Source organism: Streptomyces sp. Je 1-332 (genome assembly GCF_040730185.1).
Classification (GTDB): Bacteria; Actinomycetota; Actinomycetes; order Streptomycetales; family Streptomycetaceae; genus Streptomyces.
Map to the genome: position 1 here is coordinate 6889879 of NZ_CP160402.1, position 113889 is coordinate 7003767.

General features: G+C 71.1%; 96 protein-coding genes, 1 tRNA gene and 3 pseudogenes (2 of these 100 cut by a window edge). 40 read left to right on the plus strand and 60 right to left on the minus strand.

All coding sequences use genetic code 11. The features are described 5' to 3' along the window. On the plus strand, window positions 1-401 hold the final stretch of the coding sequence (locus ABXJ52_RS31020) for an aldehyde dehydrogenase family protein (RefSeq protein ID WP_367046509.1). Its footprint begins 1153 nt before the window's first position; 401 of the gene's 1554 nt are visible here — the last part of the coding sequence; the start codon falls outside the window, past its left edge; its stop codon occupies window positions 399-401. A gap of 47 nt (window positions 402-448) precedes the next feature. Here ABXJ52_RS31020 and ABXJ52_RS31025 read toward each other — a convergent pair whose 3' ends face one another. Then, window positions 449-1783: a DUF2254 domain-containing protein gene (locus tag ABXJ52_RS31025; protein WP_367046511.1), complete on the minus strand. Its 1335-nt coding sequence runs from the start codon at window positions 1781-1783 to the stop codon at window positions 449-451. Between the two features lie 140 nt (window positions 1784-1923). Between ABXJ52_RS31025 and ABXJ52_RS31030 the strand changes: the two genes are divergently transcribed. Then, a tRNA-Leu gene (locus ABXJ52_RS31030) sits at window positions 1924-2011 on the plus strand. A 79-nt stretch (window positions 2012-2090) separates the two neighbouring features. Here ABXJ52_RS31030 and ABXJ52_RS31035 read toward each other — a convergent pair. After that, the gene (locus ABXJ52_RS31035; protein WP_367046513.1) at window positions 2091-3548 is read right to left on the minus strand and encodes an MFS transporter; all 1458 of its coding nucleotides are present in this window, start codon (window positions 3546-3548) and stop codon (window positions 2091-2093) included. Window positions 3549-3706: 158 nt separating this feature from the next. Here ABXJ52_RS31035 and ABXJ52_RS31040 point away from each other — a divergent pair, with 158 nt between their 5' ends. After that, the gene (locus ABXJ52_RS31040) at window positions 3707-4183 is read left to right on the plus strand and encodes a MarR family transcriptional regulator (RefSeq protein WP_367049400.1); all 477 of its coding nucleotides are present in this window, start codon (window positions 3707-3709) and stop codon (window positions 4181-4183) included. A gap of 470 nt (window positions 4184-4653) precedes the next feature. Next, complete coding sequence (locus ABXJ52_RS31045; protein WP_367046515.1) at window positions 4654-5334, plus strand: response regulator transcription factor; 681 nt, start codon at window positions 4654-4656, stop codon at window positions 5332-5334. Window positions 5335-5359: 25 nt separating this feature from the next. Here ABXJ52_RS31045 and ABXJ52_RS31050 read toward each other — a convergent pair whose 3' ends face one another. Continuing rightward, complete coding sequence (locus ABXJ52_RS31050) at window positions 5360-6232, minus strand: hypothetical protein (protein WP_367046517.1); 873 nt, start codon at window positions 6230-6232, stop codon at window positions 5360-5362. 127 nt (window positions 6233-6359) lie between these two features. On the opposite strand from ABXJ52_RS31050, the gene fes reads away from it, so the two are divergent. Next, on the plus strand, window positions 6360-7652 hold the full coding sequence (fes, locus tag ABXJ52_RS31055) for an enterochelin esterase (protein WP_367046519.1): 1293 nt from the start codon (window positions 6360-6362) through the stop codon (window positions 7650-7652). Between the two features lie 77 nt (window positions 7653-7729). On the opposite strand, the gene ABXJ52_RS31060 is transcribed toward fes, so the two are convergent. From ABXJ52_RS31060 to ABXJ52_RS31100, 9 genes are read right to left on the minus strand one after another with little or no spacing between them, the layout of a single operon-like run. Next, window positions 7730-8353 carry a 4'-phosphopantetheinyl transferase superfamily protein gene (locus ABXJ52_RS31060; protein ID WP_367046521.1) on the minus strand — a complete coding sequence of 208 codons (624 nt, stop codon included), beginning with the start codon at window positions 8351-8353 and terminating at the stop codon, window positions 7730-7732. Beyond that, the gene (locus ABXJ52_RS31065) at window positions 8350-8547 is read right to left on the minus strand and encodes an MbtH family NRPS accessory protein (protein ID WP_367046522.1); all 198 of its coding nucleotides are present in this window, start codon (window positions 8545-8547) and stop codon (window positions 8350-8352) included. Before ABXJ52_RS31065 ends, ABXJ52_RS31060 begins: the two co-directional genes overlap by 4 nt. After that, a complete protein-coding gene (locus tag ABXJ52_RS31070; RefSeq protein WP_367046524.1) occupies window positions 8544-12434 on the minus strand; it encodes an amino acid adenylation domain-containing protein in 3891 nt (1296 codons plus the stop codon). Before ABXJ52_RS31070 ends, ABXJ52_RS31065 begins: the two co-directional genes overlap by 4 nt. Continuing rightward, window positions 12431-12661 (minus strand): phosphopantetheine-binding protein, encoded by a 231-nt coding sequence (locus tag ABXJ52_RS31075; RefSeq protein ID WP_367046526.1) that lies wholly within the window; start codon window positions 12659-12661, stop codon window positions 12431-12433. Before ABXJ52_RS31075 ends, ABXJ52_RS31070 begins: the two co-directional genes overlap by 4 nt. Before the next feature lies 1 nt (window position 12662). After that, entirely contained in the window at window positions 12663-13295 is a 633-nt protein-coding gene (locus ABXJ52_RS31080; RefSeq protein ID WP_367046528.1) for an isochorismatase family protein, read from the minus strand. Between the two features lie 60 nt (window positions 13296-13355). Then, complete coding sequence (locus ABXJ52_RS31085) at window positions 13356-14981, minus strand: (2,3-dihydroxybenzoyl)adenylate synthase (protein WP_367046529.1); 1626 nt, start codon at window positions 14979-14981, stop codon at window positions 13356-13358. Continuing rightward, entirely contained in the window at window positions 14978-16198 is a 1221-nt protein-coding gene (dhbC, locus tag ABXJ52_RS31090) for an isochorismate synthase DhbC (protein WP_367046531.1), read from the minus strand. Before dhbC ends, ABXJ52_RS31085 begins: the two co-directional genes overlap by 4 nt. Window positions 16199-16238: 40 nt before the next feature. After that, the gene (locus tag ABXJ52_RS31095; protein WP_367046533.1) at window positions 16239-17039 is read right to left on the minus strand and encodes a 2,3-dihydro-2,3-dihydroxybenzoate dehydrogenase; all 801 of its coding nucleotides are present in this window, start codon (window positions 17037-17039) and stop codon (window positions 16239-16241) included. After that, window positions 17036-18016, minus strand: a complete 981-nt coding sequence (locus ABXJ52_RS31100; RefSeq protein ID WP_367046535.1) for an iron-siderophore ABC transporter substrate-binding protein — start codon at window positions 18014-18016, stop codon at window positions 17036-17038. The genes ABXJ52_RS31095 and ABXJ52_RS31100 overlap by 4 nt, the downstream gene beginning before the upstream one ends. 225 nt (window positions 18017-18241) lie before the next feature. On the opposite strand from ABXJ52_RS31100, the gene ABXJ52_RS31105 reads away from it, so the two are divergent. From ABXJ52_RS31105 to ABXJ52_RS31115, 3 genes and pseudogenes are all read left to right on the plus strand, one after another. Further along, window positions 18242-19261, plus strand: a complete 1020-nt coding sequence (locus tag ABXJ52_RS31105) for an iron ABC transporter permease (RefSeq protein WP_367049402.1) — start codon at window positions 18242-18244, stop codon at window positions 19259-19261. After that, entirely contained in the window at window positions 19258-20343 is a 1086-nt protein-coding gene (locus ABXJ52_RS31110; RefSeq protein ID WP_367046536.1) for an iron ABC transporter permease, read from the plus strand. The genes ABXJ52_RS31105 and ABXJ52_RS31110 overlap by 4 nt, the downstream gene beginning before the upstream one ends. 4 nt (window positions 20344-20347) lie before the next feature. Further along, window positions 20348-21118: pseudogene (locus ABXJ52_RS31115) on the plus strand (ABC transporter ATP-binding protein); the annotation flags it as partial. A gap of 217 nt (window positions 21119-21335) precedes the next feature. Here ABXJ52_RS31115 and ABXJ52_RS31120 read toward each other — a convergent pair. From ABXJ52_RS31120 to ABXJ52_RS31130, 3 genes are all read right to left on the minus strand, one after another. Further along, a complete protein-coding gene (locus ABXJ52_RS31120; RefSeq protein ID WP_367049404.1) occupies window positions 21336-22457 on the minus strand; it encodes a M20 family metallopeptidase in 1122 nt (373 codons plus the stop codon). 103 nt (window positions 22458-22560) lie between these two features. Beyond that, on the minus strand, window positions 22561-24006 hold the full coding sequence (locus ABXJ52_RS31125) for a VWA domain-containing protein (protein WP_367046538.1): 1446 nt from the start codon (window positions 24004-24006) through the stop codon (window positions 22561-22563). Further along, complete coding sequence (locus tag ABXJ52_RS31130) at window positions 24003-24863, minus strand: MoxR family ATPase (RefSeq protein WP_367046539.1); 861 nt, start codon at window positions 24861-24863, stop codon at window positions 24003-24005. The genes ABXJ52_RS31125 and ABXJ52_RS31130 overlap by 4 nt, the downstream gene beginning before the upstream one ends. A 264-nt stretch (window positions 24864-25127) precedes the next feature. Between ABXJ52_RS31130 and ABXJ52_RS31135 the strand changes: the two genes are divergently transcribed. The 4 genes from ABXJ52_RS31135 to ABXJ52_RS31150 all read left to right on the plus strand — a co-directional run bounded on the left by ABXJ52_RS31135 (window position 25128) and on the right by ABXJ52_RS31150 (window position 29076). Next, entirely contained in the window at window positions 25128-25625 is a 498-nt protein-coding gene (locus ABXJ52_RS31135; protein WP_367046540.1) for a helix-turn-helix domain-containing protein, read from the plus strand. Window positions 25626-25727: 102 nt separating this feature from the next. Further along, window positions 25728-26261: an SRPBCC family protein gene (locus ABXJ52_RS31140; protein WP_367046541.1), complete on the plus strand. Its 534-nt coding sequence runs from the start codon at window positions 25728-25730 to the stop codon at window positions 26259-26261. Then, a complete protein-coding gene (locus ABXJ52_RS31145; protein WP_367046543.1) occupies window positions 26261-27319 on the plus strand; it encodes an LLM class flavin-dependent oxidoreductase in 1059 nt (352 codons plus the stop codon). The genes ABXJ52_RS31140 and ABXJ52_RS31145 overlap by 1 nt, the downstream gene beginning before the upstream one ends. Window positions 27320-27426: 107 nt before the next feature. Further along, on the plus strand, window positions 27427-29076 hold the full coding sequence (locus tag ABXJ52_RS31150) for a cytochrome bc complex cytochrome b subunit (protein ID WP_367046544.1): 1650 nt from the start codon (window positions 27427-27429) through the stop codon (window positions 29074-29076). A gap of 22 nt (window positions 29077-29098) precedes the next feature. Here the strand turns inward: ABXJ52_RS31150 and ABXJ52_RS31155 are convergent, their stop codons facing one another. After that, the gene (locus tag ABXJ52_RS31155; RefSeq protein WP_367046545.1) at window positions 29099-29482 is read right to left on the minus strand and encodes a YrdB family protein; all 384 of its coding nucleotides are present in this window, start codon (window positions 29480-29482) and stop codon (window positions 29099-29101) included. Between the two features lie 87 nt (window positions 29483-29569). Here ABXJ52_RS31155 and ABXJ52_RS31160 point away from each other — a divergent pair, with 87 nt between their 5' ends. Both ABXJ52_RS31160 and ABXJ52_RS31165 read left to right on the plus strand, forming a co-directional pair. After that, window positions 29570-30199 carry a TetR/AcrR family transcriptional regulator gene (locus tag ABXJ52_RS31160; protein ID WP_367046546.1) on the plus strand — a complete coding sequence of 210 codons (630 nt, stop codon included), beginning with the start codon at window positions 29570-29572 and terminating at the stop codon, window positions 30197-30199. Window positions 30200-30239: 40 nt separating this feature from the next. Beyond that, window positions 30240-31100 (plus strand): metallophosphoesterase, encoded by an 861-nt coding sequence (locus ABXJ52_RS31165; protein ID WP_367046548.1) that lies wholly within the window; start codon window positions 30240-30242, stop codon window positions 31098-31100. Between the two features lie 9 nt (window positions 31101-31109). Here ABXJ52_RS31165 and ABXJ52_RS31170 read toward each other — a convergent pair whose 3' ends face one another. The 5 genes from ABXJ52_RS31170 to ABXJ52_RS31190 form a co-directional block, all read right to left on the minus strand. Continuing rightward, window positions 31110-33365 carry a terpene synthase family protein gene (locus tag ABXJ52_RS31170; protein ID WP_367046550.1) on the minus strand — a complete coding sequence of 752 codons (2256 nt, stop codon included), beginning with the start codon at window positions 33363-33365 and terminating at the stop codon, window positions 31110-31112. 150 nt (window positions 33366-33515) lie between these two features. Further along, entirely contained in the window at window positions 33516-35084 is a 1569-nt protein-coding gene (locus tag ABXJ52_RS31175; protein ID WP_367046551.1) for an AbgT family transporter, read from the minus strand. A gap of 59 nt (window positions 35085-35143) precedes the next feature. Continuing rightward, window positions 35144-36085 (minus strand): PHB depolymerase family esterase, encoded by a 942-nt coding sequence (locus ABXJ52_RS31180; RefSeq protein WP_367046553.1) that lies wholly within the window; start codon window positions 36083-36085, stop codon window positions 35144-35146. An 82-nt stretch (window positions 36086-36167) separates the two neighbouring features. Further along, complete coding sequence (locus ABXJ52_RS31185) at window positions 36168-37010, minus strand: creatininase family protein (protein WP_367046555.1); 843 nt, start codon at window positions 37008-37010, stop codon at window positions 36168-36170. Beyond that, window positions 37007-37702, minus strand: coding sequence for a GntR family transcriptional regulator (locus ABXJ52_RS31190; RefSeq protein WP_367046557.1), 696 nt, complete (start codon window positions 37700-37702; stop codon window positions 37007-37009). The genes ABXJ52_RS31185 and ABXJ52_RS31190 overlap by 4 nt, the downstream gene beginning before the upstream one ends. Window positions 37703-37837: 135 nt before the next feature. Between ABXJ52_RS31190 and ABXJ52_RS31195 the strand changes: the two genes are divergently transcribed. The 6 genes from ABXJ52_RS31195 to ABXJ52_RS31220 all read left to right on the plus strand — a co-directional run bounded on the left by ABXJ52_RS31195 (window position 37838) and on the right by ABXJ52_RS31220 (window position 44772). Next, the gene (locus ABXJ52_RS31195) at window positions 37838-39106 is read left to right on the plus strand and encodes an alpha-L-fucosidase (protein WP_367049406.1); all 1269 of its coding nucleotides are present in this window, start codon (window positions 37838-37840) and stop codon (window positions 39104-39106) included. Between the two features lie 141 nt (window positions 39107-39247). Continuing rightward, the gene (locus ABXJ52_RS31200) at window positions 39248-41185 is read left to right on the plus strand and encodes a beta-N-acetylglucosaminidase domain-containing protein (protein ID WP_367046559.1); all 1938 of its coding nucleotides are present in this window, start codon (window positions 39248-39250) and stop codon (window positions 41183-41185) included. A gap of 220 nt (window positions 41186-41405) precedes the next feature. Then, window positions 41406-42272, plus strand: coding sequence for a TetR/AcrR family transcriptional regulator (locus ABXJ52_RS31205; protein WP_367046561.1), 867 nt, complete (start codon window positions 41406-41408; stop codon window positions 42270-42272). 67 nt (window positions 42273-42339) lie between these two features. Continuing rightward, window positions 42340-43236 (plus strand): 3-keto-5-aminohexanoate cleavage protein, encoded by an 897-nt coding sequence (locus tag ABXJ52_RS31210; RefSeq protein ID WP_361830033.1) that lies wholly within the window; start codon window positions 42340-42342, stop codon window positions 43234-43236. Window positions 43237-43270: 34 nt separating this feature from the next. After that, window positions 43271-44269: a 3-hydroxyacyl-CoA dehydrogenase NAD-binding domain-containing protein gene (locus ABXJ52_RS31215; protein WP_367046564.1), complete on the plus strand. Its 999-nt coding sequence runs from the start codon at window positions 43271-43273 to the stop codon at window positions 44267-44269. After that, on the plus strand, window positions 44266-44772 hold the full coding sequence (locus ABXJ52_RS31220) for a thioesterase family protein (RefSeq protein ID WP_367046565.1): 507 nt from the start codon (window positions 44266-44268) through the stop codon (window positions 44770-44772). The genes ABXJ52_RS31215 and ABXJ52_RS31220 overlap by 4 nt, the downstream gene beginning before the upstream one ends. Window positions 44773-44784: 12 nt before the next feature. On the opposite strand, the gene ABXJ52_RS31225 is transcribed toward ABXJ52_RS31220, so the two are convergent. The 3 genes from ABXJ52_RS31225 to ABXJ52_RS31235 form a co-directional block, all read right to left on the minus strand. After that, window positions 44785-45258 carry an excalibur calcium-binding domain-containing protein gene (locus tag ABXJ52_RS31225; protein WP_367046567.1) on the minus strand — a complete coding sequence of 158 codons (474 nt, stop codon included), beginning with the start codon at window positions 45256-45258 and terminating at the stop codon, window positions 44785-44787. A 106-nt stretch (window positions 45259-45364) separates the two neighbouring features. Then, window positions 45365-46669, minus strand: a complete 1305-nt coding sequence (locus ABXJ52_RS31230; protein ID WP_367046568.1) for an MFS transporter — start codon at window positions 46667-46669, stop codon at window positions 45365-45367. 91 nt (window positions 46670-46760) lie between these two features. Beyond that, window positions 46761-47639, minus strand: a complete 879-nt coding sequence (locus ABXJ52_RS31235) for a hypothetical protein (protein WP_367046570.1) — start codon at window positions 47637-47639, stop codon at window positions 46761-46763. Window positions 47640-47768: 129 nt separating this feature from the next. Between ABXJ52_RS31235 and ABXJ52_RS31240 the strand changes: the two genes are divergently transcribed. Together ABXJ52_RS31240 and ABXJ52_RS31245 are read left to right on the plus strand one after the other, a co-directional pair. Continuing rightward, window positions 47769-49127: a 6-phospho-beta-glucosidase gene (locus tag ABXJ52_RS31240; protein ID WP_367046571.1), complete on the plus strand. Its 1359-nt coding sequence runs from the start codon at window positions 47769-47771 to the stop codon at window positions 49125-49127. A 29-nt stretch (window positions 49128-49156) separates the two neighbouring features. Beyond that, the gene (locus tag ABXJ52_RS31245) at window positions 49157-49546 is read left to right on the plus strand and encodes a (2Fe-2S) ferredoxin domain-containing protein (protein WP_367046572.1); all 390 of its coding nucleotides are present in this window, start codon (window positions 49157-49159) and stop codon (window positions 49544-49546) included. 12 nt (window positions 49547-49558) lie between these two features. Here ABXJ52_RS31245 and ABXJ52_RS31250 read toward each other — a convergent pair whose 3' ends face one another. Continuing rightward, window positions 49559-50074: an FBP domain-containing protein gene (locus tag ABXJ52_RS31250; protein WP_367046574.1), complete on the minus strand. Its 516-nt coding sequence runs from the start codon at window positions 50072-50074 to the stop codon at window positions 49559-49561. Window positions 50075-50828: 754 nt separating this feature from the next. Between ABXJ52_RS31250 and ABXJ52_RS31255 the strand changes: the two genes are divergently transcribed. Beyond that, window positions 50829-53462, plus strand: coding sequence for a glycoside hydrolase family 3 N-terminal domain-containing protein (locus ABXJ52_RS31255; protein ID WP_367046575.1), 2634 nt, complete (start codon window positions 50829-50831; stop codon window positions 53460-53462). A gap of 38 nt (window positions 53463-53500) precedes the next feature. Here ABXJ52_RS31255 and ABXJ52_RS31260 read toward each other — a convergent pair whose 3' ends face one another. Then, window positions 53501-54184, minus strand: coding sequence for a TetR/AcrR family transcriptional regulator (locus tag ABXJ52_RS31260; protein WP_367046577.1), 684 nt, complete (start codon window positions 54182-54184; stop codon window positions 53501-53503). Window positions 54185-54312: 128 nt separating this feature from the next. Further along, window positions 54313-55497, minus strand: coding sequence for a serine hydrolase domain-containing protein (locus tag ABXJ52_RS31265; protein WP_367046578.1), 1185 nt, complete (start codon window positions 55495-55497; stop codon window positions 54313-54315). Window positions 55498-55707: 210 nt separating this feature from the next. Here ABXJ52_RS31265 and helR point away from each other — a divergent pair, with 210 nt between their 5' ends. Then, window positions 55708-57873, plus strand: coding sequence for an RNA polymerase recycling motor ATPase HelR (gene helR / locus ABXJ52_RS31270; RefSeq protein ID WP_367046580.1), 2166 nt, complete (start codon window positions 55708-55710; stop codon window positions 57871-57873). A gap of 23 nt (window positions 57874-57896) precedes the next feature. Here helR and mgtA read toward each other — a convergent pair whose 3' ends face one another. Continuing rightward, complete coding sequence (gene mgtA, locus ABXJ52_RS31275) at window positions 57897-60614, minus strand: magnesium-translocating P-type ATPase (protein ID WP_367046582.1); 2718 nt, start codon at window positions 60612-60614, stop codon at window positions 57897-57899. Window positions 60615-61113: 499 nt separating this feature from the next. Between mgtA and ABXJ52_RS31280 the strand changes: the two genes are divergently transcribed. Next, a complete protein-coding gene (locus tag ABXJ52_RS31280) occupies window positions 61114-63171 on the plus strand; it encodes a phosphocholine-specific phospholipase C (RefSeq protein WP_367046584.1) in 2058 nt (685 codons plus the stop codon). A gap of 161 nt (window positions 63172-63332) precedes the next feature. On the opposite strand, the gene ABXJ52_RS31285 is transcribed toward ABXJ52_RS31280, so the two are convergent. Beyond that, a complete protein-coding gene (locus ABXJ52_RS31285; RefSeq protein WP_367046586.1) occupies window positions 63333-63560 on the minus strand; it encodes a hypothetical protein in 228 nt (75 codons plus the stop codon). Window positions 63561-63779: 219 nt separating this feature from the next. Between ABXJ52_RS31285 and ABXJ52_RS31290 the strand changes: the two genes are divergently transcribed. Next, window positions 63780-64853, plus strand: a complete 1074-nt coding sequence (locus ABXJ52_RS31290; RefSeq protein ID WP_367046588.1) for a hypothetical protein — start codon at window positions 63780-63782, stop codon at window positions 64851-64853. A 1-nt stretch (window position 64854) separates the two neighbouring features. Here the strand turns inward: ABXJ52_RS31290 and ABXJ52_RS31295 are convergent, their stop codons facing one another. Next, window positions 64855-65337: a CAP domain-containing protein gene (locus ABXJ52_RS31295; protein ID WP_367049408.1), complete on the minus strand. Its 483-nt coding sequence runs from the start codon at window positions 65335-65337 to the stop codon at window positions 64855-64857. Between the two features lie 179 nt (window positions 65338-65516). On the opposite strand from ABXJ52_RS31295, the gene ABXJ52_RS31300 reads away from it, so the two are divergent. After that, complete coding sequence (locus ABXJ52_RS31300) at window positions 65517-65768, plus strand: hypothetical protein (protein ID WP_367046590.1); 252 nt, start codon at window positions 65517-65519, stop codon at window positions 65766-65768. Between the two features lie 70 nt (window positions 65769-65838). Here the strand turns inward: ABXJ52_RS31300 and ABXJ52_RS31305 are convergent, their stop codons facing one another. The 3 genes from ABXJ52_RS31305 to ABXJ52_RS31315 form a co-directional block, all read right to left on the minus strand. After that, window positions 65839-66600, minus strand: a complete 762-nt coding sequence (locus tag ABXJ52_RS31305; RefSeq protein ID WP_367046592.1) for an ABC transporter permease — start codon at window positions 66598-66600, stop codon at window positions 65839-65841. After that, window positions 66597-67412, minus strand: coding sequence for an ABC transporter ATP-binding protein (locus ABXJ52_RS31310; protein WP_367046594.1), 816 nt, complete (start codon window positions 67410-67412; stop codon window positions 66597-66599). The genes ABXJ52_RS31305 and ABXJ52_RS31310 overlap by 4 nt, the downstream gene beginning before the upstream one ends. A 247-nt stretch (window positions 67413-67659) precedes the next feature. Continuing rightward, complete coding sequence (locus ABXJ52_RS31315; protein ID WP_367046596.1) at window positions 67660-68703, minus strand: polyprenyl synthetase family protein; 1044 nt, start codon at window positions 68701-68703, stop codon at window positions 67660-67662. A 255-nt stretch (window positions 68704-68958) separates the two neighbouring features. On the opposite strand from ABXJ52_RS31315, the gene ABXJ52_RS31320 reads away from it, so the two are divergent. Continuing rightward, window positions 68959-69942: a phospholipid scramblase-related protein gene (locus ABXJ52_RS31320; protein WP_367046597.1), complete on the plus strand. Its 984-nt coding sequence runs from the start codon at window positions 68959-68961 to the stop codon at window positions 69940-69942. Between the two features lie 85 nt (window positions 69943-70027). Here the strand turns inward: ABXJ52_RS31320 and ABXJ52_RS31325 are convergent, their stop codons facing one another. Both ABXJ52_RS31325 and ABXJ52_RS31330 read right to left on the minus strand, forming a co-directional pair. Further along, window positions 70028-70921 (minus strand): DMT family transporter, encoded by an 894-nt coding sequence (locus ABXJ52_RS31325; RefSeq protein ID WP_367046599.1) that lies wholly within the window; start codon window positions 70919-70921, stop codon window positions 70028-70030. Then, on the minus strand, window positions 70918-71730 hold the full coding sequence (locus tag ABXJ52_RS31330) for a phosphatase PAP2 family protein (protein ID WP_367046601.1): 813 nt from the start codon (window positions 71728-71730) through the stop codon (window positions 70918-70920). Before ABXJ52_RS31330 ends, ABXJ52_RS31325 begins: the two co-directional genes overlap by 4 nt. 173 nt (window positions 71731-71903) lie before the next feature. Here ABXJ52_RS31330 and ABXJ52_RS31335 point away from each other — a divergent pair, with 173 nt between their 5' ends. Further along, window positions 71904-72539 carry a TetR/AcrR family transcriptional regulator C-terminal ligand-binding domain-containing protein gene (locus ABXJ52_RS31335; RefSeq protein WP_367046602.1) on the plus strand — a complete coding sequence of 212 codons (636 nt, stop codon included), beginning with the start codon at window positions 71904-71906 and terminating at the stop codon, window positions 72537-72539. 159 nt (window positions 72540-72698) lie between these two features. On the opposite strand, the gene ABXJ52_RS31340 is transcribed toward ABXJ52_RS31335, so the two are convergent. Together ABXJ52_RS31340 and ABXJ52_RS31345 are read right to left on the minus strand one after the other, a co-directional pair. Next, window positions 72699-73712: a DUF2510 domain-containing protein gene (locus ABXJ52_RS31340; protein WP_367046603.1), complete on the minus strand. Its 1014-nt coding sequence runs from the start codon at window positions 73710-73712 to the stop codon at window positions 72699-72701. 142 nt (window positions 73713-73854) lie between these two features. Continuing rightward, window positions 73855-75063, minus strand: coding sequence for an anhydro-N-acetylmuramic acid kinase (locus tag ABXJ52_RS31345; protein ID WP_367046604.1), 1209 nt, complete (start codon window positions 75061-75063; stop codon window positions 73855-73857). A 133-nt stretch (window positions 75064-75196) separates the two neighbouring features. On the opposite strand from ABXJ52_RS31345, the gene ABXJ52_RS31350 reads away from it, so the two are divergent. Continuing rightward, window positions 75197-76174 carry a hypothetical protein gene (locus tag ABXJ52_RS31350; RefSeq protein WP_367046606.1) on the plus strand — a complete coding sequence of 326 codons (978 nt, stop codon included), beginning with the start codon at window positions 75197-75199 and terminating at the stop codon, window positions 76172-76174. A 21-nt stretch (window positions 76175-76195) separates the two neighbouring features. Here the strand turns inward: ABXJ52_RS31350 and ABXJ52_RS31355 are convergent. The 3 genes and pseudogenes from ABXJ52_RS31355 to ABXJ52_RS31365 all read right to left on the minus strand — a co-directional run. Continuing rightward, window positions 76196-76327: pseudogene (locus tag ABXJ52_RS31355) on the minus strand (VOC family protein); the annotation flags it as partial. Window positions 76328-76344: 17 nt separating this feature from the next. Further along, window positions 76345-77340 carry an acyl-CoA dehydrogenase family protein gene (locus ABXJ52_RS31360; protein ID WP_367046607.1) on the minus strand — a complete coding sequence of 332 codons (996 nt, stop codon included), beginning with the start codon at window positions 77338-77340 and terminating at the stop codon, window positions 76345-76347. Beyond that, complete coding sequence (locus tag ABXJ52_RS31365; protein ID WP_367046609.1) at window positions 77340-78524, minus strand: acyl-CoA dehydrogenase family protein; 1185 nt, start codon at window positions 78522-78524, stop codon at window positions 77340-77342. The genes ABXJ52_RS31360 and ABXJ52_RS31365 overlap by 1 nt, the downstream gene beginning before the upstream one ends. A gap of 131 nt (window positions 78525-78655) precedes the next feature. Between ABXJ52_RS31365 and ABXJ52_RS31370 the strand changes: the two genes are divergently transcribed. The 4 genes and pseudogenes from ABXJ52_RS31370 to ABXJ52_RS31385 all read left to right on the plus strand — a co-directional run bounded on the left by ABXJ52_RS31370 (window position 78656) and on the right by ABXJ52_RS31385 (window position 84121). Beyond that, a complete protein-coding gene (locus ABXJ52_RS31370; RefSeq protein WP_367046611.1) occupies window positions 78656-79438 on the plus strand; it encodes an SDR family oxidoreductase in 783 nt (260 codons plus the stop codon). Between the two features lie 102 nt (window positions 79439-79540). Further along, window positions 79541-80128: a TetR/AcrR family transcriptional regulator gene (locus ABXJ52_RS31375; protein WP_367049411.1), complete on the plus strand. Its 588-nt coding sequence runs from the start codon at window positions 79541-79543 to the stop codon at window positions 80126-80128. A gap of 57 nt (window positions 80129-80185) precedes the next feature. Next, window positions 80186-81343: an acetyl-CoA C-acetyltransferase gene (locus tag ABXJ52_RS31380; RefSeq protein ID WP_367046613.1), complete on the plus strand. Its 1158-nt coding sequence runs from the start codon at window positions 80186-80188 to the stop codon at window positions 81341-81343. 129 nt (window positions 81344-81472) lie between these two features. Beyond that, window positions 81473-84121 (plus strand): annotated as a pseudogene (locus ABXJ52_RS31385) (AAA family ATPase). Between the two features lie 338 nt (window positions 84122-84459). Here the strand turns inward: ABXJ52_RS31385 and ABXJ52_RS31390 are convergent. From ABXJ52_RS31390 to ABXJ52_RS31405, 4 genes are read right to left on the minus strand one after another with little or no spacing between them, the layout of a single operon-like run. Beyond that, on the minus strand, window positions 84460-85527 hold the full coding sequence (locus ABXJ52_RS31390) for a nitronate monooxygenase (protein ID WP_367046615.1): 1068 nt from the start codon (window positions 85525-85527) through the stop codon (window positions 84460-84462). Beyond that, window positions 85524-86321, minus strand: a complete 798-nt coding sequence (locus tag ABXJ52_RS31395) for a CoA-transferase (RefSeq protein WP_367046616.1) — start codon at window positions 86319-86321, stop codon at window positions 85524-85526. Before ABXJ52_RS31395 ends, ABXJ52_RS31390 begins: the two co-directional genes overlap by 4 nt. Beyond that, window positions 86318-87181: a CoA-transferase gene (locus ABXJ52_RS31400; protein WP_367046618.1), complete on the minus strand. Its 864-nt coding sequence runs from the start codon at window positions 87179-87181 to the stop codon at window positions 86318-86320. The genes ABXJ52_RS31395 and ABXJ52_RS31400 overlap by 4 nt, the downstream gene beginning before the upstream one ends. After that, complete coding sequence (locus tag ABXJ52_RS31405; protein WP_367046619.1) at window positions 87178-87963, minus strand: enoyl-CoA hydratase family protein; 786 nt, start codon at window positions 87961-87963, stop codon at window positions 87178-87180. The genes ABXJ52_RS31400 and ABXJ52_RS31405 overlap by 4 nt, the downstream gene beginning before the upstream one ends. Before the next feature lie 67 nt (window positions 87964-88030). On the opposite strand from ABXJ52_RS31405, the gene ABXJ52_RS31410 reads away from it, so the two are divergent. Continuing rightward, the gene (locus ABXJ52_RS31410; protein WP_367046620.1) at window positions 88031-88807 is read left to right on the plus strand and encodes an SDR family oxidoreductase; all 777 of its coding nucleotides are present in this window, start codon (window positions 88031-88033) and stop codon (window positions 88805-88807) included. Between the two features lie 38 nt (window positions 88808-88845). Next, complete coding sequence (locus tag ABXJ52_RS31415) at window positions 88846-89778, plus strand: SDR family oxidoreductase (protein ID WP_367046622.1); 933 nt, start codon at window positions 88846-88848, stop codon at window positions 89776-89778. Window positions 89779-89844: 66 nt separating this feature from the next. On the opposite strand, the gene ABXJ52_RS31420 is transcribed toward ABXJ52_RS31415, so the two are convergent. From ABXJ52_RS31420 to ABXJ52_RS31430, 3 genes are all read right to left on the minus strand, one after another. Next, window positions 89845-91347, minus strand: a complete 1503-nt coding sequence (locus ABXJ52_RS31420) for a SulP family inorganic anion transporter (RefSeq protein WP_367046623.1) — start codon at window positions 91345-91347, stop codon at window positions 89845-89847. Window positions 91348-91464: 117 nt separating this feature from the next. Further along, window positions 91465-91836 (minus strand): hypothetical protein, encoded by a 372-nt coding sequence (locus tag ABXJ52_RS31425; protein ID WP_367046625.1) that lies wholly within the window; start codon window positions 91834-91836, stop codon window positions 91465-91467. Window positions 91837-92007: 171 nt separating this feature from the next. After that, window positions 92008-93444 (minus strand): MFS transporter, encoded by a 1437-nt coding sequence (locus ABXJ52_RS31430; RefSeq protein ID WP_367046626.1) that lies wholly within the window; start codon window positions 93442-93444, stop codon window positions 92008-92010. A gap of 197 nt (window positions 93445-93641) precedes the next feature. On the opposite strand from ABXJ52_RS31430, the gene ABXJ52_RS31435 reads away from it, so the two are divergent. Continuing rightward, window positions 93642-94304: a TetR/AcrR family transcriptional regulator gene (locus ABXJ52_RS31435; protein WP_367046628.1), complete on the plus strand. Its 663-nt coding sequence runs from the start codon at window positions 93642-93644 to the stop codon at window positions 94302-94304. A 50-nt stretch (window positions 94305-94354) separates the two neighbouring features. Here ABXJ52_RS31435 and ABXJ52_RS31440 read toward each other — a convergent pair whose 3' ends face one another. The 8 genes from ABXJ52_RS31440 to ABXJ52_RS31475 all read right to left on the minus strand — a co-directional run bounded on the left by ABXJ52_RS31440 (window position 94355) and on the right by ABXJ52_RS31475 (window position 102786). Then, a complete protein-coding gene (locus tag ABXJ52_RS31440; protein ID WP_367046630.1) occupies window positions 94355-96049 on the minus strand; it encodes a serine/threonine-protein kinase in 1695 nt (564 codons plus the stop codon). Between the two features lie 89 nt (window positions 96050-96138). Beyond that, window positions 96139-97251: a 3-oxoadipate enol-lactonase gene (gene pcaD, locus ABXJ52_RS31445; RefSeq protein WP_367046632.1), complete on the minus strand. Its 1113-nt coding sequence runs from the start codon at window positions 97249-97251 to the stop codon at window positions 96139-96141. Beyond that, a complete protein-coding gene (locus tag ABXJ52_RS31450) occupies window positions 97248-98750 on the minus strand; it encodes a lyase family protein (protein WP_367046633.1) in 1503 nt (500 codons plus the stop codon). Before ABXJ52_RS31450 ends, pcaD begins: the two co-directional genes overlap by 4 nt. Continuing rightward, window positions 98747-99301, minus strand: a complete 555-nt coding sequence (pcaG, locus tag ABXJ52_RS31455) for a protocatechuate 3,4-dioxygenase subunit alpha (RefSeq protein ID WP_367046635.1) — start codon at window positions 99299-99301, stop codon at window positions 98747-98749. Before pcaG ends, ABXJ52_RS31450 begins: the two co-directional genes overlap by 4 nt. Beyond that, on the minus strand, window positions 99301-100071 hold the full coding sequence (pcaH, locus tag ABXJ52_RS31460) for a protocatechuate 3,4-dioxygenase subunit beta (protein WP_367046636.1): 771 nt from the start codon (window positions 100069-100071) through the stop codon (window positions 99301-99303). Before pcaH ends, pcaG begins: the two co-directional genes overlap by 1 nt. Before the next feature lie 44 nt (window positions 100072-100115). After that, entirely contained in the window at window positions 100116-101318 is a 1203-nt protein-coding gene (locus tag ABXJ52_RS31465) for a thiolase family protein (RefSeq protein ID WP_367049412.1), read from the minus strand. Window positions 101319-101320: 2 nt separating this feature from the next. Further along, window positions 101321-101992, minus strand: coding sequence for a CoA transferase subunit B (locus tag ABXJ52_RS31470; RefSeq protein WP_367046638.1), 672 nt, complete (start codon window positions 101990-101992; stop codon window positions 101321-101323). Further along, window positions 101992-102786, minus strand: coding sequence for a CoA transferase subunit A (locus tag ABXJ52_RS31475; protein WP_367046640.1), 795 nt, complete (start codon window positions 102784-102786; stop codon window positions 101992-101994). Before ABXJ52_RS31475 ends, ABXJ52_RS31470 begins: the two co-directional genes overlap by 1 nt. Before the next feature lie 178 nt (window positions 102787-102964). Between ABXJ52_RS31475 and ABXJ52_RS31480 the strand changes: the two genes are divergently transcribed. Further along, complete coding sequence (locus ABXJ52_RS31480) at window positions 102965-103432, plus strand: MarR family transcriptional regulator (RefSeq protein WP_367049414.1); 468 nt, start codon at window positions 102965-102967, stop codon at window positions 103430-103432. Between the two features lies 1 nt (window position 103433). Here the strand turns inward: ABXJ52_RS31480 and ABXJ52_RS31485 are convergent, their stop codons facing one another. The 3 genes from ABXJ52_RS31485 to ABXJ52_RS31495 all read right to left on the minus strand — a co-directional run bounded on the left by ABXJ52_RS31485 (window position 103434) and on the right by ABXJ52_RS31495 (window position 107456). After that, window positions 103434-104390 (minus strand): DUF3048 domain-containing protein, encoded by a 957-nt coding sequence (locus ABXJ52_RS31485; RefSeq protein ID WP_367046642.1) that lies wholly within the window; start codon window positions 104388-104390, stop codon window positions 103434-103436. A 41-nt stretch (window positions 104391-104431) separates the two neighbouring features. Next, the gene (locus tag ABXJ52_RS31490; protein ID WP_367046644.1) at window positions 104432-106225 is read right to left on the minus strand and encodes an FAD-dependent oxidoreductase; all 1794 of its coding nucleotides are present in this window, start codon (window positions 106223-106225) and stop codon (window positions 104432-104434) included. 169 nt (window positions 106226-106394) lie between these two features. Then, window positions 106395-107456 carry an ATP-dependent DNA ligase gene (locus ABXJ52_RS31495; protein WP_367046647.1) on the minus strand — a complete coding sequence of 354 codons (1062 nt, stop codon included), beginning with the start codon at window positions 107454-107456 and terminating at the stop codon, window positions 106395-106397. A 73-nt stretch (window positions 107457-107529) separates the two neighbouring features. Here ABXJ52_RS31495 and ligD point away from each other — a divergent pair, with 73 nt between their 5' ends. Then, window positions 107530-108543: a non-homologous end-joining DNA ligase gene (gene ligD / locus ABXJ52_RS31500; protein WP_367046648.1), complete on the plus strand. Its 1014-nt coding sequence runs from the start codon at window positions 107530-107532 to the stop codon at window positions 108541-108543. A gap of 75 nt (window positions 108544-108618) precedes the next feature. Here ligD and ABXJ52_RS31505 read toward each other — a convergent pair whose 3' ends face one another. Then, the gene (locus tag ABXJ52_RS31505; RefSeq protein WP_367046650.1) at window positions 108619-110826 is read right to left on the minus strand and encodes a family 16 glycoside hydrolase; all 2208 of its coding nucleotides are present in this window, start codon (window positions 110824-110826) and stop codon (window positions 108619-108621) included. After that, the gene (locus ABXJ52_RS31510) at window positions 110823-113237 is read right to left on the minus strand and encodes a ThuA domain-containing protein (protein WP_367049415.1); all 2415 of its coding nucleotides are present in this window, start codon (window positions 113235-113237) and stop codon (window positions 110823-110825) included. Before ABXJ52_RS31510 ends, ABXJ52_RS31505 begins: the two co-directional genes overlap by 4 nt. 386 nt (window positions 113238-113623) lie before the next feature. On the opposite strand from ABXJ52_RS31510, the gene ABXJ52_RS31515 reads away from it, so the two are divergent. After that, on the plus strand, window positions 113624-113889 hold the 5' portion of the coding sequence (locus tag ABXJ52_RS31515; protein ID WP_367046652.1) for a multicopper oxidase domain-containing protein. It continues 781 nt past the right edge of the window; 266 of the gene's 1047 nt are visible here — the first part of the coding sequence; its start codon is at window positions 113624-113626; the stop codon falls past the right edge of the window.

Sequence of the window (113889 nt, forward strand, 5' to 3'; positions counted from 1 at the left end):
AGGACACCGACGCGTACGTCCACCCCGTCACGCTCCTCAACCCGCCGCCGTCCTCGCCGCTGCACCACGCGGAGCCGTTCGGTCCGGTCGACACCATCGTCCTCGTCGACACGGAGGCGGAGCTGCTCGCCGCCATGAACGCGTCGAACGGGGCGCTGGTCGCCACGCTGTCGACCGACGACGCCGCGACGTACGAACGTCTCGCGCCGCAGATCCGCGCGTTCAAGACCGGCCGGGGAAAGCCGCGTTCGCGCGGTGACCGGGATGAGCTGTTCGGCGGGTTCGGCGCGTCATGGCGCGGAGCGTTCGTCGGCGGCGAGCTGCTGGTGCGGGCGGTCACCCACGGCCCGGCGCTGGAACGGCCGCCGGGGAACTTCCCGAGTTACCACCTGATGGCGTGAACCGGGCTCCGATGGCGTGAGCCCGGGTGCGGCAGGGGGTCGGTTGCCTAGCCGATGCCCTGCCGGTCGGGCAGCAGTGCGAACGCGCGGTCCGCCGCTTCCGGGATCGTGCGTTCCACGGTCTGCGTGAGCAGCTCGCGGTGGCGCAGGAGCGGCTCTCCGCGCTCCTCGGGAACGAGCCGCAGCAGGTCGTCCAGGCCGGCCAGCATGCGTCGGGTGACCTGCGGGTTGCCGACCGCGCACCCCCGGATCTCGGCGAACCCGAGATCCACGAGCGCGGCCCAGTCCGGCACGGGCTGCACCATGCGCACGGCCCCGCGCCGGTCACGGTGGCGCAGGGCGCCCAGTGGATACCCGGCCACCGAGGCCAGGAACTGGATGATGCGGTCAAGGGCCTGCACGGCGGTGGTCGGGTCGTTCACCGCGGGGGAGAGGGCCCGCAGCGCGATGTCGGCGAGCTGGCGAAGACCGAACCCGAGGTCCTGGTGGAAGGTGCGCTCCACGCCCACGTACACCGTGTACCGCAGTGCCCGGCGGGGCGGCGCCGCCCCGCCGTGGACGGTGAACACCGGGGTGCCCGGCACCACGAAGTCCCCGATGCGTGGCAGCAGCCGCAGCACCACACCGTGGCGGCCGGCCGCTCGCACCACGCGGGCGATGTGCACGTCCCGCAGCACACCGGCCCGCCCCTGGTGAGTGATCCGGGCGGTCGCGGGGCCGAGGTGCTCGTCGTCCGGCGCGCCTTCGGTCGGGTGTTTCGCCGCCACCCGCAGCGACTCCCGGGCGATCCGGTCGATGACGAAGCTGATCCGCATCATGCGGAGCGTGCCGTTCACGTACGCCACGAAGAGCACCAGGCTCAGGAACACCATGGCCATCGCCAGGAGGGACTCGAGCAGCGGCACGTTCGTCAGGAGCCGCGGATCCGTCTCGCTGTCGAAGGACGTCAGCGTCATCAGCGAGAAGAGGAACGTCGCCAGGAAGACGGTGAGCGTGGTCTTGGTGATCCGCGACCTGATGTACAGCCGCACCACCCGCGGGCTGAACTGCCCGCTCGCCATCTGCACGGCCACCAGGGAGATGCTGAAGACGACGCCGATGAAGGTCATCATCGCCGAGCCGATGGTCTTGATCACCTCCTTGGCGTCCTCGGCGATCCCGATCATGTTCTCGAGAAGTTCGTACTCCCCGGCGTCCTGCGCCGACGACACGATCTGGCTGTCCAGCTCCGACGCGACGAACCACAGCACCACGGCCCCCACGAGCCCGGCCGTCGGAGCGAACCACATGGTGTCCCGCAGATGCTCCCGCAGCGGGGACAGCAACCGAGGCCGCCGTACCTTCACGCCGCCGAGCGTTCCCGTAATCAAGCCGTCACTCATGGTGAGACTCTAGATGCGCCGGAACGGGCCGCCGGGTATCCGCCCGCCGACGGACGGATACGCAGGTGAAAGGCACTCCGAAAGCTTGGTATTGTTGTCCATGTCGCCGCGGGGAACACCCCGCGAACGGCAGACACCTAGTCCGGGTGGCGGAATGGCAGACGCGCTAGCTTGAGGTGCTAGTGCCCTTTATCGGGCGTGGGGGTTCAAGTCCCCCCTCGGACACCAGCCAGACCCCACGGCCTCTCTGAGGCCGTGGGGTTTTGTCATGCCTCCAAGAGCGGCATGACAGGACAGGCGTGGCGGATCAGGCGGTGGCTTCCGACGTCGGGCGCGGGTCGGTCTCCGTCTCGGCGGCGTCGGTCCCGGTGTCCACCTGGCGTACCGGAATGAACGCCGCGACCACCGCCGCCGCGAGGCCCACCCCGCAGCCCATCAGCATGGCGGCCCGGAAGCCGTTCTCCGACGGCAGGAGATGACCGCCGAAGTCCGTCGTCATCTGGGCAAGGACCACACCGATCACGGCTGCCGCTGCCGAGCTGCCGATCGAACGCATCAGGGTGTTGAAGCTGTTGGCCGACGCGGTCGCCGACTGGGGCACCGCGCTCATGATCAGGGCGGGCATGGCGCCGTACGCGAGGCCCACACCCGTGTTGCAGATGAGCGTCACGACCAGCAGGCCCCAGGTCGAACCCATCAGAAGCAGGGAGGAGCCGTAGCCGACAGCGATGACCAGGGCCCCGGCCGACAGCGTCACCTTGGGGCCGCGGGCGGCCGAGAGCTTGGCGCCGAGCGGTGCGAGGGCCATCATCATCAGGCCGGCCGGGGCCATCCACAGACCCATGGCCATCATCGACTGGCCAAGGCCGTAGCCGGTGGCCTCGGGCAGCTGAAGCAGCTGGGGCACGACGAGCGACTGGGCGTACATCGCGAACCCGACGAGCACCGAGGCCGCGTTGGTCATCAGGACCTGCGGCCGGGCGGTGACGCGCAGGTCGACCAGCGGCTCGTCGCTGCGCAGCTCCCACCGGCCCCAGGCCAGCAGGACGACGGCCGACGCGGCGAACAGGCCGAGGGTGGTACCGCTCGTCCAGCCCCAGTCGGAGCCCTTGGACACGGCGAGCAGCAGGCAGACGAGACCGCTGCCCAGGCCGATCGCGCCCAGGGCGTCGAAGCGGGCCGACCCGGTCGCCAAGCGTCCCGCCGGCACGAACAGCCAGGCCAGGAGGGCGACCAGGAGACTCAACGCGGCGGCGACCCAGAACAGCACACGCCAGCTGGCGTTCTCGGCGACGGCCGCGGCGAACGGCAGGCCGAGCGCACCGCCCACGCCCATGGACGCGCTCATCAGGGCGATGGACGAGCCGAGCTTCTCGGGCGGCAGTACGTCACGCAGGAGGCTGACGCCCAGCGGCACCACGCCCATGCCGAGGCCCTGCAACCCCCGGCCGACGATCATCGGCACCACGGAGGAGGCAAGGGCGCAGACCACCGACCCCGCGACGAGCGGCACCACGGAGACGAGCAGCATTCGCCGCTTGCCGTACATGTCACCGAGCCGCCCGGCCACAGGTGTCGCCACCGCCGCCGAGAGCAGGGTGGCCGTGACCACCCACGAGGCGTTCGACGGGCTGGTGTCGAGCATGCGGGGGAGGTCGCCGATCAGGGGCACCACCAGCGTCTGCATGACCGCGGCCACGATGCCCGCGAGGGCGAGTACCCCGACGACGCGCCCCGGGCGGACGTCGGGTTTCGAGCTGACCACTGGCTTCTCCTTCGGCTTTCCGGGCGGCGCCGGACGGGACCCGGGCGGCTTCCGGACGAACGCGTGACCTGAGACGGCCCCGCGATGTGCACTATACATATGAAGTGCATGATGCATATGCCGGATAGAATGCCCGCATGGACAAGCCCGGTCGTCGTATGGACAAGCCCGCTGGCCGCACGGAGAAGCCCGTTCGGCAGGTCGAATTCGAGACGATGCTGCTCGGTCGGCACTCGCATCTGTTCAACCCGCGCGCCCGCTCTTCGGGCGGGCGCCTCGACCGGAGCGCGTACATCCTGCTCAGCCGCATCCAGATGGACGGCCCCATGTCCATCGGCCAGCTCACCGACGCCTTCGGCCTCGACGCGTCCACGCTGAACCGGCAGACCGCGGCCATGCTGCGCGGCGGTCTCGTCGAGCGCATCCCCGACCCCGACGGCGGCATGGCCCGCAAGTTCCGCATCTCCGCCGAGGGCGCGCGGCAACTCGACGCCGACCGAGCCGAGTACACCCAGGGCCTTGAGAAGGTCATGGACAGTTGGTCGCCGGAGGATGTGGCGTCGTTCGCCGCGCTGCTCCAGCGCTTCAACAGCGACATCGAGCGCCTGGAGGGGCACCCCTGGCCGCGCCCGTGAACCCGCCCGCGCGCCCCCTCGTACCTCCGAACGGGCGATCGCGGGCCCGGGTCGTCCGCCGTACCGGCGCGAGGGCGTAACGGCGCCTGTCGTACCGGCGTGACGTGGGGCCGCTGCGCGGGACACGGGCGGCCCTGCGCCCGTCGGGAGGCCGAGTGTCCGACGATGATGCAAGAAGTCGATCGGAGAACTCGATGGCGATCGGAGAACTCGATGCTCATCAGACGGCAGCGCCCCGCGGCGGCCCGCCACCCTGCCGCGGCGCCGCGAGCGTCCGGTCACGGTGGTGCTCCGCTTGCCGACGGCCGGCCCCGACCGGAGGGCCGCCCCCGGCTACGCCTCATACGCCTGCGGCAACGCGCCCCCTTGGTCGGCGGTCACCCGTGCACAGGCCACCGCCCCGAGGCCGGCTTCGAAGTCACCGCCCACCTGCCGCCGCACCCCGAGAACACGGAAGAGAAACGCACTACATGACCCTCCGCGTCCTGCTTGCCGACGACCAGGCCCTCCTCCGGGCGACCTTCCGCATCCTGATCGACTCCTGCGACGACATGGAGGTGGTCGCCGAGGCCACCGACGGCGATGAAGCCATCGAGCTCGCCCGGACCCACCTCCCCGACCTCGCCCTCGTGGACATCGGCATGCCCAGCACGGACGGCCAGGACGCGACCGCCCTGATCTGCGCCGCCCCGGAGCTCGCCGCCACCCGCGTCCTCGTCCTCACGACCGCCGAGACCGGCGAGCACGTGGCCCAGGCCCTGCGCGCGGGCGCGAGCGGATTCCTCGGCAAGGACGTGGGCGTCGAAGAACTCCTCGACGCGATCCGGACCGTGGCCGCGGGCGACTCGCTGCTCTCCCCGACGGCCACGCGCGCCCTCGTGACGCGCTTCCTCACCACCCCCGAGGCCGGCGACCACCTGGCGCCGCCCGAGAGCCTCGCCGCGCTCACCGACCGCGAGCGGGAGGTGATGGTCCTGGTCGCCGAGGGGAAGTCGAACGCCGAGATCGCCGAACTGCTCTCCGAAAGCCCGCAGACCGTGCGCACCCACGTGCGGCGCGCCATGGCCGGGCTCGACGCCCGCGATCGCGCCCAACTGGTCGTCATCGCCTACCAGTCGGGCCTCGTCCGCCCTGCGCCACCCCTGTGCTGAACCCGGGCATCCGCGAGGCCGTCCCTCACTTCTTGAGCCCGTCCATCGCCGCACGTGTGTCGGACGTGAGCATCTCCTCGACCTCCGAGGCGGTCGGCGGCTCGGTCTTGTCGTCCGCGCCGCCGTAGTAGCTCCAGCGCGTCTCGATCGTGAACCAGCCGTCGCGCACGGCGAGGGTCATGCCGTTGAGATCGTCATCGTCGGAGCCGCTCGTGTCGGTCACCAGGTACGCCTCGTCACCGATGCCGCTCACGGCCTTGGTCTTGTAGGTGTACGTCTTCTGCGACTGGTCCTCGTAGGCCTTCTGCTCCGAGGCGAACTCGCCCTTCGGGTCGGTGGCCTTGTGCCAACGGGCGGTGGAGGAGACGTAGATGCTCGAATAGGTGTCGGCGCCCGCCTCCGGGTCCTTGAGCTTGCGGCTGCAGTAGCTCTGGTCGAAGCCCTTCTGCCGGGTGCCGTAGTGGGTGGTGGCGGTGGAGTCCGAGTCGAGCTCGTACTTCTTCTTGAAGGCGTCGAGCGGGGAGACGTCGCAGAGGTTCTTCGTGTACTGGTATCCGGCGAGGTCAGCCTTCGCCTCGTCGCCGCCGCTGCCGCTGTCGGAGCCGAGGTTGCCGGTGGCGAAGAGCGCTCCCGCCCACAGGGCCGACGCGACCACGACACCGCCGATTCCCCACACCCAGCCGGGCGTGGGCTTACGCGGTCCTGCCGGGGGCGCCGGAGGTGCGGGCGGCTGGCCATAGGGGCCGGCCTGCTGTCCGTACGGGTTCGGTGGCTGGCCGAAGGGCTGAGGGGAGGCCTGGGGCGGAACCGTGCCCGGGGGCTGCTGATACGGATTCGGGGCCTGCTGGTATGGGTTGGGCTGATTTGGCTGGTGGGGCTGGGGATTCGGTATCGACATAGGCGGCAATGTACCGCTGGGCTCGGGGCGGGCGGAGGTGGCCCGTACCTGGTCGTCCCCGGGGTGGCCTGTTCAAGTAAGGTCACCCTTAGCTATGTGTACGCAGTGCATCCCTGGAGGCTCCCCCATGCCGCTCACCGCTCCTCCCGACGGGGCCACCCGCCGGCCGCCCCGCATCCCCCGGCCGCTGCCGGTCGAGCGTGTGGACAGTGCGTGGGTGGGCCGGGCCGTGGAGCGTGGCGACTTCTGGGGTGCCGTGCGGACGGCGGGCGGGGCACCGGTCGTCGAGCCCGACCCGCAGGGCGACGACGAGTACCGGGTGGTCACCTTCCTGTGGCGCGGCACGGACGCGACCCGAGCGGTCCTCGTCATGCCGAACAAGATCGTCGACCCCCGCGACATGGCCGCCAACCTGATGGAGCGGGTGCCGGGAACGGACATCTGGCACTGGTCGATCCGGATGCGCGCGGACTGGCGGGCGACGTACAGCCTGTGCGTGGACGAAGGGGGCGGCCCTCGGCGACCCGAGGGCGATTACTGGCCCTGGCTGCGCCGGCAACAGCGCTCCGATCCCCTCAACCCGCGTACGCTGACGCGTCGTTGGGGCGGCGAGCCGGTCTCGTGTGTCGAGCTGCCGCAGGCTCCGGCCGGCGACGACTGGCAGCGCCGCGAGGGCGTGGCGCGCGGCACCGTCAGCACGCACACGGTCCGCAGTGAACTCCTCGGCAACGAGCGGCGGGTGCATCTGTACGAGCCGCCGGGTGGCGGACGCGACCTGCCCGTCATGGTCCTGATGGACGGCGAGATGTGGCAGCCGGGCCTGGACGTCGCTTCCCTCCTCGACAACCTCATCGCCGACGGCCGCATCCCGCCGCTGGCCGCCGTGCTCCCCGAATCCCTGGGCGCGGACCAGCGCTGGGACGAACTCGCCTGCAACGAACGGTTCGTCGGGTTCCTGGAGACCGAGCTGCTGCCCTGGGCGGGCGACCTGCTTTCCCTGACCGGCGATCCCGCACGGACCGTCGTCGCCGGTCAGAGCCTCGGCGGCCTCACCGCGGCATACGCGGCCGTCGTCGCGCCGGGGCGCTTCGGCCGCGTCCTCGCGCAGTCGGGGTCCTTCTGGTGGCCGGATGGCCCGGACCTCGAACGCTCCGAGTGGCTGACCGCCCGTATCGCCGAGAGCGAGCGGCTGCCGGTCCGGTTCTGGCTGTCGGCGGGCGAGCAGGAGTGGGTGGCGCTACCCGCCATGCGCAGGCTGCGTGCCACGTTGCGCGAGAAGGGTTACGAGGACGCCGTGTACCGCGAGTTCAACGGCGGCCACGACTACTTGTGCTGGCGTACGGAACTGGCGGACGGGCTGGTCGGGCTGCTGGGCACGGAGTCCGCGGGCGAGCCCTCGGCGGGGGCCGCTGCCGCGTAGGCGTGGGCGTAGGCCTCGGGGGCGTGGGCGTAGGCCTCGTGGGTGGGGTCGGCGTCCTGTGGTTCTGTCCCGGGGACCTACGAAGCCGGGGGCTTCGCCGTGGCGACTGCTGCCGCGTAGCCCTCGGGTGCGGTGACGTCCCGTACCGTCCAGCCTCGGACGTCGAGGGGTGTGGGGCCCGTGCCCACCAGGAGCGATGCCATGCCGCTACCGGCGAGGCCCTCGCCCGTTCCCTTGAGACAGGCCTCCTTGCGGGTCCAGCAACGGGCGAAGGCCAACGGCCTTTCATCAGAGGGGAGTTCGGCCAGCTCCGACTGCTCCCGGTGGTGCAGGGACGCCGCCACGTCCGCCATCGTGCTCGCGGACGGGAGTCTCTCCACGTCGGCACCGACCGGGCGGTCCGCGAAGGCGAGCAGCGCCAGGCCCTGCGTATGGGAGAGGGAGAAGTGCGGGCCCGCCCCTCCGGCGACGGCGGGGCGGCCGTGCGGCTCACCGCACAGCGGGCACGGCAGCCGCACCAGCTCCACCGCCGCCGGATCGACGCAGAGATACGCGCCGAGCCGCAGACGGAGCGCGGTGTGCGCCGCCGCGTACAGCTCCTGGTCCGCCGGGCGCCGCAACGCCGCGGCCCGGCGCCGCTCCGCCGCGTCGAGGAGCGACACGTCGAGCGGGGCCGGGCGGACGAACTGGATCTCCGTCACGCGGGCGGGTCCTGGAGGCGAGCCACACAACGACCGTACGTCTCCGGTCCGTACACCGTGGCCCATCCCTCGGGTGTGGCGCGGAAGACCGGCCACAGGGAGTGCTCCCCGAGCGCGTTCTCCAGGACCAGGTGGGTCGGCTCGGTGTCGGCGTCGGTGTTCACCGCGTCGAAGGGGCCGGGCGTGGTCGTCATGCGTGGTCCAGCTCCTTGAGGCGGGCGGCGAGTACGGCACAGACCTCGTCGAGGCGGCGCGGCTGGGTCAGCTCCGGGTGCAGGCAGTCCACGTCGTGGTTGATGATCGCACCGGTGACGTACGGCGCCCAGGCGTCCCGCGTCAGCCAGTCCTCGGCGCGCGGCGCGGCGGCCGTGAAGAACAGGGCGTCGCCGTCGAAGGGGCGGTGGTCGTGCTCGCGCATCAGGCGGGCGTTGTTGACGACGATGTCGAGGACCGCCGACAGGGTCCTGTCCGGCAGGCCGGCCAGGGCGCTGCCTTCGCGCTGGAGCGTGGCCAGGACGTCCTCGCGGGTCAGCTCGTGCGTCAGGTCGTAACCGGCCATCCGTAGCAGCGCCTTGAGGGCGTCCGACTCGGCGGGGACCGCGGCGTCGCGCCACTGGTCGGAGGGGTAGGCGTCGAGCAGCGCGAGCAACTCGACCTCCTCGCCCGCCTCTTGGAGCAGCACGGCGACCGTGTGGGCGAGGACACCGCCCACCGACCAGCCGACCAGCCGGTAGGGGCCGTGCGGGCGCACGGCCCGCAGCGCGTCCACGTACTCCGCCGCCAGCTCCTCCATGGTGGCCGGGAGCTCACCCTCGCCGTGCAGGCCGCGCGCCTGGAGGCCATACACCGGCTGCCCGGGGTCGAGTCGCGAGAGCAGACCCGAGTAGCACCAGCTCATGCCGCCCGCCGGGTGGAAGGCGAACAGCGGGGTGCGGTCGCCGCCCGCGCGCAGCGGAAGCAGTACGTCCAGGGCGTGGTCGGCCTCGCTGCGGTCGGCGTCCAGGTGGGCGGCGAGCGCCGCCGGGGTCTGCGCCTGGAAGAGCGTGCCGATGGTGAGCTCGGCGCCCAGCGTGTCCCGGACCCTGGCGACCAGACGGGCCGCCAGGAGCGAAGTGCCGCCCAGGTCGAAGAAGGCGTCGTCCACGCCGAGTTGGGGCACACCGAGGATCTCTGCGAAGAGCCGGGTGAGCGTCTCCTCGCGGTGGCCGCTCGGCACCCGGCCGCCGTCGCCGCACCCCTCGAAGGCGGGGGCGGGCAGCGCGCGCCGGTCCAGCTTGCCGTTCGGGCTGAGCGGGAAGTCGTCGAGGACGAGGATGGCGCCCGGCACCATGTAGTCGGGCAGTGTGCGGGCGAGCCCTGCGCGCAGCTTCTCGGGGTCGGGAACGGCTCCGGTGTCGGAGGGCGTCACGTACCCCACGAGCCGCTGGTCGCCCGGCCGGTCCTCGCGGACCAGCACGCTGGCCGCGCCCACCGCAAGATCGGCGGCCAACTCGGCCTCGATCTCACCCAGTTCGATGCGCAGGCCCCGCAGCTTGACCTGGTGGTCGGTGCGGCCCAGGTACTCGATCTCGCCGTGCTCGGTCCAGCGCGCCAGGTCGCCCGTGCGGTACATGCGGGTGCCGGGCGGACCGTAGGGGTCGGCGACGAAGCGGGACGCGGTCAGTTCGGGCCGCCCCAGGTACTCGGTTGCCAGCTGGGTCCCTGCCAGGAACAGCTCGCCCTGGATGCCGGGAGGGCACGGCTGGAGCGCCGCGTCCAGGACGTACAGGCGCGTGTTCCAGACGGGCTTGCCGATCGGGACCGGGCCCGTCGCGTCGGTGTCGCACGGGTGGTACGTCACGTCGACGGCGGCCTCGGTCGGACCGTAGAGGTTGTGCAGCGGTACGCCGTCCAGTACGCGCCCGAACTCCCGCACCGTCTCGCGCGGCAGCGCCTCGCCGCTGCAGAAGACGTGCCGCAGGCCGACACAGTCCGCGGCGGCGGGCTCGGACAGGAACACCTGGAGCATCGAAGGGACGAAGTGGCAGACGGTGACGCCCTGTTCGCGGATGACGCGCGCCAGATATGCCGGGTCCTTGTGGCCGCCGGGTTCGGCGATGACGAGCGTCGCGCCCACCCGCAGCGCCCAGAAGAACTCCCACACCGACACGTCGAATCCGGACGGCGTCTTCTGCAACACCCGGTCACCGGCGGCGAGTTCGTACTCGGACTGCATCCAGCGCAGCCGGTTGTCGATCGCCGAGTGCGGCACGACGACACCCTTGGGGCGGCCGGTAGAACCGGACGTGTAGATGACGTAGGCGGGGTGGTGCGGGGTGAGCGCGCGCGGCGGGTCGTACGTGCCGTACGGCGCCGTGTCCAGGCGGTCCAGGGCGACGATCGGCACACCCGAAGCGGCGGGCACCCGGTCGGCGCGGTCGGCGATCACGCAGGCGGGACCGGCGTCCTGAAGCATGTACGCGAGACGGTCCGCCGGATAGTCCGGGTCCAGCGGGAGATAGGCGCCGCCCGCCTTGAGCACGGCGAGGAGCGTGACCACCAGGTCGAGCGAGCGGGGCACGGCGACCGCCGCGAGCGCGCCCGGACGTACGCCGACCTCGATGAGATGGTGGGCGAGGCGGTTGGCGCGGGCGTTCAGCTCGGCGTAGGTGAGCTCCTGGTCGCCGAAGACCAGGGCGGTGGCGTGCGGGGTGCGGACGGCCTGGCCCTCGATCGGGCCGATCAGCGTGGTGGGCGGCAGCGGCTGCGCGGTGGCGTTGAACTCCTCCGTGACGAGGGGCAGTTCCACACGGCGCGCGATCGTGTGCTCGGCCAGCGGCGTGTGCGGGCCCGCGTCGGCGACGCGCTCCAGGAGTTCCATGAACCGCGCCTGGTGGACGGCGAGTTCGTCCGGCTCGTACAGGGCGGGGTTGCCGTCGTAGTCGATGCGCAGGCCGCTGCCGTCGGCGCGGTCGTAGACGTTGACCGTGAGGTCCTCGACCGGGCCCGCCGACAGGTTGTGGGCGTCGGTTCGGGCGCCCGCGAAGGTCAGGCCGTAGTCGAACGGCATGACGTTGACCAGCGGGCCGACCAGGGACCGGCCCTCGCCGAGGAGGCCCAGGTCCCGGCGGATGTCCTCGTAGCGGTACCGCTGGTGGCGGCGGGCGGCGCGGATGCCGAGCACGACCTGCCGGGTCAGCTCGGCGAAGGTGGCCTGCGGGGTCACGGTGAGCCGCAGCGGCAGCACGTTCATCACCATGCCGGGCACGCGCAGCGCCACCGATCCCATGCGGCCCATCATCGGCAGGCCGAGTACCACCTCGGCGGAGCCGGTGGCCCGCGAGACGTACAGGGCCTGCGCGGCGACGAGCACCTCCGGCCAGGTCGCCCGCATCGAGGACGCCGACTCGCGCAGCCGCGAGGTCGCCTCGGGGGAGAGGCGGGCGCTGCAGCGGTGGAAGGTGCGGGAGGGCAGCGCGGTGCGCCCGGCCAGGTTGGGGGCGTCGGGGCGGTCGGCGAAGGCACCGTCCCAGTAGCGGCGGTCCGTCTCGAACGTCTCGGACGCGCGGTACGCGGTGTCCTCCGCGACCAGGTCCTCAAGGCGCCCGAACGGGCTCTCGCCCGGCTCCTGGCCCGCGGCGAACGCGGTGTAGACCTCGGCGGTGCGGCGGGCGAGCAGCGAGTAGCCGAAGCCGTCCATCACGATGTGGTGCACCCGCTGGTACCACAGCCAGCGCTCGTCGCCGACGCGGAACAGCGCGTGCGCGAACAGCGGTCCTGCCGCCAGGTCGAACGGCGTGGCCAGGTCCTCGCGCATCCACGCCTGCGCCTCGGCGTCCGGGTCGGACGCGGCACGCAGGTCGCGCACCTTCAGCGGTAGCGTCGGATCGGCTACCGCCAACTGAGCTGGCCCGTCGGCCCCTTCGATGATCCTCACGCGCAACGCGTCGGCCTCGGACACCACCTGACGCAGCGTCCGCGCGAAGACGGACGGGTCGATGGGACCGTGGATCTCCAGGCACTCCGCCGTGTTCTGGGCCGGACTGCCGGGGTCGAGCGCCTGCGCGAACCACATGCCCGACTGGGCAGCGGTGAGCCTCATGCCGAGGCTCCCAGAATCGGTGCCCAGGCCTCGATGGCGGGCTGTTCGGCCAGGTCCACGAAGGTCGCGGTGATGTCGTGATCGCGGCGCCACCGCTCGATCAGCGACATGATGCGCACCGAGTCGAGGCCGTAGTCGACGAGGTTCTCGTCGACGGGGATGTCGGCCGGGTCCTCGCCCAGGACGTCGGCGACGTCGGCCCGTATGAGTTCCACGGTCAGCGCCATGTCAGATCCCCTTCAGAACAGCGTCGGTGGTGGTGACGACCGCGCACCGGCCTGCCGCGTAGCGCAGCGCCATGTCGTGGTCGGCGCGGGAGAAGTCGGCCACGGCGTCCGCGACGACGAACGCCTGCACGTCCCGCATCCATGCGTCGCAGGCCGTCATCAGGACACCGATGTGCGCGTACACACCGACGACGACGATCTGGTCCCGGCCCGCCTCGCGCATGCGCTCCTCGAGGTCGGTGCGGACGTACGCGCTGTACTTCCACTTCGTGAGCACCGTGTCGCCGGGCTCCGGCGCGACCGGGCCCGCGATCGCCTTCGCGTGCTCGTCGTCGGGAAGGCCGGGGCCCCAGAAGTCCTGCTGGAGACCGCGCTCGGCCGGCGTCTGGCCGCCCGGCTGGGCGGAGTACAGGACGGGAACGCCGGACGCACGCGCCGCCTTCGCCAACTCGCCGACGTTGGCGAGGAGTTCCGTGGTCGGCGAGGTGCCGGGCGTGTAGGCGGTCAGGAAGTGGTTCTGCAGGTCATGGACGAGCAGCACCGCACGCTGCGGGTCGATGGTCCACGCGACCCGGTTGTCGGGCAGCTCCTCGGGCGAGGGCATCGGGTACGGCGTGACGGCGGGGAGCGCCATGGTGGGGCCTTTCGGGAAACTCAGGAAAGCTGGGTGCATCGGGGTGCTGCCGGGCAGAGGTCAACTGCCCGGAGCCGCGGCGGTCGTCCGCTGGTCCTTCTTGCTGATCTTGCCGATGCCGGTCTGCGGGAAGGCGTTCACGAACTCGACCCGGTCGGGCACCTTGTACGCGGCGAGACCGCGCTCCCGCACGAACTTCTTGATCACGACGGGCTTGAGCGGTTCGGTGTCCGCGCGCAGGATCACGTACGCGAGGGTCCGCTCGCCGAGATACTCGTCGGGGACGGCGACGACCGACACGTCATGGACGTGGGGGTGGGCGAGGATGATGTTCTCGACCTCCTCCGGCGCGATCTTCTCGCCGCCGCGGTTGATCTGGTCCTTCGCCCGGCCCTCCACCACCAGATGCCCGGTGGGGGTGCGGCTGACGATGTCGCCGGTGCGGTAGAAGCCGTCGGCGGTGAACGAGCGTGCGTTGTGCTCGGGCGCGCGCCAGTAGCCGCGGATGGTGTACGGGCCGCGGGTCAGCAGATGGCCCGCCTCGCCGTCCGGCACGTCCTGGTCGAGGTCGTCGACGATGCGCACCTCGTCGTCCGGGGAGATCGGACGGCCCTGGGTGGTGACGATCGTCTCCGCCGGGTCGTCGAGCCGCGTGTAGTTGACCAGGCCCTCGGCCATCCCGAAGACCTGCTGAAGGGTGCAGCCGAGCGCGGGTGCGACCCGGCGCGCCGCCGACTCGCTGAACTTCGCACCGCCCACCAGGAGCACCTCGAGGCTGGAGATGTCGTACGGAGTGCTGCGCCCCGCGTCCGTCCACACCAGGGCGAGCGGCGGGACGAGACCCGTGATCGTCACCCGTTCCCGCTCGATGAGCGGGAACGCGGTGTCCGGGTCGGGCTGCGGGCACATCACGACACGGCCGCCCGCGTACAGCAGACCGAGCGAACCGGGCGAGGAGAGCGGGAAGTTGTGGGCCGCGGGCAGCGCCACGAGGTAGACGGAGTCCTCCGTCACCCCACAGAGCTCGTTCGAACCCCACAGCGAGTACATGTAGTCGTCGTGGGTGCGGGGGATCAGCTTGGGCACACCGGTGCTGCCGCCCGACAGCTGGAGGAACGCGAGGTCGGAGGGCTCGGGCCCGTCGATCTCGATCGGCTCGCTCGGCACGTCGGCGAGTGCGGTGTGCTCGCCCGGGTCGCCCACCACGAACACGTCGCGCAGCGTGGGCACTTCGGCGCGGACCTTGGACGCGAGGTCACGGTGGTCGAAGCCGCCGAGCCGGTCCGGTATCACGTAGGCGACGGCCTCGGTGAACTCGCAGAAGTAGTGGATCTCCGTCTCGCGGTGTGCGGGCAGCGCGAAGACCGGCAGGGCGCCGATCCGGAAGAGCGCGAAGATCACCTCGAAGAACTCGGCGACGTTCGGCAACTGGACGACGACCCGGTCGCCCTTGCCGATGCCACGAGCGGCGAACCCCGCGGCCAACTGATCGGCGCGCACGTCGAGTTCGCCGTACGTCCAGTTGCGGTCCCCGTCGGTGATCGCGACCCGCGCGGGGTGTGCGTCGGCGCGCTCGCGGAGCATGCCGCCGAAGGTCTCGCCGCGCCAGTACCCGGCGGCGCGGTACCGCTCGGCGAAGACCTCCGGGATGCGCGGCGCGTCCACGCGGCTCTCTGCCGTCGTCATCGGTCGACCCCCACCGCATCGAGGAACGTACGGAACTTGGCGCCCGTCTCGGCGCGTTCGGCCTCCGGCGAGGAGTCGGCGACGACGCCCGCGCCCGCGAAGAGCCGCAGCCGTCCGGCGCCGTCCTGCGTCTCCTCGGCCTCCGCGCAGCGGATCGTGACGACCCACTCGCCGTCGCCGCGCGCGTCGCTCCATCCCACCATTCCGGTGTAGTGACCGCGGCCGAAGGGCTCCAGCTCCCCGATCACGTCACGGGCGTGCCCGGTAGGGGTACCGCAGACAGCCGGAGTCGGGTGCAGGGCGGTGGCCAGCTCCAGGGCGGAGGTGGCCGGCTCGGCGAGATCGCCGGTGATGGTCGTCGACAGGTGCCACATGGTGGCGGTGCGGACCAGGGTGGGCCGCTCCGGCACGTCGAGGTCGGTGCAGAACGGGGCGAGGGCCTTGTGCACGGCGTCCACGACGACCGCGTGCTCGTGCAGGTCCTTCGCCGATTCGAGCAGCGCGGCAGCCCGGCGCACGTCCTCGGCGAGATCGGCGGAGCGGGGCGTCGAACCGGCCAGCGGGTTCGCGGTCAGGCGACTGCCGTGCCGCGAGACGAGCAGCTCCGGGCTGGCGCCGAGGAGGGTGCGGCCCGCGCCCGACGGTACGGCGAAGGAGTAGCCGCGCGGGTCGCGCCGTGCCAGGCGCTGGAGCATCGCGGGCAGGTCGAGCGGTCCTTGCGTGGACAGCTCCAGGGTGCGGGCGAGGACGACCTTGTCGAACTCACCGCTCTTCATGCGGGCGACGGCGGCCTCGACCGACGCGGCGTACTCCGCGCCCGAGGGGACCTCGCGCACCTGCCAGCCGCCGGCCGTCGCGGGCGGCGGCGTGGGCAGCGCCACGAGCGGGTCGGTGCGCAGGGCGGGCGCCCAGCGCGCCGCTTCGGGCACCGCGAGCACGGCGGGCTCGGCGGGGTCGAAGGGGATGGAGCCCACCACGACCGGGGCGTGGTTGCCCGCGCGCAGCTGCGCGCCGAGGGTGGCGGCGACCCGCTCCGTCAACGGCCGCTCGTCGTGCGGCACTTCGGCGGCCGTGCCGTGGGCGAGGAGGGTGCGGGTGGGCGACGCGAAGAACCGGGTGTCGCCGGGTCGGTAGGCGTCGAGCAGCGCGGTCGCCGCGCCGACGGCCCCGGGGGTGGTGGGGGCGGCGTCTGCGACCACGTCGTTGGGGGGTGTCACGGATGACTCCTCGTCAAGTAGGGGAGGGCGGCGCGGCTTTTCAGGCGCGCAGGGTGGCGCCGCCGTCCACGTACAGGTCGTGCAGGGTGATGTGCCTTGCCCGGTCGGAGACCAGGAAGGCGACCGCGTCGGCGATGTCGGAGGGGTCGGCGATCCGGCCGAGCGGAATGCCGACCCGGTACGAGTCCGGGTCGCCGTCGATGACCCGGGCGGCGGCCTGCTCGTGGTCGCCCGTCCACAGCTGCCGCTGCATGTCGGTGTGGGTGGAGCCCGGCGACACGACGTTGCAGCGCACGCCGTCACGGGCGACCTCGAGGCCGAGGCATTTGGTGAACATCGTGGCGGCCGCCTTGGACGCGGCGTACGCGGCCATCTGGGTGCGGGGCACCCCGGCGGCGTTCGAGCCGACCGTCACGATGGAGCCCTTGCCGCGCGCGGTCATGCGGCGGGCCGCGGCGCGCGAGGTGTGGAAGACGCCGTTCGTGTTGACGGCGAAGGTCTCCGCCCAGTCGGTGTCGGTGAGTTCGACGACCCGGGCGGGCCGCAGGATGCCCGCCACGTTCACGAGGATGTCCAACGGCCCTACGGTGCGCTCGACTTCATCGACCGCGTTGTCCACGGCTGCCGCGTCGGTGACGTCGAGGACGATGCCGCTGACGCGGCCGCCCGACGACCGCTCGGTGGCGTCCTGCTCCTTGACGTCGGGCGACCGGTCGGCGGCGACGACCCGCGCGCCGCGCTCGGCGAGCGCGCGGGCCACTGCCTGACCGATACCCCGGCCCGCGCCGGTGACCAGGGCCACTCGGCCCGCGAGCTCAGGGTCGGTTATGCCGGAAGTCACTTGCCCATCGCCTTCTCGACGTCCTCGAGGACGGAGACGGCGGCCTGCGCGCCACCGAGGCTGGTCCACTTCGAGCCGTCGATCTCGGTCGTGTGGTTCTTCTTGACCGCGTCGAGCTGCTTGTACGCGGCCTTGCCCTTCAGCTCCTTGAAGAGGTCGGCGTCGGGACCGGCCGATGCGAGGGTGCCGATGAACAGCCAGTCGGCGTCGATCTGCTTCAGGTCCTCGTCGCTGAGCGGCGTCGAGTGGCCCTCGCCCTTCTTGTTCTGGATGCCGGGCCGCTTGAAGCCGAGGTCCTTCAGGACGTCGGAGATGAACACGCCCTGCTGCATGACGGCGGTGCCCTTGGCGGAGTAGCGCGCCACGGAGACGCTCGCGCCCGCGTTGTCGCCGAGGTTCTTCTGCACGGCGGCGGCCTTGGTGTCGTAGTCCTTGAGGTACGCGCTCGCCTCGTCGGACTTGCCGAGCACCTTGCCGGTGATCTCCAGGGACTTCTTCCAGTCCTTGGTCCTGTCGATCGTGACGACGGTCGGGGCTATCCCCTTCAGCTGCTTGAGCACCTGCGGGTCGGCGAGCTGCCCGGCGAGGATGACGTCCGGCTTGGCCTGGAGGACCTTCTCGATGTCGGGTCCGGTGACCGCGCCCACGACCGGGATGCCCTTGGCCTGGTCGGCCAGATACTCGGGGGCGCCCTTCTGGCCTCTGCCCGCGGACAGACCGACGGGCTTGACCTTCAGGGCGAGGGCCGAGTCCAGGTCCATCTCGCTGAGCGCGATGACCTTCTTGGGATTGGCCGGAACCTTAACCTCCGCACCGGAGGCGTCGGTGACGGTGACCTTCCCGGCGTTCTTGGCCTTGGCGCTGGACCCGGAGTCGTCGGACGAGTCCGAACCGCAGGCGGAGAGGGTGAGCGCGGAGGCCAGGGTGAGGGCCGCAACCGCGGTCAGCCGGGTGCGCGGGGAGTGGTTCGAGGACATGTCCGTGTCTCCATGCTTCTGAGTCCGGGGGTTCAGTCCGGACATAAGGGTCATCTCTGGCCGTGTCGGGGCATGACGAAGTACCCCTGAAGGAACAGGGAGTTCGCCGCCACCCCGACTCGGGGCTCCAGGTCAAGGTTAGGTTAGGCTAACTTCATGTTGGTTGCGCAAGAGGGGCGGGTCCCAACGTCCGGATCCAGACCTCCGATACCGGGCTTGGCGAAGATGCATCGCCCCACGCTGTGGGCGGCTGCCGCCCTTGTTGTCCTGCTCCTGCTGCTCGGCCTGCTCTCGCTCCTGGTCGGATCCGGGTCGACGCCGATGGGCCGCGCCTGGGACTTCCTGATGGGGGACCCGTCGGCGCGGGCCGACGCCCAGATACGGCTCGCCGTCATGGACGTACGCCTTCCGCGGACACTCGCCGGCGTCCTGGTGGGCGTCGCCCTCGGTGCGGCGGGCTGCCTGCTCCAGGCCGTCACGCGCAACCCGCTCGCCGAGACGGGCCTCCTCGGGGTCAACTCGGGTGCGGCGCTCGGCGTCGTGATCGGTCTCACATACTTCGAAGTGACCTCGGCGTACGGCGTGTTGGTGTGGGCCCTGGTCGGCGGCATGGCGGCGAGCATGGTCGTGCTGCTGCTCGCCGCGTCGGGGCGGGCAGCGGGCTCGCCGCTGCGGCTCGTGCTCGCCGGATCGGCGCTCGGCGCCACCTTCCACGGCATGACGTCGTACGTGCTCCTGGGTGAGCAGGCCACCTTCGACACCTACCGCTACTGGACCATCGGTTCGCTGGCCGGCATCAAGACATCCGAGACGTACCCCCTGATCCCGCTGATCGCGGCCGGGCTGCTGATCGCCTTCAGCTGCGTACGCCCGCTCTCCGCGCTCGCGCTCGGCGACGACAGCGCACGCTCCCTGGGCCATCACCCGGGGCGGATCCGCCTCACCGTCGCGGCGGCGGTCACCCTCCTCGCGGGCTCCGCGGTCGCCATCGCCGGACCCATCGCCTTCCTCGGCCTCCTCGCCCCGTACGCCGCGCGTGCCGTCACCGGCCCCCGGATGGCGGGCCAGTTGGTGCTCTCCGCGCTGGTCGCCGCGAACGTGATGATCGCCGCCGACCTCCTCGCCAGGGTCGTGATCCGCCCCTGGGAGACCCCGGTCAGCGTGCTCCTCGCCTTCATCGGCGGCCCGTTGCTGATCTGGATCGCCCGCTCGCAGCGGATGTCCACGGCGGGGGCCGCCGCGTGAGTACCGAACGCACGCCCGGCTCGGGGGCCGCGGACATCACCCCGCCCGACTCCACCGCAGTCCGCGTCGGGACCTTCTCCTGGCTCTTCCCCTACCGCAGCGCCCTCGCCGCCGTCGGGCTCACGCTCGTGATCGCTGCGGTCGTCTCGCTCGCCACCTTCGCCAGCTCCACCGGGATGAGCTTCTCCGACAGCCTCTCCGGACTGCTCGGAACCGGCGACTCCGCCACCGTCATGCTGGTGCAGGACTTCCGCCTGCCGCGGATCGCCGTGGGGCTCATGGTCGGCGCCGCGCTCGGCATCGCCGGGTGCCTGACTCAGACGCTCGCCGGAAACCGGCTCGCCACTCCTGACATCATCGGCGTCAACGAAGGCGCGACGGCGGCCGTCGTCGCCTCCGTCGTCGGATCGTCCACCGGCATGATCGGTGACTGGTGGCTCGGGCCGCTCGGCGCCGCGGCCGCGGCCATGGTCGTCGTCGCCTGCGCGGGCGGTGCGGGCAGCGGGGGATACCGGATCCTGGTCGTCGGCATCGGCGTCTCCACCGTCATCGGCGCCGTCACCGACCTTGTCATGTCCCGCGAGAACGACAACACCGCGGGCGGTGTCTTCCTCTGGACGGTCGGCTCGCTCAGCGGCCGCGACTGGAGCGTGGGAACGCCCCTGTCGCTGATCCTGCTCGTCCTCGTGCCGCTGGCCCTCGTGGCCGGGGGCCGCCTCCAACTCCTGCGGTTCGACGACGACATGGCGGCCACCCTCGGCGTGAACGTCCGCCGCGTCCGCGCGGTGACCCTCGCGCTCGCCGTCGCCCTGTCCGGCGTGGCCGTCGGCATCGGGGGGCCGATCGCGTTCGTCGCGCTCGCCGCGCCCGTCGTCGCCGGGCGGCTCAGCGGTCCGACCCGCGTCCCGATCATCGGCTCGGCCCTGGTCGGCGCGGCCCTCGTGGGCGCCGCCGACGCGCTCGGCCGGGTCGTCGCCCCCGTGGAGATCCCGGTCGGCGTCATCACCAGTGTCCTGGGCGGACCCTTCCTTCTCTGGGTCCTCTTCGGCAAGAATTCCGAGCAGCAGACCGGAAAGGCCTGACCCCGTGCAACTGACCGTCGAGGCGCTCACCTCCGGCTACCCCGGCCACACGGCCGCCGTGGACGGCGTCGACCTCACCATCCCCAGCGGACAGGTCGCCGCGATCGTCGGCCCGAACGGCTGCGGGAAGTCGACACTCCTGCGCTCCATCTCCCGGCTCCACAAGCCGAGTTCGGGCACGGTGCGGGCCGGGGACGAGGACGTGTGGCGGCTCACCCAGCGGCGCGCGGCCCACCGCATCGCGCTGCTCGCGCAGTCGCCGCAGGCCCCCGAGGCGGTCACCGTCGCCGGACTCGTCCGCTACGGGCGCCACCCCCACCAGGGCCTGTTCCGTCAGTGGTCGCGCGAGGACGAGGCCGCCGTGCGCGAGGCCCTCGAAGCCACCGGCACCACGGACCTCGCCACGCGCCGCCTCGACCACCTCTCCGGCGGCCAGCGCCAGCGCTGCTGGCTGGCGATGGTCCTGGCCCAGCAGACACCGATCGTGCTGCTCGACGAGCCGACAAGCGCCCTGGACCTCGGCCATGCGGTCGAAGTCCTCTCCCTGGTCCGAGAGGTGGCCGCCGCGGGCCGCACGGTCGTCATGGTCCTGCACGACCTGGCAAGCGCCGCCCGCTACGCCGACACGGTCATCGCCATGAACGCAGGCAAGATCGTCGCCAACGGCCCGGCCCGCGAGGTGGTGACCGCCGAACTGGTCAAGGAACTGTACGGAATCGAGGCGGACATCCTCCAGGCGCCGGGGGACGGCTCTCCGGTGGTCGTGCCGACGATGACGGCGAGGCCGCTGGGCAGGGCGCCGGAGACATCGGCGGAGCAGGCGCGGGAGGGGACGGCCGAGGGTGCGCCCAGCAAGCTACCGGAGCAGGCCCCCGAAGCGACCACCGCGAAGGCCTCCACCACGACCTCTCGCGAAGGCGGCTGATCCGGGCTGACGGGCGCCGGTGGGCGGGACGGGGTGCCTCTGCTTGCGGAGGCGGGCAAGGGGGCGGCTAGCCCCGGCTGACGGCGAAGTCCGCGGCCGTCCACGCGAGCCCGACCGCCCCGTCGATCATGGCCTGTTCGGCGAGGGGTGTGGCTGCCGCGGTGGCGAACTCCGGCTGGTGCGGGGCGCAGCCGCCCCCGGTGATGTCGAGTACGGGGTGAATCGACGGCACGACGTGCGAGACGTTGCCCATGTCTGTCGAGGCGAAGGGTCCGCGCCGCTGCGGTTCGGGGCGGCCGAGGGCGCGGGCGTTCGCCTCCCACAGGGCGAGGAGGGAGGCGTCGGACCGGAAGTCGAGATAGTCGGGCGCGGGCTGTTCGAGCTCCACCGCGCAGCCCGCCGCGAGCGCCCCTGCCCGGAAGCAGTCCGCCACCCGCTCGCGCAACTCCCGTAGTTCCTCCACCGATGGAGTCCGCAGCGCGTACGCGGCGCCGGCCCGCTCGGGGATGGCATTGAGCGCCGTCCCCGCCTCCGTGGTGATGCCGTGCACCTTCCACTCCCCGGGCAGCTGCTGCCGGAGCAGCCCGAGGGCCACCTGCGCCACGGTCAGCGCGTCGGCTGCGTTCCGTCCGTCCTGCGGGTTGAGTGTGGCGTGCGCGGACTTGCCCGTGTACGTCGCTGTCAGCGCCCCCATCGCGTACGAGTGGAAGTCGGCCACCTCGAACGGGCACGGGTGCACCATCATCGCCGCGTCAACCCCCTTGAACGCCCCGGCGTCGAGCAGCAGCGCCTTCCCGGCCCCGCTCTCCTCGGCCGGAGTGCCCAACACGCGCACGGTGAGCCCGAGTTGGTCGACGACCGGAGCGAGGCCGAGCGCGGCCCCCACGCCCGCCGCCGCGATCAGATTGTGCCCACAGGCATGCCCCATGCCGGGCAGCGCGTCGTACTCGCAGGCAAGCGCGACCGTCACGGGCCCCGACCCCACGGTCGCCTCGAAGGCGGTCTCCAGCCCGTACGCGGGCGCGGTCACCGCGAAGCCGTGCGCACGCAGCACGTCCGCGCACCACCCGGCGGCCCGCCGCTCCTCGAACGCGATCTCCGGGTGAGCGTGAATCCGCCGGCTGAGCCCGACGAGCTCGTCCCGCACGTCACCGACCCGAGCCCGGATCCCCTCCTTGACCTGCTCCACGCCGCCTGCCACGCCGCCTGCCACGTCGTCTCCTCGCCGTTCCGCTCATCGCTGCCGGGACAGCTTAAGGCGGGCGCCGGACGGACCGGACGGGCCGGACGGTTCAGACCGGCAGCAGCCGTCCGATCAGCGCGCTGAGCTGCCGTGCGCTGCGGCACTCGTGCATCTCCACCAGCTCGGCGTACGTCCCCGCCGCCGAGTCGCCCGTCTGCCACTGGGCTCGGCCCTCCGGGTTGAGCCAGTAGACCCGGCGGGCGCGGGAGGCGACCGCGCGCAGGGCGGGGACATTGGGGTCGCTCATGTTCGTGCGGGCGTCGCCGAGCACGAAGACCGTGGAGCGCGGGGAGACCGCCTCCGCGTAGCGCTCGGCGAACTCGCCCAGGGCGGAGCCGTAGTCACTGCTGCCGTGGTAGCCGGTGACCGCGGCTCCCGAGAGGATGCGGCTGCCGAGGCCCTCGGGGTCGGCCGTGCCGCGGGCGATGAGGTCAGTGACCTCGTCGACGCGGTTGACGAAGGCGAAGACTCGCACCTTGCTGAACTGGTCGTGCAGCGCCTGCACGAGCAGCATCGTGAAGTTGGCGAAGCCCGCCACCGAGCCGGACACGTCGCACAGGAGCACCAGTTCGGGGCGTGCGGGGCGGCGCCTTCGCAGCACCGGGCGCATCGGGATACCGCCCGTGGACAGCGAGCCGCGCAACGTTCTGCGCAGGTCGATCCGGCCGCGCGCCGCCCGGCGGCGGCGCGCGGCGAGGCGCGTCGCCAGCTTGCGGGCCAGCGGCTGGACCGCTCTGCGAAGCTCGTCGAGCTGGGCGCGGCCCGCGATGAGGAAGTCGACCCGGTCGGCGGTCGGGGCGACGGCCCGCCGCGCGATCTCGTCCGCGCCGCGCCGCTCCGCGACCCGGCGGCGCGCTTCGGAGCCCACGAGCGCGCGGAAGTTCTCGATGCGGCGGCGGACCTCGTCGGCGGCGAGACGGTCGGTGAACTCGGCGTCCCCGTCAGCCCCTTGGCGGATACCGGCCAGGATCCGCGCCAGCAGGGTCTCCGGGCGCAGCCGCGAGAGCGTCTGGTGCGACGACCAGCCGTCCGAGCCTCCGGTGCCTCCGGCGCCTCCCGGCCCGGGCCGCGTCCCGTAGCCGCCCATGCCCTCCACCGCCTCGGCCGCCAACTGGGCCAGCAGGGACCGGTCGTTGGCAGCCAGGGCGGCAGCCAGGCGGTCACGCAGGTCTTCCCTGTCGAATTCCTGCGCGGCGTCGAGTTCCTGCTCGGCGCCACGGGAACTCGTCGCAGCGTCCGGAGCCCCGATCCCGCGCGGAAAGTACAGGTCGAAGACCGGGTCGAACACCGGCCGCTGCCCCTCACTGTGCAGCAGCGCCGCGGCGAGACCCTCCCGCACCCGCTCCCGGTCGGCGAGGCCGAGCGCCTCGATGGCCTGGCCGGCGTCCACCGTCTCGCCCGTGCCGATCCGGATGCCGTGCGAACGCAGCGCCTGCACGAGTGCGGTGAGCCGTTCCGGGACGCCGGTGCCCACCCCGGTATCCACCCCGGTCACACGGCGTCCAGGTCCAGCTTGGCCGCCGCCTTCAGGACGTCGTCCTGGTGCTTTAGTACGACACCGAGGCTGTCGCGTACGACGTCCTCGTCGAGGGAGTCGGCGCCGAGGGCGAGCAGCGTACGGGCCCAGTCGATCGTCTCCGCGACCGACGGCACCTTACGCAGGTCCATCGCGCGCAGCGCGCCGACCATCCGGACGACGGACCGCGCGAGGGCCTCGTCGAGGCCGGGCACCTTCAGGCGCACGATGCGGCGCTCCAACTCCTCCTCGGGGAAGCCGATGTGGAGGAAGAGGCAGCGGCGGCGCAGCGCCTCGGAGAGCTCGCGGCTGGCGTTCGACGTGAGGACGGTGAAGGGACGGCGCGTCGCGGTGATGGTGCCGAGCTCGGGGACCGTGACCTGGAAGTCGCTCAGGACCTCCAGGAGCAGCCCCTCCACCTCGACGTCCGCCTTGTCGGTCTCGTCGATCAGGAGCACCTTCGGCTCATCGCCCCGGATGGCGGTGAGCAGCGGGCGCGGAAGCAGGAATTCCTCGCTGAAGATGTCCGTGCGCGTCTCGTCCCACGTCTCGTCGCGGCCCGCGGTGATGCGCAGCAGCTGCTTCGCGTGGTTCCACTCGTAGAGCGCGCGGGACTCGTCCACGCCTTCGTAGCACTGGAGCCGGACCAGGCGCGCGTCCGCGACCTGGGCAACGGCCTTCGCCAGCTCGGTCTTGCCGACGCCCGCCGGCCCCTCCACGAGGAGCGGCTTGCCCAGGCGGTCGGCCAGGAAGACGGTGGTGGCGACGGCCGTGGAGGCCAGATAGCCCGTATCGGCGAGCCGCGAGGCGACATCGTCCACGGATGAGAAGAGCAACGGGGCCTCCGGGGCTGAACGAAACGGCGCGATGGCTCTCCTCACTCGATCAGCAGCACGCGCCGCTCCACAACGGCGGCATCGCGTTTGCGTCGAACATCACGCGGTCGAACGTCATGTCGTTGTGCGTCACGCGGTCGAACCTCACGTCGTCGTACGTCACGCGGTCGAACGTCACGTGAGGGCGCCGGTACCCGCCGCGGGCTGCTGAGTCCAGTTCCGAGACCCACCGGGGAACGTGGACCCTTCTCGTATCCTTGCGGAATGAGGCGGACCTCCTTTGCCGACTGGCCCTGCTCCATCGCCCGCACCATGGACCTGCTGGGCGACTGGTGGACCCCGCTCGTGCTGCGCGAGGCGTTCTACGGGATCAAGCGCTTCGACGCCTTCCAGCAGGAGCTCGGCATCGCGCGCAACACCCTGACCGACCGGCTGCGCCGCCTGGTCGACGAGGGGCTTCTGGAGAAGCGCCCCTATCAGAGCGAGCCGGTGCGCCACGACTACGTGCTCACCGAGAAGGGCCGCGACTTCTTCGGCGTGCTCGCGGTGATGAACAGCTGGGGCAACCGCTGGCTGAGCGGTGACGAGGGCGCGCCGGTCGTCTTCGAGCACGACCGCTGCGGGCACGAGACCGACGTGGAGGTCGTCTGCGGCCACTGCAAGCAGCCGATGTCGGCCGACGACACGCACGCACGCCTCGGCCCCGGCTACCCGGCACGCCTTGCCGAACGCCCGGACATCCGGGCCCGCTTCAGCCGCTGACCCCTCCCAGCCGGGCCGAGCCCTCACCCTTGACGAGTGAGTCTATCTACGCAACTCTCATGGTCAGCGAGGCAAAGGCTGCCAACAGAGAGGCGACCCACGATGGAGTGGACAGGCGCGCGCTACGCGGACGAACCGACCGCCGAGGTGCGCACACGGATAGCCGCGCCACCGGAACACGTCTGGGAGCTCGTCTCCGACATCGGCCTGATGCCCACCCTCAGCACGGAGCTGCGGTCGGTCGAGTGGCTGGACGGCGCGTCCGGGCCCACGCCCGGCGCGCGCTTCGTCGGCCGCAGCGAGCACGCGTCGTTCGGCGCGTGGCAGACCACGTCGTACGTCGTGGAATGCGAGGCCCCGCGCGTGTTCGCCTGGGCGGTCGAAGACCCCGAACGGCCCAGTGCGCTCTGGCGGTTCAGCCTCGCCGGTGCGGACGGTGGCGGCACCGAGCTGACCCAGTGGATGCAGATGGGACCGGGCCGCTCCGGACTGTCGTACGCGATCGACCGGATGCCGGAGAAGGAGCAGAAGATCGTGTACGTACGGATGCGGGAGTTCGAGGCGAACATGACGGCCACGCTGGACGCGATCAAGAAGCTGGCCGAGGGCGCCGCTCGCGGGACGGCGGACGCCTGATGCGCACGTCGACGACCATCGAGGCGTCCGGGGCGAACTGGCGGGAGACCGTCGACTTCGTCACCGAGGCCGAGAAGCTGGGGATGGACATCTGCTGGGTCGCGGAGGCGTGGGGCTCCGAAGCGCCGTCCCCGCTCGGCTACTTGGCCGCGCGCACGGAACGCATGCTGCTGGGCTCCGGCATCATCCAGCTCGCGACCCGCACCCCCGCGGCCATCGCCCGCGCGGCCATCACCCTCTCGAACATCTCCGACGGCCGCTTCCTCCTCGGGCTCGGCCCGTCAGGACCGCAGGTGATCGAAGGCCTGCACGGAGTGCCGTTCGCGAGGCCGCTGACCCGGATGCGGGAGACCGTGGAGATCATCCGCCGGGCGGCCACGGGGGAGAAGATCGCGTACGCGGGGCGGGAGTTCACGCTTCCGCTGCCCGGCGGCGAGGCCAAGCCCATGCGTCTGTCCATGCGCGCCGAGCACGAGTTGCCCATCTACCTGGCCACACTCTCGCCCAAGATGCTGCGCCTGACCGGTGAGATCGCCGACGGCTGGCTGGGCACGAGCTTCGTCCCGGAGGGCGCGAAGGAGGCCTACTTCGACCACCTCGACGCGGGCCTGGCCGCCTCCGGCCGCACCCGCGGCGCCCTGGACATCTGCCAGGGCGCCGAAGTGGCCTTCGCCGATGACGAGGACGCGCTGCGCGCGATGGTCGCGGGCCGCAAGAAGGAGCTGGCCTTCAGCCTGGGTGGCATGGGCTCCGCCAGCACCAACTACTACAACAACGCCTACAGCAGGCAGGGTTGGGCCGACACCGCGGCGGAGGTCCGCACCCGCTGGCAGTCAGGTGACCGTGACGGCGCCGCCGCTCTGATCACCGACGACATGGTCCTCGCCACCACCCTCATCGGCACCGAGGACATGGTCCGCGAGCGCCTGCGGGTGTGGCGCGAGGCGGGCGTGGACATGGTCCGCTTCTACCCGGCGGGCGACAGCCTGGAGGCACGGCTCACGACGCTCGGGCGGGCGATCGATCTCGTGCGGGATCTGGAGCGGTCCGAGGTGTAGACGGGGCCGACCTGCACCTCCGAAGATCGTCAACTTCCGCTGTGGGAGGCGCCGTTGGCTCCGTGAACCCCCTGATCTAGTCTGGTATCCGCCTGAGGGGGAGACGAATGAGTGGAAGCGTCGAGCACACCCGGGACAGCGAACGGCCTGGCCCGGCCGGCAAGGGCGAACGGGTGGCCGACTGGGCGGACGGCCGCCTCGGCGTCCACACCCTGGCCAAGAGCCAGATGCGCAAGATCTTTCCCGACCACTGGTCGTTCATGTTCGGGGAGATCTGTCTCTACAGCTTCCTGATCCTGATCCTCACCGGGGTCTGGCTCACGCTCTTCTTCGAGCCGAGCGGCTCCGAGGTCATCTACGACGGTGTGTACACGCCGCTCAAAGGCATCCAGATGACCCGGGCCTTCGAGTCCACGGTCGACATCAGCATGGAGGTGCGCGGCGGTCTGCTGATCCGGCAGATCCACCACTGGGCCGCGATCGTCTTCGTCGCCGCCATGCTCGTGCACATGATGCGGGTGTTCTTCACCGGCGCCTTCCGCAAGCCGCGTGAGGTCAACTGGCTGTTCGGCTGGACGCTGCTGTTCCTCGGGATCATCACCGGCCTCACCGGATACTCGCTCCCGGACGACCTGCTCTCGGGCACCGGCATCCGCTTCGCGCAGGGTGCGATCCTCTCCGTCCCGGTCGTGGGGACGTATCTCTCCTTCTTCCTCTTCGGCGGAGAGTTCCCGGGCGACGCGATCATTCCGCGGCTCTTCAGCGTCCATGTCCTGCTGTTGCCGGGGATCATGCTGGGGCTCGTCGTCGCCCACCTGATCCTGGTCTTCTACCACAAGCACACCCAGTTCGCCGGGCCCGGCAAGACCGAGAAGAACGTGGTCGGGGCGCCGTTCATGCCCATCTACATCGCCAAGGCCGGTGGCTTCTTCTTCCTCGTCTTCGGCATTCTGGCGATCATGGGTGCGGTCGCCACCATCAACCCCGTGTGGGTGATCGGGCCCTACCGCCCGGATCTGGTCTCCACGGGCGCTCAACCCGACTGGTACCTGGGCTTCTCCGAAGGCCTGATCCGGGTGATGCCCAGCTGGGAGATCAACGCCTGGGGGCACACACTCGAACTGGGCGTCTTCATCCCGTTCTCGCTCTTCCCGCTCATCCTGATGGCCATCGCCGTCTATCCGTTCATCGAGGCCTGGGTCACCGGCGACAAACGCGAGCACCACATCGCGGACCGGCCGCGCAACGCCCCGGTGCGCACCGGGCTCGGCGTGGCGTGGCTGACGCTGTTCGCCGTACTGATGGTCGGCGGCGGCAACGACATCTGGGCCACGCACTTCCATCTCTCCATCAACGCGATCACGTGGTTCGTGCGGATCGCCTGCTTCGTCGGGCCGGTCATCGCCTTCTACGTGACCCATCGATGGTGCATGGGGCTCCAGCTCCGCGACCGTGAGAAGGCGCTGCACGGCCGGGAGAGCGGCACCATCAAACGCCTGCCCCACGGTGAGTACGTGGAGGTCCATGTGCCGCTCACCCAGGGTGAGTTGTACAAGCTGACCGCGCACGAGCAGCCCAAGCCGTACGAGATGGGCCCGGCGGTCGACGAGCACGGCGTGGCACGCAAGGTCACGCGCGGCGAGCGGATGCGGGCACGCCTGGGGCGGGCCATGTACGGCCCGTCGGCGCAGGTCCCGAAGGCGACGCCCGAGGAGTACCTGGAGATCCAGCAGGGCGGCGGGGACGGGCACCACTGAGGGGCCATCGGCGCTGCCTCCGTCACTTCGTCAGGAGCCACCAGACCCGGTCGTAGGCGAGGATGTGGTAGACGACGAGGGTGATGAGGAACCAGCGGGCGACCCGGCGGATCTCCAGCTGGTAGAGGGCCGCGACCGCCCAGAAGAACACGGCGAGTTCGAGGAGCAGCCGCAGGGGGCCGGGTGTCTCGTAGTCGGTCTCGCCGGAGCGCGACTCGTCGCCCGAGACGGCGAAGGCGCCCCAGGCCCAGCCGACGAAGACCGGTAACGCGACGACGGTGAGCCAGCGCCAGGGGGACGGCGTCCTGCGCCATGCCCACAGGCCGAAGCAGCCCAGCGCGAAGAGTTCGAAGAGAAAGCGGATCACGAGCATGGCCGGGTTGTAAGCCAGGGCGATGGTGGTCAACGGGCCCCCCGAGAGAGATGACGTGAGAGGCAGCGTAATTACGATACGTGCGTTGCGTAAAGGGGGCGGGCTGGTTGAATGTGCGTCATGACCACCCCTGCCCGACGTGGCCGCCCCCGAAGTGAGGGCGCCGACGCCCGCATCCTCGCGGCGGCGCACGACATGCTCATGGAGCGCGGCTACGAGCGCTACTCGATCGACGAGGTCGCCCAGCGGGCCAAAGTCGCCAAGACCACGCTCTACCGCCGCTGGCCCACCAAGGACCACCTCATCGTCGCGGTCGTCGCCAAGATCCAGGACGACGTCCCGGTGGCGGACACCGGGGACATCCGGCATGACCTGGTGACGTACCTCGAAGCCGTCGTGGCGGGCCTGGACCGTATGCGCCGGGTCGGCGCGTCGACGGACGGGCCCTCGGCCGGCCTGGTCGCGGAGCTCGTCGCGGCAGCCGCCCGCCACGCGGACGTCGGCGAGGCCGTACGGGCGGTCTTCGCCCGCCGCAACGCGCTCCCGATCGCACTCCTGGAGACCGCCCGGGCCCGCGGCGACCTGAACCCCGACGCCCGCCCGGACCTGCTCTTCGACGAGTTGGCGGGCGCGATCTACTACCGCCTGCTGATCACCGGCGAACCGTTCGGCGGCGACTACGCGTCCCGCCTCGTCGACCAGGTCCTGGCCGGGGCCCGTGCGTCATCCGCGGGTACCGGAGGAAGCTGATCGCGCCCCGCGCGGTCAGTGCTGCGGTTAGCCTCACGGAGTGACACAAGTGCCCGAGAAGACGCCGAAGTTGTACGCCATCAGCGATCTGCACGTGGCGTACGACGACAACCGCACGTTCCTCGACTCCCTGCGCCCGGAGACCGACGAGGACTGGCTGATCGTGGCGGGGGACACCGCGGAGCGCATGGCCGACGTCGAATGGGCGCTGCGCACCCTCACCGACCGTTTCGCCAAAGTGGTGTGGACACCGGGCAACCACGAACTGTGGACGCCCCGCGACGACCCGAACCAGCTGCGGGGCGAGGCCCGCTACCGCCATCTCGTGGAACTGTGCCGCTCCATGGGCGCCGCGACCCCCGAGGACCCCTACCCGGTCTGGCGTGGCGCCGGCGGCCCCGTCACGGTGGCCCCGCTGTTCCTGCTCTACGACTACACCTTCCGCCCCGCGGGCACGCACGCGAAGGCGGACGCCCTGGAGGCGGCCCACGCGGCGGGCGTCGTCTGCACCGACGAGGTGTTCCTGCACCCCGACCCCTACCCGGGCCGCGACGACTGGTGCCGTGCCCGCGTGGCGTTCACCGAGGAGCTGCTCGCCCGGCGGACACCGGGCCTGCCCACGGTCCTGATCAACCACTGGCCGCTGGTGCGCGACCCCACCCGGATCCTGACCTACCCCGAGTTCGCCATGTGGTGCGGCACCGAGCTGACCGCCGACTGGCACGTGAAGTACGAGGCGGCGGCGGTCGTCTACGGCCACCTCCACATCCCGCGCACCACCTGGCACGACGGAGTCCGCTTCCAGGAGGTCTCGGTCGGCTACCCCCGCGAGTGGCGCCGCGACCGCCATCCCGCCCCGCGGCTCCGCCAGATCCTGCCGGAGCCGCCGGACGCCGGGTAGCGGGGGCGGTCAGGGGCGTGCGGGTGACGGCAGGCCGGCCGTCTCCTCCAGCTGCCGGTCGGCGGCGATGCCGAACTCCCGGAGCCAGTCCGGGCGTACGGCTGCCATGCCGAACCCCGAAGGGGTCGGCAGCGGTCCGTGCGACAGGTCCTCCTCGCGGTAGCGGCGGCAGTCGCGGTGCCAGGTGTAGATGCCGGCCATCCAGTTCTGCAGATCGCGCACATAACCGTCGAGGATGCCCCGCGTCACCTGCGGCAGATTGAACTCGTCGTAGAGGGCGGGGAGTTCATGGGCGACGATGTGCTGGAACTGGCTCAGCCGTGACTTCATCAGGTCGTCGATGATGCCGAGCGCCGTCGGGTAGTCGCAGCCGAAGAAGTTCTGGACGACGAGGATGCCGTTGTGGATCTCGCCCTCGTACTCGATCTCCTTCTGGTACGAGAAGACGTCGTTCATCAGGGCGCCGTAGTCGCTGGCCGCGTTCTCCAGGTTCTGCATCGGGCCCGTGCGGTAGATGTCCGGTGGCACCTGGGGGCCGTGGCCGAGGCGGCACAGGCTCATCGTGAGCGGGGAGCCGAAGGTCAGGCGGCGCATCTCGATGTAGTCGACCGGGTCGGGGATGCGGTTCTGCGCCTGGTTGTCCAGCTCCCAGAGCCAGCTGGCCGTCATCACCTCGATGGCGGCGCGCAGCGTGCGACGCCCTTCCTGGTCCATCGGCTCCGCGGTGCGCACCCACAGGTCGGCGAGCCCGCGCTCCATCGCGCACGTCGGCGCCGGCATGCCGGCGAAGTCCAGCGGCATGAAGAGCGAGAGCCGTTCGTTGCAGAGCTTCGCTCCCGCCAGGTCGCGGGGCCTGCCGAACACCACGGGGAAGTAGTCGTCGCCGTACGTCCCCCAGGTCAGCCACTGCGAGCCCAGGTCGAGAGCCTCCAGGTCCGCGTCCGGATGGATGCCCGCCGCGCAGAGCGGGAAGTCGTAGCCGTCCACCTTGCGCGCGTCCCAGATGTCCGAACTCGGCACCCCTGCCTGCGGTTCGAGCATGCCCATCCGGTCCGCCCACCGCACGGTGCGGGGGCGCGCCTCGTCCAGATGCGGTGAGAGCCGGGTCGCGTACGGCAGGTTGAACTCGGGGAGCCGGGAGGGGCCCACCCGCTGGAAGGGGACGTGCGTGTAGCCGCGCAGCCGCCGCGCTCCCGTCGCGGCGATCAGCGCCTTGATCCCGGCGGCCGCCGTGCCGGGTCCAGTCGGGCCGTCGAGCGGTGAGGGCGCGGCGCCGCCGTTGTTCATGTAGCGGCTGGACACCATGTGCCACTCCTGACCGCCGGACTGCCAGTCCTGGAGGCCCTTGGTGTACGCGAGGACATCGGCGCACTCCTTCGGGGGCAGCCCGGTCTCCGCGAACAGCGGGGCGAGTTCGGTCAGCGCCGTGTTCTCGAACTGCTGCATCCGCGAGGTCAGGAGATCGTTCACGGCATCCGCCGCCTCCTGCGTGGAGCAGCCGAGGAACGTCTCAAGTACCAGCACACCATTGGAGAGTTCACCCTCGTCCTCGATCTCCCGCTGGTACGAGAAGAGGTCGTTGCGCAGGTGGACGGCGTCGGAGAACGTCTCCTTGAGGACGCGCAGCGGCCTGGAACCGGCGACGGCCGGGGGGACCTCCGCGCCCGTCGCGTACTCGATGAGCCCCGCGGACCAGGGCGCGCCGCCCACCTTGCGGCGCATCTCGATGTACTCGACGGGGTTGGCGATCCGGCCCTCGTTGATGTTCGCGAGTTCCCACAGGGATTCGTTGAGCAGATTCGTCGTGCTCTCGGCGAACCGCGCACGCCAGTCCCGCGACATGAACGGCACCGTCCGCGCCCACAGGTCCGCGAGACCCGCCTCGACCGGATTCGTGGGCTCCGGCACGGGAGCGGAGAGGTCCATCGGCATGAAGGCGGGCAACCGGTCGAGGTAGGCCTTGCCGCCCTCGCGGTCCTGGGTCCGTTTGAACAGTTCGAGGAAGTGGTCGTCGAAGAAGAACACCCACACATACCAGTCGGTGACCAGGGACAACGCGGGACCGTCGCAGTCGGGGTGGGTGTACGCGCACAGCAGTGCGTAGTCGTGGGCGTCCAGGTCGCGCTGCTCCCAGACACCCGACCCCTCCAGCATCCCCATGCCTCGTGCCCACTCCCTTGAGTGCTCCCTCGCCTCTTCCAGGTGCGGGTTGAGGCGAGCGGGATGCACCATGTAGAAGCTGGGCAGTTCAAAGGGCTGCGACATACGGCGTTCTCCTCGCGGCGGCGGCTCGGGACCAGCGGAGCACTACCCGAGCGGGGGCGACCGATGCCGTGGCCGCCGCAGCGTCACACCATCGCGTGACCCGGCGGAGTTCAAACAGCGAGTCGGCGCACCGGAGTTCGGGCGGGCAGGTCAGCGCACCGGTGCGCCGGGTCCGAGCGGAATACCGAGCGCCCACCAGGCGAGGAACAGCAGCGTCCAGGCCACGGTCATCGCGACGGCGAGCGGCAGCGTGTAGGAGGCGAGGGTGCCGAGCCCAGCGGACTTGCGGTACCGCTGAAGAAACCCGAGCGCCATCACGAAGTACGGGCTCATGGGCGTGATGGCCGTCGAACCGGAGTCCGCGATGCGGAAGAGCGCCTGCGTGGTCTCGGCGGGGACGTCCACGAGCATCAGCATCGGTACGAGGACGGGGGCGGCCAGGGCCCACATCGCTGACCCGCTGGTGACCATGACGTTCACGACGGTCAGGAGCAGCAGGATGAGCAGGAAGACGACCACGATCGGGAGTTGACTGTGTTCGAGTGCCTCGGCGGCCCTGACCGCGAGGACGTCGCCGATGTGCGTCCAGTCGAAGTAGGCGAGGAACTGGGCGATCGCGAAGAACAGGACGAGCACCGGAGCCATCTGCTTGACGCCCTCGACCATGAGCTTCGGCACGTCGCCGGGCTTGCGGACGGAGCCGGCGCGGACTCCGTAGACGGTGCCGACGAGCGCGAACAGGAAGGCCACGATCGCCGCGATGCCGGCCAGGAGCGGTGACTCGACGATGCTGCCTCCCTCACCGCGCAGGGGCGATGAGGCCGGTACGACGGCGGCCGTGAGGGCGGCGACGGCGACGAGGAAGGTGAGGCCCGCCCGGCGCAGGGCCGAGCGCTCGCGGTCGCTGAGACTGAGTGCCCCGATGTCGTCGAGATCGGCGTCCGGGTCGGCGTCGAGGTCGGGCCGCTTGCTCAGGACGAAGCGCGTCACGAGGGTGATGACGGCGGCGAGCAGGAAGGAGGAGGCGATGTTGAAGAACCAGTTGCTGAGCGGCGAGACGTAGGCGTCGTCGCCGCCCGCTATCTTCGCCGCCGTCGTGGTGATCCCGGCGAAGATCGCGTCGTTGGGAGTCGGGACGGGGCTCGCGTCGTAGCCGGAGGCGATGGCGGTGTAGGCGACGACGATGCCGAGGACGGGGGAGCGGCCCACGGCGCGGAAGGCGAGACCGCCGAGCGGTACGAGGATGACGTAGGCGGCGGCCGACGCGACGTGCGCCACCGTGCCCGCGAAGGCGACCGCGAAGACCACCCACGAGGCGGGGACACGGGAGACGCCGACCTTCATCAACGCGGCCAGGAATCCGCTGCGTTCGGCGACCGCGACGCCCATGATGACCACCACGATGGTCGCCATCGGCGGGAAGGCGGCGAAGTTCTCGATCATCGTCGAGACGGCCATCGCGAGCCCGTCCCCGCTGAGCAGGCTCTGCACGGCGACGCTCTTGCCGTCTCCCGGCGCGATGACGGAGACGTCGAACCCGGCGAGGACCGCGCTGATCACGGCGAGGACGCCGGAGAGGATCCAGAACAGCCAGAAGGGGTGCGGCAGCGCGTTCCCGGCACGCTCGACGACGGCCATCGCGCGGATCAGGCGGGGGAGCGGTGGCCCGTCGGGTGGTGGAGGCGGGGCATCCGGCAGGGCGGGGGTCGGGGAGGACATGGCGGCTCCGCGGGGATGGGTGAGGAGGAGAGGGGTGAGAAAGCGTGGGGAGGGGCGGCTCAGCGCAGGTGATGGCGGCGCAGGAACTTCCACATGACTTCGTGTGCCTCGATGCTCTGCGTGGTGTGACCGCCGCCGCTGTAGCTGTCGGCGCCGGGCCAGGTGTGACCGCCGCCCGAGACGGCCACATGCCGGACCTCGGCGCCGTCGGCGCAGCGCACCCAGCGGGACTCGGTGATGTCGGGCGCCGTCGCCCGGTCCGGGGTGCGGGTGCGGCAGCCGTCGCGGTCGGCCCAGGCGGTGAGCCAGTCACGGAGAGCGGGCAGGCCGCGGCCGGGATCTCCCGCGTACGGGATGGTGGCGTCCGCGGTGCCGTGGAAGTCGATCACCGGCACCGGGCGCGCGGGCCGGCAGTTCTCGCCCGTGCCCGGGTAGAAGGCTCCCGCCACCGGGGCGATCGCGGCGATCCGGTCCGACATCCGGCAGGCCAGGAGCGAGGTGAACCCGCCGCCGTTCGACTTCCCGGTGGCGTACACCCGCCGCCGGTCCACGCAGAGGCCGGCCTCCAGCGCGTCGAGCAGATCACCGGTGAACGCCACGTCGTCCACGCCGGGTGCGGCGTACGGAGCCCCCTGCCACGCCTGCCGTTGCCCGTCACCGGTACCGACGACACCCTCCGGGTACGCGACGATCGCGGACAGGGTGGACAGCTTGCTGAACTCCTCGGTTCCGCTGCCGGTGTTGCCACGCCCGTGGAAGGCGAGGACCACGGGCCATGCCCGGTCGGCGGTGTACCCCTCCGGCAGGTGCAGCTGATAGGTCCTGGTCAGGCCACCGCTGACGAGGGTGTGCGGGGCGGTGGTGCCGGGCGGCTGCGTCCCGGCCCGGCGGCAGCCGGGCGCGTCACCTTGCGCGTACGAGGGAGTGGTCAGGCCCGCCCCCGCGAGGAGGGTGAGACCGGCGATGACAGAGGCGGCCGTGCGGGACAGTGCGCGTTTCAAGGCAGGCTCCTTCCGCCGACGGCGCGATGCGCGGAGGGCGCGATGCGCGGGCGGCTGAGAGAAGAGGGTCAGTGACGAGGCGTCAGCTGGTGGTGTCCAGCCACTCCTTGACGAACGTGACGATGCGGTGGACCGCGGCGTCGACGATCGCGCGGCCGTCCTCGGGGGAGGCGCGGCGCGGATCGCCGAGCACGCCGTTCGGGCTGAGCCGGTCGTACGGCACGGTCAGGGCGGGGTGGCCGCCACGGCGTGCGACTCGGGAGAGCGGGTCGAGGTCCGCCTGGGTGACGGCCCCGGGTGCGAGGCGCTCGCGGTGCACCAACTCCGGTGCCAGGTACAGCATTTGAGCGGTCTCTGCCTCGCCGCTGTGCCCGTGGACCTCGCTGGGTCGCATGGCCGCGACGGCGTGCGGGGCGAGCGTGGTCAGCGGCGTCCAGGCGAACCGCAGGCCGGGGTGGGTGACGAGCAGGTCCTGCGCGACGGTGGTGAGCGTGGCGTTGTTGCCGCCGTGCCCGGTGATCACCAGGATGTCCCGCCAGCCGTGCCGGTGCAGGCTGTCGACGTAGTCACGGACGAGCGCGGCCAGCGTCCCCGTCGACAGGCTCACCGTGCCGGCGAAGGCCAGGTGGTGCGGGGAGACGCCGATGCCGAGCGAAGGTCCGATCACGGCCCGCCCTGCGAGCTGCGCGGCGACCAGGTCGGCGACGTGTTCGGCGCGGATGGTGTCGGTGGCGAGCGGCATCCCGGGTCCATGCTGCTCGAAGGCGCCCGCGGGAATGATCACGAGCGGACTGGCGCGGACCGCCGCGGCGGCCTCGACCGTGGTCATCTCGGCCAGGCGAAAGGGCAGTTGAGGGCCCGGAAGGTCAGGACCTTCAGGGGCGGAGTCCGCCGCGGACCCGGGCCGCTCGGTGGAGTCGCTCATCGGGCGTCACCCTCCGGGAAGTCCGCCGCGAGTACCGCGTCACGGATCGACGTCAGGTGCTCGCGGGTCAGGCGCTCCGCCGCCGCCGCGTCGCCGGACCGTACGGCCTCGTAGATCTCGACGTGTTCGGCGTGGTCGCGCTCACGGTCGTTGTAGCGGTGCCGGATCTCCACCTGCTCGCGTGCCCGCACGTGCAGCAGGGCCTCGACGGCCTCCCGCAGGAGCGTGTTGCCGCTGGCCGCCGCGAGCGCCACGTGGAAGTGGACGGACTGGCGTAGTGACTCTTCCGGCGGCAGCAGGGCGTTGCCCGCCGCGAGAGCCAACTGCCGTACGCCGTCGTCGGCTTGGGCGCGCGCGGCGGTCGCCGCGATCGCCGGTTCCAGGACGAGGCGGGCCCCGACGAGTTCGAGGACCGAGGCGCGGTCACTGCGCGGCTGATGCGGGTTGGCCAGGAGCCTGCGGTCCACGCCCGGTCCCACGTACGTCCCTGATCCGTGCCGGAACTCCACCACTCCGGTGGCCTCCAGCCTGCGCAGCGCCTCGCGCACGGTCGGCGTGGTGACCTCGAAGCGCCGTGCCAGTTCGCGGGACGAGGCCAGCGCGTCGCCGGGCGTCAGGCGCTCGGTGCGGATGATGTCGACTATGTCGTCCGCCAGGCGCTCGGACAGGGAGGGATGACTGCCGTAACTCATGAAGTGAATAAATCACTTGGTTTCTTGGCGGTCAATGGTCGTGACGGATCCGGCGGCTCCCGCCCCCTTGTATGGGGCAACTTTCTCGATCTAGCCTGCTGGCGCGTAAGCGCTTTCCCCCCGGGACGAGGAGAACTGCCAGTGATCCAGCCGTGGTTCACGGACGCCAAGCTCGGGATCTTCCTGCACTGGGGCATCTACAGCGTGGACGGAGTGGCCGAGTCCTGGTCCTTCTACGACGACCGGGTGCCCTACGACCGCTACATGGCGCAGCTCGACGGCTTCACCGCCGCCGCCTACGACCCCGAGGCCTGGGCCGACCTCTTCGTCCGCGCCGGAGCCCGCTACGCGGTCCTCACCGCCAAGCACCACGACGGTGTCGCCCTCTGGGACACCGCGGCCAACGACCTGTCCGTCGTCAAGCGCACCCCCGCGGGCCGCGACCTCATCACCCCGTACGTCGCCGCCCTGCGCGCCCGAGGCCTCAAAGTCGGCCTGTACTACTCGCACCTGGACTGGTCCCACCCCGACTACGCGTCCGTGCGCCCCGAAGGGCAGGACCCCGCCGAACGCGGCAACCGTTACTCGATGCCCGCCGCCGGCGAGGAGTCCGAGGAGAGGTGGGCCGACTTCCTCGCCTTCCACCGCGTACAGGTGCGCGAACTGCTGGAGCGCTTCGAACCGGACCTGCTGTGGTTCGACGGCGAGTGGGAGCGCGGCGCCGGACAGTGGCGGATGGCGGAACTCGCCGAGGAGATCAGGGCGCTCTCCCCGAACACCGTCGTCAACGGCCGCCTCACCGGACACGGCGACTACGCCACCCCCGAACAGGGCGTGCCCATCGAACCCCCCGCTCAGCCATGGGAGTTGTGCCTCACCGTCAACGACTCCTGGGGCTACCAGCCGCAGGACACGAACCACAAGTCACCGCGTCAGCTCGTCCGCATCTTCGCCGAGACCATCGGAGGGGGCGGCAATCTGCTCCTCGACATCGGCCCGAAGGAGGACGGCACGCTGCTCTCCGAACAGGCCGAGCGCCTCGAAGCGCTGGGGGAGTGGACGGGCCGCCACGCCGACGCGGTCCACGGGGCGGGACGCGGCCTTCCGCACGGCCACTTCTACGGCCCTTCGACGCTCTCCGCCGACCGCCGCACCCTGTACCTGTTCATCTTCGACCGGCCCAACGAATACGTGGTCCTGCGGGGCGTGCGCAACGGCGTGGCGTCCGCCCGCGTGCTGGGCACGGACACCGCAGTCCGGCACGAGCGTGTCGGCGGCCTCGGTGACGTACCCGGCTGGGAGTACGTCCATATCACCGACGACCAGCTCGATCCGCTGTGCACTGTCGTCGCCCTGGAACTCGACGGCGAACTCGACCTGTACCACGCGCATACGCGCGACTGAGCGCCCCGCCAGGTGTGCGGTTCATGCACTGCGGGCCGGTGGGGGCTGGTCGCGCAGTTCCCCGCGCCCCTACGGGCACGTCCCTCCGGCGCTCCCGCCCCTGGCCCCACCCGCACCCCCATCCCGAATTTCGGAGGCCCTATGCCCCGCACCACACGCGCTCTCAGATCCCGTACGGCGCTTCTCGCGCTCGCCGTCCTGGCGGTCCCCCTGGCCCCGTCGGCAGCCGCCGCGCCGCAGTCGGCTCAGGAGGACACCATGACCCGCAAGCTCCCCGTCGTCTCCCCGACCCCGCAGCACATGGCCCGCGCGGGTGGAGACGTGCCGCTCGCCCGGCGCGCCGAACTGGTCGTAGGCGATGACACGGACGAGGCGGCCCGCCGCCGCGTCACCGAGACACTGCGCGCCCACGGCGTGCGCGACATCGACGTACGCGCCAAGGCGTCGGGCCGCGCCCCGCTGACCGTCCTGCTCGGCCCGGCGACCCGGCCCGACATCGCGAAGGCGCTCGGCAGGACCAAGGTGCCGGAGCAGGCGGAGGGCTACGCCCTGCGGGCGGAGCACCGTACCGTCGCACTCGGCGGCAAGGACGCGACCGGCCAGTTCTACGCGGCGCAGACCCTCGGCCAGCTCATTTCCCGGGGGCGGATAGCGGGTGTCGAGGTCTCCGACTTCCCCTCCATGCCCCTGCGCGGCAGCATCGAAGGGTTCTACGGCCCGCCCTGGACCGAGGCCGAACGGCTCGACCAGATGGACTTCCTGGGCGACACCAAGGCCAACACCTACGTCTACGCGCCCAAGGACGACCCCTACCACCGGGAGAAGTGGCGCGAGCCCTACCCGGCGGACAAGCTCACCGAGCTCGGCAAGCTGATCGACCGCGCGAGCGCCAACCACGTGCGCTTCACGTTCGCGGTCTCACCGGGCGGCTCCATCTGCTACTCGGACCCGGCCGACGTCAAGGCGCTGACGGCCAAGCTCCAGGCGATGTACGACCTCGGAGTGCGGTCCTTCTCCGTGCCGCTCGACGACATCAGCTACACCAAGTGGAACTGCGATGCCGACAAGGTGAAGTTCGGCGAGCCGGGCCGCGGTCCCGCGGCGAAGGCTCAGGTGGGGCTCCTCAACACCATCCAGCGGGAGTTCATCGCCCAGCACGAGGACGCCAACCCGCTGCAGATGGTGCCCACGGAGTACGGGGACCTCACGGACACCGCGTACAAGCAGACGATGCGTGGCGAACTCGACGGCGCCGTAGAGGTGATGTGGACGGGCACGGACGTGGTCCCGCCCGAGATCACCAACTCCCAGGCGGAGAAGGCCGCCGAGCTGTTCGGGCGGAAGGTGTTCGTCTGGGACAACTACCCGGTGAACGACTTCGCGCGGACGGCGGGGCGGCTCCTCCTCGCGCCCTACGACAAGCGCGAGCCTGGCCTCTCCGGTCACCTCAGCGGCATCGTGTCCAACCCGATGAACCAGGAGGGGGCCAGCAAGCTCGCCGTCTTCACCATGAACGACTTCTCCTGGAACGACCGGGGGTACGAGCGGACGCGGTCGGGGCGGCAGGCGGCGCTGTATCTCGCCGGGGGTGACGACCGGGTCGCCGACGCGGTGCGGACGTTCGTGGACCTCAACCACGCGGCGCCCACGTTCGGTGAGTCGAACTGGCAGCCGCAGTCCCCGGTCCTCGGGCCGAAGCTGGACGCCTTCTGGAAGCGGTACGAGAGCGACCCCGCCGGGGCGGTGCGGGCGCTGCGGCCCACGGCTCGGGAGATCGAGAAGGTCCCCGCGGTGCTGCGTGCCGGAGTGCCGGACCAGCAGTTCCTGCATGACGCGAAGCAGTGGCTCGACGCCACGGAGCTGTGGGGTTCCGCGATGCGGCACGGGCTCGCCGCGCTGATCGCCGCCCAGGAGGGGGACTCCGCGGCGGCGGCGCGGGAGCGGGCGTCGATGGAGTCCCTCGCGGAACGGGCGCGGGCGATCTCCGTGGACCCGGCGGAGCATCACCAGCTGGGGGCGGTGAAGATCGCTGACCCCTACCTGGACGAGTTCGTGAAGGGGGTCCAGGACCGGACGTAGTCCGTCGCTTCACGGAACCTTCTTGCACCCGCCCACCCGCCTCCCTCCCCCGCAGGGGCAGGCGGGTGGGTGTGCGTGGTCCCAGTCGGCACCCTCGTTTGCATGAGGTGACTGAGACATCAGTCAGGATCTCAATGGTTGGGGCGATAGCTGGGGCGATTACGGAGGTGGGTACCTGGCGGATTGCGATCTGCTCAATTCGCGGGTAGCGTCACCGCCCATGCAGCAAGACCCCGAGGTCGCGGACAGGGTCCGCAAGGTCATCGCCGACGCCGGCGCGACGCAGCGCGAATTCGCCCGCCGCATCGTGATGGACCCCTCCAAGCTCTCCCGCTCCCTCGGCGGCACCCGCCGCTTCACCGCGGCCGAACTGGCCCGCATCGCCGACACCGGCGGCGTGGACGCGGGCTGGCTCCTGGGTACCCAGGTCCAGGCCCAGGCGCCGACCGCCACCCCGCAGGCACGACGCGAACGCACCGCGGCGGCCCCCGAGGGCGGCCGCCCCCTCCAGATCGTCCGCGAGACCGTGCGGCTCGTCGCCGAGCGCGGATTCCACGCCGTACGCGTCGCGGACATCGCCGAAGCCTGCGCCACGAGCACCGCCGCCATCCACTACCACTTCCCCGGGCGCGACGACCTCCTGGAGGCCGCCGTCCGCTGGTGCATGGACGAGGACACCGCCCGCCGGGCGGCCCGCATCGCCGAAGCGGCCGATGCCGCCGACGAGCTGCGTCAGCTGATCGAGCTGCAGACTCCCCGCACCCCGCAGCAGCGCTGGCAGTGGAGCGTCTGGCTCGACCTGTGGGCGGAGGCCGCCCGCTCCACCGCCGTGGGGCGGCTGCACGCCGAGTACTACCGGCAGTGGCGCGCCACCGTCGCCGACGTCATCCGGCGCGGCGTCGACCAGGGTGTGTTCCGCCTCGTCGATCCGCAGTCCGCCGCGCTCCGGCTCACCGCGCTGATCGACGGCCTCGCGACCCAGGTGCTCGCCTCCACCCCGGGCGCCGACGGCACGACCCCCGACGACATGCACGAGGCGCTGCTCGTGTACGTCGACGCGACGCTCGCCGCGCCGAGACCCGCGTAAATACCGACAGAGCCTCGCCAGCACCCCGCAGTACCTCCAACACCCCACCCCCGAGGGAGAGTTCGCCATGCCCGTGAACCAAGACGTCATCATCACCGCCGCTCTCACCGGCGCGGGCGACACCGTGCGCAAGAGTCCCCACGTGCCCGTCACCCCCGAGCAGATAGCCACCTCCGCCGTGGAGGCCGCAGAGGCCGGGGCCGCCGTCGTACACATCCACGTACGCGACCCCGAGACCGGCGACCCCTCGCGTGACCCCCGCCTGTACCGCGAGGTCGTCGAGCGCATCAAGGAGACCGGCACCGACGTCGTCATCAACCTCACCGCGGGCATGGGCGGCGACCTGGTCATCGACCCGGTCCAGCCGCTGAAGGACCTCGGCGAGCTGCCCGGCACCGACCTCGTCGGCGGCCTGGACCGTCTCCCGCACGTCGAGGACCTGCTCCCCGACATCTGCACCCTCGACTGCGGCTCCCTCAACTTCGGCGACAACCTCTACATCTCCACCCCCGACATGCTCCGCCAGGGCGCCAAGCGCATCCAGGAGCTGGGCGTACGGCCCGAGTTGGAGATCTTCGACACCGGACAGCTGTGGTTCGCCAAGCAGCTGCTCGCCGAAGGGCTGCTCGACAACCCCACCGTCTTCCAGCTCTGCATGGGCATCCCGTGGGGCGCCCCGGCCGACCCCGGCGTCCTGCAGGCCATGGTCAACATGCTGCCCGAGGGCGCCCAGTGGGCCAGCTTCGCGCTCGGCCGCATGCAGATGCCGTGGGTCGCCCAGTCCATCCTGCTCGGCGGGCAGGTGCGCGTGGGCCTGGAGGACAACCTCTACCTCGGCAAGGGCAACAAGGTCAGCAACGCCCAACTCGTCGAGCGGGCCGTGCAGATCACCGAGAACCTCGGCTCGCGCGTCGCCACGCCGGACGAGGCCCGCCAGAAGCTCGGCCTCAAGCCCCGCGCCTGACGCCCCTCCACGACGAGTAGGACCAAGGACCCGCATGAACGACACCGTCACGACACCCCCAGCCCCCTGCGCCCCCGAGGACGTACGCCGTATCGCCTGCGTCGGCGCCGGAGTGATCGGCGGTGGCTGGGTCGCCCACTACCTCGCCCGCGGCTACGACGTCACCGCCTGGGACCCCGCCCCCGACGCCGAGCGGAAGCTGCGCCGCCTGGTGGACGCGGCCTGGCCCGCGCTGACCCAGCTCGGGCTTGCCGAGGGGGCTTCGCCGGACCGGCTCACCGTCACGCCCACCCTCGAAGAGGCAGTGGCCGACGCCCAGTTCGTGCAGGAGAGCGCCCCCGAGAAGCTGGAGCTCAAGCGCGACCTGCTGGCCAAGCTGGACGCCGCCGCGCCCGCCGGAGTCGTCATCGCCTCCTCCACCTCCGGCTACCCGATGACCGACATGCAGACCGAGGCCGCGGACCCCGGCCGCCTGGTCGTCGGACACCCCTTCAACCCGCCCTACCTCATCCCGCTCGTCGAGGTCGTCGGCGGCGACAGGACGGCGCCCCACGCGGTCACCTGGACGTCCCGCTTCTACGAGGTGGCGGGCAAGTCCGTGATCACCATGGCGAGCGAGGTACCCGGCTTCATAGCCAACCGCCTCCAGGAAGCCCTGTGGCGCGAGGCCCTGCACATGGTCGCCAACGGCGAGGCCACGGTGAAGGAGATCGACGACTCGATCACCGAAGGCCCCGGCCTGCGCTGGGCGTTCATGGGCCCCATGCTCACCTTCGCGCTCGCGGGCGGCGAGGGCGGCATGGCCCACATGCTCGACCACTTCGGCCCGTCCCTGAAGTCGCCGTGGACGCGCCTCGAAGCACCCGAGCTGGACAAGGAGTTGTACGACGCCGTGGTCGCCGGATGCGACGACGCGGCGGACGGCCGGACCATCGCCGACCTGGTCGCCGAGCGTGACCAGGGAGTCATCGACGTACTGCGGGCGACGGGACGCCTGCCGCAGCAGCGTGCAGCACAGGAGGACACCAAGTGACCGAGTCCCTGCCCCACGAGCCGCTCCCGCTCCTGCACCGGACCGTGCGGCCCGAGTGGATCGACTACAACGGCCATATGAGCGAGGCGTTCTACGTCCTCGTCTTCGGCTACGCCACCGACGCCATGATGATCGAGACGGGCCTGCACGCGGGCTACCGCGAGTCGACCGGCTGCTCCCTCTACACGGTCGAGGCGCACATCCGCTATCTCGACGACGTGGCGGAGGGCGCCCACCTGGCCGTCCGCACCCGCATCCTGGGCGCGGACGCCAAGAAGGCCCGCTTCACCCACGAGCTGTACGTGGTCGAGGAGCCCGAAGCGCCCGTACCCCCGGACGCGACCCCGGTGTCGACCACCGAGCTCCTCGCCCTCCACGTCGACCAGAACGCGGGCCGGACGACCTCCTTCCCGGACCCGATCCGCGACCACCTGACGTCCCTCGCGGAACCGGCCCCCGAGTGGGCGGGCCGCTCCATCACCGAGGTCCCGCGTCAGCCCTGACGGCGCGGTCGCTCAGCTGTCACAGCCGACACCGTCACCGTCACGGTCGAGGTGAGGCCCGTAGCCGGGCTCCCCGCGATGCACGGGCGCGGCGCCCGCGGCACGGGCCTCGCTGCAGTTCCCGAAGGCGACGCCGCCGCCCCCTCCGGTGCCGGAGTCGCTGCCACCGGAACCGGGCGCGGCGGCCTCCGGCTGGGCGGTGACGGTCGCCTTCACCGTCTTCGTGGCCTCGACGGTCTTGGTGACCGTGGGCGCGGGCTTCGGCTTCGCCGTCTCGGTCGCCGTCGCCGTCGCTGTCGCCGTGACGGTCGGCGTCGGGCCTGATTCCTTCGCGGCGGCCTTCGTCGCGGTGCTGCCGTCGTCGCCGAGACCGGCCGCCAGGCCGATGAAGAAGGTGAGGGCGAGGGCGGGAAGCGCGAAGCGCTTGCGAGCCCACTTGGGCGCGGGCCTCGGCGCTGACGGCGGCGCGGGATACGGGTTGGCCATGATTGCCCCCTTGCTGCGATGAAGAGGCATGACGCTAGTCCCGCGGCACCAGTTGTGAAGGCCGTTTGTGGAACCAGTGATGGAGCTGTGACCCGACCCGCCCCGGCTAGCGCTCCAGTTCCTTGTGCGCGGTTTCCGGGAGCCTCAGATACACCGCCGATGACGCCAGGCAGAGCGCGGCCACGTACCAGGGGAACAGGCCCGGGTTGCCCAGCTCCTTGAACAGGGTGCCCATGTACGGGGCCGTGCCGCCGAACAGTGCGACGGTGAGGGAGTACGGGAAACCGATCCCCGCGGCCCGGACGTGGGCGGGGAAGATCTCCGCGTTCACGGCCGCCGAGATCGACGTGAAGCCGGTGAGCAGCACCATGCCCGCGCACTGCACCATCAGGAGCGAGGCGAACGAGCCGTTCAGGGAACGCAGCAGCGGCACGCTCAGGACGGCGAAGCCGATACCGAAGAAGAGCAGGAGCGGCCGGCGGCCGAAGTGGTCGGAGAGCAGACCGCCGACCGGCTGCAGCAGCGCGAAGAACGCGAGCGAGAGAGTGCCGGACAGCAGCGCCTGGCTCTTGCTGATGTCGGTGTTCAGCTCGGCGTACGTCGGAAGGTACGAGGTCCACGTGTAGTACGCGATCGTGCCGCCCGCGGTGATGCCGCAGATCAGCAGGGACTGCCGCGGATACGTGCGCAGGGCGTCGAACAGGCCGGGGCGTTCGGCTGCGTCCCGCGGTGCCTGATGGGTCTCGTACGCGCCCTGCCTGATCCAGAAGCCGACCAGGCTGAGCACCGCGCCGATGACGAACGGCAGCCGCCAGCCCCAGCCGTCCATCTGCCCGTCCGAGAGCATGCCCACGAGCAGCGCCGCGATGCCGGAAGCGGCGAGCTGGCCCGCGCTCGTCGACACGTACTGGAAGCTGGAGAACAGGCCCCGCCGACCGGGCCCCGCGGACTCGACGAGGAAGGTCGTCGACGCCGCGAACTCACCGCCCACGGACAGGCCTTGGAGCAGCCGGGCCAGGACGAGGACGACCGGCGCGAGCACCCCGGCCGACGCGTACGTCGGCGTCAGGCCGACCAGCAGACTGCTGCCGCCCATCAGCAGGATCGTGACGGTCAGGGCGGCCCGCCTGCCGCGTCGGTCGGCGACCGCCCCCATGAGCAGACCGCCGACCGGCCGCATGAAGAAACCGACAGCGAAGACGGCGAACGTGGAGAGCAGCGGGACGAGGGAGTTGCCGGAGCCCTTGGGAAAGACCTGATCGGCGATGTACGTGGCGAGGAACGTGTACGCGTACCAGTCGTACCACTCCACGGCGTTGCCCACCGACGCGGCGAGCAGCTGCCGTATGGGACGGCGGGACGGGGCGGGGAGGGCGGCGGACACGGGGCCGTGCCGGTGTTGCTGTGTCATGATCGCGACCATCCCCCGCCCGGCCCCTCCGCACACGTCCCGCGCGTACGGGGTGTGCTCGAAGCGGCATCGCCCGGCTCGGCGGCCCTGCTCAGCCCGTCGTCGGCTTGTACGAGTAGACCGACGTCGTCACCAGGCACGGCACCGGCGGTACGACCTCGGCGCGCAGCGTACGGCGCTCGGAGTCGTAGTCGACACCCTCCGTCTCGAACGTGCCGCTGCAGATGCTGCGTTGCGGGACGGCGAACAGGCTCGTGACCTTGCCCGTGACGGGTTTCCCGTCGAGCGTGTGCTCCAGGTCCACCTGGAGGACGGGCCGGTCCTCGGGCCACAGCTCCTTCGACGCGTCGTTGGACGCGCACACCAGGCGGGTCCCGGAGACGAAGTCGCAGCCCTGGATGTCACGGACCGGCTTGTCGAGCGAGATCTGACCGGCCTGGGGGAGCGCCCCACCGGTGGGCGGGGTCGAGGAGTTGAGGAGCGGGGCGGGGAAGACCTGGAGGCGGTGCTGCTCGCCCCACTCGCCCGACACCAGCCACTGGTTGTCGGGAGACACGGCCGCGAAGGAGTTGTTGAGCTTCTCGCCCGGGTCGAGCTGGTGCTCGTAGAGGTAGCGCTTGCCGCCGGGCGTCGTGACGGCGAACATCTTCGACTTGGCGTCGTCGCCGCCCTGATAGGCGTCGACGGTGTGGCCGTCGGCTATGTCCGGGTCGCCGACGTGGCTCCAGCCCTTGACCCGCAGGTCGAGCGGGATCGAGGCGAGGCCCCGGTAGAGCAGGCTGCCGTCGGCGCGGCTCGCCAGGCCCTGGCTGCCGGTGAGGGAGTTGACGGACGAGACGCCGGTCTCCTGCCAGCCGCCGGGGGATCTGGGGGCGGTGTCGGCGGATGCGCCGCCACCGGTCGCCAGCGTCAGCGCGAAGGCGCCGAGCAGGGCCGCGGATGCCTTCGCGGACGTCTTGAGGGGTGTCATCGGTGCGCTACCTCCGTGGGGGGTCGATCGCTGCCGGGCAATCGTACGTAACGTGACCTCTGTCGACGGGTGAGTTCTGACAGGTCGACAGATGTGCGTGCGCCGGTTCCGACAGAAGGTGGTTGAGACGTGAAGCTGGTCATTCTCGGTGGCGGCGGATTCCGCGTTCCGCTCGTGTACGGCGCGCTCCTCGGCGACCGCGCCGAAGGCCGGGTCACGGAAGTCGTGCTGCACGACCTGGACGCGGGGCGGCTCCGCGCGGTCGCCCGTGTGCTGGCCGAGCAGGCGATCGGGGTGCCGGACGCCCCCGCCGTCACGGCGACCACCGACCTGGACGAGGCGCTGCGGGGCGCGGACTTCGTGTTCTCCGCGATCCGGGTGGGCGGCCTGGAGGGGCGGGCCGCCGACGAGCGGGTAGCCCTCGCGCAGGGCGTCCTCGGGCAGGAGACGGTCGGCGCGGGCGGAATCGCGTACGGACTGCGGACCGTGCCCGTGGCCGTCGACATCGCGCGGCGCGTGCGGCAGCTGGCCCCGGACGCGTGGGTCATCAACTTCACCAACCCCGCGGGCCTGGTCACCGAGGCGATGTCCCGGCACATCGGAGACCGCGTCATCGGCATCTGCGACTCACCGGTCGGCCTGGGCCGCCGCGTGGCGCGCATCCTGGGCGGCAACCCCGACGAGGCGTTCATCGACTACGTCGGCCTCAACCACCTGGGCTGGCTACGGGGCCTGCGGATCGCGGGCCGCGACGAGCTGCCGCGACTGCTCGGCGACGCGGAGCTGCTGGGATCGTTCGAGGAGGGCCGGCTGTTCGGCGCCGAATGGCTCCAGTCACTCGGATCCATCCCGAACGAGTACTTGCACTACTACTACTTCAACCGCGAGGCGGTACACGCCTATCAGCAGGCGGAGCAGACACGGGGTGCGTTCCTGCGAGACCAACAGTCCCGCTTCTACGAGGAGTTGAGGCACCCGGAAGGCCCGGCGGGCACCGTTCCCTCCGCACTGAAGGCGTGGGACGCGACACGTGCGGAACGCGAGGCCACGTACATGGCCGAGAACAGGGAGGCCGCGGGTGTCGGGGAACGTGCGGCGGAGGACCTCGAATCCGGCGGGTACGAGAAGGTCGCCCTCGCCCTGATGCGGGCCATCGCACGGGACGAGCGGACCACGCTGATCCTCAACGTCCGCAACCGCACCACCCTTTCGGCACTGGACGCCGACGCGGTGATCGAGGTCCCGTGCTCCGTGGACGCCAACGGCGCGCACCCCATGGCGGTGGACCCGCTGCCGGGTCACGCGACGGGGCTCGTGTGCGCGGTGAAGGCGGTCGAACGAGAGATCCTCTCCGCGGCGGAGAGCGGCTCGCGCGTCACGGCGGTCAAGGCGTTCGCGCTGCACCCGCTGGTGGATTCCGTGGCGGTGGCACGGAGGTTGATGGAGGGGTACGGGGAGGTGCATCCGGGGCTGGGGTACCTGGCCTGAGGGAGCCCCCGGGCTGAGATGATCACCGGATGAGCCCCGTCATCTCCATCGGATCCGCCGCCGCACGCCCCTGCACACTGGTCGTGTGCCGAGGCTGCTGCTGCGGCGACGCACGGAAGCATCCCGGTACCGACCACGCCTGGCAGCTGGCTCGGATACGGGCCGCCGCCGCGGAGTCGGCGGGGCGGTTCGCGGTGCGTACGAGTGAGTGCCTCGGGCCGTGCGGGCAGGCGAACATCATCGTCGTACAGCCCTCGCGCGAGGGGCGGCGGCGAGGTGGCAGAGCCGTCTGGATCGGCTTCGCCCTGGACGACGACTCGATCGACGAGATACTCGCGTGGGCCGATGCGGGCGGCCCGGGGATCGCCGCGCCGTCGCCGGCGCTCACCCTGCAGGTGGTGGACCCCCGCAAGACCTGAGGGGCCCGCCGGTCAGACCGTCGCCGCCGAGCCTTCGAGAACCTTGTCGAGGAAGCCGTGCAGGTTCGCCAGGGTGCGGGCGTTCTGCTCCTCCAGGGTGAGGCTCTCCTCGAAGCGGCGGGCCAGCGCCGTGGTCTTCTTCCCCCGTACGTAGAGGGAGCAGGCGAGGTCCGCGCAGATGTAGATGCCGACCGAGTTGCCCTGCCGGCCCGCGGGGCCGGCGAGGGGTGCCACGAGCAGCGTGATGCCCGAACCGGACTGCGGGGTCACGCAGACCGAGCAGATGCTGGACTTCAGCAGGCTCTTGCGGGCACCTGCCGATGCGCGCAGCGCGACGCCCACGTACGCGCCGTCCCGCTCCGTCACGATGTACCCGCGGTCCGGGGCCTTGGGGTCCCGCCAGCCGAGGAAGTCCAGGTCGGCCCAGGGGGTGTCCGGGAAACCCGCGGGGAGGGCGAGTCTGCGGGCCTCGCCCTTGGAGCAGTTGACGAAGGCCGCGCGAATCTCTTTCTCGCCGATAGGTTCCATGATCGGCAACCTACCAACGCCTCCGCGGCCAGGTCCTCCCCTTTTTCCACCCCCAGCCACGGGCCCAGCACCGAAGCCCCCTTCCCACCCACCGACCCGATCACCCCGCATCCACCAGTACAAGAACAAACCTTTCCCACCCACCCGCCCGATCACCCCGCGTCCGACCCTTGCCGAACAGGCCTTTCCCGCCCACCCGCCCGATTGCCCCGCAGCGACCAGCGAATCGCCGCAGCCGGCAGCGCACGCGAGGGGACGTGCCGGTATGTCTGCCCGGAGCACAGCTCGCGGCGCTCCGGGGCCGAAGTAGCAAGCCGGCCACCGGACGATAGCGAGGACGGACATACCGGCGCGGCCCCGCACCCACAGACGGACCAGCTCCGCAGCCGCACGCACCCGCAGCCGGCAGCGCTCGGGAGGGGACGTGTCGGTATGTCTGCCCGGAGCACGGTTCGCGGCGCTCCCTCGCCGAAGTAACAAGCCGCCCACCGGACGATAGCGAGGACGGACATACCGGCGCGGCCCCGCACCCACAGGCGACCTGAACCGCCGCCCGCACCCACGCACCGCTCGCAAAAACTGAACACCCCGCAAAGTTTGCCAGCACGAGCCTTGACCTTCTCTGTTCAACCAATCAAGACTCAGGCCCCGTAACACCGCACTGGCGCGGACGACCCGTTCAGATCTTGGCGTCGCCGACCGGTCCGGCACGCCCAGAGCTGCGTTCAGAGCCCCGTTCGGAGGCCATCTCGCCATGCCTGCCACCACACGTCGCCAACTTATGAAGCAACTGGGCGGCACCGCAGCCGCCTTCGCCTTCGTCGCCGCCGCAGGTGGCTCCGAAGCAGCCGCCGCGTCAGGCGAAACCGCCGCGCCAGGCGAAACCGCAGCCGCAGGCGATACCGCCGCCCAAGGCGCCACCGCCACCCCGGACGCGGCCGCCGCCACGCGCCGCGTCCGGGGGCTAGTCGCCCGCCTCACCCTCGACGAGAAGATCAGCCTCGTCCACGGCGCCACCGACCCGCGAAGACTGGGCCAGGCCGGATACCTGCCGGGCATCAAGCGCCTCGGCATACCGGAGCTGCGCCTGAGCGACGGCCCCGCCGGCGTCAACGTCACGAAGTCCGCGACCGGCCTCCCGCCGGTCGCCACGCTCGGCTGCTCCTTCAACCTCGAACTCGCCCGCGAGTACGGCGAGGTGATGGGCCGCGAGGGCCGCACCCTCGACATGGACGTCCTGCTCGCCCCGCAGATCGAGCTCTCCCGCACGCCCTACTTCAGCCGTAACAAGGACCAGTCCGGCGAAGACCCCTACCTCAACGGACTGATCGGCGCCGCCCAGGTGGAGGGCGTCCAGGCGCAGGGCATGCTCGCCCAGGCCAAGCACTTCCTCGCCAACAACCAGCGCCTGCACGAGTTCGACCGCGAGAAGCCGGAGAACTCGTACGACTTCGTCGTCGACGACCGCACCCTGCACGAGCTGTACCTGCCCGCCTTCGAGGCCGTCGTCCGCGCCGGAGTCGCCTCCGTCATGTCGGCGTACAACCACCTCAACGGCGAGTGGAACTCCGAGCAGCGCACCACCCTCACCGACATCCTCCGCGGCGAACTCGGCTTCAAGGGCTTCGTCACTTCCGACTGGGGCGCCACCCACTCCACGGCCGCGCTCGAAGCGGGCCAGGACATGCAGATGTGGGACGGCTCGTTCTACGGGGAGCCCCTCAAGAAGGCCATCAAGGAAGGCTCCATCCCTGAGGCCGCCCTGGACACCGCCGTCTCCCGCATCCTCGGCCAGTACGACACCTTCGGCATGCTCGACGGCAGCCGCGTCCCCGCCCGCAGACACATCGACGTCAGGGCCGGTGCCCGCGTCGCCCGCGAAGTCGCCATGCAGGGCGCGGTGTTGCTCGCCAACGACGGCGGACTCCCGCTGTCCCACTCCGCGTTGCGCGACCTCGCCCTCATCGGCCCGACCGCGGGCCAGGTCGCCACATCGGTCTCGGGCGAGCGCGCGTACGGCTTCGAGGACCGTCTGGTCAGCCCCCTCGACGCACTGCGCCGCAGCACCAAGCGGAAGATCGCCTACGAGGTCGGCGTCGACCTCACGGGCACGGCAGTACCCGCGTCCGCGTTCCCCAAGGGCCTGACGCGCAAGAGCGGCGGCGCGAACAGGACCGACAACAAGGTGGACTTCGTCGGCGACAAGGCCCTCCCCGTCGGCACGACGGCCGAGTGGACCGGCACCTTCGTGCCGCCCACCACGGGCGAGTACGCGCTCAAGATCCAGGGCTGGGGCGCGGCCGTCTCGCTGACCCTCGACGGCAAGGAGCTGACGACCGCGGCGGGCGCCCGCGACAGCTTCGCGCGCAAGTGGTCCTCGATCGTCCCGACGACGGACGGCCTCGACAACGGCCAGGCGGATCCCGTCCAACTCACCGGCGGCAAGTCCTACCCGGTCGTCGTCAAGGCAACGGGCTGGGCGGCGACCATCGCCGAACGCGGCCCCGTCCAGGTGCGGTTCGCCTGGGTGACACCGCAGCAGCGCACCGCCTCGATCGCCGCGGCGGCGAGGCTGGCCCGGCGCGTCCACACCCCGGTCGTCTTCGCCTTCAACGGCTCGGGCGGATCGGTGGGCGGCAGCGGCGACTTCACCACGCTCACGCTCCCCGCACATCAGGACGAGCTGATCACGGCCGTCGCCAGGGCCAACCCGCGTACGGTCGTCGTCCTCACCACCGGCTGCCCGGCGACGATGCCCTGGCGCCGCGAGGTCGGCACGATCCTGCACACCGGCTACGTCGGTCAGGAGGGCGGCTGGTCCACCGCCGACCTCCTCACCGGCCGCGCCAACCCGGGCGGCAAGGCCACCATGACCTGGCCGAAGAAGGACACGGACCACCCCACCCTGGACCCGGCCCACCCCGAGCGCTACTACGGCGTCGACGGAGTGGTCACGTACAGCGAGGGAATCTTCACCGGCTACCGAGGCTTCGACAAGGCGGACATCGAGCCCCTTTTCCCCTTCGGACACGGCCTGTCCTACACGGAGTTCGGCTACCGCGCACTGTCCGTGCGCAGGGCGGGCGAGGGCTACGAGGTGTCGTTCACGGTGACCAACCGGGGACGGCGCAAGGGCGCGGAAGTACCCCAGGTCTACGTGGGCGCGCCGCGCGGCGCCGCTGTCGAGATGGCGGTGAAGACACTGGCCGCCTTCGACCGTGTCGAGCTGCGCGCGGGGGAGTCGCGCCGCGTCAGGGTGCGGGTCGCCGAGCGGCAGCTGTCGTACTGGGACACGGACCGCGGCCGATGGGTACGCCCCGAGGGGCGGCGCGCGGTGTACGTAGGGTCGTCGTCGCGCGACATCCGGCTGACGGGGGTGGCGCGCTAAGGGTGACGCGCTGGGGGCGACGCGCCAAGGGTGCCGCGCTAGGCGGACGAGGGTCCGCCGACCGGTTCACCGCACCCGAGCCCCTTGCCGTCCACGGTGAGGGCTCGGGTGAGCCGGTCCAGGTGGGCTCGGTACAACCCGACGAAGTCCAGGCGCCCTTCGGCGATGGCCCACTGGACCTGGAGCCCGTCGGACACGGCGAGGATCTCCCGGGCAACGCCCTCCGGGTCGGTCCCGGGTCTCAACTGCCCCGCGTCGACCGAGCGTTGCAGCACGGTGGCGAGGGAGCGCGCGACGCGTTCGTACCGCTCGGTGAAGTAGACGTGTGCCGGGTGCGAGGGATCGCCGGCCTCCGCGGACAGCTTGGTGTGGAGCTGGATGAGCCCCGGCTGGGTGAGGTTGTACGCGGCCAGCGCGAGCACCTCGTGGAACAGCGCGCGCACGTCGTCACCGCCGGAATCAGGCCCGAGCCGTCCGAAGGTACGGATGGTGCGCTCCTCGCGGGCTTCGAGCACGGCCATCAGGAGCCGCTGCTTCGACCCGAAGTGATGGGTGATGACGGTGGCCGACGTGCCCGCCTCCTCGGCGATCTTCGCGAGGGAGGAGTTCAGGTAGCCCGCCTTGGCGAAGAGCGCGAGAGCGGCGTCGATGATGGCCACCCTGCGGGAGTCGGCGGCGGCGTACTGCCCGGTGGGGCGGTGTCGGGGGGTGTGCTGCTCCATGGGGGCAGATTACGTTCCCCCCACCCCCCGACCTTCACCTCACGCCCCAGCCCGCACCTCAGACCCCAGCCCGCGCCTCACACCTCAACCCGCACCTCACACCCCAACCTCACCTCACACGCCAACCCTCACCTCAGCCCTCGATACAACGCCCCCACCAGATGCACGCTCCGCAGGTCCTCCCCCGAGGTCCCGCCGCCCATCCGGTTCATCACGTACGCGTACGAAACACGGTTCTCGGGATCAGCGAACGCGTACGACCCGCCCGCGCCCCCGTGCCCGAAGGCCCGCGGATTGGGTCCGGCCTGCCCGTACAGGTTCAGCATGTAGCCGAGGCCCCACTCCCACTTCTCACCCCACGCCGTGCCCGCCGCGAGCACCAGGTCCGGCTCGTCGCGCTCGCCCTGCCGCGTCCGGAGCCGCTCCAGGGCCGCGGGGCTCACCAACTCCCCACCTCCCAGCGCCGCGTACACCGTCGCGAGACCCCGGGCTGACGCATGGCCGTTTGCGGCGGGGATCTCGGCGGACCGGTAGGCCGCGCGGTTCACGTTGCCGACGGGCAGGTACCGCAGGGCGAGCGTGACGACGGCCATCGGGTGGTCGTCGATCGACGTGACCGGCGGCGCGGGCGGCGGAGCGGAGCCGAGCGCGCTGCGCGGACCGTCCGAGGCGAGCGGCTTCGCCATGTCCGCGCACCGGCCGTGCTCGCTCTCCGGAGTGCCCACGTACACATCAGCGCCCAGCGGCCCCGTGACCTCGCTGCGCAGGAACGTGCCGAGCGAGACCCCCGTGATCCGCCGCACGACCTCACCGACCAGATAGCCGTACGTCAGCGCGTGGTAACCCTGCGCCGAACCCGGCTTCCACCACGGCGGCGTCGCGGCAAGGGCCCCGCACACCTTCTCCCAGTCGAGGAGATCCTCCGCCGCCATGGGCTCGCGCGGCGCGATCACCCCGGAGCGGTGACTCAGCAGCCAGCGCACCGGGATGTCCGCCTTGCCCTCCTGGGCGAACTCCGGCCAGTAGCGGGCGACCGGCGCGTCCAGGTCGAGCTCGCCCCGGTCGGCGAGGAGATGCGCGCACAGCGCCGTCATGCCCTTGGTCGTGGAGTACACGTTCACCAGCGTGTCGCGCTCCCACGCGCGCGTGCCCGCCTTGTCCGCGTCGCCTCCCCACAGGTCGACGACGAACTCGCCGTCCACGGTGGCCGCGACGGCCGCCCCGAGTTCGCCGCGTTCGGCGAAGTTGCGCTCGAACTCCTCGCGTACGCTCTCGAACCCCGGGGCGCAGGTGCCGTGGATACGTGCGGTCATGACTCTCCTCGATCGCTCGAAGCGCCGGCCCGGCATGAGACAGCAGGAGACAACATGAGACACGAGGAGACAAAAAGAAAGGCAAGGAGGTGTTCCCACTCCTTGCCACTCTTAATTTATAGCGTAGTGGGGGGCTTGCGGCAAGGCCCCGGTGATGCCGCACAATCGCAGGCCTACCCCCAGGACCTGCGAAAACGGGAGATTCATTAAGTGCCTGCGTTGCTGTCTGCGTTCGACCTTCCCGCCCACCTCGCCCCCAAGGCCGACCCGGCGCTGATCGCCAGGGACGAGCAGCACTTCGCGTCCGTCGCACAGACCCTCGAGCAGACCGTCGCCGAGGTGTCCGAGCGCCTCGACGCACAGCGCAGGGCGCCCGGCGGCATCGGCCGTGAGGCCATGGACCGGGACCTGGAGATCCACCGTCTGTCCGGTCGTCTGCGCACCCTGAGCCGCTTCGGCCTCGACCTGTGCCTCGGGCACATCGTGACCGCGGACGACCCCGAGCCCGTGTACATCGGCAGGCTCGGCCTCACCGACAGCGAGGGCCGTCGGCTGCTCCTCGACTGGCGCGCGCCCGCGGCCGAGCCGTTCTTCGCGGCCACCCACGCCGACCCGATGGGTCTGGCGAGCCGCCGCAGATACCGCTGGACAGACGGCCGGATCAGCGACTACTGGGACGAGGTGTTCACCGCCGACGGGCTCGAAGGGCACGCGGCGCTCGACGACCAGTCCGCCTTCATCGCCAGCCTGGGCGGCAACCGCTCGTCCCGGATGCGCGACGTGCTCGCCACCATCCAGTCCGACCAGGACGCCATCATCCGGGCGAGCTCCCGCGGCGCGCTCGTCGTCGACGGCGGTCCTGGCACGGGCAAGACAGTCGTCGCCCTGCACCGCTCCGCCTACCTCCTCTACTCCGACCCCCGTCTCGGGCACAGCCGGGGCGGCGTCCTGTTCGTCGGCCCGCACCGGCCCTACCTGAACTACGTCGCCGACGTCCTGCCCAGCCTCGGCGAGGAGGGTGTGCAGACCTGCGTCCTGGAGGACCTCGTCACCGAGGGAGCCAAGGCGGAGCCCGAGGCCGACCCGGAGGTCGCCCGCCTGAAGTCGTCCGCGGACATGGTGAAGGCGATCGAGAAGGCCGTCAGGTTCTACGAGGAGCCGCCCACCAAGAGCATGACGGTCTCGACCGACTGGGCCGACGTCCGGCTGACCGCCGACGACTGGGCCGAGGCGTTCGACGCGGCGGGCCGCGGCACCCCGCACAACGAGGCGCGCGAGCAGATCTGGGAGGAGCTCGTCGCGATCCTCATCGACAAGCTCGACGGCGACGTCCCCGGCGAGCTCTTCGAGAGGTCGCTGCGGCACGACGAGGAGCTGGTCACCACCCTGCACCAGGCGTGGCCGCTGCTCGAAGCGGCGGACCTCGTCGGGGACCTCTGGTCGAACTCCGCCTACCTGCGGATGTGCGCGCCCTGGCTCGACCGGGACGAGGTGCGCACCCTGATGCGCAAGGAGGCACCCCAGGCCTGGACGCTCTCCGATCTGCCGCTCCTGGACGCGGCGCGACAGCGGCTCGGCGACCCGGAGGCGGCCCGGCAGAAGCGCCGGCACGAGGCGATCCTCGCCGCCCAGCGTGAACAGATGGCACAGGTCGTCGACAACCTCATCGACGCCGCGTCGGCGTCCGGCGCCGACGGTGACGACGGTGAGGGTCTGGTGACGATGTTGCGTGGTCAGGACGCCCAGGTCAGCCTGGTCGACGAGTCCGAGCTGCCGCCCGCCGACCCGGACCGCCTGGCGGGACCGTTCGCGCACGTCGTCGTGGACGAGGCCCAGGAGCTGACCGACGCGCAGTGGCAGATGCTGCTGCTGCGCTGCCCGTCCCGGAGCTTCACCATCGTCGGCGATCGCGCACAGGCCCGGCACGGGTTCACGGAGTCGTGGCAGGAACGCCTCGAGCGGATCGGCCTCGACCGTACCGAAGTGGCGTCCCTGAGCGTCAACTACCGGACACCGGAGGAGGTCATGACGGAGGCCGAGCCGGTCATCCGGGCCGCGCTCCCGGACGCCAACGTGCCGACCTCCATCCGCAGCAGCGGCATCCCCGTCGTGCACGGGTCGGTGACGGAACTCGACGCGGTCCTCGACGGCTGGCTCGCCGCCAACGCCGACGGGATCGCCTGTGTCATCGGCGATCCCGCCTTCGAGGCGACGTCCCGTGTCCGGTCGCTGACCCCTGAGCTCTCGAAGGGACTCGAGTTCGACCTGGTCGTCCTCGTCGACCCGGAGAACTTCGGCGAGGGCATCGAGGGAGCGGTCGACCGCTATGTGGCGATGACCCGGGCGACCCAGCAGCTCGTCGTCCTCACGAGCTGACGGGCCGCCCCGGGGCGTCGGCGTCAGAGCCAGCTGCCGTAGCGCCGGATGTACCGGCCCTTCACCACCTGCGTGAGCGTGCAGTACGCGAGCAGCGTCCCGATCAGCCACGGGAAGTAGCTCATCGGCAGCGGCTGCATCGACAGGGCCGAAGCCAGCGGCGAGAACGGCAGCCAGAGGCCGAAGGCCATCACCGCGCCCGTCATGAGCAGCACCGGCAGTGACGCGCGGGACTGGACGAACGGGATCCTGCGCGTGCGGATCATGTGCACGATCAGCGTCTGCGACAGCAGACCCTCCACGAACCAGCCCGTCTGGAAGAGGGTCTGCTGCGCGGGCGAGTTCGCCTGGAAGACGTACCACATCACCAGGAACGTGGTGATGTCGAAGACCGAGCTGATCGGACCGACCCGGATCATGAACCGGCCGATGCCCTTCGCGTCCCAGGTGCGGGGCTTGCGCAGGTACTCCTTGTCCATCCGGTCCCAGGGGATCGACAGCTGGCTGATGTCGTAGCAGAGGTTCTGCACCAGGAGGTGGATGGCGAGCATCGGCTGGAAGGGGAGGAACGCCGACGCGACCAGGACGGAGAAGACGTTCCCGAAGTTCGACGACGCCGTCATCTTGATGTACTTGATGGTGTTGCCGAAGGTCTGACGGCCCATCAACACGCCCTGTTCCAGGACCATCAGGTCCTTCTCCAGGAGGATGATGTCCGCGGACTCCTTGGCGATGTCGACGGCCGTGTCGACCGAGACACCCACATCCGCCTCGCGCAGCGCCGCCGCGTCGTTGATGCCGTCGCCGAGGAATCCGACCGTGTGTCCGTCGGCCTTCAGGGCCCGTACGATCCGCGCTTTCTGGACCGGGTTGACCCTCGCGAACACCGTGGTCGTACGGGCGAGACGGCGCAGCTCCGCGTCGTCGACCAGGTCGACCGTGGCGCCCGTGATGAGCTCGCTGACGTCGAGGCCGACGTCCGCGCAGACCCGTGCCGCGACCAGTTCGTTGTCGCCGGTGACGACCTTGACGGCGACGCCGTTCCCGGCGAGCGCGCGCAGGGCGTCGGCGGCATCCTGCTTCGGCGGGTCGAGGAACGCGAGGAACCCGACGAGGGTCAGGTCCGACTCGTCAGCCGTCGTGTAGGTGTCGCGGTCGGCGGGCACGGCGCGCGTCGCGACCGCGAGGACACGCAGCCCCTCACGGTTGTGGCGCTCGCTGACCTGCGTGACGTGGGCGCGCAGAGCAGCGGTGAGCTCGACGCGCTCCCCGCCGTCCATGACGTGCCGGCACCGTTCGACGACCTCTTCCACCGCGCCTTTGGTGACGATGACGTGCTCGTCGGCGGGGCCCGACAGCTCCTCGCGGCGCAGCACGACGGACATCCGCCGCCGGGCGAAGTCGAAGGGGATCTCGTCGACCATGGTGAAGAGCCGGTCGACGACAACCTCCTCGGCCTCGTCGATGCGGTCGACGACCGCCTGGTCCATGAGATTGCGCAGACCCGTCTGGAAGTGCGCGTTGAGGTAGGCGTACTCGAGCACCTCGCGGTCCTCGTGACCGCGGGCGTCGAGATAGCGGTCGAGGACGATGCGGTCCTCGGTGAGCGTGCCCGTCTTGTCGGTGCACAGCACGTCCATCGCGCCCAGGTTCTGGATCGCGTTGAGCTGCTTGACGACGACCTTGTGCCTCGACATGGCGACCGCGCCACGTGCCAGGTTCGCCGAGACCACCATCGGCAGCATCTCGGGGGTCAGCCCGACCGCCACGGAGACCGAGAACAGCAGCGCCTGGTCCCAGTCGCCCTTGGTGAAGCCGTTGACCGCGAAGACGACCGGGACCATCACCAGCATGAAGCGGATGAGCAGGAAGCTGACCCGCCGTACGCCGAGGTCGAAGGCGGTCTGCGGGCGGTCGCCCGCCAGGGCTCCCGCCATCGAGCCGAAGTAGGTGTCGGCGCCCGTGGCGACGGCCACGCCGGTCGCCGTGCCCGAGGTCACCGACGTACCCATCAGGCAGAGGTTGTCGGCCTCGACGGGGTCGACGGTGGTGCGCTGCCCGAGATCCGGGGCGCGCGTGTCCGCCTTGGCCGCCGGGAGCGACTCGCCCGACAGGGCGGCCTGGCTGACCATCAGGTCCTTGGCGGTGAGCAGCCGAAGGTCGGCAGGGACCATGTCGCCCGCGGCGAGCTTCACGAGGTCGCCGGGTACGACCTGCTCCATCGGGATCTCTTCGGTGCCGGGGCGCTCGCTCCACCGGCGCTGGACCGCGCAGGAGGTGGTGACCAGGGCCTTCAGTGCCTGGGCGGAGCGGGTCGAGCGGAACTCCTGCCAGAACCGCAGCAGGCCGCTGACCAGCACCATCGAGGTGAGGATCCAGACGCCGGGGTCGGCCGGGTCCTGCCAGTACATGACCGCGGCGAGCACGACCAGTACGCCGATGAAGGGGTTACGGAAGGACTTGGCGAGCTGCGCCGTCCAGTGCGGCGCACGCTCCTGGGCGACCACGTTCTCGCCGTGCCGCTCCAGGCGCTCAAGGACCTGGTCCTGGCGCAGGCCACGGGTGCCGGTGCCGAGGCCGCGCAGGACATCTCGGGCGGGGCTCGCGCTCAACTCGGCGAGGCGGACGCCGACTTCACGGGTCCGGGCGTCGAGCTCAGCGGCCTTGCGCTCGCGGGGGGTGGTGCGGGTGGGGTTCTCGCCCGGGGGTGCCGGGCGTACCTGGGGAATCAGCTTGTTCATGGCAGACCTCCCTCCGTGCGGGGGCATGGCGAAGCACGCCCGTGCACAGGGACATAGGTGTGATGGGTGACATGGGTGACCGCCCGCGGGTATGGCGAACTACCGCGCAGGCGTTACTGCGCGTGCATGGCCGCGTGGCGGAGAAGGGGCTGGGCGATATGACACCTCAGCCGGGGGAGCGGGGCTCGGCCGCGCTTCAGAGAGACGTGGCGCCGACGCAAGGACTTCCTTCGGGACTCATCCCGAACACCTCCTTGCGATCGCGGAACACGGAAGAACGCACCATCCAGCGGTACATGGGCCAAGTCAGGCACGCCATTTCACCTATGTCAAATATGGGACTTAGGTCCCCAAAAGGTCAGGCCTTGTGTCCTGCCCACCAAGGGTTGGACTTCTCTTCACATACAGGTCACGGGCTCTTCCCTGATCCTTGCTCCCCTTGAAACACTTCACCCGCTCACGTCCCCCCACACCCCACACCACGAGGTCGAATCAACTCATGCCAGAACTCAATCGGCGCCGGTTCATGCAACTCGCCGGAGGCACCGCGGCCTACGCGACGCTCTCGCAGAGCATCGCCCGCGCAGCCGCTCTGCCCGCCCAGCGCCGCTCCGGTTCCATCGAGGACGTCGAGCACGTCATCGTCCTGATGCAGGAGAACCGTTCCTTCGACCACTACTTCGGCACGATGAAGGGCGTACGCGGCTTCGGCGACCCGCGCCCCGTGACCCTGCCCAGCGGTAAACCCGTGTGGAACCAGTCGGGCGGCGGCAAAGAGGTGCTGCCCTTCCACCCCGACGCCGAGGACCTCGGCATGCAGTTCATCGCGGGCCTCGACCACGACTGGGCGGGTGGCCACAGCGCCTTCAGCAACGGCAAGTACGACAACTGGATCGCCGCCAAGTCCGAGCGGACGATGGCGTACCTGACGCGCGACGACATTCCGTTCCACTACGCACTCGCCGACGCGTTCACCGTCTGCGACGACTACCACTGTTCGTTCATCGGGGCCACCGACCCCAACCGCTACTACATGCTGACGGGCCACGTCGGGAACGACGGCAAGGGCGGCGGCCCCATCCTCGGCAACCAGGAGGCGGGCTACGACTGGACGACGTACGCCGAGCGCCTGGAGCAGGCCGGGGTCTCCTGGAAGGTCTACCAGGACATCGGCGACGGCCTCGACGCGGCGGGCCACTGGGGCTGGATAGACGACGCCTACCGTGGCAACTACGGCGACAACTCGCTGCTCTACTTCAACAAATACCGCAACGCCAAGCCCGGCGACCCCCTCTACGACAAGGCGCGCACCGGCACGAACGTGAAGGCGGGCGACGGCTACTTCGATCGCCTGAAGGCCGACGTCAAGGCCGACAAGCTGCCGCAGGTCTCCTACATCGCCGCGCCCGAGGCGTTCTGCGAGCACCCCAACTGGCCGGTGAACTTCGGCGCCTGGTACATCGCGCAGGTCCTGGACGCGCTCACCTCCAACCCCGCCGTGTGGGCGAAGACGGCGCTGTTCATCACCTACGACGAGAACGACGGTTACTTCGACCACGTCGTCCCGCCGTACGTCCCCAGGGACGCCGATCAGGGCAAGTCCACCGTCGACACCGCGCTCGACTACTTCCCGGGCAACGCGCAGTACGCCGCCGGACACTACGGCCTCGGCCAGCGCGTCCCGATGCTCGTCGTCTCCCCGTGGAGCACCGGCGGCTTCGTGAACTCCGAGGTCTTCGACCACACGTCGATCATCCGGTTCATGGAGAAGCGCTTCGGAGTCCGTGAGCCGAACATCTCGCCGTGGCGGCGCGCCATCTGCGGCGACCTCACCTCCGCCTTCGACTTCGCGGGCAAGGACACCGACCCGGCGCAGCTGCCGGACACGGACGCCTACGAGCCGCCGGACAAGGAGCGCCACCCCGACTACGTGCCCAAGGCCCCCGCGCAGGGGAACCTGCCCAAGCAGGAGTCGGGCTCCCGGCCCGCGCGCCCGCTGCCGTACGCGCCGCTGGTGGACGGAGCGGCGGTCCCCGCCGACGGCAAGTTCACGCTCACCTTCAGCGGCGGCGACGCGGCCGGCGTCTGCTTCCACGTCCGCTCCAACAACCGTACGGACGGGCCCTGGACGTACACCACGGAAGCCGGCAAGACGATCGCCGACACCTGGAACACGGCGTACTCGAAGGGGGCGTACGACCTGTCGGTGTTCGGGCCGAACGGTTTCCTGCGCGTCTTCAAGGGGCCCGGCAAGTCCGCGGGTCCGGAGGTGTCGGCCCGCCACGACAAGGCCACCGGCAACCTCAAGCTGACCCTGAAGAACGCGGGAAGCGCCGACGTGAACCTCAGCGTCTCCAACGCCTACGGCGGCGCGGCGCAGACGTTCAAGGTGAAGGCGGCCAGCACCGTCGAGCACACCGTCGACCTGCGGGCGAGCAAGCGCTGGTACGACGTCACGGTGAAGTCCGACGCGGACACCACCTACCTGCGCCGCTTCGCCGGCCACGTGGAGAACGGCCAGGCGGGCGTCAGCGACCCGGCGATCGTCTCCGCCTGAGGCCCTGCCTGAAGAACCCTGCTTGAGAGCCCTGCTTGAAGAGCCCTGGTTGAAGACCTGAAGGGGCCGCCGCCGGATCACAGCTCCGGCGGCGGCCCCTTCGCGCCTTGGGCGGCTCTTCCCCGATTGTTCCTATGACCTCGGGAACATCACGTCTGTTCCTATGACCTCGGGAACATCACGTCGCTGGCCGCGTTGACGAAGGGCGCGGCCATGCTGGCGAACGCCGAAGCTCCTTGTGCGAGCGGCTTGAGGGGGTCGATCGAGGCCGACTTGCCGCTGGGCTTGCCGTGCGGCTTGTGGCCGTCGGCGACGGCGGACGTGCCGCTCGAGAGGGCGGCCACGGCTACGAGGAGGACAACGGAACGCTGAAAGGTACGAGATCGCATGCTTGCCTCAACGACGGGCGTTGCCCCTGGTCACAGGCCTGCCGAAAGTGTGATCTAAGGGGCAGCCACAGGGCGTGAGGTCAACGGCGTACCTGTCGCCATTCCTTCGGTGGACGCGCTCGGCCCTCGGGCACGTTGCGCCGTGTCGCCGCACGAGGTCGCGGATGATCGTGACTCATCCCTCATTCCTCATCCTTGCGCCGGAAGGTGTGTGCCGCCATGGAATTGCGACTGACCGAAGTGGAACTGCCGCCGCTCTACTGCCCGTTGGAAAGCGCCGTTCACCCCCATGTCCGGGACATCGAAAAGCAGGCCGTGGAATGGATCGAAAGCAGCGGCATGTGCGCGTCGGAAAGAGAGAAGGCGGGGACGGTGGCGACGCACAGCGCCGATTTCTTCGCCCGTTTCGCTCCCGTGGCGGACGACGACCGGTTGCTGGCGGCTGTTCTCTGGGTGTACTGGGGATTCGCGTTCGACGACGCGCGGTGCGACAGCGGACCGCTGAGCGGACGTCCCGCTCAGTTCAACGCCCTCGCGGGGTTGGTGCAACGGGCGTGCGAGACCGACTCGGCTGCGGCCGACGACCGGTTCATCGGCGCCTTGCAGGACATCATGCGCCGCTTCCGCTCCTTCGCCCCGCCCACGCAGGTGCACCGGTTCGTGCAGGCGCACCGGGCCTGGCTGTCGGGGGTGGCCTGGCAGATCGGCAACCAGGCGGCGGGCCGCATGCCGGGTCTTGACGAATTTCTCGCGATGCGGCTGCTGGCGGCGGGCGGATTCCCCACGATGGCGCTGCTGGAACTGGCCACCGGGGCCGAGGTGCCCGACCGGGAGCTCCACCACCCGGCGGTGCGCGCGTTGACCGAGATGGCGGCCATGGTGGCCTCCCTCGACAACGACCGGCACTCGCTGAACAAGGAGATGAGCCACAGCCAGGCCGACCAGAACATCTACACCGTGCTCATCGCCGAGCGGGACGTACCGCTGCAGGAAGCGGTCCACCAGGCCAACGCGCTGCGCGACCGTATCCTGCGGCGATTCCTCCAACTGCACGACCGCGTCAGGCCGGCCGCAGGCGCGGATCTCGCCACGTATCTGCAGGGTCTGCGCTACGGGGTGCGCGGCAACAACGAGTGGGGGTTGCGCGTCCCCCGGTATCTCAGCCTCGGCCACTGGCCGACGGCGGCGGAGGACGTGACCATCACGTGGGCCGACGAGCCGTCCGACCTCCGGCCGGGTCCGGTGGAGAACGCGCCCTGCGTCGCCTGGTGGTGGGACCGGGACCTCGGCTGACTCATCGGGGCGCGGCCAGATCCACCGCCCACCAGAGGCCGTCCTCGCCCGCCGCCACACCGACGCCCGCGTCCGCGTACTGGCAGGCGAGGATGATGTCCCGGTGCGGTGGGCTTTCCATCCATCTCTGCACGGCGGCAGCAGCGGTGGAGGGTCCGACGACGAGGACCTCGCCACTGGAGGCGGGCCGGTAGCCGGCGGCGCGCATCCGGTCGGCCGGGCGGCTCCCGTCGTGCCCCCTGTGGGTGAGCCGTTCATGGTGGGCCATGTCGGCGCTGTGCCCTTGCGCGGCCCGGTTGAGTGAGTGCTGCAGCCGGATCGCCGGGCATCCCGCCTCGGCACGGTGCCGGTTGATCTCGTGGGCCATCTCGTCCTGCGGGTCGCCCTCGGCGACGGGGTGGGGCGGCGGTCCGGGATCGCGGGATTCGGCCCGTGCCGACGGCGCGCAGAGCAGCAGCAGCAACAGCAACGCGAGGAAATACATCACGCGGCGCACCATCCCGCCTTTCCGGTCATCATTTTTCCCTTTTCCCTTCCCGCTTTCCCTTTTCCGGTGAGCTTTGAGAAAGTCGGCATCGTCTGGCCCGGCGTCAGTCGCGGAACTACTAGGCTGAAATCGTTCACTCTCCCCGCATTTCCCTTTCTTTCCGTAGGAGGACTCTCATGACGCCCCGTCTTCGTCGTCTCGCTGTCGTGTCGCTCGCCGCTCTCGCCCTGACGGCGGGCGGCGCGGCCACGGCCGCCGCCTCGTCCCTGCCGTCCCAGGCCGTGACCTACCCGGGTCCGGGCGGCTACCCCGTGCCCGACCACGACCACGACTACGACCGCGACGAAGACCCGCTGCGCGTCGGGCCGTTCGACGTCCCGCGCGAGGGCTCCGTCTCGGGCGGTTTCCGGTGGGACCTCAACGACTAGACACATCCCGGCCACGGCGGCCTCCTCCCGGATTGCCGGGAGGAGGCCGTTCGTCTGTGCCCGGCCGGTCTCATCGCTTCAGGGTGGCGGCGCTCGCGACGAGCACGAGGATCACGCAGGCCAGGATCAGCAGGGCGTCCCGGACGAACAGCCCGGTCACGCCGGAGTGTTTGGCGGCCTCGCCCGCGGCCTGGACGGCGTACGTCATGGGCATCACCTGGGCCGCGCCCGACAACGCCCCCTGCATCTGGTCGCGCGGCACGAAGAGGCCGCACACCAAAAACTGCGGCAGCACACCCGCCGGCAGGAACTGCACCGCCTGGAACTCGTTGCGGGCGAAGGCGCTCACCAGGAGCCCCAGAGCCAGACCGAGCAGGGCGCCGAGCATGGCGATGACCATCAACAGGTAGGCGGGGCCCTTGATGTCGAGGCCCAGCGGGCCGACGGACAGGAGGGTGGAGAGTACCGCCTGGGCCAGGGCCAGGAAGGTGAAGGCGAGGCTGTAGCCGAGCACGATGTCCAGCCGCCGTACCGGCATCGTGAGCAGACGCTCGGCGGTGCCGGTGGTGCGTTCGCGCAGCGTGGACACGGATGCCACCAGGTACATCACGATGACCGGGAAGATGCCGAACACCTGGGGTCCCACCCGCTCGAAGGTGGACTCCGAGTCGTGGAACATCAGCTTCAGCAGCACCATCAGCATGCAGGGGATGCCGAGCAGCAGGGCCGTGCTGCCCTTGTCGCGCGAGATCTGCTGCAGGACGCGCAGGGCTGTCGCGCCGGTGATGGTGGGCGAGAAGGGCAGCCGGTCGGCCAGACGGGTGTGGTTCACGAGCGGACGTCCGTGGCGAAGTAGGCCCGCTCCGCCTCGGGTGCCGACGCCTGGTCGAGCAGTCCGGGAACGTCGGTCAACAGGCTCTGTGCGGCGGCTCGTTGCCGCGCGTGCGCCTCGGCCGCGGCGGAAGCCTCCACCAGATGCATGAAGGCCTCTTCCACATCCGCGCATCTGGTGTGCCCGAGGAGCGTGGCCCGGTCCGCGCTGGCGAGCAGCCGGCCGGCCCGCATCAGCAGCAGCCGGTCGCAGCGGTCGGCCTCGTCCATGGCATGGCTGGAGATCAGGAGGGTGGTGCCCTCCGTGGCCAGCCGCTGGAAGACCAGCCACAACTCCCGGCGCACCATGGGGTCGAGTCCGACGGTCGGTTCGTCCATCACCAGCAGGTCGGGCTTGTTCAGGAGCGCCACGGCGAGCGAGACCCGGGAGTACTGCCCTCCCGAGAGGCGGGTGACGAGCTTGTCGGCGTAGTCGGCGAGGTCGACCTCCTTGACCACGCGGACCACCGCGTCCTCGCGGCGCCAGCCCCGCATTCCCAGGGCGGCGGCGAAGTACCGCAGGTTCTCCAGGACGGTCAGGTCCGCGTACACCGAGGGGGCCTGAGTGACATAGCCGACGCGGGTCTTCAGCTGTTGGGCGCCGGCCGCGTGGCCAAGTACCTGGACGTGGCCCGCCGTTGCCTGCTGCACACCCACAACGGAACGCAGCAGTGTCGTCTTCCCGCAGCCGCTGGGGCCCAGCAGGCCGACGACGCAGCCGCGGGGGACGGTGAAGGTGACGTTCGACAGAATCGTCTGGCTGCCACGGGCCACGTGCAGCCCGTAGGCGGAGACGGCCGGAAGATCGCCCGGGAGGTCTGGACTTGGCTCGGTCAGTTGCACAACTTCCCCGCGTTTCTTCACCACGTTCCGTTTCGCGCATCCACGCCACAGCGGGGCAGATGCCACAAAACGGCCACCGCACGGACAACGGCCCACCCGGGCCAAAGTCACGCCCGCGCGCTGCTCCTCTTCCGCGGACGCCGCCGGTCAGGAGTCACTTTCGGCGGACGGAGGCCGGTCAGGAGTCCCTGCGGATCATCGCCCAGGCGATCTCCTGCAGCTGTCGGTAGGCGTCCGCCGTCGGCCGGGCGCACGACAACGCCCGCAGCGCGGCGGCCATCTGGCGGTGTGCCTCCTGCTCGGCCGCCTGCCGCCCACCGGCCTTCTCCACCAGCTCACGCATCAGGGCGATGTCCTGCTCCCCGAGCGGGTGCGGCGAGCCGTACAGGGCCCGCAACTGGTCGGCGGCCGAGTCGGTTCCGGCGAGGGCCGCCGCCACCGGGAGCGACTTCTTGCGCGCCGCCAGGTCCGCCCCCACCGGCTTTCCGCTCCGCGCGGTGCGGCCCCAGATGCCGAGCAGGTCGTCGGCGCACTGGAAGGCGACGCCCAGGCCGCGGCCGAACTCCCGCAGCCCGCGCACCCTTTCGGCGTCGGCGCCCGCGAGGACGCCGCCCAGTGCGCAGGCGCAGCCCATCAGCGATCCGGTCTTGCCCTCGGCCATGGCCAGGTACTGCGCCACGGAAACCTCGGCAGCCTCCTCGAAAGCGACGTCCAGGCTCTGTCCCTCGACCAGTTCGAGCAGGGCCCGTACGAGTTCCTGCACCGCCCCGGCGGCGACAGGGGCGGGTGTCTCGGTGACGGCCCGCATCGCGGCGACAAGGAGGGCGTCACCGGTGAGGACCGCCGAGGGAGTGCCGAACACCGACCACGCGGCCCGCCGGTGACGGCGCAGGGCGTCGCCGTCGATGACGTCGTCGTGGAGCAGGGTGAAGTCGTGCACCAGCTCCACGGCCACCGCGCCCGGCAGCGCGGACGGTGCGTCACCGCCGACCGCCACCGCGGAGAGCAGCGTCAGCGCGGGGCGGACCGACTTGCCCCGGCTCGTCACCGTCGGCAGGGGCGTCCCCTCGGCGTCGCACCACCCGCGGTGGTAGCCGGCCACTCTCCTCTCGGCTTCGGGGAGGGCGGCCACCGCCGCCGTGAGGGCCGGACGAAGCAGGTCGTCGACCCACCCGAGACGTGGGAACACGGCGCCGGGGGCGGGGTCGGTGAGCTGCGACATGCACTACTCCTCAAAGGCGTACGGGAGATGGCGCCGCCACCTGCGGACGCGCCACGTGCGCTCAGTCAATCGGCGGCCTCGGTCGCGAAGCAGCCGCGGCGCTCCGCCCGCCGAAATGATCACTGGGGCGGACCAGCCTTCATACGGTGCACTCAGCCGACGATCGCAACACGCTTCTCCCCGCCGGTGAGTCCGACGTCACAGGGGCCGCGCAGGGCTGGCGGACCGCCCCTGCCCGCGGGGTAGTGTGCCCGGGTGACAACGCATTCGAACACTCCTGCAGGTTGGTATCCGGACCCCCAGGGCGCGCCCCAGCTGCTGCGCTGGTGGGACGGTTCCCAGTGGACCCAGCACACCAACCCGGCCCAGCAGGCCGCCGGTCAGCCCGCGCAGGCCCAGCAGCAGGCTCAGTCGGTCCCGCAGCAGGCCCAGGCGGCTCAGCCGCAGCAGGCCCAGCAGGCGCAGGCCGCCTACGGTCAGCAGCAGGCTCAACACGGCCAGCAGCAAGGGCAGTTCGGCCAGCCGCAGCAGCAGGCCGCGTACGGTCACCCCCAGCAGGCGGCGCCGCAGGCGGACCCGGCCAAGGTGCAGCGTCAGGTCCAGCAGCAGGCGGGTGTCACGCCGACGGCGCAGGGCGGCGGCTCGCTCTTCACCGAGCCGGTCCTGGTCGTGAACCAGAAGGCCAAGCTCATCGAGCTGACGAACGAGTACAGCGTCATGGACCAGGCGGGCAACACGCTCGGCTCGGTCGTCCAGGTCGGTCAGACCACGCTGAAGAAGGTCGCGCGCTTCGTCTCCAGCGTCGACCAGTTCATGACGCACAAGCTGGAGATCCGTGACGCGTACGGCCAGCCGGTGCTCCAGCTGACCCGCCCCCGCAAGTTCATGAAGTCGCGGGTCATCGTCGAGCGCCCCGACGGCCAGCCGATCGGTGAGATCGTCCAGCAGAACATGATCGGGAAGATCAACTTCGCGATCATGGTCAACGGTCAGCAGGCCGGTGCGATCAAGGCCGAGAACTGGCGCGCCTGGAACTTCTCGATCGTCGACCACGCGGACAACGAGGTCGCCCGGATCACGAAGACCTGGGAGGGCCTCGCCAAGACGATGTTCACGACGGCGGACAACTACGTCCTGCAGATCCACTACCAGCTGCCCGAGCCCCTCCTGAGCCTCGTCGTGGCGACGGCCCTGACGGTCGACACGGCACTGAAGCAGGACTCACGCGGCTTCGGGTGAGGTTGTTCCTCGCGGAAACGGGAAATGGCCTCGGCGCCCTGGATCCAGGGCGCCGAGGCCATTCACATGTCAGAGCCTCGCGCCCTCACGGGGCTACGGCAGGTGTGGTGTGGCCGGCTTCCGCCTGGCTCGGGATGGACGGGAGGAAGTCCTCGTCCCGCGGTGAACGGGTCAGGACCACCACCCCGTACGCCGCGATCGCCGCGCCCCCGGCGGCCAGGAAGAGGCCGGCCACGCCTCCCTGCAGCCGCTCGCCGAGCAGGGTCAGACCGATGGCGGCCGCGGCCACCGGGTTGGCCAGGGTGACGACGGCGAGCGGCGCTCCGAGGCCCCCGCGGTAAGCGGTCTGGGACAGGAGCAGGCCGCCCGCGGCGAACGCGGCGACGAGCAGCGCCACGACGATCACCTGCGGGTTGAGCAGCGGGCCCGAGCGGTCCGTCGCGGCGACCGTCACGGTCTGGGTGAGCGCGGACGCGACGCCCGAGGCGAAGCCGGAAGCGGTCGCGTGACGCAGCCCCGGCCGCGTACCCGGACGGGACAGGACACCGATCACGGCCATCGTCGCGCCCGCGACGCCCAGCGCCTCCGTGAGGGTCAGCGTGTCGTCGGGCGCGGGCCCGGAAGCGGTGAGGAGCAGGGCGCCGAGCCCGATGAGCGTGAGCCCCGTGCCGCGCCACTCCAGCGGGGTCACCCGCCGGCCCGCGAGCCGTGCGCCCAGCGGCACCGCGGCGACCAGGGTGAGCGCGCCGAGCGGCTGGACCAGGGTGAGCGGACCGTACTTCAGCGCCGCCACGTGGAGCAGCGCCGCTGAGGCGTTGAGTCCGACGGAGGACCACCAGGGGCCGCTGCCGAGCAGCCGCAGGAAGCCGTTGCCGGTCCCCGTGATGCGGGCGGCGAGACGTTCCTGGGCCACGGCGGCACAGGCGTACGCGGCGGCGGAGACGAGCGAGAGCGCGACGGCGAGGAGTGTGGCGTTCATCGCCGGACCCCCGGGGCGGCCAGTTCACGGGCGGGCGCGTGCCGCCGTACGACGAGTGAGCGCGCGGGGTCCGGCAGCTTGATCACGGCGAGGGCGATGCCGAGCAGCGTGGTCACCACGAGGGCGTCGAGCCAGTAGTGGTTGGCGGTGCCGACGACCACGAGCAGAGTGATCAGCGGATGCAGCAGCCACAGCCACCGCCACCGTGACGAGGTCGCGACGACGAGTCCGACGGCGAGCATCAGCGCCCAGCCGAAGTGCAGGGAGGGCATCGCGGCGAACTGGTTGGCCATCGAGTCGGTCTGCGGGGTGGAGCCGTAGACGGTCGGCCCGTACACCTGCCCGGTGTCCACGAGCCCCGTCGCCTCCAGCAGCCGGGGCGGCGCCAGGGGGAAGGTCAGGTGGAGCACGAGGGCCGCCGCGGTCAGCGCGGCGAGCACCCGGCGGCTCCATACGTAGTGCCGGGGACGGCGCAGGTAGAGCCAGATCAGGAACAGCGCGGTGGCCGGGAAGTGCACGGTCGCGTAGTAGGTGTTCGCGATGTGCACCAGGGTGTCGCTGCTGAGCAGCGCGTCCTGGATCGTGCCCTCGCCCGGCAGGCGCAGCGTGCGTTCGGCGTCCCACACGTGGTGGGCGTTGCGGAAGGCCTCCCCGGTGTGGCCGTTGGCCAGCTGCCTGCCGAATTTGTAGACGAGGAAGAGTCCTACGACGAGGAGGAGCTCGCGGACGAGGGGTGGTCGTGCAGATGTGTCCGGCTCCCGGACGGCTATGTCCGGTTCCCTTTCGGCAGGCTCGGTTCGGGAATCCATCCCCCGGCCCCTTTACGTGACGACTGGGTGGTGCGGGTACTGAGTGGACAAGCGCCTCGCGCAGCCGGGGAACGTCCCACTCATCGATACGCCAGTGTACCGATACGGACTCGTACCGGTACACTGGCGTACCGATAGGGTCGGCACAGGCCACCGCACCGAGGAGAAGAGTCATGACGTCGCCGGACCGGGCAGTAGACGCAAGCACGGCGGACCCTGTGGGCTCGTCGCGCCGTTCCAAGATCACGCCGGAGCGTGAGCAGGAGTTCTACGACGCGGTCCTCGACCAGCTCCGCGAGTGCGGGTACGACGCCGTGACCATGGAGGGCGTCGCGTCGACCACCCGGTGCAGCAAGTCCACGCTCTACCGCCAGTGGAAGACGAAGCCCCAGTTCGTGGCCGCCGCGCTGCGCGCCAACCGCTGTGTGCGGTTCGCGGGCATCGACACCGGCACGCTCGCCGGTGACCTGCGCGAGGCGGCGCGGGCCGCGGGGGAGTGGTCGACCCGGGACAGCATGCTGGTCCAGGCGCTGAGCCACGCGGTCCTGCAGGACGAGGATCTGCGCAGCGCGCTGCGCGAGGCGCTGGTCGAGCCGGAGACGAGGGCGCTCGACGAACTGGTCAAGCGCGGGGTGGCCCGGGGTGAGATCGCCGCGGACCATCCGGCCACGCGGTTCATCACGGCTCAGCTCATGGGCGTGGTCAGGGCCCGGCCCGTCCTGGAGGGCAAGCAGGCGGACGAGGCGTATCTGGCCGACTTCGTGGAGGCGTGCGTGCTGCCCGCGCTGGGCCTGACCCGGCCCACCTGATCGTGGACCGGGGCCCGGTGGATGACGGGCCCCGATCTGCCTGCCGCGCCGCACCGTGGGGACGGGGGTGGCGTGGCCGCTCCTGGCCGGGCGGGCGGAACCCCCGTGGTTCCGCCCGCCCGGCTCCGACGTGCTCGGCCGGAGCCGGCCGACGCGCCGTCAGACTTCCTTGCCGTTGCCGCCTCCGCCGCCCGAAGCGGCCTTGATCCCCTTGGTGATCTCGTCCATGACGGACAGCTTCGGGGACTTGTCGTCGACGTCGATGCCGAAGCGGACGATGACGAGCTGGGACTTCAGGGTGGGGGAGGGAAAGGCCAGCGACTGGACGTACCCGTCGGCGCTCTTCTCGGTGACGGCCTTCCAGCGCACGAGGTAGCCCTTCTGGCCGGCCACGGTGACCGCCTTGGACTCCAGCTCCTTGTGTGAGGTGATCTTGCCGTAGGTCTTGCCGCCGTAGGACTCCTTGGCGTTGACGGAGATGTCGGCCTTGGCGGCCGCCTCCGCCGTCTTCGCGTCGATCTCGAAGCCTTCGGCCAGCCCGGCGTACGCGCCGCCGCGGGTACAGGTCTTGGCGGGCTCCCTGGGGCAGGGGTAGGGGCCCGTGGTCACCGAGGCGCCGCCCTGCTGGCCGGTGGCGCCGCTCCAGCCGTCCGGCACCGGCAGGCTGATGCCGCTGAGGGGGTCGGTGGCGTACCCCTCCTCGCTCGGCGGCGCGGCGGAGGGGCCGCCGCCGGGGGGCTGGGACTGCTCGGGGTCCTGCGGGCCCTGGGGCGCGCCGGGCTTCGAAGGGGCGGAGGACGAAGGGGGCTTGGCGGTGTCGTCGCTGTCCCCGTTGCCGTCGTCGGCGGTCAGGAAGTACACGCCGCCGCCTATCCCGGCCAGCACGACGAGGGCAACGCCCACGGCTATGCCTGTGCGAAGACCGCGCCTCGGGCCGGTTGGCTGTCCCGGGTAGGACGGGTAGGCCGCCGGATAGGCGCCCGGGGCACCCGGCGGGGCGGAGGGCGGATAGGCCGGCGGAGTCGCAGGTCCGGGAGCACCCCACCCACCGGCGGAGCCCACCGCGCGGACCTGGTCCGTCCATACGTTCCCGTCCCACCAGCGTTCGGTACGGGGGCCGTCAGTCGTCTGGCCGGGGTCGGGGTACCAGCCGGGAGGGGTTACCTGGGTCATGGGCGCCAGGGTATGAGCATTCGGTGAAAGTGGGATGAGAGGGGGGGGCTGTACGGAGGTCATGGCTCGGGAGCGGTGCAGGGTCGACGGGGCGGATGCCCGGCCGAACGGGAGGCGGAATCCGCCCGGCAGAGGGGTGAGTTCACCTCCCGTGTCCGTCCACCACCAACCGCACCGGTCCGCCTCCCTCAGTAGCGGGCACCCGCACCCCGGCCCTTCCCGGGGTGATCGACCCCAGCACGCTCGCGTGTCGGGCCCCCGTGCTCTCCGGCACCGTCCCCGGCAGCCCGTGTGCCGTCAGGAAGCCGAGGACCGCGAAGGCGTACGCCTCCTTCGCCGCCGACGGCAGCCCGAGTTCGTCGGAGGTGCGCACCGGCACCTCGCTTCCCGATGCGCCCGCCGATGCGTCGGCCCTCAACTCGGCCCTCAACTCGTCCCGCAGGAAGGCCATCAGCGTCGGGTTGCGGGTGCCGCCACCGGAGGCGATGACCTCGGAGGCGTGCACCGACCTGACGGCGTCGGCGACCGTGCGGGCGGTGAGGCGGGTGAGGGTGGCGACGATGTCCTCCGGGGCGAGGGCCTCGTACCCGGTGAGCGCCGCCCGTAGATAGGGCAGATGGAAGAGCTCCTTGCCGGTGGTCTTCGGGGCCGGGCGCGCGTAGTACGGGTCGGCGAGCAGGACCGCGAGCAGTCCCTCGTCGACCGTGCCGCGTGCGGCCATCTCCCCGTCCACGTCGTACGTGAGCCGCTGCCGCGTCAGTTCGTACACGGCCGCGTCGATGAGCGCGTTCGCCGGGCCCGTGTCGAAGGCGGTGCCGTCCGCAGCGGTGATGTTCGCGATGCCGCCGAGGTTCAGCGCGGCGGGGGCACCGGGCCTGCCGCGCAGCCACATCCGGTCGACGATGCTGACCAGGGGCGCGCCCTGGCCGCCCGCGGCGATGTCGCGGGGGCGGAAGTCGGCGACCACCGGAAGCCCCGTCGCCTCGGCGATCCACGCGGGCTGCCCGATCTGCAGGGCGCCGTGCACCTGGCCGTCCTCCACCCAGTGGTAGACCGTCTGCCCGTGCGATGCCACCAACTCGGCGCGTCCGTCGCACAGTTCACGGTCCGCCTCGGCCGCTGCCGTGGCGAAGGCCCGGCCGACCAGGGTGTCGAGGCGGCAGACCTCCGCCAGCGTCGTGGCGGAGGGCGGCAACGCGGCACCGAGCGCGGACCGCAGCTCCGCGTCGTACCCGCGGGTGATCAGGCCCAGCGGGGAGAGCAGCAGGCGGTCACCGTCGATCGTCAGGTCGGCCGCCGCGGCGTCGATGGCGTCGTACGAAGTCCCCGACATCAGCCCGATCACGCGCACGTGCTGCCCCTTTCGCTCTCCTCACCGATGCCTCCCACCAGTGCGTTTGATCATCGCAGCGACGAAGGGGCGCGCGCACTCGCACGTACGATCCAGTTCAGGCCATAGACGCCGAGGGAGGCGCGACTCGTCCATGTCCGATACGGGATCGCCCGGTCAGCGCCGGGGCACACGACGCACGAACCTCACTCGAACCGACGGAACCTGGAACGGCCTGCTCCTGGAGGTGGCTGCACGGCCACGGCCGGGCCTGCGCCCATGGACCGCCGAAAACCGCCTGCTCCTGACACAAGGGACCACCGGGAGTCCGCTGTTACTTGCCCGGGTGGCCCCTGACCGGCACGGAGTCGACTTCTACCGGACGGGCCGCTACCGCCCCTTCGTCCCACCCCCGCGCGCGCACCTGGCCCGCGCCTACGAGGGCTCCCCGCAACGCTGGTCCCACCACTTCGCGACCGGGCTCACCACAAGCCCCGACAGCCCTTTGCACGACGGACGTTGGGTGCTGTCCGCGGACCCGCGGCTGCTCCGGTGGAGGCGCGCCGGCGTCGCCGACGGGGAGTACTGGGGCTCGCTGGTCGTCGGTGGTGATCCCGCCGGTTACATCGACTGGTTCGTCCACAGCGGCTCGTGGGAGATCTTGCCGATGCGGGCCATGCCGGATACCGGCGACCCGCGGGTCAAGGCGTACCGCAAGCAGGCCAGGGACGGCACTCTGCCGCCCGTACTGCTCTGGTGGGTGAGCGGGCTCGACTGCCATCTCGTCCTGGACGGTCACGCCCGGCTGGCCGCGGCGACCGCCGAATCCGTGGAACCGGCCGTCCTGGAACTGCGACGGACCGCGCCTCAGGACGAGGTGGACTCCGGCACGGAGCGGGCCGTGGCGGCGTACGAGGCCGAGCTGGCGCGGTTCGGCGAACTGCGCGCCACGCAGGGCGCGAAGGTCCCCGACGGCGCCGAGTTCGCGGGGCCCGCCCTCGCCCGCCGCCTCGCCGAACTGCGCACCGCGCCCCGCCCCACCTGGGCCTGGCCGCTCCCGGGCGGCGTCCGGGAGTGGCGCGAAATCGCCGAGGAGCAGGTGGGTGAGGGGGGTTGGGAGTGCGGGTGGTGATGGCCCGGGTCAGCGCAGGGAGAGGACGCAGAAGTCGTTGCCCTCCGGGTCGGCGAGGACCGTCCAGGGGGCGTCGCCCTGGCCCACGTCGGCTCCGGCCAGGTGCCGCCCACGGGCTCGATGTTGGTCACCCGGGGCCTCGCTGGAGAGTATGCACGCGTGGCTGCCGATCAACTGTCGCGAACTCCGGACAGCACAAGCCGCCTGCACTCGCCTGGGCTGCCCCAAGCTCCGCGCAGCGCCCGCGCCTTGGTCAGCCACAGCGACAGGTCGTACTCAGCGGTGTAACCGATGGCCCCGTGCAGTTGCAGGGCTGCCCGCGCGGCGCCGTACGCTGCTTCGCTTGCCGCAACCTTCGCCGCCGCCACATCCGCCGTCCGCAGGGTCAACGCTGCCCCGAACAGCAGGGGCCGGGCGAACTCAAGGCTGATGAGGACGTCCGCGAGGCGGTGCTTGACCGCCTGGAAGCCGCCGATCGTCGTGCCGAACTGGGTCCGCTGCTTCACGTACGCGACTGTCTTGTCGAGCAGCGCGAGTCCCACCCCCAAGGCCTGCGCGGCCGTCGCGAGCGAGGCCCAGTCGGCTGCCGTCCGGGACGCCTCCGTCACCGCTCGGCCCGAAGCGAGGAGCTCGCCGCCCGGCCGTAGCCGAGCCAGGCGCCGGGCCGGGTCCAACGACCGCTCCACGCGCGCGTGCCCGGCGGCCAGACGCAATGCGCCCTCCGCGGCGGTCAGCCGCAGTGTCGCCGCGTCCGCGTCCAGGGCGAACGGCCCTCCTTCGGGGAGAGCGAGCGTCGTGACGGCCTCCCCGGAGGCCAACGGCGGAAGGAGCCGCTTGGCCGGGGCCGCCTCACCCAGCTCGGCGAGGCGTGCGAGCAGCGCACCCGCCGCGACCGTCTCGACCACCGGTCCCGGCACCGCATGCCGCCCCAACTCCACCAGGGCGACGGCCATGTCGACCGGCCGCAGCCCCACCCCCTCGTACTCCTCCGGGACGGCAAGAGCAAAGACACCCGCGTCGGCGAGGCGCCCCCACACGGCACGCCCCGGCATGTGGTCCCCGGCGGCCCACGCCCTCGCGGCGGCCGGGGTGTCCGCCGCCGCCGTCAGCATCGCGTCGAGGGAGCGCGCGAACTCGCGCTGCTCGTCGTCGAGGAGGAACCTCATCAGCGGCGTCCCTTCGGAAGTCCGAGCAGCCGCTCGGCGATGATGTCGCGCTGGATCTCGTTCGTGCCCGCGTAGATCGGCCCGGCGAGCGAGAAGACGTACCCCTCGGCCCACTCGCCCCGGTCGTCGCCGCCGCCCTCGCCGCCCTGATCCGCCAACTCGCCCTCAGGGCCCAAGAGATCAAGTGCGGTCTCGTGCAGCGCGATGTCGTACTCGGACCAGAAGACCTTGTTCAGGCTCGATTCCGCGCCGATCGTCTCGCCCGCCGCGAAGCGCGAGGCGTTGGCCCAGGTGAACAGCTGATAGGCGCGGGCGCCGACCACGGCGTCGGCGACCCGGTCGCGCAGCGCGGTGTCCGTGGGGTCGCCGTGCGCGCGCCACCGCCGCACCAGGCGGTCCGCCGTGGCGACGAAGCGGCCGGGGGAGCGCAGTGTCAGGCCGCGTTCGTTGCCCGTCGTCGACATGGCGATCCGCCAGCCCTGGCCCGGCTCACCGATCACGTCCACGTCCGGCACGAAGACGTCGTCGAGGAAGAGCTCGGCGAACGCGGGCTTTCCGTCGAGGCGCCCGATGGGGCGGACGCTCACGCCGTCCGCGTCGAGCGGGAACATCAGGTAGGTCAGGCCCCGGTGCGGCTTGCCTTCGTCGTTTCCGCGCGGATCGCTGCGGAACAGGCCGAACGCGCGGTCGGCGAACGTGGCTCGCGACGACCAGGTCTTCTGACCGCTGATCAGCCAACCGCCGTCCGTGCGGCGTGCGGTGGAGCGCAGAGACGCGAGGTCCGAGCCGGACTCGGGCTCGGACCAGGCCTGCGCCCAGATCACCTCGCCGCGCGCCATCGGCGGCAGCACGCGGGCGCGCTGCTCGTCGGTGCCGAAGTCGAAGAGGGTCGGCGCGAGGAGGTTGATGCCGTTCTGCGAGACCCGCCCCGGGCCGCCCGCGGCGAAGTACTCCTCCTCGAACATCAGCCACCTGACGATGTCGACGCCCTGCCCGCCGAACTCCTCGGGCCACGAGACCACCGACCAGCGGTCGGCCGCGAGCTCGCGCTCCCAGGCGCGGTGCGCCGCGAAACCCTCCCGAGTCTCCAGGGACGGCAGCGGCGCGGCGGGCACGTGCCCGGCGAGCCAGTCGCGCGCCCGCTGCCTGAACTCCTCTTCCTCGGCGGTGAAGTCGAGGTCCATCAGTGGCCCACCTCTTCGTCCGGATTCTTCGCCAGGCTTCCCTAACAAGTGTTTGGTAGATTACTCTGGGTCGGGTCAGGCGTCGAGAGTGAGTCGAGAGCCGTGAGCCACGAGAGTGGAGGGGGCCGAGCATGGACGCGCCCACGTACGTGCCGGGGCACGGTCTGCTCGCGGGCCGCACCGCCGTCATCACCGCCGCGGCCGGAGCGGGCATCGGCGGCGCCACCGCCCGCCGCTTCCTGGAGGAGGGCGCGCGGATCGTCATCGGTGACGCCCACCCGCGCCGCACCAAGGAGGCGGTGGAGGCGCTGGCCGGGGAGTTCGGCGCCGACCGGGTCGCGGGGGTGCCGTGCGACGTGACGGACGAAGCGCAGGTGCAGGCTCTGTACGACCTGGCGGAGCAGTGCCACGGCGCCCTGGACATCGTCGTGAACAACGCGGGACTCGGCGGCACCGCCGAGCTCACCGAGATGACCGACGAGCAGTGGGACAGAGTCATCGACGTGACGCTGAACGGCACGTTCCGTTCCACCAGGGCCGCCCTGCGCCGCATGCGGGCCGCCGACCGGGGCGGCGTGATCGTGAACAACGCCTCGGTGCTCGGCTGGCGCGCCCAGGCCGGACAGGCGCACTACGCGGCGGCGAAGGCGGGCGTCATGGCCCTCACCCGCTGCGCAGCCGTCGAGGCCGCGCCCCATGGCATACGGATCAACGCGGTGTCGCCCAGCCTCGCCATGCATCCGCACCTCGCGAAGGTCACGTCGCCGGAGCTGCTCGAAGAGCTCACCGCGCGCGAGGCGTTCGGGCGCCATGCCGAGCCGTGGGAGATAGCCAACGTCATCGTCTTCCTGGCCAGTGAGTACTCCTCGTACATGACGGGGGAGACGGTGTCGGTCAGCAACCAGCACGCCTAGGCGGAGAATGACCGTGTGTCGAATCAGAAGCAGAGCAGCACCACGAACCAGCAGAGCAGCACCACGAACCAGCAGAGCAGCACCACCAAGAAGAAGGCCCCCGTGAGCTCGCCCGAGCGCCGCGGTGAACTCCTCGCCATCGCCGCCGACGTCTTCGCCGAGCAGGGGTACAACGCGACCACGGTCCGTAAGATCGCGGACGCCGCCGGCATGCTCGCCGGCAGCCTCTACTACCACTTCGACTCCAAGGAGTCGATGCTCGAAGAGATCCTTTCGACCTTCCTCACCGAGCTGTGGGAGGGGTACGACACCGTGCTCCAGTCGCGGCTCGGCCCCCGCGAGACCCTCGAAGCACTCGTCACCGAGTCCTTCCGGGAGATCGACCGGCACCGCTCCGCCGTCGCCATCTACCAGAAGGAGTCCAGGCACCTGGTCGCGCAGGCACGCTTCCAGTACCTGACCGACTCGCAGCAGCGCTTCGAGAAGGCATGGCTGACGACACTGGAGCGCGGAGTCGCGGAGCGCGTCTTCCGCGACGACCTGGACATCCGGCTCGCCTACCGCTTCGTACGCGACACCGTCTGGGTCGCCGCGTCCTGGTATCGCCCCGGCGGCGGCCACAGCCCCGAGGAGATCGCCCGCCAGTACCTCTCGATGGTCCTGGACGGCATCGCCGTACGCACCACGTAGAGCGCGCGTCGTCGCCCGGCGACCGCACCGACCGAGGAGCACGAGGAGTACGCAGTCATGGCCGAGGCCTACATCGTCGAAGCGGTCCGCACCCCCGTCGGCAGGCGCAAGGGCGGTCTCTCGGCCGTCCACCCCGCCGACCTGGGAGCCCATGTCCTCAAGACACTCGTCGAGCGCACCGGAATCGACCCCGCCGCCGTCGAGGACGTCGTCTTCGGCTGTCTGGACACGGTCGGGCCGCAGGCCGGTGACATCGCCCGCACCTCCTGGCTGGCGGCAGGTCTGCCCGAAGAGGTACCCGGCGTGACGATCGACCGGCAGTGCGGATCCTCGCAGCAGGCCGTGCACTTCGCGGCGCAGGGCGTCCTGTCCGGCACACAGGATCTCGTCGTCGCGGGCGGCACACAGAACATGTCGATGATCCCCATCGCCTTCGCCTCCCGGCAGGCCGCCGAACCCCTCGGCCTCACCGAAGGCCCGTATGCGGGCAGCGAGGGCTGGCGCGCCCGATACGGCGAGCGGCCCGTCAACCAGTTCCACGGCGCCCAGCTGATCGCGGAGAAGTGGGGCATCACCCGCCGCGACATGGAGGAGTTCGCCCTCCGCTCGCACCAGCGAGCCGTCCGGGCCATCGACGAGGGCCGCTTCGACCGCGAACTCACCGCCTATGGGGACGTGACCACCGACGAGGGCCCACGCCGTGACACGACCCTGGAGAAGATGGCAGGCCTCAAGCCCGTCCTGGACGACGGCACCATCACCGCCGCCTGCTCCTCACAGGTCTCCGACGGCGCCGCCGCCATGCTGATTGCCGGCGAACAGGCCGTGCGGGAAAACGGGTTGACGCCGCGCGCCCGCATCCACCACCTCTCCGTGCGCGGTGAGGACCCCATCCGGATGCTGTCCGCGCCGATCCCCGCGACCGCGTACGCCCTCAAGAAGACCGGCATGAACATCGGCGACATCGACCTCGTCGAGATCAACGAAGCCTTCGCGCCGGTCGTCATCGCCTGGCTGAAGGAGACCGGCGCCGACCCGGAGAAGGTCAACGTCAACGGCGGTGCGATAGCCCTCGGCCACCCTCTCGGCGCGACCGGTGTCAAACTGATGACGACGCTCCTGCACGAACTGGAGCGCACAGGCGGCCGGTTCGTCCTCCAGACCATGTGTGAAGGCGGTGGCCAGGCGAACGTGACCATCATCGAGCGCCTCTGACGGCGTCCAGCAGCGCACCCGAGCTTCACCCCTTGCGGGAGTTGCTGCCCGGACCCCGCACCGCGAGGCCCACTCCCCGGCTAGTCTCGATGTCTGTACGTCGATTGAGCGACCTCGGGAGGTAGCGCGATGACGCAGGGACGGCCCGGAGGTGGCACCTGGGCCCCGCTGTGGGAGCGCGACGTGGAAGTCGCCGCGGCCGCACGGGCCGTTGACGAACTGTGCTCCGACGCGACGACCACGGGCGGGCTGCTCGTCTTCCAGGGCGAGGCGGGCATCGGCAAGACGGCGCTGCTCGCCGAGGTGCGCCGCATCGCGGAGGGGCGGGCCACGGTGTGGTCCGCACGGGGCGGCGAGACCGTCACGTCCGTCCCCTTCAACGTCGTACGTCAGCTGTTGCAGCCGGCGCTCGTCGGACTCGCCCCGGAACTGGCGCGGGAGTATCTCGGCGACTGGTACGAGATCGCGGGCCCCGCACTCGGCATAGCCGAGCCGACCGGTGTCCAGGCCGACCCGTAAGGCGTGTGCGACGGCCTGGTCGAGGCGGTGGCACGCCTCGCGGGGCTGCACTGGCCGCTGGTCCTGCTCATCGACGACGCGCACTGGGCCGACCAGGAGACCCTGCACTGGCTGGCCGCCTTCGCCCAGCGCCTCGATGAACTGCCCGTCCTCGTCGTGGTCGCCCACCGGCCCGACGACGCCACCGGTGACAGCGCCCGCCACCTCGCGGCGGTCGGCGCCGCGGCCCGTCCCTCGCCCCCGCTGCGCGCGCTCACCCCGGACGCGGCCGCCGGTCTCACCCGGGCGACCCTCGGCGAGCACGCGGACGCCCCGTTCTGCCGCGAGGTGTGGGCGGTCACCGGCGGCAATCCGTACGAATCCGTGGAACTGCTCGCCAAGGTGCAGGACAGCGAACTCGAACCGGTGGAGAGCTCCGCCGCCGAACTGCGCGCCCTGAACCGTTCGGCGCGCGGCCGCGGACTCGTCGCCCGGCTCGAGGGCCTCGGCACGGACGTCAACCGGTTCGCGTGGGCGGCCGCGATCCTGGGCACCGCCATCCCGCTCGACCTCGCCGCATCGCTCGCCGGGATGACCCGCGACACGGCCGAGCGGTGCGCGGAGCGGCTGCGCACCGCGCGCATCCTGCTCGGCGCAGACGACGCCCTGGAGTTCGTCCATCCGCTGATCGCGAGCACCGTCTACCGCTCGATCCCGCCCGCCACCCGCACCGCGTTCCACGGCCAGGCAGCCTGGGCCGTCACCCTGTCGGGGCGTGGCGCGGCGGCCGCCTCCCGGCACCTCCTCGAGGTTCATCCGGACGACGACCCCGAACTGGTCAAGCAGTTGCGCGAAGCGGCGGCCGAGCATCTCGCGGTCGGCGCGCCGGACGCGGCCCGCCGCTGTCTCGAACGGGCTTTGCGGGAACCGCCGTTGCCCGAGACCCACGCGCGTGTGCTCTACGAACTGGGCTGTGCCACGCTCCTCACCTCGCCCGTCACGACCATCGGTCACCTGCGCGAGGCGCTCAACACGCCGGGTCTCGACCGCAAGCTGCACGTGGACGCGGTGTGCCGTCTCTCCCAGGCCCTGGTGCACAACGACCAGTTGGAAGAGGCCCTGCGCGTCGTGGACGCCGAGGCCGAGCGGCTCGACCCCGGCCCCGACCGGATGCGTCTGCAGGGCGTCCACTACATGTGGGAGGGCATCTATTCGCGCGAGGAGGACGCGACGGGCCGTTCGCGCCGCCTGGCCGCGCTGGCGGGACCGCTGCCGGGACGCGACAACTCCGAGCGCGCCCTGCTGATCCTGCGCGCCTTCGACGCCATGACCCGCGGGGAGAACGCGGAGGAGATCGTCGACCTCTGCGACCGCGCCCTCGTCAACGGCCGCCTAGCCCCGGGGCTCGGCTGGACCGACACGGAGTGGGGCTTCGAGCTCCTGACGATGCTGGGCGGTGCGTACATCTTCACCGACCGCCTCGACCGCGCCGAGAGCGTCTTCGCCGAGGGTGTCCGTGCCTACGAGGCCGCCGGTTGGAGCGGCGGCCATCTGGCGGTCGCCAAGGCCTGGTTGGGTCTGGTGTACCGCAGGCGCGGACGTCTCGTCGAGGCGGAGGCCTCGCTGCGGGAGAGCCTTCGTCTCACCGACCGTGTGGGCAGTGGTCTGCCGATGCACTGGGACGCCGCGTGCAAGCTCATCGACACGCTGCTCGCCCGGGGCAGGGCCGACGAAGCCCAGGAGGTCGCCGACCGCTACGGCATCGCGCCGCCCTATCCGTCCACGATCCTCCTGCCCGACATCCACTCGGTGCGGGCCCGCCTGCTGATCGCCACGGGCCAACGGCCCGAATGCATAAGCGAGTTGGAGGTGGCGTCGAAAGCGGCGAACGAGCGAGGCCGCTACAACACGGTCGTCAACCCCTGGGCGTACGACCTCGCCCGCGTGCTCGCCGAGGAGGACCCCCGCCGGGCCGCGGACCTGGTCGCGGACGCACGGGTCCAGGCGGAGCTCTTCGGCACGGACACCGCGATCGGCGAGGCGCTGCGATGCGCGGCTTACCTGGAGACCGGTCAACGGGCGATCGAACTGTACGCCCGAGCAGCCGCCTGCCTGGAGGCGTCCCCGTGCGCCTACGAACATGCGGTCGCACGGGTCGAGTACGGAATCGCGGCAGGCTCCGAATCCGAACTGGCCCGGGGCCTCTCCCTGGCAAAATCCTGCGGAGCCGACGGCTTGGCCGCTCGGGCACGGGCTTCTATGGAGGTGGCGGGGGTTTGAGTGGGCCTCACCGGTAGTGGAACCGGGGCACGCCCGCGCAGCCCCGGGGGCTCTGCTGCGGGCCGCATTGCTCGTTCGCCGGGCACGCGGGCTCCCTCAGCCGGGGGCGACAGCTGGTGTCCCGGGCGTGGTGCGTCTGTGGAGGCGGCGGGGGTTTGAGTGCGGGGCTCTGCCCCGGGCGGCGCTGGTGAGGGCTTCCCCGGCTCTTGATGCCGGGGCCAGCCTCCCGGGCCTCGGCGCTGCACTCCGCCTCCCGGGGTCCTGCCGCCGGGCCGTGCTCGGCGAAGCCGGGATCGGCGGCGCGCAAGGTCCGGGCAGAGGGGCTGGGCAGGGTCTGTTCAGGGCAGGGGTAGCCGCCGTGCCACCTCCGCTGCTTCGGTCATCACACGCGTGACCAGCTCCTCGCACGACGGCAGGTCCTCGATGATGCCCGCCACCTGGCCCGACGCCATGACACCCGCCTCCGGTAGCCCGTCCACCATCGCCGACTTCAGCATCATCGGTGTGTTCGCGGCCAGCAGGATCTGACTCCACGTCATCCCCTTTCCGTGCCGCATCGCGAGTCCGTCCCGGGCCATCTCCGCCCACCCCATGCCGGATATCCTGCGGAACGCCGCCGCGTGCCGCACGGCCCGTGCCAGGGATGCCCCACGTCCCGACTTCTCCAGGGACGCGACCAACTCCGTCCGCAGCATCCGATGGGGAAGGCCGTCCACCCGCGTGGTCACCGTGACGTCCTTGACCGACGCAGCCAGATAGCGGGCCTTGACCGCGTCAGGCACCGTCGAGTCAGACGTGAGCAGGAAGCGCGTGCCCATCGCGACCCCAGCCGCGCCATAGGCGAGCGCGGCCACGAGCCCCCGGCCGTCGAAGAAGCCGCCCGCCGCGATCACCGGAATGTCCACCGCGTCCACGACCTGCGGCAGCAGCACGGTCGTCGCGACCTCGCCCGTGTGCCCGCCGCCCTCACCGCCCTGCACGACGACCGCGTCCGCACCCCACGCCGCGACGTTCTCGGCATGCCGACGCGCGCCGATGGACGGGATGACGACCACGCCCGCGTCCTTCAGTTCCGCGATCAGCTCCTTGGAGGGGGCCAGCGCGAAGGACGCGACCCGCACCCCCTCGTCGACGATGACCCGCACCCGGTCCCGCGCGTCGCCCGCGTCGGCACGGAGATTGACCCCGAAGGGCTCGCCCGTACGGGACTTGACCTCGCGGACTGCCGCGCGCAGCTGGTCGAGGGTCATCGTCGCGGAGGCGAGGATGCCGAGCGCGCCCGCGTTCGCCGTCGCGGAGACCAGGCGAGGGCCCGCCACCCAGCCCATGCCGGTCTGCACGATCGGGTACCGGACACCGACCAGCTTGGTCAGCGCCGTCTCCATGCCCGCCGGAGCCGCCGTCACGAACGCACCTCGCGCTCGCGCAGAGCTCGCGGGTCCACCACGTCCCGGATCAGCCGCAGTTCCTCCGCGGTCGGCTCGCGGGTGCGGGGGACGTCATCCGGCATCGCGAGCGCGAAGCCCGTCGACTCGCGCACCTGCTCGACCGTCACGCCCGGATGCAGGGACACCAGCCGCATCGCGTGGTCCGTGGCTCCGAAGTCGAGGACACCGAGGTTCGTCACCACCCGGCGCAGATCGTGGAACCGGGTCGCGGAAGGCCCTGCCGCCGCGGCACTGTCGTAGCCGACGCCGCTGATCATGTCGACCTTCTCGACGAAGACGCGGGTCGAGTGACGCGGAATCCAGTAACTCACCGGGTTGTTGAGGGTGTTGACGGGCGCTCCCCGCACCCCGAGCAGCTGGCGCCTGGGCCGCTCCCAGTCGCCGATGCAGGAAATGTTCTGGTTTCCGAAGCGGTCGATCTGGCTCGCGCCCATCATCACGTGCCGTCTGCCGCCCATGACCATCGTCAGATGCCTGCGGTACGGCAGCCAGCCCTCCGTCACCGCCGACCGCGCCCCCACGGCGGGCACATCGCCGATCAGGAGCGCCTCCCCGTCCGTGAGCAGGAGGTCCGGCGAGAACGTCAGCTTGGCCAGGCGGGCGGCGATCGAAGGGATCGTGCCCATCGGGGACGCGAGGATCTCACCGGCGTCCCGCCAGGCCTCGGCGCAGGCGATCACGCAGTACTCGGCGCGGGTGGCGGAGGCCGGCGCGGAGGCACCGGCGGTGGCCGTCGGGTCGGTGCGCGTCATCGCTGCTCCTTGTGCCAGGCCCGGACGGCCGCTTGATAGTCCCGCTCGGTGCCGGTGAGGAAGCGCTCCTCGAATTGCTTCCAGGCGTCCGGGTCTCCCGCGGCTGTGGCGTAGGCCTTCTGGAAGGGCTCGTCGCGGCCGTAGTCCGGCACGCACGACGTGAAGTGCGCGCCGTCGGGTGTCTCGGTCACGCCCGTCACCGCGTGCCGGGAGATCAGTATCGTCTGCGGCGCCGCGTGCTCGGTGAGCTCGCTCGACTCGACGATCCGTTCGCACGACACGAACGCCGTGTCGGCCGCTTCGCAGAACAAGTCGTCGAAGTACGGGTCCGGACCCAGATACTGGGCGTTGCCCAGACGGTCGGCGCGGTTCAGGTGCACCAGCGCGGCGTCCATCCGCAGGGCGGGCACCGCGACCAGCTCCTCCCCGTCCTCGTACGGCGAAGTGACCGTACGCAACTGGGGGTTGACCCGCAGGACGTCCGAACCGAGGCCCGCCCGGATCGGCAGGAACGGCAGCCGCTGGGCACCGGCCGTCAGGCCCTGCATGAACATCGCCTCGTCCAGCTCGACCAGTTCGAAGGCGCCACGCTCGCGTGCCGCGCGGAAATGCGGCTCCAGAGGGATCGAATCGAGGGTCGTGAACGCCGTGACCAGCTTGCGGATCTTCCCCGCAGCCGCGAGCAGGCCGACGTCCGGACCGCCGTACGAGACGACGGTGAGGTCCGTGATTCCGGACCGCAGAAGGGCCCGCACCAGCGCCATGGGCTTGCGGCGCGACCCCCAGCCGCCGATGCCGAGCGTCATCCCGCTCCGCAACCGCCCCACGATCGCGTCGGGCGTCATGGTCTTGTCCGTCATGCCCTGTCCTCCCCCTTCCGGGCCTCCCCGGTGTCTGTCACGGAGCCCGCACCGAAGTCCTCGCGGATCCGGCCCGCCAGGCCGCTCAAATTCGCCTCGAAGGTGAAGCCCTGCTCGAAGCGGTAGCTCCGGTGCACGTCCACGGGGTCGATGCCGTTGATCGCGGCTTTGGCGAACCGCAGCAGCGTCCCGTCCTTCCGTGCGATCTCGCGAGCCAACTCCAGTGCCGCGTCACGCAGTTCCTCGGGCGGCACCACCCGCCACACGGAGCCGTGCGCGTGCAGTTCGGCCGCGGTGGCCGTGCGCGAGGTGTAGTACAGGGCGCGCATCAGGTGCTGCGGCACCAGGCGGGCGAGATGCGTCGCGGCACCGAGCGCACCCCGGTCCAGCTCGGGCAGGCCGAACGTCGCGTCCTCGCTCGCCACGATCGCGTCGGCGTTCCCGACGAGGCCGATGCCGCCGCCCAGGCAGAAGCCGTGCACCGCGGCCACGACCGGCACCTCGCATTCGTACACCGCCGAAAAGGCCTCGTAGCACCCGCGGTTGGCGCCTATCAGAGCGTCGTGGCCGCTGTCTCGCTGCATCTCCTTGATGTCCACGCCCGCGTTGAAACCGCGGCCCTCGGCGGCGAGGACGACGCAGCGCGTCTCGGGGTCGCGGCCCGCCGCGCGGACGATGGCGGCCAGGTCGAACCACCCCTGCACGGGCAGGGCGTTGACCGGTGGGAAGTCAACGGTGACGACGGCCACGCCCTTGTCCGGGGCGGAGGTGGAGACAGACATCAGAGGATCCGCTACCTTTCAACCAGGCCCTTCAACCAAACATTTGTTAGTTGGAAAGGTAGCAGCGATGACTGACACCCGACAGGTGGTCGTCGTCACCGGCGGCACCCGAGGCGTCGGCGCCGGTATCGCCCGCAGCTTCCTCGCCGCCGGCGCGCGGGTCGTCGTCTGCGCACGCAGACCGCCGGACCACCCGGTCGAAGTGGCGGGCGCAGCCGCCGAGTTCCGGCCCCTCGACCTGCGCGACGCGGAGGCGGCCCACGCGTTCTTCGCGGACGTCGCCGCCGATCACGGCCGATTGGACGCTTTGGTGAACAACGCGGGTGGCACGCCCTTCGGGCTGCTGGCCGATTCCGCACCCGCCCGCCAGGCGAAGATCGTCGAACTCAACCTGCTGGCCCCGCTGTACGCGTCCTTGGCGGCGTACGAAGTGATGCGATGCCAGGAACGTGGCGAGGGCGGCGGGGGCAGCATCACCATGATCGGGAGCGTGAGCGGCTCCCGGCCCTCACCCGGCTCCGGCGCCTACGGCGCGGCCAAGGCGGGCCTGGAGAACCTCGCGCGCACGATGGCCGTCGAATGGGCCCCCGAGGTGCGCGTGAACACCGTGGTGCTCGGCCTCGCCCGCACCGAGAGCGCCCACTTGCACTACGGCGACGAGGACGGCATCGCGGCGGTCGCCCGCACCGTGCCGCTCGGCCGCCTCGCCGATCCGTCGGACGTGGGGGACGCGTGCGTGTTCCTCGCCTCCGACAGCGCGCGCTACATCAGCGGCGCCGCACTGCATCTGCACGGCGGCGGCGAACGCCCCGCGTTCCTGGACGCCGCATCCGTCAACCACTGAACGCTTCAGACCAGTTCCGCACGAGCGAGGAGTTCCGCATGACCTCAGCCAGCAAGCCGGACGCGGGTGTCTGCGCGGGCCGCGTCGTGATCGTCACGGGTGCGGGCCGTGGCCTAGGCAGGGCGCACGCGCGCGCGTACGCAGCCGAGGGCGCCAAGGTCGTCGTCAACGACCTCGGGGTGGGGCCCGACGGCTCCGGAGCTTCCGCCGGGCCCGCGCACGACGTCGTGGAGGAGATCCGCGCGGCGGGAGGCGAGGCCGTCGCGCACGGCGGTGACATCGCCACGTCCGAGGGCGCCGCATCCCTGGTGCGGGCCGCGCTCGACGCGTACGGGTGCCTCGACACCCTCGTCAACAACGCGGGATTCCTGCGGGACCGCATGCTGGTCAACCTCGGGGACGACGACTGGGACGCGGTGATGCGCGTCCATCTGAAGGGGCACTTCCTGCCGCTGAAGCACGCCGCCGCGTATTGGCGCGGCGAGGCGAAGGCGGGGCGCACGCGGCACGCGTGCGTGGTCAACACCAGCTCCGGTGCGGGCCTGTTGGGGAGCGTAGGGCAGGGGAACTACAGCGCGGCCAAAGCCGGGATTCTCGGGCTCACCCTGGTGGCCTCCGCGGAACTCGCCGCCTACGGAGTGCGCGTCAACGCCATCGCGCCCGCCGCGCGCACGCGGATGACGGAGCGCACCTTCGCGGACACCATGGCCGCGCCCGAGGGAGGCGGCTTCGACGCGATGGCTCCGGAGAACGTGTCGCCGGTCGTGGTGTGGCTCGGCTCCGAGCCGTCCGCGGGTGTCTCGGGACGTGTCTTCGAAGCCGAGGCGGGGCGCATCACCGTCATGGAGGGCTGGCGCCACGGACCGACGGCCGACAAGGGGGCCCGCTGGACCCCGGCCGAGGCGGGCGACGCGGCGCTCAAGCTCCTCGCCGCGGCTCAGGCGCCTCAGCCGGTGTACGGGGCGCGTTAGAAGCGTAGATCCACCGGACGGGCCCAGCACCAGGGCCCGTCCGGCGCACGGAGACCGCGCGGGCCGTCAGCCCCTGGACGCCACCCGCACCGGATCCGTGCCTTCCGCGCTGTGCCGCGCCGCCCAGTTCTCCAGCGACGTACGGCACGCGTGGTCCAGATGCCACAGCCCCGCGATCTCGAGCTCGATCTGGCGGTCCTGAGGCAGCGCCTCGAGTGCGTCGAGGAGCTTGGGGAGGCACAGGAACGTGGCTTGCCCCGACAGGTGGACGTGGACCGGGCCGGCGCCCTTGTCGACGACGGCCACGTGCACGCGCGGTGTCTCCCAGGCGATCTTTATGACGGCGAGGGCCAGCCCGATCAGGACTCCCTCGAACATGTTCACCGAAACGATCGCCACGGCCGTCACGACCAGGACGACGGCTTCACCGCGGTGTTCGCGCCACAGCTTCGCCAACTGCCGCACGGGGATCAGCTTGCAGCCCGCGTGCACGAGGACTCCGGCCAGCGCGGCGACCGGGATGAGGCCGAGCGCGGCGGGCAGCAGCGCCGCGAAGAGGAGCAGCCAGACGCCGTGCAGCACGCGGGACGCCTTCGTCCGCGCGCCTGCCTGGACGTTGGTCGCGCTGCGGACGATGACGGCGGTCATCGGCAGGGCACCGAGCAGGCCGCACACGGTGTTGCCCGCGCCCTGCGCGATCAGTTCCTTGTCGTACGACGTGCGCGGGCCCTCGTGCATGCGGTCCACCGCGGCCGCGCTGAACAGGCTCTCCGCCGACGCGATGAGGGCGAACGCCAGGACGGTGCCCAAGGCGCCGAGGCTCATCAGCCCCCCGAAGCCGGCGGCGTCCGGCATCCGCACCGCCTCGATGAGCCCCTGCACCTCCACCGTGGCCACCGGCAGGGAGAGGGCCAGCGAGGCACCCGTGGCGAGCACGACGGCGCCGAGCTGCGCGGGCACCACGCGGAGCTTCGCTGGAAGCCTGTTCCAGAGCACGAGTACGGTGATGGTGCCCATGCCGAGCCCGAAGGCGGTGAGAGCGCGCTCCGAGCCGAACACCCCGGTGAGCATCCCCGGCAGCCCGGCGATCTTGCCGAGACCGCTCGCAGGGGCTTCGCTGTCCGTCATGACGTACAACTGCCCGGCAACCAGGACGAGTCCGATCCCGGCGAGCATGCCTTCGACGACGGCGACGGAGATGGCACGGAAGAGGCGGCCGAGGCGAAGGAAGCCCATGACCAGCTGGAGGACCCCGGCGACGAGCACGAGGGCGCCGAGCGCGGCGAGGCCGTACTCCTGCACGGCTTCGTAGACGAGGACGGTGAGGCCCGCGGCGGGGCCGCTGACCTGGAGGCTGCTGCCGGGCAGCAGGCCGGTGACGAGGCCGCCGACGATGCCGGTGATCAGGCCGAGTTCGGCGGGCACGCCGGAGGCGACGGCCACGCCCAGGCACAGGGGCAGGGCGACGAGAAAGACGACTACGGAGGCCACGAAATCGTGCCGCGTGTCGTTGGAGGCCGTGAACAGTGAGCGGGCGCGGTCGAGCAGGGAGACAGGTGAATGCTGCATGTCGGTTGACTCCTGAGCACCGTGGGGGCGCGTCGGTGTGACATGGACCGGTGTTCGGTCCGGCCGACGGCGCGTCAGGCGTGGGGGCCCGACGGCATGGCCGTGCCGGGGGCCCGATCAGCAGCGGAAGACCTGGAGGAGGGCCGGGGTTTCGCGGCCCGTGGGTCTCGTCTGGCGGAGTGCGACGGAAACCGGACGGCACGCGCGCGTGCCGTCGCCCGTGGACGCGTCCGTGCGGGCGTGGAGTTGCGGATCCGGGTCGGGAATGACGTCACGGCAGTGCGGGCGGCCGCGGACCCGGAAGCGCTCGGATTCCTCCGGGTGCGCGTCACCGCCGCACTGGGCGTACGGCGCTGTGGCAGGTGACGTACGGGATTCCACGGCGGACGCGGATTCGTTGACCCCGTGCGCGAAGAACTGGACGATCACCAGGAGCACAGCGATCAGCGCCGCGGACAGCACCCGCCCGCGCAATCCGGCTCCCGTCACAGTGGCAAAGTCCTCACGTGGCTGCGCAACTCGCATGGTCACCAAGTAACTTAACCGCCAGAAGTGTCACCACGGTGTTCAGGTGGCGCCATGGCGCGAGAGCCACCCTTCGATCAGGCGTACGTGAGGCGGGTGCGGGGGCTGCGCGGCGCGGCCCCCGCCCGGCGCAGGTCAGTGCACGTGCGGCCCGCCGGTCAGCTGTGGCTTTCCGCGCGGGACGAGTACGAACGTGGCGGCCGCGCTGACCAAGGCGGCCACGGCGCACACGGTGAACCCGTCCGTGAAGCCGCCGACGGTGCCGCGTTCGATCCCCGTGGCGGCGACCGTCGAGACCACGGCGACACCGATGGAGCCGCCCACCTCGTGGAAGGTGTTGACCACGCCGGACGCGACGCCCGCCTCCTCGTGCGCGATGAATCCCAACGCGGTGGTGGTGGCCGCCACGAACACCGAGCCGAGTCCCAGGGCGGCGACGGACATCCCCAGGGCGACACTCGTCCACGCGTTGCCGGCCGGCCCGGCGCCGGTGAGCAGAGCGGTACCGAGCCCCGCGAGCGTGAGCCCCGCGGCCGCCGTCGGCCGCGCCCCCCACTGGCCCACGAACCGCCCGCCGAGGTGTGCGCCAACTCCGGTGGCGACGGCCACCGGCAGGAACAGCACTCCGGTCCGCAGAGCTGTGTAGCCGCGTACCTCCTGGAGGAACACCGACCCCAGGAAGAACAGCGAGATCAGCAGCGCCGTGGCGACCAGCATCAGGTAGGAGCCCGCGACCACCGGACGGCGTCGCAGGACGGCGAGGTCGATCAGCGGCGCTCGCTGTGCGCGCTCGACGGCGGCGAAAGCCCCGTAGGCAACCGCGGCCGCGGCCACCGGCACCAGCGTCCGGAGGTCCGTCCAGCCCGTGTCGCCGGCCGCGACGAGGCCGTAGATGAGCGAGCCGGTGCCCGCCGTGACGAGCAGCGCGCCGGGGATGTCGAGGCGGGCGGGCCGGGGTGCGCGGGCGGGCACGACGGCGGGCAGGGCGAGCAGCAGGGCCACCCCGATGGGCACGTTGACGTAGAAGATCCACTCCCAGCCGGGGCCGTCGCTCAGGACGCCGCCGAGCAGGACCCCGATCGCGGCGCCCGCACCCCCGATCGCCGACCACACGCCGAGCGCGCGATGCCGGTCGCGGCCGTGGAAGGTCGTGGTGACGATCGCGAGGGCCGCGGGGGAGAGCAGCGCGGCCCCGACGCCCTGCGCGGTACGCCCCGCGAGGAGGGTCACCGGGCCCGTGGCGAGGCCGGTCAGGAGCGAGGCGACGGTGAACAGGGCGAGGCCGCAGAGAAGGGTGCGGCGCGCCCCGAGGACGTCGGCGAGCCGCCCGCCGAGCAGCATGAGCCCGCCGAAGCAGAGCGTGTACGTCGTGACGACCCAGGTCAGCGCGGTGCGGCCGAGGTCGAGATCGGCGGCCATGCTCGGCAGCGCGACGTTCACGACCGTCACATCGAGCACCAGCATGAACTGGGCGGCGCACAACAGTGCGAGGGCCAGCCATGGGCGTGGGCCCGTGGGTGGCGGCGCGGAGGTGTGCGGCGCGGCGTCCGGGGTCGGGTGGGCATGGGTCATGGCGGATCCTCGGCAGGAGAGAGAAGGAGAGAGAAGGAGAGAGAAGGAGAGAACGAGAGAACGAGAGAGCACGAGAGCACGAGGGAGGCGAGGTGACGGGAAGCAGGCACGGCGCCTGCTCCTCGCCTTTCTGAACTGTACTGTCTAGTTCATGTGAACTCAACTGTTCAGTTCAGTTCGCTGGTAAAGTGCGGCGCATGCGACGTGAGGGAAGCGGCGAGCCGAAGGCGGAAGGCGCGGGCCCCACCGGGCCACGCGCGGAGCGCAAGCGCGAGGCGATCGTCCGGGCGGCCCGCTCGCTGTTCCTGCGTGAGGGATTCGGCGTCGGCATGGACGCCATCGCGGCCGAGGCGGGCGTGTCCAAGGTGACCGTCTACAACCACTTCGGGAACAAGGAAGCACTGTTCGTGGCGGTGATCGCGGGCGCGCTCGACGAACCCCTCGACGCCTCGTCGTCGGTCGCCGCGCTCGATGGCCTCACCGAGGCGGACGACCTGCGCGAGGCGTTCCTGAACGTGGCCCGAGCGTGGGTCGACGTCGTCCGCAGCGACCAGGAGATGACCGCGCTGCGCCATGTCGTCGCCCGGGAGATCCACCGTTTCCCGTCGCTCGGCGAGGCGTGGGGACAGCGCGGCCCGGAAGGTCATCACCCCGCGATCGCGGGCGCGTTGCGCGAACTTGCCGAGCGGGGGCGGCTCACCGTCCCGGACATGGAGACGGCGGTCATCCAGCTCTACTCCCTGCTGGTCTTCCCGCACCTGGTCTTCGGCTCGTACGGAACCGACATCAGCGACGGCCTGACGGAGCGTCTGATCGTCGCCGGTGTCGACATGTTCCTGGGGTACTACGCGGCCACGTAGCGGCACCGTGGCGACGCGCCCGCGCCCCCGGCGTCTGGCGGGCCCGGCGTCTACCGGGCCCGCCAGACCGTCATGTCCGCGGTCAGGAAGCTGAATCCGTCGTCCGGCAGCGCGGTCGACTTCACCTGGACCACGAGCAGGGCGATGTCCCCGGAGGGGTTCTTCACACAGATCTCACTGCCCGCCGCCACCGCGGCGAGCGGGAGGTCGCGGCTTTCGGCGCCCTTGAGGGCGAGACGGCATGAATCAAGGGTGGCACCCGGCTTGCTGTACAGCAGGGTGATCAGGCTCTTGTCGCTCTTCAGCGCGCACTGGCCCTGCCCGCAGACGAAGCGGATGTCGCCCTTGCGGTCCTTCCGGTCGACCGGCTCCCTGAGGCTCACGGAGTTCTTCTCGTCGAACCATTCCTGGGGATACGCGATGGGGCGGGGCGGGGTGGACGCGGTCGATGAGGACTTCGAGGAGGGACGCGAAGAGTCCGACGCCCCGTCGCTCTTCTCACCGGTCCCGGAGTCCGTACCGGTGGCTGACCGCTCGCCGGCCCCGGATCCCGACGAGGATCCCGAACCGGACCCCGATGTGGTCCCCGACTCCGACCCCGAGGACCGTCCGGACGCACCCGAACCGGCCTGCGAGGAAGTGTCCCGGAAGCGGAGGCCCGTCGCGTCCAGGACCGCCCACGTCAGGCCGAGCACCAGCAGCGCGCTCACCGTCATGATGCCCACGATGAGCGCGTTGCGTCTTCGGCGGGCCCGCCGCCCGTCCGGACCCGCCGGCAGAGGCGGCCACTGCTGCGGCGGCGCGACCAAGGGCAGGGTGTGCACCGGGGTGGGGTGGGGCACCGGCGCGGGAACCGTGACCTCCGGACCCGCGACGTCCCGCCAGAGTGCCAACCCCGCGCCCGGGTCGGTCTCCCGGCCCAGATGCCGGCGGCACCACTCGATGATCTCCGCGGGGGTGGCGCGCTCCGCCGGATCGGCGGCCAGGCACCTGGCGAACAGCGGACGGAGCTGCGCGGGCAGCAGGGACAGGTCGGGCTCCGAGTGCACGATCCGGTACAGCACGCTCACCGAGGGGCCGTCCCCGTACAGCGGCTCACCCAGCACCGCGAACGCCGCTGTCTGGCCGAGCGCGAAGACGTCGGTGGCCGGGGTGACCTCGCCCGCGGACGCCTGCTCGGGAGCCATGAACTGAGGCGTGCCGACACTGGCGCCCGTGGCGGTGTACGCGGAAGTGGCGCCGGAGGTCAGGGAGATGCCGAAGTCGATCACGCGCGGCCCGTCGGCGGCCAGCAGCACGTTCGACGGCTTCAGGTCACGGTGCACGATCCCGGCGGCGTGGATGGCCTGCAGTGCCTCGGCGACCCCCGCCATCAGCCACAGCACCGCGGGCACCGGCAGCGGTCCGCGGCGGGCGACGGCCTCCGTGAGGGAGGGCCCCGGCACGTACACGGTGGCCAGCCAGGGCGGTACGCCGTCCGCGTCGGCGTCGATCAGCTCGGCCGTATAGGCGCCACGGACGCGCCGGGCCGCCTTTATCTCCCGGCCGAACCGCCGCCGGAAAGCCGGGTCGTCGGCCAGCTCCGGCCGCACCACCTTGATCGCGACCGGCCTGCCGCCCTGGGTGTGCGACAGATAGACGCGGCCCATGCCTCCCGCGCCCAGCCGGGCCGCGAGACAGTAGCCCGCCACTACCGGCGGGTCCTGCGCCCGCAACGGCTGGAACACCTCAGACGCGTCGTTCATCGCCCCTCGCCCCCCTGCTTTCCCCTGAACCCCTGAACACCCCTGATCCCCCTGATCAGAGCAGCAGCCTAAAGGGTCCGGGGTGGCCCCTACTCCTCGGCGAGGACCCGCTGTGCCACCGCGAACGCCGAATTGGCGGCGGGCACACCGCAGTAGACGGCTGTCTGGAGCAGCACCGCGCCGATCTCCTCGGGCGTGAGCCCATTGCGGCGGGCCGCCCGCACATGCATGGCGAGCTCGTCGTAGTGCCCGTGCGCGACCAGAGCGGTCATGGTGATCATGCTGCGTTCGCGGTGCGCGAGGGTGGGGTCGGTCCAGATCTCGCCCCAGGTGTAGCGGGCGATGAAGTCCTGGAAGCGGGCCGTGAAGGGCGTGGTGTTCGCCTGCGCGCGGTCCACGTGCGCGTCCCCGAGGACGGCCCGGCGCACGGCCGCCCCGCTCGCCGGCGCCCCCGTCAAGTGCGTGCGCAACGCGGCGGTCACGGCCTCCGGGCGCTCGGCCGGCGCCAGATGCGACGCGCCCGCCAGCTCCGTCAGGGAGGCGCCCTGCACCGCGTCGGCGATCTCGCGGGCGTGGGCGGGCGGCGTCGCCGGATCCTCGCGGCCCGCGACGACGAGCGTGGGAGCGGTGATCGTCGCCAGCGACTCCCTGATGTCGTACGAGGCCAGCGCGTCGCAGCACGCGGCGTACGCGTCGGGGTCGGTGGTCCGGAGGTCGTCCACCAGGCGGGGGACCGTGAAGCCGGGGGTGAACCAGCGCTCCGGCGCGCTCTCCGCGAGGCCGGCGAGACCTTCGCGGCGAACGAGTGCAGCCCGCTCCTCCCAGCGCGCACTGCCGCCGAAGTGCGCCGAGGAGCAGATCACGGCGAGGCTCGCCACCCGCTCCGGGTGGTGCGCGGCCAGATGCAGGCCGACGGCGCCGCCGAGGGAGACGCCCGCGTACGCGAAGCGGTCGATGCCGAGGGAGTCGGCGAGCGCGATGACGAGGGCGGCCAGGTCGGCGACGGTCGCTCCCGGAGCGATCAGCTCGGCGGGGGATCTGCCGTGACCGGGCAGGTCCCAGCGTATGACCCGGTGGGTGGTGGCGAGTTCGGGCGCCACGGCGTCCCACAGGGCGGTGGAGGTGCCGACGGAGGAGCCGAGGAGAAGCGGGGGAGCGGTCGGGGCGCCCTCGGTGGTGTGGTGCGGCAGCTTGCTGGTCATCGTCGCTCCAGGGCTCGGTCCGTGAGGGCTCCGGCGGAGCCGGTGTAACGGGCGGGGTCGGTGAGTTCGGTGAGGTCCACGGTCTCCAGGCCGGGTTCTTCGGCGAGGACCTCCGCCAGGGTCCTGCCCTCGTCGCGGGTGCGGCGGGCCGCCGACGTGAGGAGCTCCTTCGCGCGGGCCCGGCCCAGGAGAGGCGTCAGCTCGGCGGTGAGGCGTTCGGAGATGATCAACCCGTGGGTGAGGCCGAGGTGTTCGCGCATCGCCTCCGGGTGCACCCGGAGGTTCTCGGTGAGCTCCGCCGCGTGGTGGCTCGCGCCGCCGACCGTGCGCAGGAGGTCCCGCAGGGGCTCCCACTCCGCGTGCCAGGCGCCTGCCGGGCGTTCGTCCTCGGCGGCCATCGACGCGTGGAGCGTCGCTGCCAGGGCGGGGGCACGGCGGGCGGCGGCTGCGACGAGCGTGGAGTGCACGGGATTCGCCTTGTGGGGCATGGCGGATGAACCCCCGCCCGCACCCTCGGTGACTTCGGCGAGCTCCGTGCGGCTGAGGGTGAGGATGTCCACGGCCACCTTGCCCAGGGCTCCGGCGGTGAAGGCGAGGACTCCGGCGAGGTCGGCCACCGGGGTGCGGAGGGTGTGCCAGGGGAGGGTGGGTTCGGCCAGCCGCAGCTCCCGGGCGAAGACGGCGACGAGCGTCTCCGCGAGGCTGCTGCTGTTTGTCGGGGGAGTGGCGGCCGGGCACCCTTCGGCCGAGGGCGAGTTGGGCAGGGGAGTCTCGGACGGGGTGGCCGACGCGTGGTCGGGGGCCGCGCCCCCCGTAGAGGCCCCCGCAGAAGCTCCAGCCGAGCCCGCCCACGTCCCGCCCTCTCCGTCCGCGTACGCCTCGAAGGCCGCCAACGTGCCCGCCGCGCCGCCCAGTTGAGCCGGAAGCGTGTCGCGCACCGACCGCACCCTGTCGCGTGCGTCCAGGGTCAGTGACCGCCAGCCCGCGGCCTTGAGGCCGAACGTCGTGGGGACCGCGTGCTGCGTCAGAGTGCGGCCCGGCATCACCGTCTCCCGGTGTTCCGCCGCGAGACGGGCCAGTGCCGCCTCCGTGCGGGTCAGGTCCGCCAGGATCAGGTCCAGCGTGCGCCGGGCGACCAGCATCATCGCCGTGTCCATGATGTCCTGGCTGGTCGCGCCGCGATGGACGTACGGCGCGGCCTCCGCGGGCACCGCCGCCGTCAGGTCCGCGACCAGCGGGATAACGGGGTTGCCGCCGGACCGCGCGCGAAGCGCGATGGCACGTGCGTCGAAGCGGTCGGCGCGAGCCGCCGCGCCGACGGCCGCCGCCGCGTCCGCTGGGGCCAGGCCCACCCGTGCCTGGGCCCGCGTCAGCGCCGCCTCCGCAGCCAGCAGCGCCTGCAGAAACGCCGTGTCGCCCGTCGCGGCCTCGGCCGGTGAGCCCGCTCGCCCGGGGGCGAGCAGGCCGATGTCGGGACAGCCGGAATCGTCAACACTCACTGGAACTCCAGGAACACCGTTTCGCCCTCGCCCTGAAGGCGGATGTCGAAACGGTACGTGTGGCTCGCCTCCGGGCGGGCGACCAGCGTCGTACGCCGCGCCGGGTCGAGGGAGCCGAGGAGCGGGTCGCCCGGTTCGTCGACCAGGTAGGCCCGCGTGTACAGGTGGTGGAGCAGACCGCGCGCGAAGACCGCGACCGCGACGTACGAGACGCCGCCCGGCGGGAGCGTCCGGACGCTCCAGTGTCCGTCCGCGTCGGTCGGGACGCGGCCGAACCCGGTGAACGCGACGCCGTCGCGGCCGATGACCCCGCCCGTGACGGGGTCGTGCCGCAGCGACCCCGGCGCACCCGTGCGGGAGCCGTCGGGCGCGGGCTGCCAGGTCTCGATGAGCGCGTCGGGTACGGGGTTTCCCGCGCCGTCGTACACATACCCGTGCAGGGTGATCGTCTCCGGGTGGCCGGTCGGTGCGACCTCGCCGCCCCGTGGGAAGGGCAACGCGTAGCCGTAGAAGGGGCCGACGGTCTGGGAGGGAGTCGGAGCGTACGACATCAGTGGTGGTCGCCTTCCTCGAAGAGCGTCGCGGCGGGGCCGTCGAGCACGATGTCCCAGCGGTAGCCGAGCGACCACTCGGGGGCGGAGAGATCGTGGTCGTAGGCGCAGACCAGGCGCTTTCGCGCCGACTCGTCGGTGACCGAGCGCAGGACCGGGTCGTACGCGAACAGCGGGTCGCCCGGGAAGTACATCTGCGTCACCAGGCGTTGCGTGAAGGCCGTACCGAAGACCGAGAAGTGGATGTGCGCGGGGCGCCACGCGTTGACGTGGTTGCGCCACGGGTAGGCGCCCGGCTTGATGGTCGTGAAGGAGTACGTTCCTTCGCCGTCGGTCAGGCAGCGGCCGAAGCCCGTGAAGTTCGGGTCGAGGGGCGCCGGGTGCTGGTCCAGCTGGTGGGCGTACCTGCCGGAGGCGTTGGCCTGCCACAGCTCGACCAACTGGCCGCGCACGGGTCGCCCTTCGCGGTCCAGGACGCGGCCGGACACGGTGATCCGCTCGCCGAGCGGCTCGCCCAGGTGCTGGCGCGTCAGGTCACGGTCGAGCGCCGTGATGTCGGTGACGCCGAACGCGGGGCCGCTCAGTTCCACCGCCTCCGGGTCGCGCAGCGGGATCAGCGGCTGCTTGGGATGGCGGAAGTGGCTGCTGCGGTACGGGGGATAGTCGCGCGGCGGGTGATCGGCGGGCGCCGCCGCGGCCTGCGCCTTGGCGACCTCCGTGTCCATCTCCTGCTGGCTCAGCCCGTCGGGCAGAGGTTGGGTGAGGGGCATGTCTCTCGGCTCCGTGAGGACGGCGTGCTCGGAAAGGGGGAGGGTCAGCGTTCGAGGACCAGGGCCAGGCCCTGACCGACGCCGATGCAGAGGGTGGCGACGCCCGTACCCGAGCCGCGTCGGGCGAGCTGGTGGGCGACGGTCCCGGCGAGCCGCGCTCCGGACGCGCCGAGTGGATGGCCGAGCGCGATGGCGCCGCCCTGCGGGTTGAGGACGTCGGGGTCGAGGTCGGGCCATTCGGCCGCGCACCCCAACACCTGTGCCGCGAAGGCCTCGTTCAGCTCAAGCGTGCTCAGGTCACCGAAGGACCGGCCCGCCTTGGCGAGGGCGCGGTTGACGGCCTCGACCGGCGCGAGGCCGAAGTAGTGCGGCTCGGTCGCGGAGACGGCGGAGGCCGAGACGCGGGCCAGCGGCTCGCGGCCCGTCGCCGCCAGGCCCTCCTCGTCGACCAGGAGCAGCGCGGCCGCGCCGTCATTGAGCGGCGACGCGTTGCCGGGCGTGACCGTGCCTCCCGTGGTGCGGAAGGACGGCTTGAGCTTGGCCATCGCCTCCAGGGACGCGTCGGCGCGTACGCACTCGTCGCGCTCGAAGAGGACGGGCTCACCCTTGCGCCGGGGGACGGCGACCGGCGCGATCTCCGCGTCGAAGAGACCGTTCCGCTGTGCGGCGTAGGCCTTCTGATGGCTGGTCAGGGCGTACGCGTCCTGCTGTTCGCGTGTGATCCCGTGCTTGTCCGCGACGAGTTCGGCGCTCTCGCCCAGCGGGACCGTCCACTGCGGCTCCATCCTCGGGTTGACCATGCGCCAGCCCAGAGTGGTGGAGTACAGCTCGGTGTGTCCGGCGGGGAACGGGCTCTCGCTCTTCGGCAGCACGTAGGGGGCGCGGGTCATCGACTCGACTCCGCCGGCCAGGGCGATGGAGACGTCGCCGAGCGCGATGGCCCGCGCGGCCTGGATGACGGCTTCGAGCCCGGAGGCGCAGAGCCGGTTGACGGTCACGCCCGGCACCGTCACGGGCAGACCCGCGAGCAGGGCGGCCATGCGGCCGACGTTGCGGTTCTCCTCGCCCGCGCCGTTCGCGTTGCCGAAGTAGACGTCGCCGATCCGGGCCGGGTCCAAGTCCGGGGTACGGGACAGGAGTTCGCGGATGGCGTGGGCGCCGAGGTCGTCCGGGCGGACGCCCGACAGCGCGCCGTTGTACTTGCCGACGGGGGTGCGTACGGCGTCGACGATGTAGACGTCACGCAGGGTCATGACGGGGTTCCTTCGGAGATCTCGGCGGAGAAGGCTTCGGGCACGCGGACCCTGGCCGCTGTCTTGGCGGTGATCTCCCCGGGAGTGACGCCTGGCGCCAACTCGACGAGTTCCAGGCCGGTTTCGGTGACGTCCAGGACGCCGAGATCCGTGATGATCCGGTTCACGCAGCCCTTGCCGGTCAGCGGCAGCGCGCACTCGTCGAGGATCTTGGGTGAGCCGTCCTTGGCGGTGTGCGTCATCGCCACGATCACCGTGCGCGCACCGTGCACCAGGTCCATCGCCCCGCCGATCCCGGTGATCATCTTGCCGGGGATCGCCCAGTTGGCCAGGTCGCCGCGCTCGGACACCTGCATGGCGCCGAGGACCGCGACATCGATGTGACCGCCGCGGATCATCCCGAAGGAGAGCGCGGAGTCGAAGTACGAGGCGCCGGGGCGGACGGTGACCGTCTCCTTGCCCGCGTTGATCAGATCCGGGTCCACCTCGGCGTCCGTGGGGTAACGGCCCACGCCGAGGATGCCGTTCTCGGACTCCAGGACCACCTCGACGCCCTCGGGGAGGTAGTTGGGGATGAGGGTGGGCAGGCCGATGCCCAGGTTCACGTACTGGCCGTCGCGCAGTTCGCGTGCGGCGCGTGCGGCCATCTGCTCGCGGGTCCAGGCCATCAGTCGCTCACCGTTCCTTGCACGTCGGGCTGATCCTCGGGCGCGGAGACCGTGCGCCTCTCGATCTGCTTGTCGGTGGCCTGCTCGGCTGTGAGCTCGACGACCCGCTGGACGTAGATCCCCGGCAGATGCACCGCGTCGGGGTCGATCTCGCCCGGCTCGACCAGCTGCTCGACCTCGGCGATCGTGACCTGTCCGGCCATCGCGGCCAGGGGGTTGAAGTTGCGGGTGGACTTGTTGAACACGAGGTTCCCGTGCCGGTCGCCCTTGGCGGCCCGTACCAGCGCGAAGTCGGTCCTGATGCCGCGCTCCAGGACGTACTCCTGCCCGTCGAACTCCCGCACCTCCTTGGCCGGCGAGGCGAGCGCCACCCCGCCCGAGCCGTCGTAGCGCCAGGGCAGCCCGCCGTCGGCGACCTGCGTGCCCACTCCGGCAGGTGTGTAGAACGCGGGTATCCCGCACCCTCCCGCACGCAGCCGCTCCGCGAGCGTCCCCTGCGGGATCATCTCCACCTCCAGCTCGCCGCCCAGGTACTGGCGCGCGAACTCCTTGTTGGCGCCGATGTACGAACCGGTCACCCGCGCGATCCGGCCCGCCGAGAGCAGTACGGCAAGGCCCGACTCCATCGCCCCGCAGTTGTTGGACACCACCCGCAGGCCCGACACCCCGGCCTCGTACAGTGCCCCGATCAGCACGCCGGGCACACCGCTCAGCCCGAACCCGCCCACCGCCAGGGACGAACCGTCCCCCACGTCGGCCACCGCGTCGGCGGCCGAGGCCACCACCTTGTCCATCCGTCGAGCCCCATCTCTTCCAGGCCTTCGATGCCCTGCTCATTAATCAGGGCACTGACTATTTCTACGAGGTGGAACGTACGCTGCCACTCGTTACCTGGGCCGTCAAGAGCGAGTAGTGTTCAGTGCACCTACAGAAATCGCAGGCCCGAACAGGCTCAAGGCAGTGGAGGAACTCATGGCCGCGGTGGACCTGACCACCCACCCCGGGCACCTGGCCCGGCGGCTGCAGCAGGCGCACTACCTGCTGTGGAACACGATGGTCTCCGAGGAGATCACCTCGCCGCAGTTCGCCGTCCTGAACGCGCTCGTCGCCGAGCCCGGACTCGACCAGCGCACCGTCGGCGAGCGGGTCGGCCTCGACCGGTCGACCATCGCGGAGGTCATCAGCCGCCTGATGCGCCGCGAACTCCTCGACAAGGTCCGTGACCCGCAGGACGGCCGCCGGTATCTGCTGCACCTCACCGACGAGGGCCGGCGCACGCACCGCAAGCTGACCGTGCGTACGGCCCGGATGAACCAGGTCTTCCTCGGCCCGCTCTCCCCGGCCGAGCAGACCGTGTTCTTCGACCTCATCCAGCGGGTCTCGGACGCGGCAGAGGGCCTGCGCCATCCCGCTGAGGCCGTCGCCGCCCCCCGGGCCTGAGTCACGCCTTCGCGTACACCACCCACACCTGGCCCTTGGCGAACGGCAGTCGCTCGCCGCCGTCCGCCGTCGTGAACTCCGTGCCGTCCTGCGGCAACGGCCGCTCCCAGCGCGCCTCGTAGGCACGGCCGTCCCGCAGGACCCGCGCCTTCCCCGAGCCGACGGTCTCGGTGAGCGGCGTGTTGTTGCCCGAGCGGTCGTGGAAGCGGGACTCGCGCACCTTCACGTACTGCACGACGACGGTCGACGCGGCCAGCGGCCCGCCGTCGGTGGTGCGGGCCCGCTCGCCGTCCATGGAGACCAGCCAGCGCTCCTGCTGCGCGGACCAGGTGAAGGTGAACCGCGCCGCCGGGAAGCGGACGGTCGCCTCACGTTCCGGGGTGCCGCCCTTCGGGCGCGGGCCGAAGCGGAAGCCCGTGCTCTCCAGGCCGCCACCGCCCGGATCGGCGTCCAGCGCCTTCGGGCGTACGAAGAGGTTGTGCGGGGCGGCCTTGTCACCGCCCCGGAAGTAGGCCTCGCCCGGCGCCTTGCCGGGGGACAGCTGCCGTAAGGGAGCCGCCGAGATCAGCGGGAGGAGCTTCGACTGCGCCCCGGAGAACACGAGAGCCGGATCGTCGAACTGCCGCAGCAGCTCCAGATCCGTCTCCCGCGCGCTGCGCACCGGCCCCACGACCGGCGGCACCCTGCCCGCGTACACCGCCATCAGGCGGCTCAGCCCCGCCTCGACCTGTTCCGCGTACACGACGTCGGCCGCCTCCAGGCCCGTCTGGGGGCGCGCCGGGCGTACGTTGTCGATCTTCACGGCGAGTACGCGGCCGCCGTCCGACGGCGGGTTCCCGTCCGTGCCGCCGGTCTTGCTCAGGGTGCAGCCGGGCGCCAGGGCAAGGGCGGCGACGGCCGCCACCGCCGCCACCGTGGTGCGTCGCTTCCGTGTCCCCGACCCAGTCCGCGTTCCCATGCAGGCTTCCTACCCCGTACGCCCCTGCTCTCCCCCCCCGCTCAGCCCAGATCCAGGGCGTTGCGCAGGCCGAGCCGGTAGCGGGTGCGGTCGTGGCGCTTGAGGATCTCGATCGCGGGGGCGCGGAACAGGGAGGCCACTGTGCAGGGCTCGGAATCCGAACCGACCCTCTCCAGAAGGGCGTTCACTGCCTGGCGTGCGGACGTGTTGGCGCCCTCCATCGTCGCGAGGTCGATCGGTACGGCCACGTAGTCGCCCGCCAGATAGAGGTTGGGGATCTTCGTAACGGCGGACGGGCGGTTGTGCAGGGTGCCGACCGGGTGGATGAGCAGCTCGTCCTCGTTGGTCGGGTTCGGCGTCCCGAGGCCGTCGACCCCGGGGTCCAGGAACCACGAGTGCAGCTTGCTGTCGCTCAGGACCACCTTGCCGGTGTCGTTGAGCGCGGCCTTGAGCTGCGCCCACACCTCCTTGGCGACCTCGTCGCGCGTGCACTGCTTGGCCGTCCTGCCGTAGAGAATCCCCGGCTTGTCCCACTCGGAGATGTCCACGGAGAGGCAGTCGACCGCGACGCCGTCCCCGTAGTCGGCGGGGAAGTCACGGTCCGGCCAGTGGCCCGCCTGGGCGATGCCGGTGAGGGACCAGGGCGAGTCGATGAGGTTGAAGTGGCCCTTCACCACCGGCGGACGCTCCGTCAGATAGAACTGGATGCCTGTCATCCAGTCCGTCTCCAGTTTGTCGCAGCGTGCCAACTGCGGGTCGGCCGCCTTCAGTTCCGCGCTCCACGTCCTGCGCGCGTGCTCCACCGGCATGGCCTGGACGTACTGATCGGCGGTGATGTCACGGCGTACGCCGTCGGGGTCCTCGATGACGGCCTTGGTGATGCGGCCGCCCGCGAAGCCCAACTGGCGCACGCTCCAGCCGACCTTGAACTCCACTCCCAGAGACGTCAGATGGGTCACCCAGGGGTCGATCCACGCCTCGTTCGTCGGCGCGTCGAGCAGCCGGTCCGGTGGGCCGTCCGCGCCCTGGCCGAGCGCGTTGAAGACGAAGGCCTCGCCGAGTGTGCCGACGGTGCGGGTGCTCGCCTCCTCGGCCTTGGTGGCGACGATGTTGCGGGTGACGCCGATCGCGAGGATGCGCTGGTAGTCCTTGGACATCTTCGCGGCGCGCACGAACTCCCACCACGGCGTCGACTCCCAGGTGTCGTCCCGGCGTTCGTCGCAGCTGGTGAGGAAGACCAGGGCCCGGTTCACGAAATACGCGACCTCGTGCGCGGGCAGGTTGAAGGCGGTGTCGAGGAGCGCGGTCAGCGCCCGCGCGATGTCGTCCAGGCTGAGCCTCTCCGGCTCGCTGCCCGGCCACGGGATCGGCATCCGGATGTCCTCGCGCCCGGTGCGCGCGAACGACATCTCGCGGGGCGCCGCGAGGTTGTCCCAGACGCCGTTGGCGTTCCCCGGGAAGGGGATGCGGCGCATCGTGTCCGGGAGGTTGTGGTAGATCCCCGGGATGAAGCGGAACCCGTGCTCGCTGGGCAGCGGCCTGCGGTTGCCCTTCGCGCTGTTCGGTACGTCCATGCTGCGGGCCTTGCCGCCCAGCGCCCTGCGTTCGTAGACGGTGACGGCGAAGCCGCGCTCGGCCAGCTCGTGCGCGGCGGTCAGGCCCGCGACGCCGCCCCCGAGCACGGCCACAGATGTCTTCGCCGGGTCCGCCCGCGGGGCGCGGTCGTCGGCTGCCGCCGGCAGCGCCCCCGCTCCCAGCGCCGCCACGCCGCCCGCCGCGGCCGCCCCCGCGACGAACGTCCGTCTCGTGCTGCCCGTAGCGCCCGAAATCCCCATGCCCCGGCCCCCTTACCGTAGGTAACTCCCGCATCAGGCGCAGGAGCTTACGGTCGGTGTCCGTGACGGGGAAGCGGCGCGAGGGCGCGGGCGTGAACAATGGCGCGATTGTGTTCCCGGCGGGGGTGGAGGCCGGGCGGGCCGGGGCGGAGGGCCGGACGGGGCCGGGTCAGCGCAGTACGTCCGCCAGGTCGTAGCGGACCGGCTCCTCCAGCTGGGCGAACGTGCAGCTGTCCGGGGTGCGGTCCGGCCGCCAGGTGCGGAAGCGCGCGGTGTGCCGGAAGCGCTGCCCGTTCTCCATGTGGTCGTAGGCCACCTCGCAGACGCTCTCGGGGCGCAGCGGCACCCAGGAGAGGTCCTTCTTGCCCGACCAGCGGCTCGGCGCCCCCGGCATCCGGGACGTCTCGTGCGCGGCCTCGTCCGCCCAGGCGGCCCAGGGATGGCCGTCGGGCGACTCCATCCGCAGCGGTTCGAGCTCGTCCACCAGCGCCGCGCGGCGCGCCATGGAGAACGCGGCGCAGACCCCGACGTGCTGCAGGGTGCCCGACTCGTCGTGCAGGCCAAGCAGGAGCGAGCCGACGATGGGGCCGCTCTTGTGGAAGCGGTAGCCCGCGACCACGCAGTCCGCCGTGCGCTCGTGCTTGATCTTGAACATGAGGCGTTCGTTCTGCCGATAGCGCAGGTCGAGCGGTTTGGCGATGACGCCGTCCAGGCCCGCGCCCTCGTACTGCTCGAACCACTCCTGGGCCAGCTCCGGGTCCGTGGTGGCGGGCGCGAGGTGGACGGGGGCGCTCACCCCGTCCAGGGCCTCCGTCAGCCGTGCGCGGCGGTCGGTGAGGGGCGTGTCGAGGAGGGCCTCGTCGTCCAGGGCGAGCAGGTCGAAGGCCACGAAGGAGGACGGGGTCCGCTCGGCGAGCGTGCGCACCCGGGACGCGGCGGGGTGGATGCGCTCCGTGAGGGCGTCGAAGTCGAGCCGCCCGTCCCGTGCGATCACGATCTCGCCGTCCAGGACGCAGCGCGCGGGCAGGCGCTCCAGCAGGGCCGCGGCCAGCTCCGGGAAATACCGGGTCAGCGGCTTGCCCGTACGGCTGCCGATCTCCAGATCAGCCCCGTCCCGGAAAACGATCGCACGGAAGCCGTCCCACTTGGCCTCGTACTGCATGCCAGCCGGGATCCTCGCCACGGGTTTGGCGAGCATGGGCTTGACGGGGGGCATCACCGGCAGATCCATGGCTCGATTCTCTGCCCATGTGCCACTTTGTGCCCGGTATGCGCCACTCGTCCGTTGCGCCTAGCGTGGCCGCATGGGTGGTAAAGCGGTCGAGCTCGACGCGGGCGGGCGGACGGTGCGGTTGTCCAGCGCGGACAAGGTCGTCTTTCCGGAGCGGGGCTTCACCAAGCTGGACGTGGCCCGGTACTTCCTCTCGGTCGGCGACGGGATCGTCCGCGCCCTGCGGGAGCGCCCCACCACGCTCCAGCGCTTCCCGGACGGCGTCACCGGCGAGTTCTTCTACCAGAAGCGCGTCCCCAAGAACCACCCCGACTGGATCCCCACGGCCACCATCGCCTTCCCCAGCGGCCGCACGGCCGACGAGATGTGCCCGATGGAAGTCGCCGCGGTCATCTGGGCCGCCCAGTTCAACACGCTGACCTTCCACCCCTGGCCGGTACGGCGCGACGACCTCGACCATCCCGACGAACTCCGCATCGACCTGGACCCGCAGCCCGGCACGGACTACGCGGACGCGGTGCGCGCGGCGCATGAACTGCGCGCACTGCTGGACGAGTTCGGAGTGAAGGGCTGGCCCAAGACGTCCGGCGGGCGCGGCCTGCACGTCTTCGTGCCGATCGAACCGCGGTGGGACTTCACCGGGGTGCGCCGGGCCGCGATCGCGGTCGGGCGCGAGCTGGAGCGCCGGATGCCGGACGCCGTCACGACCGCGTGGTGGAAGGAGGAGCGGGGAGCGAAGATCTTCGTCGACTACAACCAGACCGCCCGCGACCGCACCATCGCCTCCGCCTACTCCGTGCGCCCCCGGCCGCACGCCCCCGTGTCGGCCCCGCTGCGCTGGGACGAGGTCGACGACGCGGTGCCGGAGGACTTCGACATCGGCACGATGCCGGGGCGGTTCGCCGAGGTCGGCGACGTGCACGCGGACATGGAGAAGCACGCCTTCTCCCTGGAGTCACTCCTCGAACTCGCCGCCCAGGACGAACGGGACCACGGCCTCGGCGACCTGCCCTATCCGCCCGAGTACCCCAAGATGCCGGGCGAACCGAAGCGGGTGCAGCCGAGCCGGGCCAGGCACGACGACTGACACCACCAGAACGCCGACGGCCCCCGCTCCCCAAGGCGGGGTGCGGGGGCCGAAGCGTGATCGGTCAGGCGCTGACTACAGCTCCTTGATCCTGATGTCCCGGTAGGAGATCACATCGGTGACCCCGTGCACCTGGAGCCCGACGTAGCCGGACGAGTAACGCCGCCCGTCCGTGCCGGGGTCGTCGCCACGCGGCGGTGTGAAGACCTGGCCGCCCGTGTTGTCGAACTCGTTGATCAGGACGCCGTTGCGGTAGATCGAGTAGTGCTGGTCCACCACCTTGATCTCGTAGTCGTTCCACGTGCCCTTCGGGGTGACCCCGGCGCCGCCGAGCCCCACCCGGTCGAAGCCGTAGATCGACCCCGTCTTGTACATGTCGCCGTCAGGCCGGTCGAGCATCTGCACCTCGTGCCCGTATTTGATGGCGACCCACTCCGGACGCGACTCCTCCGGGTGGTCGTGGACCTGCGGGAAGCGCACGAAGGCGCCGCCGTTGGCGTTGCCGTTGCCCGGCGCGTCGTCACGCCACTGGAGCTTCAGCGAGAAGTCGCCGTACTTGCGCTCCGGGAACCACAGCATGCCCATGCCCTCGACGGTGGTGCTGCTGGTGATCGAACCGTCGGGGTTCAGGCCGAACTTGCCGCCGCCGACCTGCTCCCACTTGTTCAAGGACTCCTGGGTGCCGTCGAAGATCTTGCGGTAGCCCTCGGTCTGGCCCGGCTTGCCGATGCCGGACTGCTTGGCGGCCTTGTTGATCTTGTTGTACTCGCGCTGGTCGATCTCACCGGCCTTGAGGAGCTTGTCCGTGACGCTCTTGACGTGCTTCAGGAAGAGCGCGTGGGACGTCCACTCCTTCTCGTCCTCGATCATCTCGTTGATGCGGCACCGGTTGTTGGTGACCCGGTTCGGGATGCCGGTGTCGACGGTCCCGACGATGACCGTCAACCGCTCGTCGTACTCGGCGCAGTTGGGGGACGGCACGCCGCCGCCCTCGGCGACGGTGAAGGACACGTCCTTCGCCTCCGCCGTGTTGCCCGCCTTGTCGCTCGCGCGATACGCCACCGTGTGCCGGCCCACGCGGTCGACGACGACCGGGTCGGCGTAGGCGAGGTACGGGCCGCCGTCGAGGGAGTACTCGACCTTGTCGACACCGGAGTCGGCGTCGGTCGCGGCGACCGTCACCTTCGCCTTGCCGACGTACGCGCCGTCCGAGTTCTTGTCGCCCTCGACCTTCGCGGAGGTCTCCGGCGGCGTCTTGTCCTCGACCGGCGGCGTGACCACGGTGAACTCGACGGACTTCTCCGCCGCCTGGTTCCCCGCCTTGTCGGACGCGCGGTAGCGGATCTTGTGCGCGCCCGCCGCGTGGACCATGACCGGCGCGGTGTACGCCGTCCACTCGCCGCCGTCACCGACCGCGTACTCGATCTTGTTGACGCCGGAGCCGGTGTCGGACGCCGTCACGGTGACGGTCGCCATCCCGAGGTACTCGCCCTTGTCGTTCTTCTCACCGGTCACCGTCGCCGAGGTCTCCGGTGGCGTCTTGTCGTCGGACGAGGGCGGGACCACCGTGAAGTCGACGGCCTTCTCCGCCGCCACGTTGCCCGCCTTGTCGCTCGCGCGATAGCGGATCTTGTGGGTGCCGACCTGGTCGACGACCACGGGGGCCGTGTACGGCTGCCAGGCGCCGTCCGCCCCGACTGCGAACTCGGTCTTGTCGACGCCCGAACCTTCATCGGTCGCCGTCACCGAGACGGTGGCGGAACCGACGTACGCACCATCGGAGTTGGTCTGCCCCTCGACCTTGGCCGCCGTCTCGGGAGCGGTGGTGTCCTCGCCGCCGCCCTCGGTCACCACGAGGATGCCCTGCATGGACCCGTGACCGGGAATCGTGCAGTGGTAGCGGTACCGGCCCGGCGTGAGGGTGACCTCCGCCGTGTGCTTGCCGCCCTGGTCGTCGTTCGGGTTGGCCAGGATGTTCAGCGGTACGTCGTTGTTGTACTCGGGGTCCGAGACGTCGAACGTCAGCGTGTGCGGCATGCCGGTGTTGTTGCCGGTCGCCTCACTGTTCTCGAAGACGATCGTCGTCGGGCCCGCGACCGCCGTGGTGGGCGCGGAGGCGTACTTGTCGATCGCGTTGTCCGCGGTCCAGGTCAGTGTCTGGGCCGCGGCGCGGCCCGGGTTGTCGGGCTGGCTCGCCGCCGTGGAGGTCAGGCCGAGCACCATCAGGAGCGACGCGAGAAGCGCCGTCCAGAGTCTTCGCTTGTGTACCGCGGGCAACGTCATCCCGCCCTCCTTGCCAGGTCCTTGGCGGCCGGTGTGGCCTCGCCGCCGGAGTAAGTGACGCGCCAGAGCGCCGACTTGGAGTCCGAGGTGAAGAACCCGCGGCCGTAGTCGAGCACATAGAGCGAACCGTCGGGGGCGAACTTCCAGTCCATGAGGTTCTTGATGCCGTCGTTGCCGATCGGGATGATCTTCTTGAGGGACTCGGCGTGTGTGGGCAGGCCGCCGCTGCCGACCGTCTTGGGGTCGGTCACGACCGCGTGCCGGGGCTGGTCGGCGTCGTAGAAGTCACCGACGAACCACTTGCCGTCCCAGTACGAAGGCCACTTGTCCGCGCTGGAGTTGGCGGCGTCGAAGCGGTACACCGGGCCGTTCATCGTGGCCTGGCCGCCGCCCTTGAGCCACGGCAGGAGCGTCTTCTGCTCCTCCGTCTTGTAGCTCGGGACGCCGTTCGCGTCGCGCGGATAGTCCACGCCACCGCCCTGCGGCGAGTACCAGATGTTGTTGGGCTCGGCCGGCGGGATGTTCACCAGGCCGTCGTTGTTGGGCGACTCGTTCCTGAGGTTCTTGCAGTCGTACCAGCCCAGCGGCTTCGTCGGGTCCGGCAGATTGCGGTCGCGGTAGGGCTGGTTGTTGCCCATGCAGTACGGCCAGCCGCGGTTGGAGGCGTGAGTGATCGCGGCGAACGTGTCGTACTTCGCCGGGCCCCACGTCGTCGACGGCGCGCCGGCGTCCGGACCGACCCAGCCCGCGTAGAGCGTGTCGGTCTTCTTGTCGATGGAGATGCGCGCCGGGTTCCTGACGCCCATCACATAGATCTCACCGCGCGTCTTGCCGCCGCCCTCGTCCGGCTCCTTGCCGGTGAAGAGGTTGCCCGAGGGGAGCGTGTAGGTCCCGTCGTCCTCCGGGTGGATGCGCAGGATCTTGCCGTTGAGGTTGTTCGTGTTGCCCGCCGTGCGGCGCGCGTCGGCGAAGGAGACGCCCTTGAAGTTGGGCTGCGGGTTGTTGCCCGAGTAACCATCGCTGAACTGCGAGGAGTTGTTGTCACCGGTCGCGATGTAGAGGTTGTTCTTGGAGTCCCAGGCCATGCCACCACCCGCGTGGCAGCAGCTGTGGATCTGCACCGGCCACTTGAGCAGGACCTTCTCGCTCGCGAGGTCCAGTTTGTTGGTGCTCTGGTCGAGCGTGAAGCGGGAGACGTAGCGCTCGGCCATGTGCGTCTCACGGTTGATCTTCGAGTGGGGTGTGTAGTGCAGATACACCCAGCCGTTCTGCTCGAACTTCGGGTCCAACTCGATGCCGAGCAGGCCCTCTTCGACCTTGATCAGCTCATCGCCGCCGCCCTTGTTGCCGAAGATCGTCAGCGCTCCGGCGAGGGTCGTCTTCTTGGTCTCGGGGTCGTAGACGTGGATCTCGCCCTTGCCCTTGCCGATGTCCGGGTTGTTCCAGTCGGTGATGACCGGCTGCGAGGAGTCGGCGCCGCCGCGGCCGATGTAGAAGACACGGCCGTCGGGCGCCGTGACCAGGCCGTGCGGTTCGCCGATCTGGTCGTTCTGGCCCGGCTGGTTGGGCTGGGTCAGGCGCGACGCCTTGTAGTTGGCGGTGATGGTCGACTTGCAGTCGGCGCGCGCGATGCGGCTCGTCCAGAGCAGGGCGCCGCGCAGATGCTGACGGAAGTCCGTCTCGTCGTACGAGGCAGCCGTGCCGCCCATCCCGGTGTAGAAGGAGCGCCCGCCGTCGTAGTCACGGCACCAGGAGACCGGGTGGTCGGCGCCGTTCTTGCTCTCGCCCGGCTGGTACGTCGACTCGCGTACGCGGGCCACGGTGTGGACCTCGCCGGTCGGGTTCTTCGTCCAGTTGAGCCACTGGTCGGGGCGCTTCCACTCCAGGGGCAGGTCCTTGGTGGCCGGATTCTGCCGGTCGCCGACCTCGACGGTGGCGCGCTGCACGTTCGTCGGGCTGGAGTCGGCGGGGCGGGCGCCGATCAGGCCGGTGAACCAGGTCGAGTACGGCTCGGCGCGGGCCGCGTCGTGGATGCCGACGAAGCCGCCGCCGGCCTCCATGTAGGCCTCGAGGCCCGCTTCCTGCTCGGCGTCCAGGACGTCGCCGCCGCCGGTCAGGAAGGCGACCGCGTTGAACTTGCCGAGCTTGGCCTCGTTCGTGAAGACCGCTGGGTCGTCCGTCGCCTCGATCCTGAACCGCTGGGCGGCAGGCCCGGATTGGCCGATCTTCTCGATGGCTTCGATACCGGCGTTCACGACCGGTGACTCGTCGCCACCGGCGGCCGATCCGTGGAAGACGAGCACGCGCACGTTCGCCTGGCCGGGCGGCGAGGGAAGGGACATCGTTGTCAACGGCGGTTCGGGATAGGGCCGCGCGGTGGCGGCCTGTGTGGAGAGCGCGCCGGTGACCATGACCCCGGAGATCAGGGCGGCGGCCCAGACACGGCGCGAGCCGATCCTGTTCCGTGAGCCGGTCCGGTCCCGTGAGCCGATCAGGTTCCGGTTCAGGTCCTGCTTGCGCACCCGGCGGTTCGATCTGCGTCTGACTCTGCTCAACCCTCGTACAGCCAAGGGCTCTTGATGCGGTGTGAGCCGCATGAGTACACCCACCCCTCTTCGGTCACAGCAACAGGCGCGGATGAAGCTAGACCTCTTTTTGCCACTCGCCAAGAGTTAGCACCGGAATTGCGCGAACTTTGTCCTGCGTGTGGATAAACAAAGATCCCCCCGATACCGTGTGGCCGTCTCGGGGGCCACCTGCGCCCCGTCAGTCTCCGTACCGCAGTGGGGAGTTCGGCATGGACCGACGGAGCTTCAACCGACGGAGCTTCAACCGGCGGATGCTCGTGGGCGGTGTGGCCGCGACGGCCGGGGTGACATCGTTGTCGCTCGCCACCGCGCCCGAGGCGAGCACGGCCGAAGGACCGAAGACCGCGCCCGCGGGCGGAGAGGTCCGCCGCATCAAGATGTACGCCGAGAAGCTGGCGGACGGGCAGATGGGCTACGGCCTGGAGAAGGGCAAGGCGTCGATCCCCGGACCGCTCATCGAGCTGAACGAGGGCGA

Bases quoted from the DNA above. Each gene is read 5' to 3' on its own strand.
- ABXJ52_RS31440 (WP_367046630.1), bottom strand. From the start codon at position 96,049: ATGAACGACGCGTCTGAGGTGTTCCAGCCGTTGCGGGCGCAGGACCCG.
- ABXJ52_RS31435 (WP_367046628.1), top strand. From the start codon at position 93,642: ATGCGACGTGAGGGAAGCGGCGAGCCGAAGGCGGAAGGCGCGGGCCCC.
- ABXJ52_RS31405 (WP_367046619.1), bottom strand. From the start codon at position 87,963: ATGTCTGTCTCCACCTCCGCCCCGGACAAGGGCGTGGCCGTCGTCACC.
- ABXJ52_RS31185 (WP_367046555.1), bottom strand. From the start codon at position 37,010: ATGAGCGACTCCACCGAGCGGCCCGGGTCCGCGGCGGACTCCGCCCCT.
- pcaG (WP_367046635.1), bottom strand. From the start codon at position 99,301: ATGTCGTACGCTCCGACTCCCTCCCAGACCGTCGGCCCCTTCTACGGC.
- ABXJ52_RS31475 (WP_367046640.1), bottom strand. From the start codon at position 102,786: ATGGACAAGGTGGTGGCCTCGGCCGCCGACGCGGTGGCCGACGTGGGG.
- ABXJ52_RS31335 (WP_367046602.1), top strand. From the start codon at position 71,904: ATGACGTCGCCGGACCGGGCAGTAGACGCAAGCACGGCGGACCCTGTG.
- pcaD (WP_367046632.1), bottom strand. From the start codon at position 97,251: ATGACCAGCAAGCTGCCGCACCACACCACCGAGGGCGCCCCGACCGCT.
- ABXJ52_RS31160 (WP_367046546.1), top strand. From the start codon at position 29,570: ATGACCACCCCTGCCCGACGTGGCCGCCCCCGAAGTGAGGGCGCCGAC.
- mgtA (WP_367046582.1), bottom strand. From the start codon at position 60,614: ATGAACAAGCTGATTCCCCAGGTACGCCCGGCACCCCCGGGCGAGAAC.
- ABXJ52_RS31300 (WP_367046590.1), top strand. From the start codon at position 65,517: ATGACGCCCCGTCTTCGTCGTCTCGCTGTCGTGTCGCTCGCCGCTCTC.
- ABXJ52_RS31080 (WP_367046528.1), bottom strand. From the start codon at position 13,295: ATGGCGCTCCCCGCCGTCACGCCGTACCCGATGCCCTCGCCCGAGGAG.
- ABXJ52_RS31285 (WP_367046586.1), bottom strand. From the start codon at position 63,560: ATGCGATCTCGTACCTTTCAGCGTTCCGTTGTCCTCCTCGTAGCCGTG.
- ABXJ52_RS31075 (WP_367046526.1), bottom strand. From the start codon at position 12,661: ATGGCGCTGACCGTGGAACTCATACGGGCCGACGTCGCCGACGTCCTG.
- ABXJ52_RS31415 (WP_367046622.1), top strand. From the start codon at position 88,846: ATGACCTCAGCCAGCAAGCCGGACGCGGGTGTCTGCGCGGGCCGCGTC.
- ABXJ52_RS31225 (WP_367046567.1), bottom strand. From the start codon at position 45,258: ATGGCCAACCCGTATCCCGCGCCGCCGTCAGCGCCGAGGCCCGCGCCC.
- ABXJ52_RS31070 (WP_367046524.1), bottom strand. From the start codon at position 12,434: ATGAGGCTCACCGCTGCCCAGTCGGGCATGTGGTTCGCGCAGGCGCTC.
- ABXJ52_RS31260 (WP_367046577.1), bottom strand. From the start codon at position 54,184: ATGGAGCAGCACACCCCCCGACACCGCCCCACCGGGCAGTACGCCGCC.
- pcaH (WP_367046636.1), bottom strand. From the start codon at position 100,071: ATGCCCCTCACCCAACCTCTGCCCGACGGGCTGAGCCAGCAGGAGATG.
- ABXJ52_RS31495 (WP_367046647.1), bottom strand. From the start codon at position 107,456: ATGGATCTGCCGGTGATGCCCCCCGTCAAGCCCATGCTCGCCAAACCC.
- ligD (WP_367046648.1), top strand. From the start codon at position 107,530: ATGGGTGGTAAAGCGGTCGAGCTCGACGCGGGCGGGCGGACGGTGCGG.
- ABXJ52_RS31250 (WP_367046574.1), bottom strand. From the start codon at position 50,074: ATGGAACCTATCGGCGAGAAAGAGATTCGCGCGGCCTTCGTCAACTGC.
- ABXJ52_RS31190 (WP_367046557.1), bottom strand. From the start codon at position 37,702: ATGAGTTACGGCAGTCATCCCTCCCTGTCCGAGCGCCTGGCGGACGAC.
- ABXJ52_RS31325 (WP_367046599.1), bottom strand. From the start codon at position 70,921: ATGAACGCCACACTCCTCGCCGTCGCGCTCTCGCTCGTCTCCGCCGCC.
- ABXJ52_RS31410 (WP_367046620.1), top strand. From the start codon at position 88,031: ATGACTGACACCCGACAGGTGGTCGTCGTCACCGGCGGCACCCGAGGC.
- ABXJ52_RS31470 (WP_367046638.1), bottom strand. From the start codon at position 101,992: ATGGCCTGGACCCGCGAGCAGATGGCCGCACGCGCCGCACGCGAACTG.
- ABXJ52_RS31265 (WP_367046578.1), bottom strand. From the start codon at position 55,497: ATGACCGCACGTATCCACGGCACCTGCGCCCCGGGGTTCGAGAGCGTA.
- ABXJ52_RS31045 (WP_367046515.1), top strand. From the start codon at position 4,654: ATGACCCTCCGCGTCCTGCTTGCCGACGACCAGGCCCTCCTCCGGGCG.
- ABXJ52_RS31380 (WP_367046613.1), top strand. From the start codon at position 80,186: ATGGCCGAGGCCTACATCGTCGAAGCGGTCCGCACCCCCGTCGGCAGG.
- ABXJ52_RS31290 (WP_367046588.1), top strand. From the start codon at position 63,780: ATGGAATTGCGACTGACCGAAGTGGAACTGCCGCCGCTCTACTGCCCG.
- ABXJ52_RS31040 (WP_367049400.1), top strand. From the start codon at position 3,707: ATGGACAAGCCCGCTGGCCGCACGGAGAAGCCCGTTCGGCAGGTCGAA.
- ABXJ52_RS31245 (WP_367046572.1), top strand. From the start codon at position 49,157: ATGAGCCCCGTCATCTCCATCGGATCCGCCGCCGCACGCCCCTGCACA.
- ABXJ52_RS31100 (WP_367046535.1), bottom strand. From the start codon at position 18,016: ATGTCCTCGAACCACTCCCCGCGCACCCGGCTGACCGCGGTTGCGGCC.
- ABXJ52_RS31395 (WP_367046616.1), bottom strand. From the start codon at position 86,321: ATGACGCGCACCGACCCGACGGCCACCGCCGGTGCCTCCGCGCCGGCC.
- ABXJ52_RS31135 (WP_367046540.1), top strand. From the start codon at position 25,128: ATGAGGCGGACCTCCTTTGCCGACTGGCCCTGCTCCATCGCCCGCACC.
- ABXJ52_RS31205 (WP_367046561.1), top strand. From the start codon at position 41,406: ATGCAGCAAGACCCCGAGGTCGCGGACAGGGTCCGCAAGGTCATCGCC.
- ABXJ52_RS31175 (WP_367046551.1), bottom strand. From the start codon at position 35,084: ATGTCCTCCCCGACCCCCGCCCTGCCGGATGCCCCGCCTCCACCACCC.
- ABXJ52_RS31510 (WP_367049415.1), bottom strand. From the start codon at position 113,237: ATGGTCACCGGCGCGCTCTCCACACAGGCCGCCACCGCGCGGCCCTAT.
- ABXJ52_RS31025 (WP_367046511.1), bottom strand. From the start codon at position 1,783: ATGAGTGACGGCTTGATTACGGGAACGCTCGGCGGCGTGAAGGTACGG.
- ABXJ52_RS31280 (WP_367046584.1), top strand. From the start codon at position 61,114: ATGCCAGAACTCAATCGGCGCCGGTTCATGCAACTCGCCGGAGGCACC.
- ABXJ52_RS31170 (WP_367046550.1), bottom strand. From the start codon at position 33,365: ATGTCGCAGCCCTTTGAACTGCCCAGCTTCTACATGGTGCATCCCGCT.
- ABXJ52_RS31420 (WP_367046623.1), bottom strand. From the start codon at position 91,347: ATGCAGCATTCACCTGTCTCCCTGCTCGACCGCGCCCGCTCACTGTTC.
- ABXJ52_RS31255 (WP_367046575.1), top strand. From the start codon at position 50,829: ATGCCTGCCACCACACGTCGCCAACTTATGAAGCAACTGGGCGGCACC.
- ABXJ52_RS31150 (WP_367046544.1), top strand. From the start codon at position 27,427: ATGAGTGGAAGCGTCGAGCACACCCGGGACAGCGAACGGCCTGGCCCG.
- ABXJ52_RS31210 (WP_361830033.1), top strand. From the start codon at position 42,340: ATGCCCGTGAACCAAGACGTCATCATCACCGCCGCTCTCACCGGCGCG.
- ABXJ52_RS31235 (WP_367046570.1), bottom strand. From the start codon at position 47,639: ATGACACCCCTCAAGACGTCCGCGAAGGCATCCGCGGCCCTGCTCGGC.
- ABXJ52_RS31365 (WP_367046609.1), bottom strand. From the start codon at position 78,524: ATGGACCTCGACTTCACCGCCGAGGAAGAGGAGTTCAGGCAGCGGGCG.
- ABXJ52_RS31315 (WP_367046596.1), bottom strand. From the start codon at position 68,703: ATGTCGCAGCTCACCGACCCCGCCCCCGGCGCCGTGTTCCCACGTCTC.
- ABXJ52_RS31145 (WP_367046543.1), top strand. From the start codon at position 26,261: ATGCGCACGTCGACGACCATCGAGGCGTCCGGGGCGAACTGGCGGGAG.
- ABXJ52_RS31085 (WP_367046529.1), bottom strand. From the start codon at position 14,981: ATGACGACGGCAGAGAGCCGCGTGGACGCGCCGCGCATCCCGGAGGTC.
- ABXJ52_RS31340 (WP_367046603.1), bottom strand. From the start codon at position 73,712: ATGACCCAGGTAACCCCTCCCGGCTGGTACCCCGACCCCGGCCAGACG.
- ABXJ52_RS31490 (WP_367046644.1), bottom strand. From the start codon at position 106,225: ATGGGGATTTCGGGCGCTACGGGCAGCACGAGACGGACGTTCGTCGCG.
- ABXJ52_RS31295 (WP_367049408.1), bottom strand. From the start codon at position 65,337: ATGTATTTCCTCGCGTTGCTGTTGCTGCTGCTGCTCTGCGCGCCGTCG.
- ABXJ52_RS31480 (WP_367049414.1), top strand. From the start codon at position 102,965: ATGGCCGCGGTGGACCTGACCACCCACCCCGGGCACCTGGCCCGGCGG.
- ABXJ52_RS31140 (WP_367046541.1), top strand. From the start codon at position 25,728: ATGGAGTGGACAGGCGCGCGCTACGCGGACGAACCGACCGCCGAGGTG.
- ABXJ52_RS31485 (WP_367046642.1), bottom strand. From the start codon at position 104,390: ATGGGAACGCGGACTGGGTCGGGGACACGGAAGCGACGCACCACGGTG.
- ABXJ52_RS31430 (WP_367046626.1), bottom strand. From the start codon at position 93,444: ATGACCCATGCCCACCCGACCCCGGACGCCGCGCCGCACACCTCCGCG.
- ABXJ52_RS31505 (WP_367046650.1), bottom strand. From the start codon at position 110,826: ATGACGTTGCCCGCGGTACACAAGCGAAGACTCTGGACGGCGCTTCTC.
- ABXJ52_RS31360 (WP_367046607.1), bottom strand. From the start codon at position 77,340: ATGAGGTTCCTCCTCGACGACGAGCAGCGCGAGTTCGCGCGCTCCCTC.
- ABXJ52_RS31400 (WP_367046618.1), bottom strand. From the start codon at position 87,181: ATGACGGACAAGACCATGACGCCCGACGCGATCGTGGGGCGGTTGCGG.
- ABXJ52_RS31350 (WP_367046606.1), top strand. From the start codon at position 75,197: ATGTCCGATACGGGATCGCCCGGTCAGCGCCGGGGCACACGACGCACG.
- ABXJ52_RS31105 (WP_367049402.1), top strand. From the start codon at position 18,242: ATGCATCGCCCCACGCTGTGGGCGGCTGCCGCCCTTGTTGTCCTGCTC.
- ABXJ52_RS31370 (WP_367046611.1), top strand. From the start codon at position 78,656: ATGGACGCGCCCACGTACGTGCCGGGGCACGGTCTGCTCGCGGGCCGC.
- ABXJ52_RS31050 (WP_367046517.1), bottom strand. From the start codon at position 6,232: ATGTCGATACCGAATCCCCAGCCCCACCAGCCAAATCAGCCCAACCCA.
- ABXJ52_RS31330 (WP_367046601.1), bottom strand. From the start codon at position 71,730: ATGGATTCCCGAACCGAGCCTGCCGAAAGGGAACCGGACATAGCCGTC.
- ABXJ52_RS31215 (WP_367046564.1), top strand. From the start codon at position 43,271: ATGAACGACACCGTCACGACACCCCCAGCCCCCTGCGCCCCCGAGGAC.
- ABXJ52_RS31065 (WP_367046522.1), bottom strand. From the start codon at position 8,547: ATGACGACCACGCCCGGCCCCTTCGACGCGGTGAACACCGACGCCGAC.
- ABXJ52_RS31230 (WP_367046568.1), bottom strand. From the start codon at position 46,669: ATGACACAGCAACACCGGCACGGCCCCGTGTCCGCCGCCCTCCCCGCC.
- fes (WP_367046519.1), top strand. From the start codon at position 6,360: ATGCCGCTCACCGCTCCTCCCGACGGGGCCACCCGCCGGCCGCCCCGC.
- ABXJ52_RS31200 (WP_367046559.1), top strand. From the start codon at position 39,248: ATGCCCCGCACCACACGCGCTCTCAGATCCCGTACGGCGCTTCTCGCG.